At 67.4% G+C, this 112,254-nt stretch carries 106 protein-coding genes (1 of these 106 only partly in view); 51 read left to right on the top strand and 55 right to left on the bottom strand.

Features of this window, described 5'->3' with window-relative positions:
* The 3 genes from SPI01S_RS22610 to SPI01S_RS05420 all read left to right on the top strand — a co-directional run.
* The coding region (locus SPI01S_RS22610) for a helix-hairpin-helix domain-containing protein (protein WP_066719359.1) at positions 1–456 on the top strand (456 nt) is incomplete at its 5' end.
* 370 nt (positions 457–826) lie between these two features.
* On the top strand, positions 827–3,550 hold the full coding sequence (locus tag SPI01S_RS05415) for a TonB-dependent receptor (RefSeq protein WP_066719363.1): 2,724 nt from the start codon (positions 827–829) through the stop codon (positions 3,548–3,550).
* A 194-nt stretch (positions 3,551–3,744) separates the two neighbouring features.
* Positions 3,745–4,755, top strand: a complete 1,011-nt coding sequence (locus tag SPI01S_RS05420; RefSeq protein WP_084253279.1) for a nucleoside hydrolase — start codon at positions 3,745–3,747, stop codon at positions 4,753–4,755.
* 12 nt (positions 4,756–4,767) lie between these two features.
* Here the strand turns inward: SPI01S_RS05420 and SPI01S_RS05425 are convergent, their stop codons facing one another.
* The 4 genes from SPI01S_RS05425 to SPI01S_RS05440 form a co-directional block, all read right to left on the bottom strand.
* The gene (locus SPI01S_RS05425) at positions 4,768–5,250 is read right to left on the bottom strand and encodes a chorismate--pyruvate lyase family protein (protein ID WP_066719365.1); all 483 of its coding nucleotides are present in this window, start codon (positions 5,248–5,250) and stop codon (positions 4,768–4,770) included.
* Entirely contained in the window at positions 5,250–7,913 is a 2,664-nt protein-coding gene (gene ppdK, locus SPI01S_RS05430; protein WP_066719368.1) for a pyruvate, phosphate dikinase, read from the bottom strand. The genes SPI01S_RS05425 and ppdK overlap by 1 nt, the downstream gene beginning before the upstream one ends.
* Before the next feature lie 162 nt (positions 7,914–8,075).
* Positions 8,076–10,256, bottom strand: coding sequence for a glycine--tRNA ligase subunit beta (glyS, locus tag SPI01S_RS05435; protein ID WP_066719370.1), 2,181 nt, complete (start codon positions 10,254–10,256; stop codon positions 8,076–8,078).
* Positions 10,257–10,370: 114 nt separating this feature from the next.
* Positions 10,371–11,237: a glycine--tRNA ligase subunit alpha gene (locus SPI01S_RS05440; RefSeq protein ID WP_066719375.1), complete on the bottom strand. Its 867-nt coding sequence runs from the start codon at positions 11,235–11,237 to the stop codon at positions 10,371–10,373.
* 250 nt (positions 11,238–11,487) lie between these two features.
* On the opposite strand from SPI01S_RS05440, the gene SPI01S_RS05445 reads away from it, so the two are divergent.
* The 5 genes from SPI01S_RS05445 to SPI01S_RS22140 all read left to right on the top strand — a co-directional run bounded on the left by SPI01S_RS05445 (position 11,488) and on the right by SPI01S_RS22140 (position 14,497).
* Positions 11,488–12,351: a TraB/GumN family protein gene (locus SPI01S_RS05445; RefSeq protein ID WP_066719377.1), complete on the top strand. Its 864-nt coding sequence runs from the start codon at positions 11,488–11,490 to the stop codon at positions 12,349–12,351.
* Positions 12,352–12,528: 177 nt separating this feature from the next.
* Positions 12,529–13,128: a 50S ribosomal protein L25/general stress protein Ctc gene (locus tag SPI01S_RS05450; RefSeq protein ID WP_066719380.1), complete on the top strand. Its 600-nt coding sequence runs from the start codon at positions 12,529–12,531 to the stop codon at positions 13,126–13,128.
* Positions 13,129–13,209: 81 nt separating this feature from the next.
* Positions 13,210–13,779: an aminoacyl-tRNA hydrolase gene (pth, locus tag SPI01S_RS05455; protein ID WP_066719384.1), complete on the top strand. Its 570-nt coding sequence runs from the start codon at positions 13,210–13,212 to the stop codon at positions 13,777–13,779.
* 99 nt (positions 13,780–13,878) lie between these two features.
* The gene (locus SPI01S_RS05460; RefSeq protein ID WP_066719387.1) at positions 13,879–14,310 is read left to right on the top strand and encodes an NIPSNAP family protein; all 432 of its coding nucleotides are present in this window, start codon (positions 13,879–13,881) and stop codon (positions 14,308–14,310) included.
* Between the two features lie 34 nt (positions 14,311–14,344).
* Positions 14,345–14,497, top strand: a complete 153-nt coding sequence (locus tag SPI01S_RS22140) for a hypothetical protein (protein WP_157084574.1) — start codon at positions 14,345–14,347, stop codon at positions 14,495–14,497.
* Positions 14,498–14,636: 139 nt separating this feature from the next.
* Here SPI01S_RS22140 and SPI01S_RS05465 read toward each other — a convergent pair whose 3' ends face one another.
* On the bottom strand, positions 14,637–15,671 hold the full coding sequence (locus SPI01S_RS05465) for a transferrin-binding protein-like solute binding protein (RefSeq protein WP_066719394.1): 1,035 nt from the start codon (positions 15,669–15,671) through the stop codon (positions 14,637–14,639).
* Positions 15,672–15,861: 190 nt separating this feature from the next.
* On the opposite strand from SPI01S_RS05465, the gene ychF reads away from it, so the two are divergent.
* Complete coding sequence (gene ychF, locus SPI01S_RS05470) at positions 15,862–16,959, top strand: redox-regulated ATPase YchF (protein ID WP_066719398.1); 1,098 nt, start codon at positions 15,862–15,864, stop codon at positions 16,957–16,959.
* Between the two features lie 50 nt (positions 16,960–17,009).
* Here the strand turns inward: ychF and SPI01S_RS05475 are convergent, their stop codons facing one another.
* The gene (locus SPI01S_RS05475) at positions 17,010–17,351 is read right to left on the bottom strand and encodes a response regulator (RefSeq protein ID WP_084253280.1); all 342 of its coding nucleotides are present in this window, start codon (positions 17,349–17,351) and stop codon (positions 17,010–17,012) included.
* 9 nt (positions 17,352–17,360) lie between these two features.
* On the bottom strand, positions 17,361–18,797 hold the full coding sequence (locus SPI01S_RS05480) for a sensor histidine kinase (RefSeq protein WP_066719715.1): 1,437 nt from the start codon (positions 18,795–18,797) through the stop codon (positions 17,361–17,363).
* A 178-nt stretch (positions 18,798–18,975) separates the two neighbouring features.
* Between SPI01S_RS05480 and SPI01S_RS05485 the strand changes: the two genes are divergently transcribed.
* On the top strand, positions 18,976–20,742 hold the full coding sequence (locus SPI01S_RS05485; RefSeq protein ID WP_066719401.1) for a methyl-accepting chemotaxis protein: 1,767 nt from the start codon (positions 18,976–18,978) through the stop codon (positions 20,740–20,742).
* A 22-nt stretch (positions 20,743–20,764) separates the two neighbouring features.
* Here SPI01S_RS05485 and SPI01S_RS05490 read toward each other — a convergent pair whose 3' ends face one another.
* The gene (locus SPI01S_RS05490; RefSeq protein ID WP_066719404.1) at positions 20,765–21,163 is read right to left on the bottom strand and encodes a MerR family DNA-binding protein; all 399 of its coding nucleotides are present in this window, start codon (positions 21,161–21,163) and stop codon (positions 20,765–20,767) included.
* Between the two features lie 59 nt (positions 21,164–21,222).
* Here SPI01S_RS05490 and SPI01S_RS05495 point away from each other — a divergent pair, with 59 nt between their 5' ends.
* Genes SPI01S_RS05495 through SPI01S_RS05510 form a run of 4 tightly spaced genes read left to right on the top strand, consistent with a single transcriptional unit; the run spans position 21,223 to position 25,120 of the window.
* Positions 21,223–21,981 carry a glutaredoxin family protein gene (locus tag SPI01S_RS05495; RefSeq protein ID WP_066719407.1) on the top strand — a complete coding sequence of 253 codons (759 nt, stop codon included), beginning with the start codon at positions 21,223–21,225 and terminating at the stop codon, positions 21,979–21,981.
* A 3-nt stretch (positions 21,982–21,984) separates the two neighbouring features.
* Positions 21,985–23,304 carry a hypothetical protein gene (locus SPI01S_RS05500; protein ID WP_245653488.1) on the top strand — a complete coding sequence of 440 codons (1,320 nt, stop codon included), beginning with the start codon at positions 21,985–21,987 and terminating at the stop codon, positions 23,302–23,304.
* A 49-nt stretch (positions 23,305–23,353) separates the two neighbouring features.
* Entirely contained in the window at positions 23,354–24,628 is a 1,275-nt protein-coding gene (locus SPI01S_RS05505) for an alkaline phosphatase family protein (protein WP_066719409.1), read from the top strand.
* A gap of 42 nt (positions 24,629–24,670) precedes the next feature.
* On the top strand, positions 24,671–25,120 hold the full coding sequence (locus tag SPI01S_RS05510; RefSeq protein WP_066719413.1) for a MaoC family dehydratase: 450 nt from the start codon (positions 24,671–24,673) through the stop codon (positions 25,118–25,120).
* Between the two features lie 3 nt (positions 25,121–25,123).
* Here the strand turns inward: SPI01S_RS05510 and SPI01S_RS05515 are convergent, their stop codons facing one another.
* The 6 genes from SPI01S_RS05515 to petA all read right to left on the bottom strand — a co-directional run bounded on the left by SPI01S_RS05515 (position 25,124) and on the right by petA (position 30,087).
* Positions 25,124–26,272 carry an AAA family ATPase gene (locus SPI01S_RS05515; protein WP_066719415.1) on the bottom strand — a complete coding sequence of 383 codons (1,149 nt, stop codon included), beginning with the start codon at positions 26,270–26,272 and terminating at the stop codon, positions 25,124–25,126.
* Between the two features lie 75 nt (positions 26,273–26,347).
* Positions 26,348–26,713: a hypothetical protein gene (locus SPI01S_RS05520; protein ID WP_066719417.1), complete on the bottom strand. Its 366-nt coding sequence runs from the start codon at positions 26,711–26,713 to the stop codon at positions 26,348–26,350.
* Positions 26,714–26,807: 94 nt separating this feature from the next.
* Positions 26,808–27,350: an adenine phosphoribosyltransferase gene (locus SPI01S_RS05525; protein ID WP_066719420.1), complete on the bottom strand. Its 543-nt coding sequence runs from the start codon at positions 27,348–27,350 to the stop codon at positions 26,808–26,810.
* Positions 27,350–28,186 carry a cytochrome c1 gene (locus SPI01S_RS05530; RefSeq protein ID WP_066719425.1) on the bottom strand — a complete coding sequence of 279 codons (837 nt, stop codon included), beginning with the start codon at positions 28,184–28,186 and terminating at the stop codon, positions 27,350–27,352. Before SPI01S_RS05530 ends, SPI01S_RS05525 begins: the two co-directional genes overlap by 1 nt.
* A 14-nt stretch (positions 28,187–28,200) precedes the next feature.
* Positions 28,201–29,490, bottom strand: coding sequence for a cytochrome b (locus tag SPI01S_RS05535; RefSeq protein WP_066719429.1), 1,290 nt, complete (start codon positions 29,488–29,490; stop codon positions 28,201–28,203).
* Positions 29,491–29,502: 12 nt separating this feature from the next.
* Positions 29,503–30,087, bottom strand: a complete 585-nt coding sequence (gene petA, locus SPI01S_RS05540) for a ubiquinol-cytochrome c reductase iron-sulfur subunit (RefSeq protein ID WP_066719432.1) — start codon at positions 30,085–30,087, stop codon at positions 29,503–29,505.
* Between the two features lie 204 nt (positions 30,088–30,291).
* Between petA and SPI01S_RS05545 the strand changes: the two genes are divergently transcribed.
* Genes SPI01S_RS05545 through SPI01S_RS05555 form a run of 3 tightly spaced genes read left to right on the top strand, consistent with a single transcriptional unit; the run spans position 30,292 to position 32,187 of the window.
* Positions 30,292–30,735 carry a tRNA (cytidine(34)-2'-O)-methyltransferase gene (locus SPI01S_RS05545; protein WP_066719724.1) on the top strand — a complete coding sequence of 148 codons (444 nt, stop codon included), beginning with the start codon at positions 30,292–30,294 and terminating at the stop codon, positions 30,733–30,735.
* 8 nt (positions 30,736–30,743) lie between these two features.
* Positions 30,744–31,586 (top strand): oxygen-dependent coproporphyrinogen oxidase, encoded by an 843-nt coding sequence (gene hemF / locus SPI01S_RS05550; RefSeq protein WP_066719721.1) that lies wholly within the window; start codon positions 30,744–30,746, stop codon positions 31,584–31,586.
* Positions 31,587–31,590: 4 nt separating this feature from the next.
* On the top strand, positions 31,591–32,187 hold the full coding sequence (locus SPI01S_RS05555; RefSeq protein WP_066719435.1) for a GNAT family N-acetyltransferase: 597 nt from the start codon (positions 31,591–31,593) through the stop codon (positions 32,185–32,187).
* On the opposite strand, the gene SPI01S_RS05560 is transcribed toward SPI01S_RS05555, so the two are convergent.
* Positions 32,154–32,897, bottom strand: a complete 744-nt coding sequence (locus SPI01S_RS05560) for a hypothetical protein (protein ID WP_066719727.1) — start codon at positions 32,895–32,897, stop codon at positions 32,154–32,156. The two genes, SPI01S_RS05555 and SPI01S_RS05560, sit on opposite strands and share 34 nt — an antisense overlap.
* Complete coding sequence (locus SPI01S_RS05565; protein WP_157084575.1) at positions 32,894–33,718, bottom strand: DUF7847 domain-containing protein; 825 nt, start codon at positions 33,716–33,718, stop codon at positions 32,894–32,896. Before SPI01S_RS05565 ends, SPI01S_RS05560 begins: the two co-directional genes overlap by 4 nt.
* Positions 33,719–33,818: 100 nt before the next feature.
* Between SPI01S_RS05565 and lipB the strand changes: the two genes are divergently transcribed.
* The 3 genes from lipB to SPI01S_RS05580 all read left to right on the top strand — a co-directional run bounded on the left by lipB (position 33,819) and on the right by SPI01S_RS05580 (position 35,647).
* Positions 33,819–34,463 carry a lipoyl(octanoyl) transferase LipB gene (gene lipB, locus SPI01S_RS05570; protein WP_066719441.1) on the top strand — a complete coding sequence of 215 codons (645 nt, stop codon included), beginning with the start codon at positions 33,819–33,821 and terminating at the stop codon, positions 34,461–34,463.
* Between the two features lie 104 nt (positions 34,464–34,567).
* A complete protein-coding gene (locus SPI01S_RS05575) occupies positions 34,568–34,792 on the top strand; it encodes a hypothetical protein (RefSeq protein ID WP_066719444.1) in 225 nt (74 codons plus the stop codon).
* A 204-nt stretch (positions 34,793–34,996) separates the two neighbouring features.
* Positions 34,997–35,647 carry a hypothetical protein gene (locus SPI01S_RS05580; RefSeq protein WP_245653489.1) on the top strand — a complete coding sequence of 217 codons (651 nt, stop codon included), beginning with the start codon at positions 34,997–34,999 and terminating at the stop codon, positions 35,645–35,647.
* Between the two features lie 40 nt (positions 35,648–35,687).
* Here the strand turns inward: SPI01S_RS05580 and queE are convergent, their stop codons facing one another.
* The 9 genes from queE to SPI01S_RS05620 form a co-directional block, all read right to left on the bottom strand.
* A complete protein-coding gene (queE, locus tag SPI01S_RS05585) occupies positions 35,688–36,320 on the bottom strand; it encodes a 7-carboxy-7-deazaguanine synthase (protein WP_066719451.1) in 633 nt (210 codons plus the stop codon).
* A complete protein-coding gene (gene queC, locus SPI01S_RS05590; protein WP_066719453.1) occupies positions 36,317–37,009 on the bottom strand; it encodes a 7-cyano-7-deazaguanine synthase QueC in 693 nt (230 codons plus the stop codon). The genes queE and queC overlap by 4 nt, the downstream gene beginning before the upstream one ends.
* Positions 37,010–37,155: 146 nt before the next feature.
* Entirely contained in the window at positions 37,156–37,584 is a 429-nt protein-coding gene (locus tag SPI01S_RS05595; protein WP_245653490.1) for a hypothetical protein, read from the bottom strand.
* 80 nt (positions 37,585–37,664) lie between these two features.
* On the bottom strand, positions 37,665–38,591 hold the full coding sequence (gene hslO, locus SPI01S_RS05600) for an Hsp33 family molecular chaperone HslO (RefSeq protein WP_066719455.1): 927 nt from the start codon (positions 38,589–38,591) through the stop codon (positions 37,665–37,667).
* Between the two features lie 219 nt (positions 38,592–38,810).
* Entirely contained in the window at positions 38,811–39,137 is a 327-nt protein-coding gene (locus SPI01S_RS05605; protein WP_157084576.1) for a hypothetical protein, read from the bottom strand.
* A gap of 373 nt (positions 39,138–39,510) precedes the next feature.
* On the bottom strand, positions 39,511–39,639 hold the full coding sequence (locus SPI01S_RS23225; RefSeq protein WP_281179428.1) for a hypothetical protein: 129 nt from the start codon (positions 39,637–39,639) through the stop codon (positions 39,511–39,513).
* Between the two features lie 49 nt (positions 39,640–39,688).
* Positions 39,689–40,030, bottom strand: coding sequence for a DUF6481 family protein (locus SPI01S_RS05610; protein WP_066719461.1), 342 nt, complete (start codon positions 40,028–40,030; stop codon positions 39,689–39,691).
* Between the two features lie 4 nt (positions 40,031–40,034).
* On the bottom strand, positions 40,035–40,253 hold the full coding sequence (locus SPI01S_RS05615; RefSeq protein ID WP_066719464.1) for a hypothetical protein: 219 nt from the start codon (positions 40,251–40,253) through the stop codon (positions 40,035–40,037).
* A gap of 90 nt (positions 40,254–40,343) precedes the next feature.
* Complete coding sequence (locus tag SPI01S_RS05620; RefSeq protein ID WP_066719735.1) at positions 40,344–40,550, bottom strand: cold-shock protein; 207 nt, start codon at positions 40,548–40,550, stop codon at positions 40,344–40,346.
* A gap of 229 nt (positions 40,551–40,779) precedes the next feature.
* Between SPI01S_RS05620 and SPI01S_RS05625 the strand changes: the two genes are divergently transcribed.
* Positions 40,780–41,538, top strand: a complete 759-nt coding sequence (locus SPI01S_RS05625; RefSeq protein WP_066719466.1) for a hypothetical protein — start codon at positions 40,780–40,782, stop codon at positions 41,536–41,538.
* Between the two features lie 110 nt (positions 41,539–41,648).
* Positions 41,649–41,912 (top strand): hypothetical protein, encoded by a 264-nt coding sequence (locus SPI01S_RS05630; RefSeq protein WP_157084577.1) that lies wholly within the window; start codon positions 41,649–41,651, stop codon positions 41,910–41,912.
* 32 nt (positions 41,913–41,944) lie between these two features.
* Here SPI01S_RS05630 and SPI01S_RS05635 read toward each other — a convergent pair whose 3' ends face one another.
* The 5 genes from SPI01S_RS05635 to SPI01S_RS05655 all read right to left on the bottom strand — a co-directional run bounded on the left by SPI01S_RS05635 (position 41,945) and on the right by SPI01S_RS05655 (position 47,654).
* Positions 41,945–42,706 carry a hypothetical protein gene (locus tag SPI01S_RS05635; protein ID WP_066719471.1) on the bottom strand — a complete coding sequence of 254 codons (762 nt, stop codon included), beginning with the start codon at positions 42,704–42,706 and terminating at the stop codon, positions 41,945–41,947.
* Positions 42,707–42,788: 82 nt separating this feature from the next.
* Entirely contained in the window at positions 42,789–43,706 is a 918-nt protein-coding gene (gene argF / locus SPI01S_RS05640; protein ID WP_066719473.1) for an ornithine carbamoyltransferase, read from the bottom strand.
* 160 nt (positions 43,707–43,866) lie between these two features.
* Complete coding sequence (locus SPI01S_RS05645; protein WP_066719474.1) at positions 43,867–45,063, bottom strand: aspartate aminotransferase family protein; 1,197 nt, start codon at positions 45,061–45,063, stop codon at positions 43,867–43,869.
* Between the two features lie 120 nt (positions 45,064–45,183).
* On the bottom strand, positions 45,184–46,629 hold the full coding sequence (locus tag SPI01S_RS05650; RefSeq protein WP_066719477.1) for a patatin-like phospholipase family protein: 1,446 nt from the start codon (positions 46,627–46,629) through the stop codon (positions 45,184–45,186).
* A gap of 185 nt (positions 46,630–46,814) precedes the next feature.
* Complete coding sequence (locus SPI01S_RS05655) at positions 46,815–47,654, bottom strand: ABC transporter permease (RefSeq protein WP_066719482.1); 840 nt, start codon at positions 47,652–47,654, stop codon at positions 46,815–46,817.
* Positions 47,655–47,706: 52 nt separating this feature from the next.
* Between SPI01S_RS05655 and SPI01S_RS05660 the strand changes: the two genes are divergently transcribed.
* Together SPI01S_RS05660 and SPI01S_RS22145 are read left to right on the top strand one after the other, a co-directional pair.
* Complete coding sequence (locus SPI01S_RS05660; protein WP_066719484.1) at positions 47,707–48,444, top strand: GcrA family cell cycle regulator; 738 nt, start codon at positions 47,707–47,709, stop codon at positions 48,442–48,444.
* A 182-nt stretch (positions 48,445–48,626) separates the two neighbouring features.
* Positions 48,627–49,697, top strand: a complete 1,071-nt coding sequence (locus tag SPI01S_RS22145; protein ID WP_157084578.1) for a glycine-rich domain-containing protein — start codon at positions 48,627–48,629, stop codon at positions 49,695–49,697.
* Between the two features lie 120 nt (positions 49,698–49,817).
* Here SPI01S_RS22145 and SPI01S_RS05670 read toward each other — a convergent pair whose 3' ends face one another.
* Complete coding sequence (locus SPI01S_RS05670) at positions 49,818–51,506, bottom strand: SPASM domain-containing protein (RefSeq protein ID WP_084253283.1); 1,689 nt, start codon at positions 51,504–51,506, stop codon at positions 49,818–49,820.
* A gap of 190 nt (positions 51,507–51,696) precedes the next feature.
* Here SPI01S_RS05670 and parE point away from each other — a divergent pair, with 190 nt between their 5' ends.
* Positions 51,697–53,673 carry a DNA topoisomerase IV subunit B gene (gene parE / locus SPI01S_RS05675; protein WP_066719511.1) on the top strand — a complete coding sequence of 659 codons (1,977 nt, stop codon included), beginning with the start codon at positions 51,697–51,699 and terminating at the stop codon, positions 53,671–53,673.
* Between the two features lie 60 nt (positions 53,674–53,733).
* Positions 53,734–55,059, top strand: a complete 1,326-nt coding sequence (locus tag SPI01S_RS05680) for a serine hydrolase (protein WP_066719513.1) — start codon at positions 53,734–53,736, stop codon at positions 55,057–55,059.
* Here SPI01S_RS05680 and SPI01S_RS05685 read toward each other — a convergent pair.
* Positions 55,053–57,107 carry a TonB-dependent siderophore receptor gene (locus SPI01S_RS05685; RefSeq protein WP_245653494.1) on the bottom strand — a complete coding sequence of 685 codons (2,055 nt, stop codon included), beginning with the start codon at positions 57,105–57,107 and terminating at the stop codon, positions 55,053–55,055. The two genes, SPI01S_RS05680 and SPI01S_RS05685, sit on opposite strands and share 7 nt — an antisense overlap.
* A 49-nt stretch (positions 57,108–57,156) precedes the next feature.
* Between SPI01S_RS05685 and SPI01S_RS05690 the strand changes: the two genes are divergently transcribed.
* Positions 57,157–58,317, top strand: coding sequence for an acetyltransferase domain-containing protein (locus SPI01S_RS05690; protein ID WP_066719520.1), 1,161 nt, complete (start codon positions 57,157–57,159; stop codon positions 58,315–58,317).
* Here the strand turns inward: SPI01S_RS05690 and SPI01S_RS05695 are convergent.
* From SPI01S_RS05695 to SPI01S_RS05705, 3 genes are read right to left on the bottom strand one after another with little or no spacing between them, the layout of a single operon-like run.
* The gene (locus tag SPI01S_RS05695) at positions 58,312–58,572 is read right to left on the bottom strand and encodes a hypothetical protein (RefSeq protein ID WP_066719524.1); all 261 of its coding nucleotides are present in this window, start codon (positions 58,570–58,572) and stop codon (positions 58,312–58,314) included. The genes SPI01S_RS05690 and SPI01S_RS05695 overlap by 6 nt on opposite strands.
* Positions 58,551–59,105 (bottom strand): GNAT family N-acetyltransferase, encoded by a 555-nt coding sequence (locus tag SPI01S_RS05700; protein ID WP_084253284.1) that lies wholly within the window; start codon positions 59,103–59,105, stop codon positions 58,551–58,553. Before SPI01S_RS05700 ends, SPI01S_RS05695 begins: the two co-directional genes overlap by 22 nt.
* Positions 59,092–59,922, bottom strand: coding sequence for a TIGR00266 family protein (locus SPI01S_RS05705; protein WP_066719526.1), 831 nt, complete (start codon positions 59,920–59,922; stop codon positions 59,092–59,094). Before SPI01S_RS05705 ends, SPI01S_RS05700 begins: the two co-directional genes overlap by 14 nt.
* 168 nt (positions 59,923–60,090) lie before the next feature.
* On the opposite strand from SPI01S_RS05705, the gene SPI01S_RS05710 reads away from it, so the two are divergent.
* Complete coding sequence (locus SPI01S_RS05710; RefSeq protein ID WP_066719532.1) at positions 60,091–61,590, top strand: CoA-acylating methylmalonate-semialdehyde dehydrogenase; 1,500 nt, start codon at positions 60,091–60,093, stop codon at positions 61,588–61,590.
* 143 nt (positions 61,591–61,733) lie between these two features.
* Here the strand turns inward: SPI01S_RS05710 and SPI01S_RS05715 are convergent, their stop codons facing one another.
* A complete protein-coding gene (locus SPI01S_RS05715; RefSeq protein ID WP_066719534.1) occupies positions 61,734–62,051 on the bottom strand; it encodes a GIY-YIG nuclease family protein in 318 nt (105 codons plus the stop codon).
* 128 nt (positions 62,052–62,179) lie between these two features.
* Between SPI01S_RS05715 and SPI01S_RS05720 the strand changes: the two genes are divergently transcribed.
* From SPI01S_RS05720 to mmsB, 4 genes are all read left to right on the top strand, one after another.
* A complete protein-coding gene (locus SPI01S_RS05720; RefSeq protein WP_066719535.1) occupies positions 62,180–63,325 on the top strand; it encodes an acyl-CoA dehydrogenase family protein in 1,146 nt (381 codons plus the stop codon).
* The gene (locus SPI01S_RS05725; protein WP_066719538.1) at positions 63,322–64,359 is read left to right on the top strand and encodes an enoyl-CoA hydratase/isomerase family protein; all 1,038 of its coding nucleotides are present in this window, start codon (positions 63,322–63,324) and stop codon (positions 64,357–64,359) included. The genes SPI01S_RS05720 and SPI01S_RS05725 overlap by 4 nt, the downstream gene beginning before the upstream one ends.
* A gap of 12 nt (positions 64,360–64,371) precedes the next feature.
* Entirely contained in the window at positions 64,372–65,148 is a 777-nt protein-coding gene (locus SPI01S_RS05730) for an enoyl-CoA hydratase (RefSeq protein WP_066719541.1), read from the top strand.
* A 160-nt stretch (positions 65,149–65,308) separates the two neighbouring features.
* Positions 65,309–66,184: a 3-hydroxyisobutyrate dehydrogenase gene (gene mmsB / locus SPI01S_RS05735; protein WP_066719544.1), complete on the top strand. Its 876-nt coding sequence runs from the start codon at positions 65,309–65,311 to the stop codon at positions 66,182–66,184.
* A gap of 129 nt (positions 66,185–66,313) precedes the next feature.
* On the opposite strand, the gene SPI01S_RS05740 is transcribed toward mmsB, so the two are convergent.
* Entirely contained in the window at positions 66,314–68,335 is a 2,022-nt protein-coding gene (locus SPI01S_RS05740; RefSeq protein WP_066719739.1) for a protein-disulfide reductase DsbD family protein, read from the bottom strand.
* Between the two features lie 80 nt (positions 68,336–68,415).
* Here SPI01S_RS05740 and SPI01S_RS05745 point away from each other — a divergent pair, with 80 nt between their 5' ends.
* The gene (locus SPI01S_RS05745; RefSeq protein WP_066719546.1) at positions 68,416–70,053 is read left to right on the top strand and encodes an alkaline phosphatase family protein; all 1,638 of its coding nucleotides are present in this window, start codon (positions 68,416–68,418) and stop codon (positions 70,051–70,053) included.
* A 168-nt stretch (positions 70,054–70,221) separates the two neighbouring features.
* On the opposite strand, the gene SPI01S_RS05750 is transcribed toward SPI01S_RS05745, so the two are convergent.
* Positions 70,222–71,124 carry a right-handed parallel beta-helix repeat-containing protein gene (locus tag SPI01S_RS05750; protein WP_066719549.1) on the bottom strand — a complete coding sequence of 301 codons (903 nt, stop codon included), beginning with the start codon at positions 71,122–71,124 and terminating at the stop codon, positions 70,222–70,224.
* Positions 71,125–71,251: 127 nt separating this feature from the next.
* Between SPI01S_RS05750 and SPI01S_RS05755 the strand changes: the two genes are divergently transcribed.
* From SPI01S_RS05755 to SPI01S_RS05765, 3 genes are all read left to right on the top strand, one after another.
* Positions 71,252–72,688, top strand: a complete 1,437-nt coding sequence (locus SPI01S_RS05755) for a circularly permuted type 2 ATP-grasp protein (protein ID WP_066719552.1) — start codon at positions 71,252–71,254, stop codon at positions 72,686–72,688.
* Positions 72,689–72,908: 220 nt separating this feature from the next.
* Entirely contained in the window at positions 72,909–73,844 is a 936-nt protein-coding gene (locus SPI01S_RS05760; protein WP_174539077.1) for an alpha-E domain-containing protein, read from the top strand.
* Positions 73,844–74,653: a transglutaminase family protein gene (locus tag SPI01S_RS05765; RefSeq protein ID WP_066719558.1), complete on the top strand. Its 810-nt coding sequence runs from the start codon at positions 73,844–73,846 to the stop codon at positions 74,651–74,653. Before SPI01S_RS05760 ends, SPI01S_RS05765 begins: the two co-directional genes overlap by 1 nt.
* 82 nt (positions 74,654–74,735) lie before the next feature.
* On the opposite strand, the gene SPI01S_RS05770 is transcribed toward SPI01S_RS05765, so the two are convergent.
* From SPI01S_RS05770 to SPI01S_RS05795, 6 genes are all read right to left on the bottom strand, one after another.
* The gene (locus tag SPI01S_RS05770; protein ID WP_066719560.1) at positions 74,736–75,518 is read right to left on the bottom strand and encodes an arginyltransferase; all 783 of its coding nucleotides are present in this window, start codon (positions 75,516–75,518) and stop codon (positions 74,736–74,738) included.
* A 263-nt stretch (positions 75,519–75,781) separates the two neighbouring features.
* Entirely contained in the window at positions 75,782–77,053 is a 1,272-nt protein-coding gene (locus tag SPI01S_RS05775) for a glycosyltransferase (protein WP_066719563.1), read from the bottom strand.
* 90 nt (positions 77,054–77,143) lie between these two features.
* Positions 77,144–78,676, bottom strand: a complete 1,533-nt coding sequence (locus tag SPI01S_RS05780; RefSeq protein ID WP_066719566.1) for an aminoacyl--tRNA ligase-related protein — start codon at positions 78,674–78,676, stop codon at positions 77,144–77,146.
* 113 nt (positions 78,677–78,789) lie between these two features.
* The gene (locus SPI01S_RS05785) at positions 78,790–80,454 is read right to left on the bottom strand and encodes an O-antigen ligase family protein (protein ID WP_066719569.1); all 1,665 of its coding nucleotides are present in this window, start codon (positions 80,452–80,454) and stop codon (positions 78,790–78,792) included.
* A gap of 10 nt (positions 80,455–80,464) precedes the next feature.
* Positions 80,465–81,745 (bottom strand): oligosaccharide flippase family protein, encoded by a 1,281-nt coding sequence (locus tag SPI01S_RS05790; protein ID WP_245653491.1) that lies wholly within the window; start codon positions 81,743–81,745, stop codon positions 80,465–80,467.
* 75 nt (positions 81,746–81,820) lie between these two features.
* Positions 81,821–83,827: a right-handed parallel beta-helix repeat-containing protein gene (locus SPI01S_RS05795; RefSeq protein ID WP_066719572.1), complete on the bottom strand. Its 2,007-nt coding sequence runs from the start codon at positions 83,825–83,827 to the stop codon at positions 81,821–81,823.
* 228 nt (positions 83,828–84,055) lie between these two features.
* Here SPI01S_RS05795 and SPI01S_RS05800 point away from each other — a divergent pair, with 228 nt between their 5' ends.
* Entirely contained in the window at positions 84,056–85,012 is a 957-nt protein-coding gene (locus SPI01S_RS05800) for a glycosyltransferase family 2 protein (protein ID WP_066719580.1), read from the top strand.
* Between the two features lie 56 nt (positions 85,013–85,068).
* Here the strand turns inward: SPI01S_RS05800 and SPI01S_RS05805 are convergent, their stop codons facing one another.
* Positions 85,069–85,971 (bottom strand): EpsD family peptidyl-prolyl cis-trans isomerase, encoded by a 903-nt coding sequence (locus SPI01S_RS05805; RefSeq protein ID WP_066719583.1) that lies wholly within the window; start codon positions 85,969–85,971, stop codon positions 85,069–85,071.
* Between the two features lie 136 nt (positions 85,972–86,107).
* On the opposite strand from SPI01S_RS05805, the gene welK reads away from it, so the two are divergent.
* Positions 86,108–87,154 (top strand): beta-1,4-glucuronosyltransferase WelK, encoded by a 1,047-nt coding sequence (gene welK, locus SPI01S_RS05810; protein WP_066719586.1) that lies wholly within the window; start codon positions 86,108–86,110, stop codon positions 87,152–87,154.
* Positions 87,151–88,017 carry a glycosyltransferase family 2 protein gene (locus SPI01S_RS05815; RefSeq protein ID WP_066719589.1) on the top strand — a complete coding sequence of 289 codons (867 nt, stop codon included), beginning with the start codon at positions 87,151–87,153 and terminating at the stop codon, positions 88,015–88,017. The genes welK and SPI01S_RS05815 overlap by 4 nt, the downstream gene beginning before the upstream one ends.
* Positions 88,018–88,064: 47 nt before the next feature.
* Here the strand turns inward: SPI01S_RS05815 and SPI01S_RS05820 are convergent, their stop codons facing one another.
* Positions 88,065–89,456: an ATP-binding protein gene (locus SPI01S_RS05820; RefSeq protein ID WP_066719592.1), complete on the bottom strand. Its 1,392-nt coding sequence runs from the start codon at positions 89,454–89,456 to the stop codon at positions 88,065–88,067.
* 95 nt (positions 89,457–89,551) lie between these two features.
* Positions 89,552–89,803, bottom strand: coding sequence for an XrtV sorting system accessory protein (locus SPI01S_RS05825; RefSeq protein WP_066719595.1), 252 nt, complete (start codon positions 89,801–89,803; stop codon positions 89,552–89,554).
* A gap of 450 nt (positions 89,804–90,253) precedes the next feature.
* On the opposite strand from SPI01S_RS05825, the gene SPI01S_RS05830 reads away from it, so the two are divergent.
* The 6 genes from SPI01S_RS05830 to epsI all read left to right on the top strand — a co-directional run bounded on the left by SPI01S_RS05830 (position 90,254) and on the right by epsI (position 95,954).
* Positions 90,254–91,363 (top strand): porin family protein, encoded by a 1,110-nt coding sequence (locus tag SPI01S_RS05830; RefSeq protein WP_245653492.1) that lies wholly within the window; start codon positions 90,254–90,256, stop codon positions 91,361–91,363.
* A 68-nt stretch (positions 91,364–91,431) separates the two neighbouring features.
* Positions 91,432–92,280 carry an SLBB domain-containing protein gene (locus SPI01S_RS05835; protein WP_245653493.1) on the top strand — a complete coding sequence of 283 codons (849 nt, stop codon included), beginning with the start codon at positions 91,432–91,434 and terminating at the stop codon, positions 92,278–92,280.
* A gap of 34 nt (positions 92,281–92,314) precedes the next feature.
* Positions 92,315–93,658 (top strand): Wzz/FepE/Etk N-terminal domain-containing protein, encoded by a 1,344-nt coding sequence (locus SPI01S_RS05840; RefSeq protein WP_066719600.1) that lies wholly within the window; start codon positions 92,315–92,317, stop codon positions 93,656–93,658.
* Positions 93,658–94,368, top strand: coding sequence for a CpsD/CapB family tyrosine-protein kinase (locus tag SPI01S_RS05845; RefSeq protein ID WP_066719602.1), 711 nt, complete (start codon positions 93,658–93,660; stop codon positions 94,366–94,368). The genes SPI01S_RS05840 and SPI01S_RS05845 overlap by 1 nt, the downstream gene beginning before the upstream one ends.
* A gap of 10 nt (positions 94,369–94,378) precedes the next feature.
* Positions 94,379–95,263: an exosortase V gene (gene xrtV, locus SPI01S_RS05850; protein ID WP_066719745.1), complete on the top strand. Its 885-nt coding sequence runs from the start codon at positions 94,379–94,381 to the stop codon at positions 95,261–95,263.
* Positions 95,247–95,954 (top strand): exosortase-associated protein EpsI, V-type, encoded by a 708-nt coding sequence (gene epsI, locus SPI01S_RS05855; RefSeq protein WP_066719604.1) that lies wholly within the window; start codon positions 95,247–95,249, stop codon positions 95,952–95,954. The genes xrtV and epsI overlap by 17 nt, the downstream gene beginning before the upstream one ends.
* Before the next feature lie 183 nt (positions 95,955–96,137).
* On the opposite strand, the gene SPI01S_RS05860 is transcribed toward epsI, so the two are convergent.
* The 3 genes from SPI01S_RS05860 to SPI01S_RS05870 form a co-directional block, all read right to left on the bottom strand.
* Complete coding sequence (locus SPI01S_RS05860) at positions 96,138–97,259, bottom strand: collagen-binding domain-containing protein (RefSeq protein ID WP_066719606.1); 1,122 nt, start codon at positions 97,257–97,259, stop codon at positions 96,138–96,140.
* A 213-nt stretch (positions 97,260–97,472) separates the two neighbouring features.
* Positions 97,473–98,867, bottom strand: a complete 1,395-nt coding sequence (locus tag SPI01S_RS05865; protein ID WP_066719608.1) for an HlyD family type I secretion periplasmic adaptor subunit — start codon at positions 98,865–98,867, stop codon at positions 97,473–97,475.
* Entirely contained in the window at positions 98,864–101,050 is a 2,187-nt protein-coding gene (locus tag SPI01S_RS05870) for a type I secretion system permease/ATPase (protein WP_066719611.1), read from the bottom strand. Before SPI01S_RS05870 ends, SPI01S_RS05865 begins: the two co-directional genes overlap by 4 nt.
* A gap of 610 nt (positions 101,051–101,660) precedes the next feature.
* Between SPI01S_RS05870 and SPI01S_RS05875 the strand changes: the two genes are divergently transcribed.
* The 5 genes from SPI01S_RS05875 (at position 101,661) to rfbD (ending at position 106,579) form a co-directional block, all read left to right on the top strand.
* Positions 101,661–103,073 (top strand): exopolysaccharide biosynthesis polyprenyl glycosylphosphotransferase, encoded by a 1,413-nt coding sequence (locus SPI01S_RS05875; protein WP_084253292.1) that lies wholly within the window; start codon positions 101,661–101,663, stop codon positions 103,071–103,073.
* A gap of 115 nt (positions 103,074–103,188) precedes the next feature.
* Entirely contained in the window at positions 103,189–104,067 is an 879-nt protein-coding gene (rfbA, locus tag SPI01S_RS05880) for a glucose-1-phosphate thymidylyltransferase RfbA (protein ID WP_066719613.1), read from the top strand.
* Positions 104,064–104,630, top strand: a complete 567-nt coding sequence (gene rfbC / locus SPI01S_RS05885; protein WP_066719616.1) for a dTDP-4-dehydrorhamnose 3,5-epimerase — start codon at positions 104,064–104,066, stop codon at positions 104,628–104,630. Before rfbA ends, rfbC begins: the two co-directional genes overlap by 4 nt.
* A gap of 3 nt (positions 104,631–104,633) precedes the next feature.
* Positions 104,634–105,695 carry a dTDP-glucose 4,6-dehydratase gene (gene rfbB / locus SPI01S_RS05890; protein WP_066719619.1) on the top strand — a complete coding sequence of 354 codons (1,062 nt, stop codon included), beginning with the start codon at positions 104,634–104,636 and terminating at the stop codon, positions 105,693–105,695.
* Positions 105,695–106,579 carry a dTDP-4-dehydrorhamnose reductase gene (rfbD, locus tag SPI01S_RS05895; RefSeq protein ID WP_066719622.1) on the top strand — a complete coding sequence of 295 codons (885 nt, stop codon included), beginning with the start codon at positions 105,695–105,697 and terminating at the stop codon, positions 106,577–106,579. The genes rfbB and rfbD overlap by 1 nt, the downstream gene beginning before the upstream one ends.
* Here the strand turns inward: rfbD and SPI01S_RS05900 are convergent.
* Both SPI01S_RS05900 and SPI01S_RS05905 read right to left on the bottom strand, forming a co-directional pair.
* Entirely contained in the window at positions 106,576–107,175 is a 600-nt protein-coding gene (locus tag SPI01S_RS05900; protein WP_066719625.1) for an SGNH/GDSL hydrolase family protein, read from the bottom strand. The genes rfbD and SPI01S_RS05900 overlap by 4 nt on opposite strands.
* A gap of 130 nt (positions 107,176–107,305) precedes the next feature.
* Positions 107,306–107,809 carry an acyltransferase gene (locus SPI01S_RS05905; protein WP_281179429.1) on the bottom strand — a complete coding sequence of 168 codons (504 nt, stop codon included), beginning with the start codon at positions 107,807–107,809 and terminating at the stop codon, positions 107,306–107,308.
* A gap of 89 nt (positions 107,810–107,898) precedes the next feature.
* Here SPI01S_RS05905 and SPI01S_RS05910 point away from each other — a divergent pair, with 89 nt between their 5' ends.
* A complete protein-coding gene (locus tag SPI01S_RS05910; RefSeq protein WP_066719635.1) occupies positions 107,899–108,807 on the top strand; it encodes a DMT family transporter in 909 nt (302 codons plus the stop codon).
* Here SPI01S_RS05910 and SPI01S_RS05915 read toward each other — a convergent pair.
* From SPI01S_RS05915 to SPI01S_RS05925, 3 genes are all read right to left on the bottom strand, one after another.
* Complete coding sequence (locus tag SPI01S_RS05915) at positions 108,782–109,411, bottom strand: DUF938 domain-containing protein (RefSeq protein ID WP_066719637.1); 630 nt, start codon at positions 109,409–109,411, stop codon at positions 108,782–108,784. The genes SPI01S_RS05910 and SPI01S_RS05915 overlap by 26 nt on opposite strands.
* Positions 109,408–109,911, bottom strand: coding sequence for a CcdC protein domain-containing protein (locus SPI01S_RS05920; protein WP_066719639.1), 504 nt, complete (start codon positions 109,909–109,911; stop codon positions 109,408–109,410). Before SPI01S_RS05920 ends, SPI01S_RS05915 begins: the two co-directional genes overlap by 4 nt.
* Before the next feature lie 122 nt (positions 109,912–110,033).
* Positions 110,034–112,254: the 3' portion of a S9 family peptidase gene (locus tag SPI01S_RS05925; protein ID WP_084253286.1), read on the bottom strand. Its footprint extends 119 nt past the window's final position; only the last 2,221 of its 2,340 coding nucleotides appear in the window; its start codon lies beyond the right edge, outside the window — the gene reads right to left on this strand; it ends in the stop codon at positions 110,034–110,036.

Genomic DNA, 112,254 nt, shown 5'->3' on the forward strand with positions numbered 1-112,254 from the left:
GGCGGCCGCCGCTGGCGGGAGCGCTACGAAGCCGAACGCGATGCCCAGCAGGCGCTGCGCGAGGAACTGGCCACCGCCACTACCCGAATTCGCGACCTGGAAGCCGCCAACTCGAAGCTCGAACGCACGCTGGCAGATCGCCGCCCGGCTGCGCCAGTGCCCGATCCGGCGCCTGCCAAGCGGGACTCGGCGATCCGCAGCTGGTTCTACGGTGGCACCGACGTGCTTGCCCGCATCCGCGGCATCGACGAGCATCGCGAACGCCAGCTCAACCAGCTCGGCATCCAGCATTTCCGCGACATCGAGGAACTGCCCCGCGGCGACGAGCTGCCGCTCGAGGAGCGACTCGGCCTGCCGCACGGCACGATCATCGACGAGCGCTGGCGCGAACAGGCAGCCCTGCTGCGCGCCGGCGATACCGACGAACATGCCCGCAGGTTCGGCCACCACGCCTGATCTTGTCGTATCGAACGGACGGACGGACGCCCGGGTGCAACACCCGGGCGATTTTTCCATGCGCGCCCGGCAGCCTGGCCGCGCAAGCCACATCGCATGGCCCGGAAATACCATTGCTAAATTTCCACACGTTATCAGCAGCTTCTGCAGCATCGCACTGACGAAAGCCGCGCGGACCGCCGGCTCCACCTGAACCCTACCGATCGCACACCTTTCGCGCCCACCTCACAAATAGGTCATGCCTTTGTCTTACACTGGCTTGACAATTGGTCAGACCTCTCGGACATTTGTCGGACCACGAGCGGCAAGTCTCGGGATCAAAAACAGAGCACCGCAGCAGGGTTTGCCAATTTCAGTGAGGGGTGGTTTGATGGAAGATCGTACGACGTCGCAGGCGCGCCGCGCCATTTCCGGTACTAAGTTGGTATTGTTGTCTGCCGGCTGCCTCGCAGCCATCGCGCTGGCGGATCCCGCCCTCGCCCAGACCGGTGATGCGCCCGCGGCGCAGAGCCAGGACGACGCGGGCGGCGAGATCGTCGTCACCGGCTTCCGGTCCAGCCTCGCCTCCGCGCTCGACGCGAAGCGCAAGGACATCCGCATAACCGACGGCATTTCGGCCGAGGATATCGGCAAGTTCCCGGCGCAGAACATCACCGAGGCGATCCAGCGCATCGCCGGCGTCCAGATGTCGAACATCAACGGCCGCGGCTCGACGATCAGCATCCGTGGCCTGGGCGCGCAGTACGCCCGCACGACGATCAACGGCCAGACCTTCGCCAGCGCCGACTTCAAGGACGGCTTCCGCTACGACATCATCCAGACCGATCTCGCCAGCGCGATCCAGGTGGTCAAGTCGCCCACGGCGGACATGGACACCGGCGGCCTGTCGGGCACCGTCAACATCGATACGGTCAAGCCACTTGCCTATAAGGGCCCGCGCTTCATCGTCGGCGTGAAGAGCTACAACTCCGAATATCGCGGCAAGGAATGGACGCCCAAGGTCAGCGGCGCGTACATCGACAGCTTCGCCGGCGGCACGCTGGGCGTGATGGCGAACGTCAGCTACCAGAAGCTGAAGGATCGCGGCGACTATGTCTTCATCAAGAACTGGTACAATGCCGGCGTGATCGATCCCGATGCGCGCGTGCCGGGCAACCTGCGCTACCGCCGCATCGACCGCGATACCGAGCAGCTGATGGCCAGCGGCGCGATCCAGTGGAAGCCGAGCGATAATTTCGAGGCGCTGCTGCAGGGCGAATATTCGCGCGACCACACCCGCTACACCACGCGCCAATATGTGTTCGGCCGCTGGGCCTCCAGCGCGGTCAAGGTGAACGGCAAGGCGAACGGCGTCGCCAACAACATCACGATCAGCAACTTCAACGTCGACAACAACACCCAGCCCGAGCTGCGCAACCTGAAGACTCAGGCCTATACCGGCACGATCAACTGGCAGCCGGGCGACAGCTGGAAGGTGCATGCCGTCGCGCACTATACCAAGGGCGACGCGGCGCTGTACGAATGGGCGTCGATCGACGAGGTCAAGTTCGCGCAGGGCGGCACGCTCGACATCTCGAACCCCAGCAACATCAAGTGGACCACGCAGAGCCTCACCGACGGCTCGCTGTGGAACACCGCCAACCGCACCTGGTTCGCGTTCGTCGACGGCGCGACGCACATCCAGACCGCGAAGGACAAGGCCGCCCAGATCGACGTCACCAAGGACCTCGGCTGGCACGGCATCCAGTCGCTGGTGATCGGCGCGAAATACCATCACGAGAGCTTCGCCACCAACGCGTATCGCCACGATCGCGACGGCGACGTCAGCGATCCGGTGAAATACCCCGAATATGCCTGGATCCCGAACCTGGGCACCACCGGCCAGCTGGTCGACAACTTCCTCGACGGCGCGATGTCGATCCCCCACGCCTTCCTGTCGACCAATGCCGACGAGTGGCAGCGCATCCTGGCGTCCAAGGGTATCACCGTGCCCGACGTGCCCGATTGGCCCAGCACCTACCGCGTCGATCGCTACGTGCCCGCCGTCTATGCGATGGCGAATGTCGACACGCAGCTGGGCGGCATGGCGCTGCGCGGCAATCTGGGCGTGCGCTACGAGCACACCCATCAGAACGTCACCGCCAGCCTGACCGACGGCACCGGCAGCGACGCCGCGCTGCTCGGCCAGCAGCACATCATCCAGGATTACGGCAACGTCCTGCCGAGCGCGAGCTTCGCGCTGGACCTGACGCCGAAGCTGGTCGCCCGCTTCGCCGCGGCCAAGGTGCTGGTGCGCCCGCTGCTCAACAGCCAGACGCAGATGGCCGACACGATCAGCACCGGCATCTCGTCGGACAAGCGCGCCTTCACCAGCGTCTCGGCGGGTGAATCGCGTCTCAAGCCGCTGACCGCAAACCAGCTCGACCTCAGCCTGGAATTCTACCATGGCCGCGGCAATTCGATCAGCGTCGCCGGCTTCTACAAGGCAGTGAAGAACGGCACCTTCACCCAATTCTACTGCCCCACCTCCTACAACGGCGTGGCGCTGAACGGCGTGACCACGGACTGCCAATCGGCCGATCTGAAAAGCGACTACAGCTTCAGCCGCGTGCTGAACGACAGCAGCACGATCCACATCAAGGGCGTCGAGTTCGCCGCATCGCAGAACTTCGACGGCATCCTGCCGGTCAAGGGCTTCGGCGCGACGGGCAACATTACCCTGGTGGATACCAACGCCAGCGCGCTGGGCACGGGCTTCAACCTGCGCGACCTGTCGAAGTTCACCGCCAACATCACGCCCTATTGGGAAAACGAGATGTTCAGCGTGCGCTTCTCGGTCAACCACCGCAGCTCGTACAAGCAGGACGCTGCCAGCAGCTTCTTCGTCAACGGCGGCGAGATCCACACGGTGCGCGCGCGCACGCAGATGGACCTGGCGATGGGCTTCACGCCGAACAAGTGGCTGAGCTTCACCGGCGGCATCATCAACCTGAACAACACCCACGAAGACGCCTACCAGACCACCGCGGACACCTTCCAGATGACCAGCCGCACCGGTCGCACCTTCTATCTGTCGGCCACGACCAAATTCTGATCGCCAAGTTCTGATCGACCGACACCGGGTCATCCCCGGGAACGCCCCTCTTCCGCAAGGAAGGGGGGCGTTTTCTTTGCCGGCATGCGTTGACTGCGGCCCGCGCTGGACCGGACCGGGCGGCCGGCGCATGATGCCGACCAGCAATCCGCGCCCAACCGATCGGCGCGGGGGCGCCATGGTTCGGGATACGCATGCTACGACGTCACTTGCTCTTCGCGCTGCCGGTGGGCGGCATCCTCGGCTGCTTGCCCGGAGCGGCGCGGGCGCAGTTCCTGCCGGTTGCGCCGCGCTGCCGCGTGATCATCGACAATGATTTCTCGGGTGACCCGGACGGGCTGTTCCAGCTGGCGCACCAGCTCGCCTCCCCGGCGACCGAGGTGTCGCTGATCATCGGATCGCACATCCATGTCGGCGACTTTCTCGACCGATCCTCGACCCAGGCCGACAACGCCGTCCGCACCGTTCAGGCGATGCTGGCGACGATGCGGCTGCCCCGGCGGCCCGACCTCATCGCCGGGCGCAATGCCGCCCCCGCAGCCGGCGCACGCCCCGAAGCCACGCCGGCCGTCCGCCGGATCATCGCCGAAGCCATGCGCGACGACACCACCCTGCCGCTCTATTATGTCGCCGGCGCGGGCCTGACCGAGATTGCCGAAGCGCTGCGATACGAGCCGCGGATCGCGGGCAGGTTGAAGCTCGTATGGATTGGCGGCGCCGAATATGAGTCGCTGAACCCCAGCCTGCCGCCCCGCAAGGACAGCGAGTACAACACCACCATCGACCTTGCCGCCGCACGCACTGTCTTCAACGAATCGGCCGTGGAAATCTGGCAGGTACCCCGCGACACCTACCGCACCATGCTGGTCAGCTTTGCCGAACTGGAAGCCGGTCTGGCCCAGGCAGGCGCGCTGGGACGCTATCTGCGCGAGCAACTGCGCCGTGCCGTGGAAACCGTCGGCAAGGGCCGCGAGACCTATATCCTGGGGGACAGCCCGCTGGTGACGCTGACATCGCTCCAGTCCTTTTTCGAGCCCGACGCCTCGTCCAGCCGCTACGTGGTGCGGCCCACGCCCCGGATAAACGACCGGGCAGGATATGAGCGCGTGTCGGGTACGCGCCCGATGCGGGTGTATACCAGCATCGATACCCGCCTCACCTTCGCGGACATGTTCGCCAAGTTCCGGATGGTCAGCATGCCCTGACCATGGGCAGCCTCAGCCCAGCACCTCCGGCGTATAATTCTCCACCACCTCGGCCAGCACCCGCCCCTCGCCGTCCAGCACCAGCGCGCGGTGGCGCAGCACATACGGCGCGACACCCGCTGTAACCTGCTCCAGCGGCTTGCGGTGCGGGTGGAGCGGGCGGATCACCGCGCCGAACGGGGTATCGCCCTGCTCCAGCGCGGCGTTCATCTCAGGGGTCAGGCGCGACGGCACGTACCAGTTCTCGGCGACCGAGAAGGCCACGCCGGCGCAGCGGAGCACGACGCTGCGATACACGACCCGCTCGTCCGGCCCGACGCCCAGCCGCATCCGCTGCTCCGGCGTCGGATCCTTGTGCACCGTGCGGTCCACTTCGGCGCGAACGGGGGCGCCGCAGCGGCGCTCCAGCACGGCGGTGGCGGTAGGGCTGGCGAGAAGCTCGCGGCTGAGTGCCGCCGCATCGTCCGTCGCCGCCGCTACCGCCACTACCAGCATCACTTCCCTCGAATAGCCGCCTGCGCTGCCGCCAGCCGCGCGATCGGCACGCGATAGGGCGAAGCCGAGACATAATCGAGCCCCGTCTTCTCGCAGAACGCGATCGATGCCGGATCGCCGCCATGTTCGCCGCAGATGCCGAGCTTGATGTCGGGCCGGGTCGCGCGGCCGCGCTCGGCGGCGAGCGCGATCAGCTGGCCGACACCCTCCACGTCGAGGCTGACGAACGGGTCCTTGGCGTAGATGCCCTTCTCGACATAGGTGGTGAGGAAACGCGAGGCATCGTCGCGGCTCACGCCCAGCGTGGTCTGGGTGAGGTCGTTGGTGCCGAACGAGAAGAAGGCGCCCACTTCGGCGATCTCGCCCGCCATCAGCGCGGCGCGCGGCAGCTCGATCATCGTGCCGACCAGATAGTCGATCGTGCGGCCCTTCTCGGCGAACACCGCCTGCGCCGCCTTGTCGACCACCGTCTTCATCAGCTCCAGCTCGCGGCGGGTGCCGACCAGCGGGATCATCACTTCGGGCACCGGCGCCGCGCCGGACTTCTCCGCCACCGCAATAGCCGCCTCGAAGATGGCGCGCGCCTGGATCTCGTAGATCTCGGGGTAGGTCACGCCGAGGCGGCAGCCGCGATGGCCGAGCATCGGGTTGAACTCGTGCAGCTCGCCCGCGCGGCGCTTGAGCGTGTCGACGTCCACCCCCGCCGCGGTGGCGACCTCGGCGAACTCGGCCTCTGCGTGCGGCAGGAATTCGTGGAGCGGCGGATCGAGCAGCCGGATCGTCACCGGCAGGCCGGCCATCACCTCGAAGATCTCGAGGAAGTCGCTGCGCTGTTCGGGGAGCAGCTTCTCCAGCGCGGCCCGCCTGCCGGCCTCGTCCTCGGCGAGGATCATCTGGCGCACCGCGGTGATGCGGCTCTGTTCGAAGAACATGTGCTCGGTGCGGCACAGCCCGACGCCCTCGGCGCCGAATTCGCGCGCGGTGCGGCAGTCGAGCGGGGTCTCGGCATTGGCGCGCACCTTGAGGCGGCGGACTTCGTCGGCCCACTCCATCAGCGTGCCGAAATCGCCCGACAGCTCGGGCTGCACGGTCGGCACCTGGCCGGCCATCACCTCGCCGGTGGCGCCGTCGATCGTCACCATGTCGCCCTCGCGGACCTCACGGGACCCCACACGCATCACCTTGTCGCGCGCGTTGATCGACAGGCTGCCCGCGCCCGAGACGCACGGACGGCCCATGCCGCGCGCCACGACCGCCGCATGGCTGGTCATGCCGCCGCGTGCGGTGAGGATGCCGCGCGCCGCGTGCATGCCGTGAATGTCCTCCGGGCTGGTCTCGACGCGGATCAGGATCACCGAATCGCCCGCATTGGCGCGCTTCTCCGCCGTGTCGCTGTCGAACACGGCATAGCCCGAGGCGGCACCGGGACTGGCCGGCAAGCCCTTGGTCAGCACGTCGCGCGGCGCGCTGGGGTCGAGCGTCGGGTGGAGCAGCTGGTCGAGCGCGGCGGGATCGACGCGCAGGATCGCCTCTTGCCGCGTGATCAGCCCCTCATTCGCCATGTCGACCGCGATCTTCAGCGCCGCCTTGGCGGTGCGCTTGCCGCTGCGCGTCTGCAGCATCCACAGCTTGGCGCGTTCGACGGTGAACTCGATGTCCTGCATGTCGCGGTAATGCGTCTCGAGCCGGTCGAACACCGCCGCCAGCTCGCCATAGACCTCGGGCATCGCCTCTTCCATCGAGGCGGGCTTGGCGCCTGCGGTCTCGCGGGCGCGCTTCGTCAGGTACTGCGGCGTGCGGATGCCCGCGACGACGTCCTCGCCCTGCGCGTTGATCAGGAACTCGCCATAGTATGCGCGCTCGCCGGTGGAAGGGTCGCGGGTGAACGCCACGCCCGTCGCCGAGGTGTCGCCCATGTTGCCGAACACCATCGCCTGCACGTTCACCGCCGTGCCCCAATCGGCGGGAATGTCGTTCAGGCGGCGATAAACCTTGGCGCGCTCCGACTGCCACGATCCGAACACCGCGCCGATCGCGCCCCACAGCTGGTCGTGCACGTCCTGCGGGAACGGCTTGGCCCACAGCTCCTCGACGATCGCCTTGTACTCGGCGACCAGCGTCTGGAGATCGGTGGCCGACAGCTCGGTATCGAGCGTGAAGCCGCGATCCTCCTTGGCGATCTCCAGCGCGTCCTCGAACCGGCCATGGTCGAGGCCCAGCACCACATCGGCATACATCTGGATGAAGCGGCGATAGCTGTCCCAGGCGAAGCGGTCGTCGCCGCTGGTCGCGGCCAGGCCCTGGACGGTCTGGTCGTTGAGGCCGAGGTTGAGGACGGTGTCCATCATGCCGGGCATCGAGACGCGCGCGCCCGAGCGGACCGAGACGAGCAGCGGATCGGCGGCGTCGCCGAACTGCTTGCCGGTGATCGCAGCGATATGCGCGATGCCGTTCGCGACCTCGGCCTTCACGCTCTCGGGGAAGGTTTCGCCTTCCTCATAATAACGCGTGCACATCGCGGTGGAGATGGTGAAGCCCGGCGGCACCGGCAGCCCGATCGAGGCCATCTCGGCGAGGTTCGCGCCCTTGCCGCCAAGCAGATTCTTGTCGCCCGCACCACCGTCCGAAACACCACCGCCGAAGCGGTACACATATTGCGTCATTCTGATCCCCTTCCGATCGAAAGCGCCCCTTCAAGACAGAGGGGGCGCTACCGCAGCTGCGAAGACTCAGGAACCGCTGATTACGTTGTCGGTGCCGGTTTATTTCGGAACAGTGGCAGTTTCTGGCCAATTTACCAGTGATTAATCGTACAATTAGGCGCCTCAACCCTCGATCTTGGCGAAGTCCGCCACATTGTGCACCGCATCACGCATCCGCGCGAGCAGCCCCAGCCGCGCGGCACGCTTGACCGGATCGGCATCGTTGACCGTCACGGAATCGAAGAACGCATCGATCGGCGCGCGCAGGATCGCGAGCGCGGCCATGGCATCCTCGAACTGCTCGGCGGCGATCGCGGCGGTCGCCTTGGGCTCGGCCGCATCGAGCGCGGCGGCGAGTGCGGCTTCGGCGGGTTCGGGATCGTAAGCGAACCCGGCGTCCCCGTTCCCCTGCGAAAGCAGGGGCCCAGGGTTGTGCAGCCCGTCACTACCCTGGGCTCCTGCCTCCGCAGGAGCACTGGCAGTGGCGACGCCTTCCTTCTTGAGGATGTTCGCCGCGCGCTTGTAGCCGGCGAGCAGGTTGGCGCCGTCCTCGGTACCGACGAACGCCTGCAACGCCTTCACCCGCGCGAGCAGCCGGACGAGATCGTCCTCGCCGCCGAGCGCGAACACCGCGTCGATCAGGTCGTGGCGAACACCCGCCTCGCGCTGCTGGACCTTGAGGCGGTCGGCGAAGAAGGTGGGAAGCGATGTGAAGACGCTTTCCATGGCGGCGTTATGCGCGGCCAGTGCCTCGTCTGACGTTTCCGGCGACACTCGCAGATCGGTCATGCCCCGCAGGCCTCGGGTAATACCCTCCCAAAGGTTGAGGCGAAGACCATTGCGCGTCAGAAGTTCCAGCACGCCCAACGCCGCTCGGCGAAGGGCAAAGGGGTCCTTTGAGCCCGTCGGCGGCATATCTGCAAAGAAGAATGCAACCAGCGTATCCAGCTTATCCGCCAGCGCCACCGCCACCGTCACCGGATCGGTGGGGACATCATCGCCCTGCCCGACCGGCTTGTAGTGATCGCGGATCGCCGCGGCGACCGCCGGGGCCTCAACCTGCGCGGCGGCGTAATAGCCGCCCATCAGGCCCTGCAGCTCGGGGAACTCGCAGACCATGCCGGTGACGAGGTCCGCCTTGGCGAGCTCGGCCGCGCGGCGCGCGAGCGCGGGATCGCAGTTCGGCACGATCTTCTCGGCCGCCAGCCACTCGGCCAGCTTGGCCACGCGCTGGACCTTGTCGGCGACCGTGCCCAGCTTCTCGTGGAAGACGATCTTCTCGAGCTTCGCCACCTGCTCGCCGAGCGGCACCTTCAAATCGGTCTCGTAGAAAAACCGCGCATCGCTCAGCCGCGCCGCCAGCACCTTCTGGTTGCCCGCGACGATCTTCTCGCCGCCATCGGCCGCGTCGATGTTCGCCACGCAGACGAACGCGTTGGCCAGCTTGCCCGCGGCATCGCGGCACACGAAATACTTCTGGTTCACCCGCGCGGTGAGCTGGATCACCTCGGGCGGCACTGCCAGGAACGCCTCGTCGAACCGGCCGAGCAGCGGCATCGGCCATTCGGTCAGCCCTGCATTCTCGAACAGCAGCCCTTCGTCCTCAACGAGGCTGAGGCCCGCCTTCTGCGCCGCCATCTTGGCGCCCAGCGCGATGATCGCCCGCCGCTCGGCGCCGTCGACGATGACATGGCACGCGCGCAGCTTCTCGACATAGTCGTCCGCCGAACCGATCGTGATCACGCCCGGATGGTGGAAGCGATGCCCCACTGTCGCCGCGCCGCTGGTGACGCCGGCAATTGCGCACGGCACCACGTCGCTGCCGAACAGCGCGACGATGCCCTGCAGCGGACGCACCCAGCGCGGGCTCTCGGTGGAAAGCGACGGCGCGCCCCAGCGCATCGACTTGGGCCAGGGGAAGGCGCGGATCACCGCGGGGATCGCTGCCGCCAGCACCTCGGCCGTCGCGCGGCCGGGCTTGTCGACCACCGCGAACAGCACGCCGTCGCGCTCGACCAGCTGGTCGGCGGTCAGCCCGGTCTTGCGCAGAAAGCCTTCCAGCGCCTGGGGCGGCGCGCCGACGCGCGGGCCCTTGGTCTCCTCGGAGACGGCGGCGGTCTCGGCGGGCAGGCCCTTGAGGATCAGCGCCAGCCGGCGCGGCGTGGCGTAGCTGATCGTCTCGGCGGCCTTGAGGCCGGCCTTGTCCAGCTCGGCGGCGAACAGGCGCGCGAGATCCTCCCGCGCCTTTTCCTGCATGCGCGCCGGGATTTCTTCGGAACGGAGTTCGAGGAGGAAGTCAGTCATGGGCAATTCCAAGTGCACCGGCGTGGCCAAGTGCCCAGTGTTGGAGAGCGAGCCGCTTGGGGCCCTGGGCTCCTGCTTCCGCAGGAGCACCGAGAAGGGAACGGCAGGCGCGCATCACGCCGTCCAGCCCGGATACGCGGCTTCCCACTCGGGGCTCTTCTTCTCGATCCACGCCGCACAAGCCCCCTTCGCCAGATCGCGCACCCGGCCGATATAGGCCTGGCGCTCCGCCACCGAGATCACGCCGCGCGCGTTCAGCAGGTTGAAGATGTGGCTCGCCTCGATCGCCTGCTCATAGGCCGGGATCGGCAGCTTCGCTTCCAGCGACCGCTCGCACTCGGCCGCGGCCTTGCGGAACAGGTCGAACAGCGCGTCGGTATCGGCGATCTCGAAGTTCCATTTCGACATCTCGCGCTCATTTTCCAGGAACACGTCGCCATACGTCACGCCCGCATCGTTGAAGGCGAGGTCGTACACGCTGTCCTTGTTCTGGATATACATAGCGAGGCGCTCGAGCCCGTAGGTCAGCTCGCCCGCCACCGGCTTGCAGTCATAGCCGCCCATCTGCTGGAAATAGGTGAACTGGGTGACTTCCATCCCGTCGCACCACACTTCCCAGCCCAGCCCCCAGGCGCCGAGCGTCGGCGATTCCCAGTCGTCTTCCACAAAGCGGATGTCGTGCTTGGTGAAATCGATGCCGATCGCCGCGAGGCTGCCGAGGTACAGCTCCTGCAGATCGGGCGGGCTCGGCTTCAGGATCACCTGATACTGGTAATAATGCTGCAGCCGGTTGGGGTTTTCGCCATAGCGGCCGTCGGTGGGGCGGCGGCAGGGCTGGACGAAGGCGGCGTTCCACGAATCCGGCCCCAGCGCGCGCAGCGTGGTGGCGGGGTGGAAGGTGCCGGCGCCCATCCGCATGTCATAGGGCTGCAGGATCAGGCAGCCGCGCGTGCTCCAATAGTCATGGAGCGTCAGGATCATGCGCTGGAAGCTGAGAGGTTCGGACAAGTTGGGTCACCCTGTAAGGTTTGGGGAGCGCTTTGGCGCAGGGCGCGGAGGGGGTCAACCGGGGCCCCTCGCCCCCAGCCGTCATCCCGGCGAAAGCCGGGATCCATTGGGGTCGCCGGCACGGCTCCGTCCCCGGCCGCGTGGCGTCTGGATCCCGACTTTCGTCGGGATGACGGCTGTAGGGCGATTGACTCCCCTGCTCCCGGCCCGCCAAGCCGCGCCCATGTTCCGCGCGCTTCTCCTCGCCGCCCTGTTCCTCCTCGGCAGTTGCGGCCCCGCCCCGCGCGAGGCCAAGCCCGCGCTCTGGGCGGTGCGTGACGGCGACACGACGGTGTATCTGTTCGGCACCGTCCATATGCTCCGCCCCGATCTGCGCTGGTTCGACGGCCCCGTGCGCACCGCGTTCGATGCCAGCGACACGCTGGTCCTCGAGCTGGTGATGCCCCCGGAGGCGGAGACGCAGGCGCTGCTCGACAGGCTCGGCCGCACCCCCGGCGACCCGACCGTCGCCGCGCTGCCCCCGGCCGAGCACGCCAAGCTGGAAGACGCATTGCGCGGCGCCGGCCTAGCCCCCCAGGCGCTCGATCGCGACGAGCCGTGGCTGGCCGCGCTCACCCTGTCGCTGCTGCCGCTCCAGAAGCTCGGCTATGACGATACGAACGGTGCCGAGCAGGTGCTGCAATCGGCCGCACACAAAGCGGGCAAGCGGGTAGCGGGCCTGGAGACCGCCGCGCAGCAGTTCGGCTATTTCGACCATCTCTCCGCCGCCGCGCAAGGCCGGCTGCTCGGCGACACGCTGAACGGCCTGCCGGAGACCGGCGCGACCATCGACGCCGCGGTCGCCGCCTGGAGCAAGGGCGATGCCGACGCGCTGGCCCGCCTGCTCAACGCCGATCTCGCCGGGAACCCGGAACTGCGCGATGCCCTGCTGCTCCACCGCAACCGCGCCTGGGCAGACTGGATCCGCGCGCGGATGCAGGCGCCGGGGACGGTGTTCGTCGCGGTCGGCGCGGGGCATCTGGCGGGGGATGCGAGCGTGCTGGCGCTGCTGTCCGCGGTAGGGCTGAAGGTGGAACGCCTACAGTAGAAACATTTCCTCCCTCGGAGCAGCGCTCCGGGGGAGGAGATGCTTGGGATGAGGAAACACTGTGGTTGCGATTCCCCCCCGTCTCGACTATAGGCGCGCGCTTGCCGGCACAGGGTCATCCCTGGAGGCCTGTATCGGCATGCACGTTGAAACATTTAGCGCATTGGAAATCGACACATGAGCGACACGCTTACGCTGTCGGCCGAAACGCGCGACCGGGCTGGCAAGGGAGCCTCCCGGGCGCTGCGTCGTGAAGGCCGCGTCCCCGCCGTGATCTATGGCAACAAGCAGGATCCGCTGAGCATCCACGTCAACGAGCGTGAGCTGCAGAAGCTGCTGAACACCGGCCACTTCTTCAACTCGGTGATCATGGTCAACGGCGAGCGCACGCTGGCCAAGGACGTTGCCTTCGACGTCGTCAGCGATCGTCCGCTGCACGTCGATTTCCTGCGCATCTCCGAGCACGCGACCGTGCACGTCGAAGTGCCGATCGTGTTCGTCGACGAGGAAGCCTCGCCGGGCCTGAAGCGCGGCGGCGTGCTCAACATCGTCCGTCACGAGCTGGAGCTGGTGGTCGACGCAGCCGAGATCCCCGACCAGATCGAGATCTCGCTCGCGGGCCTCGAAGTCGGCGATTCGCTGCACATTTCGGCCGTGACCCTGCCCAAGGGCGCGACCCCCGCGATCACCGATCGCGACTTCACCATCGCCACCGTCGTCGCGCCGTCGGCGCTGAAGTCGAGCGACGGCGAAGCGGCCGAGTCGGCGGAGGGCTGATCGCCCTTCCCTTCACGGGTTCAAAAGATCGCCTCCGCACCCTAGGTGCGGGGGCGATTTTCTTTTCGGGGAGTGTGGGTGATGCAGCTGTGGGTGGGTCTCGGCAATCCGGGGCCGCAATATGCGATGCACCGCCACAATGTCGGGTTCATGGCGATGGACGCGCTGGCCGAGGTGCACGGCTTTTCCGCGCCCAAGAAGCAGTTCCAGGGCTGGACCCAGGAAGGCCGCATCGGCACCGACAAGATCGTGCTGCTCAAGCCCGGCACCTTCATGAACGAGAGCGGGCGCGCGGTGCGCTCGGCGATGGATTTCTACAAGCTGGCGCCGGAGGACGTGACCGTCTTCCACGACGAACTCGACCTTCTGCCGATGAAGGTGAAGGTGAAGCGCGGCGGCGGCACGGCGGGGCATAACGGCCTGCGCTCGACCGACGCGCATCTCGGGCCGGATTTCCGCCGGGTGCGGCTCGGCATCGGCCATCCGGGACACAAGGACCGGGTGACCGGCTATGTGCTGGGCAACTACGCCAAGGCCGAGATCGAGCCGCTGAGCGACATGCTGGGTGCGATCGCTGCCGAGGCATCGTGGCTGGCCGCAGGCGACGACGTTCGCTTCATGAACGAGGTGGCGCGGCGGATGCAGGACTAAACGCCGGCGCGGTGATTCCCCGGTTCTTCCAGCACGTTACCGCTTGCTACCGGCAGCGGCCGTGGCATCCTTCTGCCGACCTCGATGAAGGGATGCCCGATGCGCCTCGTCCTGCCCGCCCTGCTCGCCTTCCTGCCCCTCGCCGCGCCCGTCATGGGGCAGACCGCCACCGCCCAGACGCCGCAGCCGGTCTACGAGTTGCGCATCTACTATCCCGCCCCCGGAAAGGCCGAAGCGCTCAACGCCCGCTTCCGCAATCATACGCTGAAGCTGTTTGCCAGGCATGGCCTGCACAACGTCGCCTATTGGAACGAGCTGCCCCGCACGGACGCGCCGGATGGCCGGGTGGTCTACATCCTGTCCTACCCCAGCCGCGAAGCGCGCGAGGCCGACTGGAAGGCTTTCGGCGCCGATCCCGAATGGCAGAAGGTCGTCGCTGAGTCCGAGGCGAACGGCAAGCTGGTGACGAAGGTCGACAGCATCTTCATGACGATGGCCGACTACTCCCCACCCCTTGCAGCGGCGCGCTAGCCAAGCGGCTCATCGATCCGGGACTGGCGAGCCGGTGCGGGCGCTGCTGGGAAACCTCGATTCGAGCGGACCTGCCATCGACATCGACTGTCTCGGGCGCAGCGCAACGGGCCCCGGCTGCGAGATCTATCGGATCGATTATGTCGCCGCCGGCGAGGTACGGGCGGCACGGGTGCAGCGGGGGTGATCCGTTCAACGGCAGCCGCGGCCCCGGCGCAAAGCGCTAGATGTGCGATCCGCTAGGTGCGATGGCCTTGCATGGCCATGGCACGAACGGAAAAGGGCCCGGTTTCCCGGGCCCTTCCATTCCTCAGCGAAGCCGCTGCTTACTGCTGCTTGATGCCGACCACTTCGCCGACGATCCGCGTATCCGCACCGTTGATCGTGCCCGAGGCGCCGAACACGACACCGATGTTCACGCCCTTCGCGCCGTAGAAGGCGCCGGTGATCGTGCCGGTGACGAAGCCGCCGCTGGCGAAGCTGCCGCTGAACTGGTTCTGGCCGATCGGGATCGCGCCCTGCGCGTTCAGCGTCACATAGGCGGTTTCCGCGCCGCTCGTCGGCACCGTCGTCAGGTTCATCGTCGTGGTGACGAGGCCGGTGGCAAAGTTCACCGTCACCGTTGCGGTGCCGCCGACGCGGTTCAACGTCGTGGCGCTGTTGGCAACGCTTACAGAACGGCCGACGATGCGCGCCGTGTAGGTCGCGCTGCCCGTGGTCGGCATGTCGTAGGACAGCGTCGGATAGCCCCAGATCGAATAGGTCAGGCGCTTCTGGCCGGCCGTCGAATCGCCGCGCCACCAGTTTGCATAGCTCAGCACGGTCAACTGGCTGAGCAGGCTGTCGCTCGTCACCACGCCCGTCGTGGTGCTCGTGGTGCGCGCGCCGATATTGTTGAGCACTTCGAGCTGGCTGAAATTGCCCGCCGCCGCGCCGGTCGCCGTGCTGACGCTACGATACACGAACTCGGTCACGGTGGGTGCCGCAGTGGTCACGACGTTGGTGCCGGTGAAGCGCGATTCCTCTACCGCCTCGTCCATCACGAAGGTGCCGTTGGTCAGGTCGGTGGTGGCGGCGAGCTTCACGCGGTTGGTGAAGGTCTCGGTCGCGGTCACGCCCAGGGTCACGGCGCCCGTGGCGGGATCGCCGGTATAGTTGGTGGTCGCGTTGAGCGTGTTGAACTCGGTCGCGGCCGCCAGCGGGAATGCGGTGTAGGTCGGCGTCGGCGAAGGGGTCGGCGTCGGCGAGCTGGTCGGGGTCGGCGTCGGCGTCGGGGTCGACGAGGAATTCCCGCCGCCGCTGCAGCTCGCCAGTGCGGCCGCAGCCGCGGCACTGCCCAGAATGACATAACGGCGAATCATACGAAAACTCCTCGAGAACCTGCGCGCGACAGGAAATGACTTGGCCCCCTGTACCCCAGGTGAACGGCCCTGCGTCAAGGCTAGACGCGTGGATGGTTGCGTCGCACTGGAAAAAGCCGGCGCCTGCGCGTATCGAGCGCGCCATATCGCCGGCGCGCCCGCCGGCCCTTCACGACAGGATCGAAATACAATGGGTTTCCGTTGCGGCATCGTCGGCCTGCCCAATGTCGGCAAGTCCACGCTTTTCAATGCGCTGACCGAGACGGCCGCGGCACAGGCGGCCAATTATCCGTTCTGCACGATCGAGCCGAACGTCGGCAACGTCGCGGTGCCGGATCCCCGGCTGGACAAGCTGGCGGAGATCGCCGGCTCGCAGAAGATCATCGAGACGCAGCTCGGCTTCGTCGACATCGCCGGCCTGGTGCGCGGCGCCAGCAAGGGCGAAGGCCTGGGCAACCAGTTCCTCGGCAACATCCGCGAGGTGGACGCCGTCGTCCATGTCCTGCGCTGCTTCGAGAATGACGACATCCAGCACGTCGACAACCGCGTCGATCCGATCGCCGATGCCGAGACGGTCGAGACCGAGCTGATGCTCTCCGACCTCGAAAGCCTCGAGAAGCGCGTGCCGAACCTCGCCAAGAAGGCGGCGCAGGGCGACAAGGAGGCCAAGGCCGCCGCATCGGTGCTCGGCCAGGCGCTGGAGCTGCTGCGCGACGGCAAGCCCGCGCGGCTCACCGTCCCCAAGGACGAGGACGAAGCGCGCCACCTGCGCATCGCCCAGCTGCTCACCGCCAAGCCGGTCCTCTATGTCTGCAACGTCAACGAGGAAGATGCGGCGAACGGCAACGCGCTCTCCGCCAAGGTCTTCGCCAAGGCAGCGGCCGAAGGCGCGCAGGCGGTGGTCGTCTCGGCAGCAATCGAAGCCGAGATCGCGACGATGCCGGTGGAAGAGCGCGGCGAGTTCCTCGGCGAGCTGGGGCTGGAGGAAACCGGCCTCGCCCGCGTGATCCGCGCGGGCTACACGCTGCTCGACCTGCTGACCTTCTTCACCGTTGGTCCCAAGGAAGCGCGCGCCTGGACGGTGCATCGCGGCGCCACCGCACCGAATGCCGCCGGCGAAATCCACAGCGATTTCGAGAAGGGCTTCATCCGCGCCGAGACGATCGCGTACGAGGATTTCGTCGCGCTGGGCGGCGAAGCCAAGGCACGCGAGGCAGGCAAGCTGCGTGCCGAAGGCAAGGCGTACGTCGTCCACGACGGCGACGTGATGCACTTCCTGCACAGCTGAGCGAGACATAAGCCCCTCCCCTCCCTCCGAGGAGGAGGGGCTAAGGAATCTTACCCGCACGCCTTGGCGATCAGCGCCACCAGATGCTCGCGCAGGAACGGCTTGGCGAGCACCGGCCGCTCGCGGTACGCGCCTTCCAGCCCCAGCGCGCCATAGCCCGTTGCGAAGGCAAACGGGATCGCCCGCTCGGCGAGAATGTCCGCCACCGGAAACGACCGGTGGCCGTCCAGATTGACGTCGAGGATCGCCAGGTCGGCCTCCACGCGCCGGGCCGCCTCCAGTGCCTCGGGCAGCCGCATCGCGATCTCCACCACTTCGTGGCCGAGATCCTCCAGCATGTCCTCGATCAGGAAGGCGATCGTCATCTCATCTTCGACGATCAGGACACGCACGGCTTCATCCTATTCCACGGCGACGGCTGCGAGCGGCGCTTCGACGGTGCAGCGCAGCCCTTCGGGCTCGAAGTAAAGCGTGACCCTGCCGCCAAGTTCCCCGGCCAGGCCGCGTTCGATGAGCCGCGAGCCGAAACCACGCCGTTCCGGGGCCGCGACCGGCGGGCCGCCCTGCTCGCGCCATTCCAGCTGCAGCCGATCCCCGACCGCCGACCAGCCGATCGCCACCTGGCCGCGCTCGTTCGACCACGCCCCGTATTTCACCGCGTTGGTGGAAAGCTCGTGCATGGCCAGCGCCATCGCCAGCGCGGTCTTCGGCGAAATCCGCACATCGACGCCCGACAGCACGCAGCGCGCCGGATCATGCTGGTGCGGGCGCACCGCCTGCTCGATCGCCTCTCGCAGCGAGGCCCCGGCCCAGCGCTCGCCGGTGAGCAGGTCGTTGGCCTGGGCAAGCGCCACCAGCCGCGCCGCGAACTGCTCCTGCGCCACGGTCAGGTCCGGCGCGGCGCGGAAGGTGCGCATCGCGATCGCCTGCACCATCGCCAGCGTGTTCTTCACCCGGTGGTTCAGTTCGTTGATCACCAGCCGCAGATGTTCGTTGGTGCGACGCTGTTCGGTGATGTCGGAGGCCGCACCGAACCATTCGATAATCGCGCCGGCCTCGTCGGTGAGCGGCACCGCGCGAGAGGCCACCCAGCCGATGCTGCCGTCCGCCTGCTGTACGCGATGCTCGAGTTCCAGCGGCTGCCGGGTCGCCACCGCTTGATCGATCGCCGCCTGCACCCGCTCGCGATCCTCCGGGTGCAAATAGACTTGCATCCAGTCCCGCATGGCCTGATTGGCGTGCGCCAGAAAGGTGCCGCCATCCAGGTGGAGCAGTTCGGACCAGTCCGGGCTCATGCGATAGACGGCGTCGGACGTCGCCTCGACAAAGGCGCGCAGCCGCCGCTCGCTTTCGCGCAGCTGGCGCTGCGCGAGCACCTTCTGGGTGGTTTCGACGACGATCGCGATCACCCCGGCGGGCGTGTCGGATTCATCGAGCACCGGCGAATAGTCCAGGTCCATCCACACCGGCTCGAGCTTGCCGCGGCGCTGCAGCGCGAGTTCCTGCTCGCGATACGCCAGCGTCTGGCCGCTGAGACCGACACGCATCACATTGTCGTTGAAGTCGGCGACCTCGGCCCAGCCCTCGCGCACCTTCGATCCCAGCAGCGCCGGGTGGCGGCTGCCGGCGAATTCGGAATAGGCGTCGTTGTAGATCATCACGCCGTCCTCGCCCCACAGCAGCACGATCGGCACGGGCGAGAGCAGCAGCATCTGGGTGACCGACTTCAGGCTTTGCGGCCACTGCGCCAGCGCGCCGATCGACGTCGCCGACCAGTCGAAGTCGCGGATCATCTGCCCCAGTTGCCCACCACCGATCGGGTAGCCCGTATCCGCCATCATTCCCCCCTGTGGCGCGCTGCGCCTGCCCCGGTCGCAAGGCATAATGTTTCTCTACCGAAATTGTTCAACGCGGACCGGCGAACGGCGCCCCACGCCGTCCGCCGGACACCCGGCGGCGGAAATGCTTCTATAATGGGCTCGGTACGGGGGCAGAACGCACTCGGGGGGGACATAGATGACGATTACCGCGCGGGTTCGCGGGGGCGCAGTGGCGCTGATCCTGCTTCTTGGGATTGCCTTCGCCGTTTCGGCCTGGCGCATCCACGCCATCCGGATGGGTGGGCCGATGCACCGCGCATCGATGCAGATCGCCGATCTCAACGCCGATATCCTGCCGCCGCCGGAATATATCATCGAGCCCTATCTGGAGGCGACGCTGCTGCTCGACCATCCGGAGCGCCTTCCCGCCGCGCGCGCACGGCTTGCCGAGCTGCGCAAGCAATATGACGATCGGCACGGCGTCTGGGAGCAGTCGGACCTGCCCGATCGGCTGAGGCGCGCGATCCTTGCCGATACCCACGTGCCGGCGATGCGCTTCTGGCAGGAGGCGCAGGGCCCGTTCCTCGCCGCGGTGGCGGCGCACGACCTCGCGGCCGCCCGCCGCAGCTACGTCCAGCTGACCGAAGCCTATGATGCGCACCGCAAGGGCATCGACGCGTTGGTCAAGGCTACCGGAGAGGAACAGGCGGCGCTCGGCGACCGCTCGGAGCAGTCGCTCGGCGCGTCGATCGTCGTTCTGGCGGTGCTGGCGCTGGCGCTGTTCGGGACGATCGGCTGGTTCGCCTGGTGGCTCACGGGACATCTCGCGCGGCCGCTGTCGCAGGTCGCGCAGGCCACCACCGCGCTGTCGCGCGGGCAGGATACCGCGATCCCCTATCGCGACCGGACCGACGAGCTGGGCGAGATCGCGCAGGCCGTCGCGCGGTTCCATGCCGCGGCGCGCAGCCGTGCCGAGATGGACGCCGCCCACCTCGCCGAGCAGGAAAGCGTCGGCGAGATGCTCGCCACCGCGCTGGCGGCGCTGGAAAAGGGTGACCTGCGCCACCGCATCACCACTGCCTTCCCGGGCATGTACGAACCGGTACGCCTCAGCTTCAACCGGGCTGCCGGCGCACTTTCCGCGATGCTGCGCACCGCGATCATGAGCGCGCGCAATATCGGCACCGGCTCGGGCGAGATCGCCACCGCCTCGGAAGACCTTGCCCGCCGCACCGAAAGCACCGCGCATTCGCTGCAGGAAGCCAGCGGTGCGATCCAGATGATCGAGAACCGCCTGAAGAGCAGCAGCCAGTCGGCCGAAACGACGATGGCGCGCGCCGAACAGGCCGGGGCCGCGGTGCATGCGGGGCGCGGCACCGCCCAGAATGCGGCTGCGGCGATGAACAACGTCTCCGAACGCGCCGATGCGATCGACACGGTGGTCGAAGGCCTCGACAAGATCGCCTTCCAGACGCGCGTCCTCGCGATGAACGCGGCGGTGGAGGCAGGGCGCGCAGGCGAAGCCGGGCGCGGCTTCGCGGTGGTCGCCGACCTCGTCTCCGCCCTCGCGCTACGTGCCGAGGAAGAGGCGAAGCGTGGCCGCGAGCTGATCAACGAGACGCAGGTCGATGTCGCCCGCGCCGCCAGCGAGGTGCGCGCCGTCGATACGGCGCTGGGCGACATCGTCGTGGATTTCGACGGTGTGCAGGCGCTGCTCCGGGCGCTGCGCGAGGACAATCACTCACAGGCGACCGCGATCTCCGAAATCACGCGCACGGTGATGGAGATGGAGGCCGCCACGCAGCAGAACGCCGCGATGGTGGAAGAGACCTCCGCCGCCGCCCGCTCGCTCGACAGCGAGGCGAGCCTGTTGCTCCGCAATGCGGAGGCTTTCCGGGTCGAGGAGGATGCACCCGCACGGCGCCAGGCCACCGCCGCGCCCGCCTTCGCAATGATGCATTGAGGGCGGGGGAGGATCGCCTCCCCTAACCCTCGAACGCCGTGAGGATCGGGCACGGCCCGGCGCTGCCCGATCCGCATTCCCGCGCCAGCCGCGCCAGCCCCTCGCGCGCCTGCACCAGCTCGGCGATCTTCCCATCGAGCGCCACGATCCGCGCCCGCGCCAGTTCGCGCGCCCGTGCGCGATCGTCGGTCGCATCGAGCTCGAGCAGTTCGCCGATCTCCTCCAGCGTGAACCCGGCAGCCTGTGCCGAGCGGATGAAGCGCAGCCGCCGCAGCTCGCCCTCGCCATAGCGGCGCACCCCCGCATCCGGCCCGCCGCCCCGCGCCGGTGTGGGGAGCAGCCCGCGGCGCTGGTAGTAGCGCACCGTCTCCACCCCCACGCCGCCGGCCTCGGCAAGTTTTCCGATCGTACGTTGCGACATGGCTTGACTCCGTACCATGGTACGGACCGTATAGCCGTTGCGGAGCCAAGGAAAGCCTGATGCCATCCGCCTCGAACAAGACCGCAATTCTGTATCGCATGGTGATGGGCACGCATGTCTGCCCCTGGGGGCTGCGCGCCCTGCACCTGCTGAAAAGCCACGGTTACGCCGTCGACGACCGCCACCTGACCACCCGCGAGGAAACCGACGCCTTCAAGGCGCGGCACGGCGTGTCGACCACCCCGCAGGCCTTTATCGGCGAGCAGCGGATCGGCGGGCATGACGATCTCCGCCGCTTCCTGGGCTTGAAGGTGCGCGACCCCAAGGCGACGACCTATCGCCCGGTATTCGCGCTGTTCGCGATCGCCGCCCTGATGGCGCTGGCCGCGAGCCAGGCGGCCTATGGCACGCCGTTCACATTGCGGGCGGGCGAATGGTTCGTCAGCTTCTCCATGTGCCTGCTGGCGATGCTCAAGCTGCGCGACGTCGCCAGCTTCGCGACCATGTTCCTCGGCTACGATCTGCTGGCCCGGCGCTGGGTGCCCTATGCCACCCTCTACCCCTTCGCCGAGGCGGCGGCGGGGCTGCTGATGACGGCCAACCTGCTCACCTGGGTTTCCGCCCCGCTCGCGCTGTTCATTGGCGGCGTCGGCGCCGTGTCGGTGTTCAAGGCGGTCTATGTCGATCGCCGCGCGCTCAAATGCGCTTGTGTCGGCGGCGACAGCAATGTGCCGCTGGGCTTCGTGTCACTCACCGAAAACCTGATGATGATCGCGATGGGCGCCTGGATGCTCGCGCGCACCGTTCTGGGAGTCTGATCCTTGCGTACCCTGCTACCCGCCCTCGCCCTGCTCGCCCCCCTGCCCGCGCTCGCGCAGGAGGATCACAGCATGCACGACATGTCCGCCATGCCCGCCGAGCCGACACCGCAGGACCATGCCGCGATGGGCCACGCCATGCCCGGCATGGATGCGGACCGGCCGATGCCGATGATGCGCATGGGCGGCTCCGATCACGCGGCGGGCGGTTCGGGCACCGCGCTGCTCCCCCAGGCCGACGGGCCGATGCGCGGCGTGATGCTCGGCCATGGCGACTGGATGGTGATGGCGCACGGATATGTCTGGGGCGTCTATACCGATCAGGGCGGCAAGCGCGGCAGCGACGAGGCATTCGTCGAATCGATGGCGATGCTCAGCGCCACCCGCGACTGGGGCGGCACCAGTCTTCAGCTTCGCGCAATGGGCAGCCTGGAGCCCGCCATGGGCCAGCGCGGCTATCCGAACCTGTTCGCCAGCGGCGAGACGGCGAACGGCGTAGCCCTGGTCGATCGCCAGCACCCGCACGATCTGTTCATGGAACTCTCCGCCCGCGTCGACACCCAGGTCGCGCCCGGCACCAAGCTGTTCGTCTATGGCGGCCCGGTCGCCGAGCCGGCGCTCGGCCCCAGCGCCTTCATGCACCGCCGTTCGGCCCGCTATTTCGCGCTGTCCCCGATCGCGCACCACTGGTTCGACAGCAGCCACATCACCTATGGCGTCGTCACCGGCGGCGTGCAGGCGGGGCGCGTGCAGCTCGAAGGCTCGTGGTTCAACGGCCGCGAGCCCGACGAGCATCGCTGGGACGTGGATCGCATCAAGCTCGACAGCTGGAGCGTGCGCGCCAGCTGGTCGCCCACCGATCGCTGGGTGGCGCAGGTCTCGACCGGGCGGCTCAAAAGTCCCGAAGTCACCCATGCCGGCGAAGACGAGCAGCGCACCACCGCCAGCCTCCATTACAGCACGGGCAAGGTCTCCGCGATGGTCGCCTATGCCGCCAAGCACCGCCTGCCGGGGCCGGTGCTGAGCGCCTTCACCGCCGAAGCGAACTGGGATCTCACCAGCCGCCACAGTCTGTTCGGCCGGGTGGAGAATGTCGCCAATGACGAGCTTTTCCCCGATCACGACGATCCGCTGCACGACCGGAAATTCCGCGTGACGCGGTTCGAGGGCGGCTATGCCTATCGCATCCCGCTGGCCCACCAGACCGAGCTGGCACTGGGCGGATCGGTCGCGGCCTATGCCAAGCCGAGCGCGCTCGATGCGGCGTATGGCAAGGCGCCGGTGAGCTACACGCTGTTCGCGCGGCTGGCGCTGGGGCGGTAACGCAAAAGCGCCTTCTCCTTGCAATGAAACCGGCGCATGGAGCCGCCCCATGCGCTGGACTACCCGTATCGCCGCCGCCGCCCTTGTCGCGGTTCTCCAGGCCTGTGCCACGCCGCCGGCCCACACCCCGCCGCCACCGCCTGCCATGGCCAACGAAGCGCGGCCGCCGGTGACCATCCTGATCTCGATCGACGGTTTTCGCAGCGATTATCTCCAGCGCGGCGTGACCCCCAATCTCGCCCGGCTCGCGGCGCAGGGAATCACCGGCCCGATGCGCCCGAGCTTCCCGAGCAAGACCTTCCCCAATCACTGGACGCTGGTAACCGGGCTGGTGCCCGACCATCACGGCATCGTCGGCAACCGGATGGAGGACGCCGCCCATCCGGGCCAGACCTTCACCACCGCCAGCGACGCGCCCTATTGGTGGAACGCCGCGCCGCCGATCTGGGTCGAGGCGGAACGCGCCGGCATCCGCACAGGCACGGTATTCTGGCCCGGCGCGAACGTCGCCTGGGGCAGCACGGTGACCAAGGCAGATCATGGCGACTATGCCGGCGGCGCCCGCCCCCGCGACTGGCTGCAATATAATCAGGCGATCAACGGCACGCAGCGCGTCGACACGGTGCTCGACTGGCTCCGTCGCCCGGCCGCAGCGGACCGCCCGCGCTTCGTGACCCTCTATTTCGACCGGGTCGATGTGGTGGGCCACGACTATGGGCCGAACTCCCCCGAGGTGGCCCAGGCTGCCGCGCAGGTGGACGCCCAGATCGGTGCGCTGGTCGATGGCCTCGCGGCGCTCCACCAGCCGGCGAACCTCGTCCTTGTTTCCGATCACGGCATGTCGGAGACGAGCGACACGCGCGTCATCCCGCTCGACCTCCCCAAGGACAGCTATCATCTGATCGAGGCAGGCCCCTTCGCGGCGCTCACCCCGCTGCCCGGCAAGGAAGCGCTGGTGGAAGGGACGCTGCTCGGCCGCCACCCGCACATGGAATGCTGGCGCAAGGCCGAGATTCCGGCACGCTTCCGCTTCGGCAGCAACCCCCGCATCCCGGCGATCCTCTGCCTCGCCGAGCCGCGCTGGATGATCGTCGAGAAGTTGCCCGACGCGCCCTTTACCCGCGGCGAGCATGGCTATGACAATCGCTCGGCCGACATGGCCGCGCTGTTCATCGCCGCGGGCCCCGCCTTCCGCCACGGCACGGTGCCCGCCTTCGACAATGTCGACGTCGCTCCGCTACTCCGCGACCTGCTCGGCCTGCCGCCAGGGCGCGGTCTTGACGGCGACGACGCACCCTTCCGGAGCCTGCTCCAGCCCCGCTGAATCCGCTTGCCAGCAACGAGTTTCTGATTGAAACTCGTCACCATGCGCTTTTTCGACGACATCCAGCCAGGCGACCGCGCGAGTTTCGGCCGCTACGACGTCACCCGCGAGGAAGTGCTCGACTTCGCCAGAAAATACGATCCGCAGCCGTTCCACCTCTCGGACGAAGCTGCCGCGAAGACGCATTTCGGCCGGCTGGCGGCGAGCGGCTGGCACACCAACGCGATGACGATGGCGATGCTGGTCGCGCATCATGCGGAAGAACCCGTCGCCAGTCTGGGCGCCGCGGGTATCGACGAACTCCGCTGGCTGAAGCCGGTCTACCCTGGCGACGTGCTCCGCTGCGAAACCGAAGTGCTGGAGGCGCGCGCCTCGCAGAGCCGCCCGGACATGGGCATCGTCCGCAGCCGGATGACCACCTTCAACCAGAAGGACGAGCCGGTCCTCAGCTTCATCGCCAACGCCCTGATCGCCCGGCGCAAGCAGGATTGAGGCTCAGCGCGCGGGCCACGTCCAGTCGGGCACCGCGGCCTGGGACGTCAGCGTCTCGCCCCATTCCTTGCGGAGTTCGATCACCAGCGTCTCCGCGGCGCGATCCAGCGCTTCCACCAGCGCAGGCGCGTGCGACACCACGATCAGCTGGCAGCGCTGCGACGCGGTCACCAGCAAGCGGGCGAGCGGATCGAGCAGCGCCGGATGCAGGCTGGCCTCGGGCTCGTTGAGGATCATCAATTCGGGGGGGCGCGGCGAGAGCAGCGCAGCGGCCAGCAGCAGATAGCGGAGCGTACCGTCCGAAAGCTCGGCAGCAAGCAGCGGCCGGAGCAGCCCCGCCTGCCGCATCTCGACCTCGAAGCGTTCCCCCACCGAGAGCGTCGCCCCGTCGAATGCATCGGCGATCGTATCCTGCAGCGTATCGGCGTCGCCGATCTCGACGATGGTCTGGAGTGCGGCGCCTAGATCCGAGCCGTCGCTCGCCAGCACCGGCGTGCGGGTACCGACCTGCGGGCGGCGGGCGGGTGAATCGCGATCGGTGCGCAGATCGTCATAGAAGCGCCAGTTGCGCATCCGCTCGCGCAGCTGCAGCAGTTCGAACCCATCCACCGCATCGGCGCAGTGCATCATCATGCTGTCATAGGCGGGCAGGTCGCTGTAGCGGGCCCGCCACTCCCCGGTCTCGCGGTCGCGGAGCCGCACGCGGGGACCGTTGCGATCGGCGAAGACAGTGCTGCGGCCGAGCAACTGCCCCGTCCACACGCTCTCCACCTTCACCTCCGGATCCTGTTCGAAGCGGGTGATCGAGGGGATCGGCAGGCCCAGATCGACGGCATAGCCGAAATCCTCCGCGGCGAAGCCCAGCTTCAGGCTCACCGGGCCGCTGCGCCGGGTCCCTTGCACCGGATGCTTGCCGCTGCGCATGTCGCGGCTGATCTTCTCCGGGCCCGCCCACAGCGTGGACGCCAGCCCGCCTTCCGACGCCAGCGACGCGATCGCCCGCCCCTGCGCCAGCTCGGAGAGGAGCCGCAGCGCGCGATACAGGCTCGACTTGCCGCTGCCGTTCGCACAGGTGATGACGTTGAGCGGCCCCAGTGCGATCCGCACGTCGCGCAGCGAACGATAGCCGGAAACGGCAAGGCGCGTCAGCATGGTTCCATGCTAGCCGCTGCCCGGCCGCCGTGCCACGCCTTTCGTGCGAGCAAGGGCGGGCAGCGGTTCAGCGGTTCAGCGGTGCGGACGTCCGCGACCCGGCCGACCGACGCCGGGACGCCCGCGAAATTCCCGCCAGTTGTTGCGCCAGCGCTGGTCGCCGCGCCAGCCGCCGCGGCGCTGCTCCCAATAGGCGCGCTGACCGTCGTTCCAGGCGTGGCGATGGCGGTAGCGATCATACACATAGGCACCGGTGCCGGGGTAATAATAGTCGTCGTACCAGCCCCAATAGGGGCTGCCATAGCCACTGCCGTACCCGCTGCCGTACCCGACGGCGACGCGCGAGCCGCCATAGCCATAGCCGTCGTCCATGCAGCCGCCGAGTGCCGCAGCACCGCCGAGCAGCGCTGCGCCGAGTATCGTCTTCACACCGATGTGCATCGATCACGCTCCTGTACCGGAGGCGCGCAGCAAGGCGATGCCCGAGGACGCGCTCCTCAACCGGAGAAGCGCGCAGGAACGGCCGGGAGTTCCGTCAGTGGCCCTCGAACGCGACCAGCGCCGAAACCGCGATCCCGTCGCTGCGCAGCGCATCCGCGCCGCCCAGGTCAGGCAGGTCGACGACGAACGAGGCCTGCGCCACCTCCGCGCCTGCCTTGCGCAGCAGCCGCACCGCCGCACGGGCCGTGCCGCCGGTGGCGATCAGGTCGTCGACCAGCAGCACGCGGGCGCCGGGGACCAGCGCATCGGCATGGATGGCGATCCGGTCGGTGCCGTATTCGAGCGCATAATCCTCGGCGATGGTCGCGCCCGGCAGCTTGCCGTCCTTGCGGATCAGCAGCACGCCGGTGCCGAGCTGCACCGCCAGGGCTGCACCGAACACGAAGCCGCGGGCCTCGACGCCGGCGACCAGATCGATCTTGCCGTCGACCTGCGCCGCCATCTTCTCGATGGTGAGCCGCAGCCCCTCGGCATCCAGCAGCAGCGTGGTGATGTCGCGAAACAGGATCCCCGGCTTCGGAAAGTCGGGGATCGTGCGAATGCGACTGCGAATGTCTTCGTTCTGCTGGATGTCCATCAATGCTTCATGCCGCGCCAAACCGTGAGGTACGCGCCATAGGCGAGCACGGTGGCAAACAGCAAGAAGATCACGACGGCCGCACCCGCCTGGTGGCGCACCTGCAGCGTCGGCTCGGCGGTCCAGACGAGGAAGGCGGAGACGTCCTTCGCCATCTGGTCCACGCTCGCGCGGGTGCCGTCGTCATACTGGACCTGGCCCTCGCTGGTCAGGGGCGGCGGCATGGCGATGTTGAGGTTGGCGAAATAGGGGTTGAAGTGCATGCCCTCGGGCGTCTTCATCGCCTCCGGGAACTTCGCCGCCACCGCCGGATCGGGCTTCTCGCCATAGCCGGTCAGCAGCGAATGGACATAGGCCGCGCCGTCATGCCGCGCCTTGGTGATCAGGCTGAGGTCCGGCGGATTGCCGGTGCCGGCGTAATAGACCTTCGGGATGTGGTCCGAGGGGATGTTGTCGCGCTCGCCCCAGGTGCCGGCCTTCTCGTCGAACACCGGCTGCTTCATCGCCCATTCCTTGGCGATCTTCTTCACCTGCGCGTCGCTGTATCCAAGGTCCTTGAGGTTGCGGAAGGAGATCATGTGCAGCGAGTGGCACGCCGCGCAGACTTCCTTGTACACCTTGAAGCCGCGCTGAAGCTGGCCGAGATCGAACTTGCCGAGCGGCCCGTTCGAAGCGATGTCCAGCTCCTTCGGATGCTTGTGCAGCGCCTGTTCGGCGGTCTGCTTCGGCGGCTCCTTGATCAGGCCGGTGATGCTGCTGATCAGCGCCAGCAGCAGCACGAAGACGAAGCCGGCACCGATCAGGAACTTGATCGAGCGGAAAAAGATCGACGTCATGGTCCCCGGCCCCCTTATGCCGTCGCCGCGGTGGCGGTGATGCGCGATCCGCCTTCATTCCCCAGCACCGCTTCGGTGATCGAGTTGGGCAGCGGGCGCGGCGTCTCGATCCGCGAGATGATCGGCACGATGATCAGGAAGTGCGCGAAATAGTAAGCGGCGGCGATCTGGCTGATGATCACATAGGCCGGCTCCGCCGGCGAACCGCCGCACCAGCCGAGGATCAGCACGTCGGCGACCAGCAGCCAGAAGGCGATGCGGTACATCGGCCGGAAATTGGCCGAGCGCACCGGCGAGCGATCGAGCCAGGGCAGGAAGAACAAGAGCAGGATCGATCCGAACATCGCCAGCACGCCCCACAGCTTCGCCGGCAGGATGAAGTCCGCGGTGAAGGCGCGCAGGATCGCGTAGAAGGGCCAGAAATACCATTCGGGCACGATGTGGGCGGGCGTCGAGAGCGGGTTGGCCGGGATGTAGTTGTCCGGGTGGCCCAGATAATCGGGATAGAAGAAGATCAGCGTCGAGAACAGGATCAGGAACACGCCCACCCCGAACCCATCCTTGGCGGTGTAATAGGGGTGGAACGGGATGGTATCCTGCTCGCCCTTCACCTCCACGCCGGTCGGGTTGTTCGAACCCGGAATGTGCAGCGCCCAGATGTGCAGGATGATCACGCCCGCGATCACGAACGGCAGCAGATAGTGGAGCGAGAAGAAGCGGTTGAGCGTCGCATCGTCCGGTGCATAGCCGCCGAGCAGCCACACGCGGACCCAATCGCCCACCACGGGTATGGCCGAGAAGAAGCCGGTGATCACCTGCGCCCCCCAGAAGCTCATCTGCCCCCAGGGGAGCACATAGCCCATGAAGGCGGTGGCCATCATCAGCAGGAAGATGACGACGCCGAGCAGCCACACCATCTCGCGCGGCGCCTTGTACGATCCGTAATGCAGGCCGCGGAAGATGTGGATGTACACCACGATGAAGAACATGCTGGCGCCGTTGGCGTGGGCGAAGCGCAGGAACCAGCCCGCGTTCACGTCGCGCATGATCGTGCCGTTCACCGAATCGAACGCGCCGGCGGCTGAGCTGTGGAAGTGCATCGCCAGCACGATGCCGGTGACGATCTGGATCACCAGCGACAGCCCTGCCAGGATGCCGAAGTTCCAGAAATAGTTCAGGTTGCGCGGCACCGGGTATCCGGCGCCGATCGCGTTATAGACGAACCGCGGCAGTGGCAGCCGATCGTCCACCCATTTCATCACCGGGTTTTTCGGCTCGTAATGGCGCGCCCAGGGAAAGCTCATCCAGGTCTCTCCTCACCCAACAACGACGACCGTGTCGGACGTGAAATTATATTTTGGTACTTCGAGATTCTTTGGCGCCGGCCCCTGACGGATGCGGCCGGCGGTATCATAGGCCGAGCCGTGGCACGGGCAGAAATAGCCGCCGAACGGGCCCCGGCTCTCGCCCTCGCCCGCGCCCAGCGGCACGCAGCCGAGATGGGTGCACACGCCCAGCGTGATCAGCCAGTTCTTGTGGCCTTCCGCGGTGCGCTGGTCCAGCGTCTGCGGATCGCGCAGGCTGGAGACCGGCACCGCATCGGCCTGCGAGATCTCCGCCGGGGTCAGGTTGCGGACGAACAAAGGCTGCTTGCGGAAGCTGGCCTTGATCGCCTGCCCCGGCTCGATCGCCGCGAGGTTCACCTCGGTGGTCGACTGCGCCAGCACGTCGGCCGACGGGTTCATCGAGTTGACCAGCGGCAGCACCACCACGCCGGCGCCCACCGCCGCCACCGATGCGGCGGCATAGGTGAGATAATCGCGACGACGGGGATTCTCGATGATTTCGCCGCCTGGGCCTACGGTCTGTTCGGGAGAAACGCCTTCTTCAAACGTTGCCATGCTCTAGCCCTTGCACTTCGGGAACTCTTCCGCGCGAGAACCGCGGAGAGAGGAACGCGGACGAAACGAAGCTCAGTGCCGGCCGGATTTCCGGTGGCGTTACAAGTTTGATAGACGGCGCAATGCAGCTTTGCCAACAGGGTTTTTCATATTCTCGTCTCCAAGGCCTTAATGTTGCACTGCAAAATGACTTGCCCCTCGATGATCCGCATAGCGTTGTTCCAGCCTGAAATTGCAGGGAATGTCGGCACCATCTTGCGGCTGGCGGCCTGTATGGGCGTGGCGGTGGACCTGATCGAGCCTATGGGTTTTCCCTGGGGCGATCGCGCCCGCAAGCGCGCGGCGATGGACTATGAACCCGAGACCGCGCGCCACGCCGATTGGGTCGCCTTTGAATCGCGGGTGCCCGGCAGGCTGGTGCTGTTCACCACCCGCGGCGGCGTCCGCCTGCCCGAAGCGTGCTTCGAACCCGGCGACACGCTGTTGTTCGGCGCCGAGAGCAGCGGCGTGCCGGATTTCGTGCACGCGCGGGCCGATGCCGCCGTCCGCATCCCGCTCCGGCCGGAGCTGCGCTCCTTGAACCTCGCCGTCGCAACGGGCATCGGGCTGGCCGAGGCACTACGCCAGACGGAAGGATTCCCCCAGTGACCGAGGCAGTGATCACGCTCGACGAACAGCAGCAGCGCGCGCGCACCTGGTTCGAGGGGCTGCGCGATTCGATCTGCGCCGAATTCGAGGCGATCGAGCGCGAAGCCGGCTCCGATGCGTCGTTCGACTATCTCGCCTGGGACCGCGTCGATTCGAGCGGCGCGCCCGGCGGCGGCGGCGTGCGCGGCGTGATGAAGGGCCGGGTGTTCGAAAAAGTGGGCGTCAACGTCTCCACCGTCGGCGGCGCGTTCGAGGGGGACTTCGCCAAGACGATCCACGGCGCGGGCGAGGATCCGACCTTCTTCGCCACCGGCATCAGCCTGGTCGCGCACATGGCGAACCCGCACGTGCCCGCGGTCCACATGAACACGCGCTTCCTGACGACCACCAAGCGCTGGTTCGGCGGCGGCGCCGATCTCAACCCGCCCTTGCCCTATGCCGAGGACACCGCCGATTTCCACGCGCGGCTGCAGGCCGCGTGCGATGCGCACGACCCCGCTTATTATCCGCGCTTCAAGGCGTGGGCGGACGAGTATTTCTACATCCCGCACCGCCAGGTGCATCGCGGCGTCGGCGGCATCTTCTACGATCACCTCGAGGGGGATTGGGAGGCGGACTTCGCCTTCACCCAGGATGTCGGCCGGGCGTTTCTCGACGTCTACCCGGCGCTGGTCCGGCGGCGGATGGACCAGCCGTTCGACGACGCCGATCGCCAGCGCCAGCTCGAATGGCGCGGCCGCTATGCCGAGTTCAACCTGATCTACGACCGCGGCACGCTGTTCGGGCTGAAGACCGGCGGCAATGTCGATGCGATCCTGATGAGCCTGCCGCCAATGGCCGCCTGGAGCTGAGCCGATGGGGCTGCTGCCGGTAGCGAACGACCACCTCGCCACCATCGTCACCGCGTTAGAGATGCGCGAAAGGCCCAGACCCCGGCCGCTCCCGCCCTCGCCGTTCCGCCTCGTCCACTGGCCGGCGCCGGACAGCGAGAAATACCGCGCGCTGTTCCGCCGGGTCGGGGGGCCGTGGCTCTGGTTCTCGCGGCTGGTGATGGACGAGGCGCGGCTGCGCGCGATTCTCGATGATCCGCAGGTCATGGTCTACGCCGTGGTCGATCGTGCAGGCGTCGAAGTCGGCATGCTCGAGCTCGACTTCCGTGACCCCGCAACCTGCGAGCTCTCCTATGTCGGGCTGGTGCCGGAGATCACCGGCAAGGGCCATGGCGCCTGGCTGATGGCACAGGCGCTCGCCTTCGCCTGGCGGAAAGACGTGGGCCGCGTGTGGGTGCACACGTGCACGCTCGACCACCCGGCCGCGCTGGGCTTCTATCGCCGCCACGGCTTCGTGCCCTACAAGCGAACGATCGAGACCTTTCCCGATCCCCGCCTGCTCGGCGTGCTACCGCCCGAGGCGGCGCCTCATATCCCCTGCCTGGGTTCGGTCGCGCGATAAGCGGCGACGCGGAGGATCACCAGCGCCGTCCACACGCCCGCGCCGATCACGGACAGCAGCAGGTAGCTGAGGAATTCCGGCACCGCGCCGCCGCCCGCTATCGTGGCGATCAGCCCGGTGACGATGCTCGCCACCGCCATGGCGCCGATTCCGGCCACGAACACCATCGCCGTCACCAGCAGGAACAGCAGCCACGTGACCCCGCCGCTGCGCACCCACCCCTGCTTGAATGCCTCGATCAGCCCCGCCCCGGGCCGCTCGGCATAGGCGGGCGCGGCCAGCCAGGTGCGCGCGAACAGGAACAGCCCCGGTGCGATGAACAGCGAGAAGCCCAGCTGGAAACCGAGGCTCACCGCCACCTCGATCACCAGGAAAGGGAACAGCCGCCGCAACGCCTGCAGCAGCACCTGCCCCAGCATCTGCCCGTCGCCGCGCAGATACAGGTTGAACAGCGCGAAGATGCCGTAATCGACCGCCAGATAGGCGAGCATCAGCGGCACGACATTGGCTTCGACGAACTTGCGATAGAAGGCGAGCAGCGCCGCCTGGTCGGAAAGCGACTCGAGTTCCGGTGCCCCCTGCGCCAACAGCAGCAGGAGCCCGAGGCTCGGCAACAGGAAGAACAGGCCGGCGACCGGCAGCACCAGCGCGCGCTCGCGCCGCCACAGGGTTTTCGCGTCGGCGAAGAGGCCGGCGAGGCGCAGCGTCATGCGCGCCACACCGAATCGGCCGTGGTCAGCGCAACGTAGAGCCTACCCTGGAAGGCGGCGAGCAGCACCATCACGATCGCCTGCACGCAGCTCGTCGCCAGCGTGGTCAGGACGAATGCCGTCGTCAGTCCCTGTCCCCCACCCGCCAGCAAGGTGAAGACGGATCCGAATACCGCCTGCGCAGCGAGCTGGGCGATGCCCCCGGTCAGGCCGAACAGCAGCAGCATGCCGAAGATGCGCCAGCCATGCTTGCGGGTCAGCGCCCAGGAGCGGCGGATCGCGCCGAACAGCACGCCCTCGCGCAGCACGACCGGGGTGACCAGGAGCAGCCGGGTAAATGCGACCAGCAGCAGCGGCACCAGCACCAGCATGTAGAGCGCGACCAGGCCCGAAGCCCGGGGATCGACCACCACATTGCCCGCCTGCCCCGCCGCGATCGCCGCCACGTCATAGCCGCTCGCCGCCAGGATCACCGCCACCGGCAGCAGCGCGAGCACCGCCGCCAGCCCCAGACCGACGGAGACGAGCACCGTCGCCGGAAGCCGCCGCATCGCGAGCCCGCCTGCGTTCGGCAGCCGCTCCTCCCCCGTCGCGAGGGCGATAACGGTGAGCGAGCCCCAGATCGACGGCAGCGACAGCAGCAGCACCAGCGCACCCAGTCCCAGGCGGGCGCCGCTCGTCGCACCTGCTGCCAGCACCTGCGCGCAGCTACTGACCACGCCGGGTACGACGAAGGCCACCAGCGCCACCGGCAGCAGCGTGCCAAGCCGCTCTCCGACAAACGCGGCGGTCCGGTCCCAGACGATACCCATTTTTGCCATGCGGCGAAGTCCTTGCGTGAGGGACCCGGGGTGTTAGCCGGGGGGCACCGCCTTGCCAATGCTTGCCTTGGGGCGCGGAAGGGCGCAAGCGGCGGCGATCATGCACGAAACCATCGAATGGCGGGTCGAGCCCCGGCCGATCGACTATGCCGAAGCCCATGCAGCCATGGAGGCGCGCGCCGCCGCGGTCACCGCGCACACGGCGCAGGAACTGGTCTGGCTGCTCGAACATCCGCCCGTCTACACCGCCGGCACCAGCGCCGATCCCACCGAGATGCTGGATCCGCGCTTTCCCGTGCACCGTACCGGGCGCGGCGGGCGCTACACCTATCACGGCCCGGGGCAGCGCATCGGCTATGTCGTGCTCGACCTGCGCGAGCGGCAGCGCGACGTGCGCAACTATGTCCATGCGATCGAAGGCTGGGTGATCGCGGCGCTGGGCGAATGCGGCATCGAGGCGTTCCGCGCGCCCGGCCGCATCGGCATCTGGACGCTCGATCGCGGTGTCGAAGCGAAGATCGGCGCGATCGGCGTGCGAATCCGCCAATGGGTGACGCTGCACGGCTTCGCCATCAACCTCGATCCCGATCTGGGCCATTTCACCGGCATCGTGCCCTGTGGAATCGCCGAATTCCCCGTCACCAGCGCCGCGGCACTGGGCAAATCGATTGCGACGGAACGCTTCGATGCCGCCCTGCAGGCCACATTTCTGCCATTTTTGGACGCTCTGGATCGCGCGGGATAAATTCGAGTCTTGAGGGTGTCCCCCGAACCGTCTAATGTCCAGCACGGTTTGGGTATTAACGGCGTACAAGCGTCGTCCAAATCCATTATCTAGGGAGCTATTACATGCGTGCAGTCCTTTCGAAGATCGTTGCTGGTTCGATGATCGCCGGTGCGGCCCTCCTGGCCTCGGCGTGCACCAGCAACACCGAGACCAACGTCAACAACACCACCGAAGTCGTGGCTCCGGAAAACGTCGTCGACGCTTCGGTGACCAACGTTGACACCGCTGCTCCGGTTGACAACGCCGTTGTCGACAACGCCACGGTGAACGCTTCGAACGCGATGTAATCATCGCGCTTTTGCGTGCACTACGAAAGGGCCGTCCGGGCGACCGGGCGGCCCTTCTCGTTTCGGAGCCGGCCCCTCCTCGCCGCCCACGGATCGTCGTGTTTGGAAAAAAGGGGCTTGGGCGACGAATCGAAACGCCCTAACGAACAATCCTCATAGCGGTATCAAGAGGATGGGATGCTGGGTCGGCGTATCACTTTGGGCATGGCAGCCCTCGCGGCAATCTGCGTTTCGGCGCCTGCTTCGGCACAATTCTTCTTCAAGCCGGTGGATCTGTCGGCTCCGCCCGTCACCGGCAACGAGCCCGGGATGATCGCGCAGGCGATGCCCGGCGCGTCCCCGGCGGAGCTGCGCGCGGCAATGGTGTGGAGCCTGCGGGCCGCGCTGAACGTTGCTGCACTGCAATGCAAGTTCGAACCGACGTTGCTGGCCGACGACAACTATGTCGCAGTCCGCAAAGACCATGACGACGAGTTCAATAAAGCATATGATACGCTTGAGAAATATTTCCTAAAAACGACGAAGACGAAAAAGGCCGCGCAGACGGCGCTCGATCAATTTTCGACCCGCGTCTATTCGAGCTTTTCGACTGTCTCCGGCCAGCTGTCTTTCTGCCAGACTGCCGCCTCAATCGGCCAGGATGCGGTGTACGCGCCGCGCGGGGCGCTGGGCGACGTGGCCACCCGCCGGATGCGCGAGCTGCGCGAGAGCCTCAAGGCCTGGGGCGAACAGCATTTCCGTACCCGCCGCCTGAACTTCATATGGCCGGTGCTGCGCCCGCTGCCGCAGTTCGGCGAGGAGAAATGCTGGCGCAAGGGCGAATATCAGGTCCGCAAATGCGGGTCCTTGGGCTGAATCAAAAAAGAAGGGGTGGCGGAGACGCCACCCCTTTTCTCTAGCGCAGGCCCAGCAGCTTGTGGGTCTGCAGCGTCAGCCGCCAGCGCGGGCGCTCCATCGCCACCGCGATCGCCGCGCGGGTGTTCGCCTCCGCCTCGGCGCTGTCCATGGGCTGGATCAGGAAATGGGTGAAGTCCCACCCCTCGATCGCCGCGATATCCGTGCCGGACTGCGGCCAGACCAGCTTGAGCTCGTCGCCCCGGCGCTGCACCACGTCGCTGCCCGCCTTGGGGCTGATGCACACCCAGTCGATGCCCGGATGCACCGGCAGCGTGCCGTTGCTCTCGATCGCGATGCGAAAGCCGCGGGCGTGGAGCGCATCGACCAGCGCGTCGTCGATCTGGAGCATCGGCTCGCCGCCGGTCAGCACGACGAACCGCGCCGCATGGCCCGGCCCCCAATGGCCTTCCACCGCATCGACCAGCGCCGCCGCATCGGCGAACCGGCCGCCGCCCAGCCCGTCGATCCCGACGAAATCGGTGTCGCAGAAGCGGCATATCGCCGTCGCCCGGTCCTCCTCGCGCCCCGACCAGAGGTTGCAGCCGGCGAAGCGCACGAACACCGCCCGCGCGCCGGCATTGATCCCCTCCCCCTGCAGGGTGAGGAACATTTCCTTGACGGCGTAACTCATGGGTGGGTGGCGTAGCGGGTCGGATCGGGCAGTCCGGCTTCCTCGAACCCGCGCGAGCGCAACCGGCAGCTGTCGCACAGCCCGCAATGCAGGCCTTGCGGCGTCGGATCGTAGCAGGACCAGCTCATCCCGGCGTCGAGCCCCAGCCGTGCCGCCTCGCGGACGATGTCGGCCTTGGTCATGTTCTGCAGCGGCGCCTGGATGCGGAAGGGCGCGCCCTCCACGCCCGCCTTGGTGGCGAGCTCGGCCAGCTTCTCGAAGCCGGCGATGAATTCGGGCCGACAATCGGGATAGCCCGAATAATCGAGCGCGTTGACCCCGATATACAGGTCCCGCGCGCCCGCCGCCTCGGCCCAGCCGAGCGCGAGGCTCAGGAAGATGGTGTTGCGCGCCGGGACATAGGTGATCGGAATGTCGCTGCCGACGCCGGTCTTCGGCACGTCGATATCGGCGGTCAGCGCGGAGCCGCCGAAGGCGCGCAGGTCGAGCGGCAGCACGACGTGGCGCTCGGCGCCGAGCATGGCGGCGATCTTCGCGGCGGCATCCAGCTCCACCTTGTGGCGCTGGTTATAGTCGATCGAGAGGGCGAGCAGACGGTGGCCGTCCTCGCGGGCGCGCGCGGCGGATACCATCGAATCGAGTCCGCCCGAAACCAGGGCGATGGCGATGCTTTGAGTCATCGGCGGCATGTAGGCGCTTTCGCCGGCAAAAAAATGGCCGCCCCCGAAGGGACGGCCGGAAAGGATAGAAATGGGAAAACCAAACCAGAGAGAGACACCTCCCTGGGACCCCTTCCTTCTACGACCGAACGGTTAACGAATGGTAACCGGCGCGATCAGGAACATTCGCCCACGCGCCGCGCGTCATAGGTTTCCGAAAAGGGCTGCCCGTCGATCACCCCCTGCATCTCCACCGTCACCTGGCGCGGCGTGTCCACCGTGAGGCGGGTGAGCATGGTGCCGTGGCCGGCGCAGCTGGTGCGCACCGTCGCCCGGCTGGCGGCGCTTTCCATCACGACATGCTGGCAGGGCGTGGTGACGCTTTCCGGGCGCAGGATCTGGTAGGGATCGCGCAGGCAGATGCTGCGCTCGCCTCCTTCGCTGTCGCGCACCGTCCATTTGCCCTTCTGGACGATGTTGAGCGCGGGAACGTCTACCGTCCGCTGCATCGCGGGGCGCGGCTGCTGCTGCGCCGCGGCACCCGCCGTCACCAGTCCCAGGCACGCAACCGCCGCAAAACGCACCCACGCCACTCGTTTGCTCACCCGTTCAAACTCCATTTCGGCGGCGGCACCGCTCCCACAGCACCGCCGGCCGATTCACATATCATAGGAGGATTACGGCTTTACAACGCCGGCGGAACGAAATCGGCGAGCGCGACCGGGAACTGCTTGGAGCAGAACGCGCAGTCGACCTTGATCACGCCACCCTCGTCGGCCATCGCCGCCCGCTCCTCTTCCGGGAACTTGGCGAGGACCTGCTGGATATAGTCCGCCCCGCAACGGCAGCCGCGCGACAGATCGTGCCCGGCAAGCATGCGGACTTCGCTTTCCTCGTTGAACAGTCGCCACACCAGCCCTTCCAGATGGATCGCCTGATCGGCCAGTTCGTCGGCGCCCATCGTGCTGCCCAGCGCCTCGACATGCTGCCATTCGGGGTGGTCGAGCCGCACGTGCAGACGCTCGCGGCCAACCTCGCCCTCGGGCAGGTGCTGGAGGAACAGGCCGCCGGCGATCATCCGGCCGGTCGTCTTGTCCTTGTGCACGCCCAGCCGCACCAGCGTCGGGATCTGTTCCGACTGGAGGAAATAGCTCTGCGCCGCCTCGGCGATCGAGGCGCCCTCCAGCGGCACGATGCCCTGGTAGCGCTCCTTGGTGACCGCCTGGTCGAACGTCACCGCCAGATAGCCGCCGTTGAACAGCGCCGAGAGCGACGGGTTCTTGCCGAGCCGGCTGAGCCGCGTGGCATCGAACTGCACATAGCCGCGCAGCTCGCCATTCTTGTAGTCGCACACCATCAGGCTGACGATGCCGCGCTGGGTCTGCGCCTGCAGCGTCATCTGCCCCTCGGCATCCTTGAGCGTGCTGCCGAGCAGCGCGGTTAGGGTCAGCGCCTCGGCGAGCAGCTTCTCGATCGGCGCCGGATAGGCATGGGCCGAGAGAATGTCGTTCAGCACCGGCCCCAGCCGCGTGACGCGGCCGCGGACATGGCGGTCGGGAATGGCAAAGCCGGTCACGCGATCGAGATCGGCGGCGGGAACGGGGTTGGTCACGACTAGGTCTCCGGCATTCGGATCGGCCGCGAGAAGTCGGGGTGACTCCGCGCGCTCCGGCGAACGCATTTTCTGGGTTCGACGGCGTAGATAGGGGTTTCGCGCCGGGAAACAATGTTGGGGGTGTCGGGTGGGCAACGGCGCGAAGCTTAGGAAGTTTAGGCGCAATGAAGTTCTGCGTCGCTCCAGGCTTTCAGCCTACCCCGCAGGAACCGGCATTCAACCACCACCGAAAGGGCGAGCGCATCCCTCGCGATAGATGGTGACATCATGTCTCGGCGGACGGACAGTCTGCCCCGCCACAACGACCATCAGCGCGCAGGGACTTCCCTTATCCCGTAGCGGCTCCTCCTCGAGGATCCAGCCGGCCCAGCGCTCCGTGCAGGTGATTACCGCTTCATCCGCCTTGCGGCGCGCCACGAACTCTCGGGCCGTAGCGTCGAGCGTGCCGATGCCGCGGTCGAGTGGATCGGTCCAGGCGCCTGCGGGAACCTTGTTGCCGTAGCACATGCCGAAGACATGATCGAAATAGGCTTCCTTCGCCATGCCCCAGCAGCTGCCCGCAACCAGCCACATGAAAATGCCACCGAGGAGGACCGCGGCGAACTTTGCTGGCTTGCGTGATCGAAGATAAGACAAGTTGCCCCGCTGACCTGACCGCACATCTGCGAAACCAGATGATGGAGACTGAAGGTAGATGCTCCCGCGCCGGCGCTAAAGGGGCTGTCCACCGATTCTTGAAGCGAAGCTTGGAGCCGGCCTTCTTCGTAGGGCCTCAATGGCGAGCAAACTACGTGATCCGCACGAACCCAGATACGATGGCAGGCGCTGGCACCACCAAGAGCTGCTGGCCAATTCGCTTGCCGAGCAGGACGGCGAACCGCCATTGAAGGGGGCCGCCGAAGCTGCCCCCTCTTTGTCAGGACTTAAGCGTGGTCATCTCGACCGGCTTGCCCTTGGTGCTCGGATTGGAGGCGTTCTGCTTCGGAGCCTTTTCGGCCTTCGGCTTGCGAACTTCCTTGTTGGACTTCTTCTGGCTCTTGGCCATAGCTGCTCCTGTGTCCTGCGCCGTCACGACCATGGCGGTCGTGATCGGGCTAGCGGGCGCGCTTGGCGTTCTTGCGTGCCGCATATTTGGCGTCGCGGGCAGCTTTGCGATCCGCCTCGGTCAACACCGGTACTGCCGCCGCAGCCTCTGCCGCACGGATGGCTTCGGCCTTGCTCTCGCGCTTCGCAGCGGCGAGTTCTTCGCGCTCGGCGAGTGCCGCAGCGCGCTTCTCGGCTTCGGCGCGTTCGCTCGCCAGGCGTCGTTCCTTGCCCGCCGCCAGGGTCGCAGCGTCCGCTACGGGACGCGCCCGAAGCTGGGCCAGCGCCTTGCTCTTGGCTTCGGCCGCTGCGTTGGTGCGCTCCTGAAAGCTCGGAATCTTGTATGCTGCCATGTTTCTACAGTCTCCCCATGCGCGTGGGCACGCGCTGGACGGCACCGGTGATCACCTTGCTGCCATAGGCCTTGGCGATGATCGCGGTATCGGCGGCGCTGTTCATCACCACGCGCGTCCCGCCGGACTGCAGCGTCTCGATCGCACTGATGACGATCTTGCGCTTGGCGCAGGTCGCGACGACATGCTCTTTGGCTGCGCTGACATTGATTGCTCTGGACATGACGTCCTCCGTTTCCTGAAGCAGGTTTTCCCCTGCTCGAACTGGATGGATTCGGGCGAGCATCTGGATGCCCGCCCGAACCGCCTTGCTTCAGGCAGCCTGAAGATTGACCGCCGAGGTCTTGCCCCGGTTGTCCGTCTCGAGCTCATAGGAAACGCGCTGGTCCTTATCGAGCGTGTGCATGCCTGCGCGCTCGACGGCCGAGATGTGGACAAAGGCGTCGCCGCCGCCGCTTTCCGGCGCGATAAAGCCATAGCCCTTGTCGTTATTGAAGAATTTTACGGTTCCGGTGATCATCTGGGTTTCCTTTGTCCCATGCATGACGGGCATGCGCCAAGGGCGGCGCATCCCGGCTTCGGTGAGGCTAGAAAGGGACATAGGGAGGAGCCGAGGCGGCCCAATATCCGTCGCATGCGACGTCAGCCCCATCTATATGGGGTGCCTGACGAAGATTGTTAGACGTGGGGTTCAGATTGTTCCGCAAGCCGTTGAGTCTTCGGAAGCGTATTCGTTCTATGAAGTCGATATGAAGCTCTCGCTTGCGCCCTTCGCCGCCTTCGCCCCTGTTGCACAGCCGCGCGGCGCCGGCACGGCCACCCCCGCCACGGCGCCGCTCTCCAGGAAGGACGAGATCGCCGCGCGCAAGCTGGAGGAGGCCAAGCAGGCCGTCGCCACGCTGGCGGCGGTGAAGACCAAGAGCAGCGACGCCCAGAAGGCCCGCGCCGCGCAGAAGGTGAAGGAGCTCAAGGCGCGGCTCCAGGCGCTCAAGATGCTTTATGCGGGCGACCCCAAGAAGCTCGCCCGCGCCGCCGCGCAGATCGCGCGCGAACTCGCCGGCGCGGTGAAGAGCTATACCAGCGCCGGCGGCAGCGCGATCGAGCTGGGCGGCGCCGATGCGGGGGATGCCTCGGCGGGCGGGCCCGCGCCGGCCGAAGCGGACGGCGCCGCGGGGGCGCCGGCAGCCGCGGGCACCGAGGTCCCGCCAAAGGGAGCCGCGACGTCGGAAACCGGCGAGGAGAAACCCGCCGGTACGACGCCGACCGCCACCCCGGCGGAGAACGGCAAGAGCGCGGCGACGCAGGCGCGCGAAAAGGCCGACGAGGAATTCGCCCGCGAGGCCCGGGATCTGGCCCGCACGCTCAAGGCCGCGCTGCGCCGCAAGGACCCCAAGCACCGCGACGAGGACGACCGGCGCTCCGCCGAGCAGGCGCTGGCGACGGTCGACCAGACGCTGGGGGCGCTGCCGATCGCGGACGTGGGCGCGGCGGCGCTGGCGGGACTCTAGCGGACGCACGCCGACGCTAAGCCGCGTTGCGTCGCGTGGAGCTTCCGATGGGGTCCGCCACCTGCTAGCATCGCCGCATGGCCCCGGCACCCGAGCAACGGCGCAGCATCATGGCCACGATACAGGGCCTGGGCAAAGCCGTTGCCACGGTCACCGGGCTCGTCTCCGCCGTCTGCTTCCTGCCGTCGATCCCGGGGGCGATGCTGGCCGGGATGGAAACCAATCCGGCCGTGGCCGATCATCTGGTCACCGCACCGCTGCTGTTCGGCGTGTCCGCCGCCGCCGCGCTGGCGTGCATCGCGCGGATCACCCTGCTCCGTTTCGTGCTCGCCGTCGTGCCCCTCGGCGTCGTTCTGGTCCGCTGGCTATCGTGAACGGAGCGGCCCCGGGCCGCACCCCCGATCGGTCACCCGATGTACCAGCCTATCCTGACCACCACGTCGCGGCCTACGCCCGGCTCTCCGCTTTTCGTGACCGGATCGGCATGCGCGGCCGCCAGCATCATCCGGGTGGCGAAAAGAAAATTGCGGTCGAACTCCGGCTGCCGCCAGGCCGGGGCGGGCCCCTCCCGGGGCGGCAGGTCGACCTGGGGATCTCGGCAGTACAGGCTCAGATCGGCCAGCACCCGGCATGTCGCGCGGATGGTGTTGGACGCGCCCGCCCGCCGCGCGGAGGCCGGATAGAAATCACCGGGGTTGAACGGCGCCGTCGTCAAGGGCAGCGCACGCTGCTCCGAAATGCCGGTCGGCGGCCCGCTCGGCGCGCGATCCGCGACGGAGACGATCTCGCGGATCAGCACGGTGGGGGTGACCTTCGGCCTGGCCGGCATCGGCTGCACCCGATAATATTGCATGCGGGTCAGCGCGGCGTCGAGAAGCGGATCCGCCTCGCGCTGCTGCGCCCGGTCGCTGGAAAGCGCCCGCTGCCAGAAGGTCCTGGTATCAGCGGTGCCGCCGTCGGCCGCGGGAATGCAGAAGGTCAGTGTGTCTCGGTCGACAGCGCATTGCAGCGTGATCGTGACCGGCGTCGCGGGAAGCGCCGCGATCCCCTCCACGCTGAGCGCGCGAGCGGCCGCGGTGGGTGATGCGAGCACCACGCCTTGGGCCAGCGGCACCGGCGGCGCGATCTTCGTCGCCCACAACTGCGCGAGCATCAGTGCCGCAAGCATCCCGTTCCCCCATCAGCAGCTCCCGCGGCCGCTCGGCGCGACGATATTGGCGCGCTCCGTTCAAAAAGGCGAACAACCGCGTTCAGAGCTGCCCGAAGCACCAGCGCAGGACCGACTTCTGCGCGTGCAGCCGGTTCTCCGCCTCGGGCCAGATCAGCGACTGCGGGCCGTCGATCACCGCGTCTGTCACTTCCTCGCCGCGATGCGCGGGCAGGCAGTGAAGGAACTTCGCGTCGGGCTTGGCGGCGGCCATCAGCGCCGCGTCGACCTGGAAGGGCATCATCGCCGCGAGCTTGGTCTCGGCATGGGCCTGGCCCATCGAGATCCAGGTATCGGTGACGATAACGTCCGCGCCTTCCGCCGCCTCGCGCGCGGTGCCGACCACGCGGGCGCGGCCCTTAGCGCGGGCAACGTCGGCGTCGCTCGGCTGATAGCCCTGCGGGCAGGCGGCGACGACGTCGAACTCCATCAGCCCGGCGGCCTCCATGATCGAGGCGAGCACGTTGTTGCCGTCGCCCAGCCACGCGACCTTGAGGCCCGGCAGCGCCTTGCCGCTTTCCAGGATGGTCAGCAGGTCCGCCATGATCTGGCAGGGGTGCGAGGCATCGGTAAGGCCGTTGATGACCGGCACGGAGGCATGCGCCGCCATGTCGAGCACCTTCTGGTGATCGTCGGTACGAATCATGATCGCGTCGACATAGCCCGAGAGGACGCGCGCGGTATCCGCAATGCTCTCGCCGCGGCCGAGCTGCATCGATCCGGCATCCATCACGATGCTGGTGCCGCCGAGCTGGCGGATCGCCATGTCGAACGAGACCCGGGTGCGCGTGCTGTTCTTCTCGAAGATCATCGCCAGCGTGTGGCCGGCCAGCGGGGCATCGGCATCGGCCTTGCCCTTGGGCCAGCCGGCCCGCACGGTCTTGCGGGCCATCGCGTCGTTCAGCATCGCCGCGATCGCGTGCGCGCCGGCATCGGTGAGATCGATAAAGTGGCGGGTCATGGTTTCCTCCCTCGCGTCAGCGGAAGAGGGGGACCGCCGGCGAAGCCGGTGGTGGAAGGGGAGTTCCCCCCGGACCACCGGTATCTCGCGCCGCGGGGATTCCCCCTCCACCATGCTGCGCATGGTCCCCCTCCCCCGCTTGCGCGGGAGAGGAAACACTTCAGTTGGTGGTGGCCGGTGCAAAGCTGCGCGCGCCCGCGCTCAGCTTGTCGACCGCCTCGGCGATGTGGCTTTCGTCGATCACCAGCGGCGGCAGCACGCGGAACACGTTCTCGCCCGCCGCCACGGTCAGCAGCCCGTGATGATCGCGCAGATGGGCGACGAAGTCGCGGCTCACCGCCGTGTCCTTCATCTTGATGCCGAGCATCAGGCCCTTGCCGCGAATTTCCTCGAACAGGTGATCATGGTTGGGGATCAGTTGCTCGAAGGCCTGGCGGAGACGCTCGCCCATGCGGGTGACGTGCTCGAGGAAGCCGGGCTCCTCCATCACGTCGAGCACCGCCATGCCGGCCGCCATCGCCAGCGGGTTGCCGCCATAGGTGGAGCCGTGGGTGCCCGCGACCATCCCCTTGGCCGCTTCCGCGGTGGCGAGGCAGGCGCCGAGCGGGAAGCCCGCGCCGATGCCCTTGGCCGAGGTCATGATGTCGGGCGTGATGCCGTAATGCTCATAGGCCCACATCTTGCCGGTACGGCCATAGCCGCACTGGATCTCGTCGAGGATCAGCAACAGGCCGTGCTCGTCCGCGGCCTTGCGCAGGCCCTGGATGAATTCGACCGTGCCGGCGGTCATGCCGCCCTCGCCCTGGATCGTCTCGACCAGGAAGCCCGCGGTCTCCCCGTCGATCTTGGCGAGCGCGCCCTCCAGATCGTTGAACGGCACATAGTCGAAGCCCGGCAGCAGCGGCTCGAATCCGTCGCGCATCTTGCCCTGGTCGGTCGCCGAGATCGCCCCCAGCGAACGGCCGTGAAAGGCGTTCTTGAAGGTGATCAGCTTGTGCCGCTGCGGGTTGCCGTTGGCATAGTGATAACGGCGCGCGGTCTTGATCGCGCACTCGATCGCCTCGACGCCCGAATTGGTGAAGAACACCGTGTCGGCGAAGCTGTGCTTCAGGATCCGCTCGGCCAGCGCCTCGCCCTGGGGGCTGCCGTAGAGGTTCGAGACGTGCATCAGCGTGGCCGCCTGGTCGGCGATCGCCTTCACCAGATGCGGATGGCCATGGCCCAGCGCGTTGACGGCGATACCCGCGGCGAAATCGAGATAGCGTTCCCCTCGTTCACCGATCAGGTAGCAGCCCTCGCCTCGCACCGGCCGCACACCGCACCGCGGGTAGACGGGCATGAGCGGGGTGATGGTCATGGGAACTGTACTCCTTACGACGAAAAGGTTGGGGAAAACTCCAGAAACGCAAAAGGGCGACCTATCCGGGCCGCCCTCTCGCACGTCTAGGGCCGCTTGTGGCCGCAGGTCAACCTGCCTTTATGGCTGTGTGGGCACGCGGTGATTCCATTGCTGCGCGGCGCCCCGCCCGCGGCCGTAATCGGCGGTGCAGGCCATGTACCAGGGGTAGAACTGCATCGGCCTGGCCTTGGCATCGATCGCCTGCCACTGCGCGCAGCTCTTGCCGTTGAAGACATGATCCTGCGGCGCCCCGCCGCCCGGCGCGCGGGTGAGCGAGGCCATGCGCAGCCAGCCATATTCCAGGCCCAGCGCTTCCACCTGCGCGGCCGAGAAGCTGTACACCTGCGTCTCCAGCAGATCGACCGCGCGCAGCCCGCCGGAAACCGCGGAGAAGCGCTGCATCGGCGCATCGGTGCCGCTCCAGCTGCCCGGCTCCATCGAGGTGTTCACCATCAGCGTGATCTCGGCCTTGCCGCCCGGGCCCGCCGCATCGAACGCCCGCAGCACCGGCTGGAGGAACATGCCGAAGCGGGCGCCGCCGTCCATGTACATCTCGGTCCGCTCGGTCTGCGGCGCCGCGGCGGCACCCTCGGCGCGACGCTGGAGCGTCACCGGCGGCACGCCCGGCGGTACCGACGACGAAGCGAGCAGCGCATCGACATAGCAACCCTGGATCCGCTCCGCCTCGGCACGCGGCAGGCCCGCTGCCAGCATCGGTGCGGCGAGTGCGGTGAGGTCGATCGCATAGGCCTTGCCGTCGTCGAGGTTGCTGACGCCGACGAGCAGCAGACGGTTCTTCTGCCCCTCCTCGGCGACGGCGCGCAGCGTGCCCAGGCTGATGATCCGGCGCAGCCGCGCACGCAGCGGCGCGAAGCTCGCGCTCGATCCCTTGAGCAACGCCCCCAGGGCCGCGCCGCCGCCGCGCACGCGCAGCAGATCGGCTTCCTTGAGGATCGAATAGGCTAGCACGAGATCCCCGACGTTGGACGTGCCCGGCTTCACCACGAACCCCGTCGCGCCTTCCGCGCCCGAGAGCGGGCCGTCGACCCACGCGGCATAGTCGCGGTCGCCCGGCACCGGCTGGTTGGCGAGGAACAGCAAGGTGCTCTGCAGCGAGCCGGTGCTGACGCCGGTGACGATATCCCAGGTGGGCAGCCCGCCCTTCTCGGCCATGCCGTAGAAGAAGCCCGCGCCGAACGCGCCGTGCTGGCCGCCGCCGCTCAGGGCAAGGAACCGGTCGGGCTCGGTCGCCATGGCGAGAGCGCCGGGCTGCGCGGTCGCCCGCAGCCGCGTCGCGCGGCGGGCGCGCAGTGCCGAACCCAGCTGGTCGGCGGCACGATCGGTCACGCGCGACAGCATGTCGCCGGCGACCGGCAACACCGCCTTCGCCTGCCATGCCGGGCTGACGCTGATCGGCAGCATCGTATAGTTGCAGCCGATGATCGGCTTCGGTCGCGGCTGGGTACAACCGGCGAGCGAAAGTCCTGCGGCAACGACCGCAACCACCGAACGCAGTATTTTCATACAAGCCCCTCCCCATGACGGACCACGCCCCCGCGCGGCCCTGCATCCCGTCTTACGCCTAAACCGGTTTTACTTCGTAACGATTTCGGAGCGGCACGAAGATGCGTCGGCTTTTCGCGGGGAACGGAGGTGCGTCCGACGGTGGCGGCGGCGCAGCGCGCGTCGGCCCCTCGAGGCGCGTCCGCTCAGCTCTTGATCTTCCAGCCGCGGCGCAGGAGCGTGTAGCAGAACAGCCCCAGCACCACGTCCAGCGTCAGGATCACGATCGTGCCGAGCAGGATCGGCGAATCGGCGACGCCCAGAAAGCCGTAGCGGAAGCCCGAGATGATGTAGAAAAACGGGTTGGCATGGCTGATCGCGCGGAACACCGGCGACAGGTTCTCTACCGAATAGAAGGTGCCCGAAAGCAGCGACAGCGGCGCCACGACGAAGTTGGTGATCGCCGCGGCGTGATCGAACTTCTCCGCCCAGATCGAGGTCAGCACCCCCATCAGCGCGAGGAACAGCGAGCCGAGAAAGCCGAACCAGAGGACGGCCCAGAGATGCGCGGGAAACACGTGGACGCCCCACAGCGCCATCGCCAGCCAAACCGCGCCGCCGACGCAGAAGGCGCGCGTCACCGATCCGCCGGCCAGTGCCGCCAGCATCTCGCCGGTGGAGAGCGGCGGCATCAGATAATCGACGATCGTCCCCTGGATCTTGCCGACGAGCAGGGAGAAGCTGGCATTGGCGAACGCGTTCTGCAGCATGCCCATCACGATCAGGCCGGGCGCGATGAAATCGGCGTAGTGAATCGGGACACCGTCGAGCACCAGCATGCGGCCCCCGCCGCCCAGCGCCACCGTGAAGATCACCAGATACAGCAGGGTGGTGACGGCCGGCGCCCACACCGTCTGGAGCTGCACCTTGAAGAAACGGCGCACCTCCTTGATATAGAGGGTGCGCAAGCCTCCCCAGTTGACGTTGCGAATCACCGGAACGCCCGGCTCGGGAAGCTGTGAACCGATTTCGGGGTGGCTGCTCATGATGCGATCGCGTACCCGCTGACGCTGCCGCCCGCAAGACGAAGGAACCGAAGTGAGCTGGACCGACGAGCGTATCGAGACGCTGAAGAAGATGTGGGACAGCGGCCTGACCGCGACGCAGATCGCCGAGGAACTGGGCGGCGTGTCGCGCAACGCGGTGATCGGCAAGGCGCACCGCCTCGGCCTGCCCTCGCGCCCGTCGCCGGTGAAGTCCAACGAAGCCAAGGCCGCGGCGGCTGCGGCGGCAGCGCCCGCTGCGCCGGCCGAGCCCAAGCCGGCGCCCGCGCCGAAGCCCGCGCCTGCGCCGGCCGCACCGCGCGTCCAGGCGGCGGCTCCGGCGCCCGCGCCGCGTCCGGCGGCCCCTGCCCCCGCCGCATCTGCTCCGGCCGCAGACGCGGACGCGGACGTCGACGGCGATGCGCCCGAACCCGCGGCACCCCGCGCGCCGCAGCAGGTGCTGCGCTCGGTCGGCCCGGGCGGCTTCATCCGCCAGAATCCGGGCGAGCAGGCCCCGCCGAGCGCGCCCGCCCCGCCGCGCCGCCTTGTCCCCGCCAAGCCGAGCGAGGCGATCGCCGGCAAGACGACGCTGCTCGATCTGAACGACAAGATCTGCAAATGGCCGCTCGGCCATCCGGGCGAGCCGGACTTCCACTTCTGCGGCGACAAGGTGAACCCGGGCTTCCCGTACTGCGTCGCGCATTGCGGCCATGCCTATCAGGCGCAGCTGCCCCGCCGCGATCGTCGCCCGGCGCCGACCATGCCCTTTGGCGGCACGCCGCGCCCGCGCTGAGCGAAATCGCCTGAGGAGGCGCGACGGCCCTCGCCGCGCCTCCCCGGCTTCTTCGCACGCTTCAATATTGTTAGACTTGCGCAATAACGCCTTCTTAGGCCTGACGAAATTACGAGTCTTCCCGCGACGGGCAAGGGCAAGGTCACCTGCCTTGTTCACCCGTTCGCACGCTGGGAGTCTCTATGCCCGTTCATACCTTTGGCGCTATCGACTTTAATCAGCCGAACACCGGCTCGCCCTTTCCCACCTTGAACGGTGACCTCACCGTTCTGGCAAGAACAGCTGCTGCCTTTGCGCCGCACGAAACGGCGCCGCCGTCGATGGCGGTGGCCGTGGATGCCGGTGCGCTGTTCGCATCCGGCACGCTGACCGAAATCGCCGCGCAGGCAACGCCAGCCATCACCCCGCCCGCCGCCAGCCGACGAATCGACCGGATCACGCTCAACCGTATTACCGGTGCGATTTCCGTCGTGACGGGCACCGAAGCGGCCAACCCCGTGCCGCCGGCGATTCCGGCCGGACAGTCGCCGCTGGCGCAGGTGCGACTGGAACCGGGCATCGGAGCCATCAGCAATGCCGTGATAAAGGATGAGCGCGTATCGGTTGCCGGTGCGGGGGGCGGGTTGATCGGGGTGCAGCGGTTTGCCACGAGCGGAACATATACACCGACCCTTGGAACCCGCACCGTGCTGGTCGAAGTACAAGGCGGCGGTGGAAGCGGCGGAGCATGTCCCGCCACCGGGAGCGGTCAGGCGACCGCGTCTGCGGGCGGCGCTGCCGGGGCCTATGGACGCTCGATCTACACTGTCGACTTTGCCAGTATCGCGATCACGGTTGGCGTAGGCGGCGCGCAGCCGGCCGCAGGATCAAACAATGGGATCAGTGGGGCTTCATCCAGCTTCGGGGACAAGTTGATTTGTCCCGGCGGCGCTGGTGGCCTCGCGGGCATATTGCAAGTTCCTTGCGTAATCGGCGGCGCGTCGACCGCCCAAGCCCCGACCGGAGCGAATATCGTCGGGTGCCCTGGCTCGCAGGGGGGGCATAGCTTTGTGATGTCTGCGTCTTCCGTATGCGGTGGTACCGGAGGTGCTTCTTTCTTCGGCGGTGGAGGATCTGCTGGCGCCTACAATAACGGCGGTGATTCGCCGTCTCCGGGCGCTGGCGGCGGCGGCGCTAGCAAGAACGCAAACCAGGCTGCCTCGATAGGGGGGAAAGGTGGAGATGGCATCGTACTCGTCTATGAATATGCCTGACGAATCCGGGTAATCATCCGCGGCGCCCCCCCGCGCCCGCGCTGAGGCGGAGCGGCCGGAACGCGCACTGGCGCGGCAGTTCCCGACTGCCGCGCCAGTTTCGTTTCTGCGCCTCCGGACTTACGCCGCGGCGATAGCTTCGCCGCCGAGTGCCGTCGCCTCAGCCAGCCGGTACCCCGCCTGTTCCACAAAGCCCATTTCGCGCAGGCTTGCCGCCTCAACCTGCAGCAACTCGATGTCCACGGGGAAGCGGACGCGGCCGGCAGCACAGAGCGCGACGCGGCGGGCGGGATCTGCTCCCGCATCGCGGATCGCCTCGCGCAGCGCCTCGCGGCTATAGTCCGCGCCCAGCGCGTCCGATGGCAGCATCGTTTCGAACGCGAGCGTCCGCAAGCTGGCGACATCGTAGAGATGCGCGACCGGATCGCCGAGCACCGGATGGCGGAGCGTTTCGAGAAATGCAGTGTACAAGGGATGCGCAGGGTCACCGACGTTCTTGCGGGTAAAAGTCGGCGCCAAATGCCCACCGGTATTCTGCATCATGTACATCCGCATCGTATCCGCCTGCAGTCGCTTGGCTAAGGCAATCAGCGCCGGCATCTCATGGTAATTGTCGAGCTGGACGGTCGCGTTCAGGTGGAACTCGCAAAATTCGCCCACTGCCCGCTTCGCCGCGATGAATTCCAGGTTCGGGAGCAACTTGTCCCATTTGCCCGGACGACGAACGACATCATAGACCCAGGGTGTGCAGGCATCGATCGAGACGTCGACCAGCGGCCGATAGTGATCGAGCCCCTGATACTGCTCCCAACGCTTCTCGCCCATCAGCAGCGCATTGGAATGGATATGCAGTTCCACGTCCAACGCATTGTCCGCGAGGTATCGCAGGATCGAGCGGTAGTGAGGGCTCGACCAAGGATCGCCCTGGCCGGAGATCGAGATGCGGGTACGGCCCTCGGCGTTCAGCATCGGCTGGAACACCTTCTGCTCGATGATTTCGAAGCGTCGTTCCTGTGCTTCGTCGGCCACCTCAATTCCGCCGCGGCAGGAGGGGCAGGCCAAATTGCAGGTCACGTCGTGCGCGAGGAACAGCCAACGCGGCGCTTCAGCCACATGCGTGCGGTTCTCGTCAATTGCAGCGCGAAGCATCGGGTCGGTGACGTCCGCTTTCAAAGGCAGCGCGTCTTCGTTGATGAAGGTGCAGCGCTGCTTGTTGCAGTAGCGATAGGAGCCGTCGAGGATGCTCTCGCGCATCGCCTGCGCGCTCGGGCTGTTCCAGATCTGCTCGAAGGCCTGGCCTTCCAGATGGCCGAGCCGCTGCTGCGTCCAGATCGAGCAGCACGGCGCGACGGTGCCGTCCATCAGCGTCTCGAACTTGATGAACGGGAATTCGCAGAAGCGGGTCGAAAGGTCGGCGGATTTGTCGGTCCCGAAGCGCTCCACGAAGAAAATCGCGCCGGCGGTCAGCGCGCAGTGCGGCGACTGCGCCAGCAGTTCGCGCAGGAAGGTCAACCCGCGATTGCGGTCGACCGACAGAGCGTGCAGCACGCCACCAACAACGTTCAGAACCTTGCGAACCACGCGATTCTGCTCGGGTTCGAGCACCTCGACCAGGTCACGTAGCTCAACGATATCGTCATGCTGGCAGGCGTCTGCCAGCAGCGGCCAGACCTCGGGATGATCGAGTTCGTCGCGGAGCCGATCAACCAAGTTGCTGAGAATCGGGTAAAAGCGGCTCTCGCCTGGTTCGATGGCTGTAGCGGCAGCTTGCTCTTGCTGCTGTTCCGCGCCGCCGGGCAAATACGACATGAGTTTCTCCGCTGTACTTGCCTCATTTTAGGAGCAGCGACGAGCGAGCGTGAAAACATAGGCAATAATTTCCTAATACCGGCAATGCTTGCCGGGTGGGCAGCGGCGTCGGCGGAGCACCTGCTGCGTCACATTCCCACGCGAGTCCCCCGCCTTGCGCCCCGCCCCCCGCACCCCCTATACGTTCCGCATGTCCGAAGACCTCTTCGCTGCGCCCTCCGTCCCCTCCGGCACCTATGACGCCTCGTCGATCGAGGTGCTCGAAGGGCTGGAGCCGGTCCGGCGCCGCCCCGGCATGTATATCGGCGGCACCGACGAGCGCGCGCTCCACCATCTCGCAGCCGAGGTGCTCGACAATGCGATGGACGAGGCCGTCGCCGGCCATGCCAACCGGATCGAGGTGACGCTGTCGGCGCCCAACCGCATCACCATCGTCGACAATGGCCGCGGCATGCCGGTCGATCCGCATCCGCGCTTCCCGGACAAGTCGGCGCTCGAGGTGATTCTCTCGATGCTGCATTCGGGCGGCAAATTCTCGGGCAAGGCCTATGCCACCTCGGGCGGCCTGCACGGCGTCGGCATCTCGGTGGTCAACGCGCTGTCGGTGGATACCGTGGTCGAAGTGGCGCGCGACAAGCAGCTCTTTCGCCAGCGCTTCAGCCAGGGCCAGACCCTGGGCCCGCTGGAGAAGCTCGGCGGCACGCCCAACCGGCGCGGCACCAGCGTTGCCTTCACCCCCGATACCGAGATTTTCGGGGAGATGCTGTTCAAGCCGGCGCGGCTGTACAAGCTCGCCCGCTCCAAGGCCTATCTGTTCGCCGGGGTCGAGATCCGCTGGAAGTGCGATCCGTCGCTGATCACCGACGATACGCCCGCCGAAGCCGTGTTCCAGTTCCCCGGCGGCCTCGCCGATCACCTGAAGGAGCAGGTCGGCACGCGCGAATGCGCCACCGCCGATTTCTTCGCGGGCACCCAGGAATTCCCGGACTCGCAGGGCCGCGTCGAATGGGCGGTCGCCTGGCCGCTGTGGAGCGACGGCAGCTTCAGCTGGTATTGCAACACCATCCCCACGCCCGATGGCGGCACCCACGAACAGGGCCTGCGCCAGGCCTTGGTGCGCAGTCTGCGCAGCTTCGCCGACCTCGTCGGCAACAAGAAGGCCAAGGAGCTGAGCCCCGACGACGTGGTGACGGGCTCCGAGGTGATGCTCTCGGTGTTCATCCGCGAGCCGCAGTTCCAGAGCCAGACCAAGGACCGCCTCACCAGCCCGGAGGCGACCGCGCTCGTCGAAAAGGCGGTGCGCGACCATTTCGACCATTATCTCACCGACAATATGGAGCGCGGCAAGGCGCTGCTCGGCTATGTGCTGGAGCGGATGGACGATCGCCTGCGCCGCAAGCAGGAGCGCGAGGTCAAGCGCAAGTCGGCGACCACCGGCCGCAAGCTGCGCCTGCCGGGCAAGCTGACCGACTGTTCGGCCGACAGCCCCGAGGGCACCGAGCTGTTCATCGTCGAAGGCGATTCGGCCGGCGGCTCGGCCAAGCAGGCGCGCGACCGCAAGACCCAGGCGATCCTGCCGATCCGCGGCAAGATCCTCAACGTCGCCAGCGCGACCTCGGCCAAGATCCTGGCGAACCAGGAAATCGCCGACCTGATCCAGGCGCTCGGCTGCGGCACCCGCAAGGATTGCGACGCCGCCCAGCTGCGCTACGAACGCATCATCATCATGACCGACGCCGATGTCGACGGCGCGCATATCGCGACGCTACTGATGACCTTCTTCTTCCAGGAAATGCCGGACCTAGTGCGCAAGGGGCATCTCTACCTCGCCCAGCCGCCGCTCTACCGGCTGACGGTGGGCTCCAAGAGCCTCTACGCTCGCGACGATGCGCACCGTATCCAGATCGAGGCGAAGGAGTTCAAGGGCAAGAAGGTCGAGGTCAGCCGGTTCAAGGGGCTCGGCGAGATGAACCCGAACCAGCTCAAGGAAACCACCATGGACCCCAGGACGCGCGGCATGCTGCGCGTCACGCTGCCGCAGGAATATGAGGAGCGTGCCGGCGTGAAGGATCTGGTGGACCGGCTGATGGGCAACAACCCCGCCCACCGCTTCGCCTTCATCCAGGAAAATGCGGCGCGACTCGACGAGGAAGTGATCGACGCCTGAGGGATTGCGCGCGGCCGGCTGACCTGTACCGTTCCCCTAATACAGGGGGAGACGCCTTCGATGCGTGCCATTGCCATTCTCGCACAGCTGCTGGTCTGCGCGACGCCGTGCCTGGCGCAGACCGCGCCGCAGGCGCCCGCCGCCGCGCCGGTGCAGCCTGCGACGGAATTTCGCGACCGCGTGAACCAGCTGCCCGACCTGCTCGCCGGCAAGGGCGACTATGACGCGGCGTTCGCCGATGCCTTCCGCGCGCAGGTGCCCAAGGCAAGGTTCGACGCGATCCGCAAGCAGATCGAACAGGCGGCCGGCCCCTATTCCGACCTGCAGCATCTGGAGGCCAGGACGCCCTGGTCCGGCACGCTGACCGTCGAATATCGCGACGCCATCGTCACCATGGCGGTTACCGTCGATCCTGCGGGCGACCACCGCATCACCGCGCTGCTGATGCAGGGCCTCACCGCCCGCGAGACGACGCTCGATGCGGTCGAGGCGGCGCTCAAGGGATTGAAGGGCCGCACCGGCTATGTGCTGGCGAGGCTGGGCGATGGCAAGCCGCAGCTGCTCCGCCAGCACAATGCCGATCAGGCGTTCGCCATCGGCTCGGAATTCAAGCTGGTGATCCTCGCCGAACTGATCCGCGCGACCAATGCCGGCGAACGCAACTGGGACGACATGGTCACGCTCGACGGCAAGGAACTGCCGGGCGGCGGCTACACCGCCAAGCCGGCCGGCACCAAGGTGTCGCTGCGCGAACTCGCCACCCAGATGATCGCGATCAGCGACAACAGCGCCACCGACATCCTGCTCGGCACGCTGGGCCGGGAAAAGGTGGAGGCGATGCTGCCGGTGGTCGGCATTGCCGATCCGGCGCGCAACCGGCCGTTCCTCGGGACGGGCGAGGCGTTCAAGCTGAAGACCATCCCGGCGCTGCGCGACCGCTACCTCGCCGCCAACGAGGCCGGTCGCCGCGCGCTGCTGGCGGGCGCGGTTGCGACGACGCCGATTACACAGGTGGACGGCGCGTTGTTCGCCGCCGGCAAGCCGCTGTCGATCGAGACGCTCGAATGGTTCGAGACGCCGAGCGACCTCGTCCGGGTAATGGACTGGATCCGCCGCAACACTGAAGGTCCCAAGGGCGTGGATGCCCGCGCCGTCCTGTCGAAGAACCCCGGCATTCCGCCGCTGTCCGCCGCGAAGTGGCAATATGTCGGCTACAAGGGCGGATCCGAGCCCGGCGTGATCGCGATGACGCTGCTGCTGCAGGGCAAGGACGGCAGCTGGCAGGTGCTCTCCGCCAGCTGGAACGACACCGCGCAGGACATTGCGCAGGGCCGCTTCGCCGGGCTGGTCGGCAAGGCGGCCGAGCTGGCCGCCCCGCCTCAGTAAGCGATCCGCACCGAGCCCCGCACCGTGCGCGGGGCGCCGGGATAGACCCACAGGCTGCTGTACGAACTCATCGCATAGCGCGCGTCGAACAGGTTGTCGGCCTCCAGCCGCAGGGTCACGCGGCGGGAAAAGGCATATTCCGCCGCCGCCTTGGCCTTGACGTAGCTCGGCAGCACCAGCCCGCTGCCGTCGATTGCACCGGTGCGGTCGCCGACATAGGCGAGGCCGCCGCTCACCGAGGGCCCGCGCCCGTCGGCATCGAGGAAGCGGCCGAGCAGGAACACGGTTCCGGCATGCGTCGGCACGTCGAGCACGCGATCGGTCGCGAAACTGCGGTCGAGCGTGCGCGCGTGCGTCCAGGCATAGTTGGCGACGAGCTGCCAGTTGCGGCCCAGCCTGGCCGATCCGTCGAACTCGACGCCGTGGCTCCGCAGCCGGCCGACCGGTGCGTTGAAATTGGGGTCGACGGGATCGTTGGTGAGGATGTTGCGCTTCTCGATGGCGAACCAGCTGACCGACAGGTCTACACCCGGCAGCCGCGCCGAGGCACCCAGCTCATACCCCTTGCCCGTTTCCGGTGCGAAGCCGCCGCCGTCGCGCCCCGTGCCCGAATTGAGCACGAAATTTTCGCCCCAATTGGCATGCAGCGCGAAGCGCGGATCGAGGCGGTATTGCGCGCCCAGCCGGAAGTGCACCGGATCATCGACCGCGCGGCCCACCGCGCCGGTGCGATTGTTGGTGATGCGCTGGCGATAGGGATCATAGCGGACGCCGCCGCTCAGGCTCAGCCGGTCGGTCACTTCCCATAGATCCTGCGCGTAGAACGTCGCCGCCCAGCGCTTCTCGCGATTGTCGGTGAAGGGCGCCAGCGGCAGTGCGGTGGCGCCATAGACGGGCGCGAACACGTCGATCGCATAGGGTGCCGCGGCGGTGGGATTCCGGCGCAGCAGCAGCTCGTGATAGTCGAGCACATAGGCCTTCGCGCCGAAGCTCAGCTGGTGGCGGGCCACCCGCCCGGTCAGCTCCATCCGCGCCGAGACGTCGTCCACGGTATAGCCGCGCTCGCGCCGCTGGCGCCACAGGCTGGTGCCGACCAGCCGCGACTGGTCGGCAGAGAAGCCGCGCAATGAACCCGTGCGCCACGCCACCCCGCCGTTCAGCGCCCAGCCGCCGCCCAGCGCAACCTCGCCGGTCAGCTGGTGGCGCTCGTTGCGAAAGCGCGTGACGCCGTTGGCGGGCTCGCCGAAATAACGGTTGCGCGGCAGGGCGTTGGCATTGCCGGCGATGGCCGGGATGCCCCGATCGAACGGCGTGTCGAAGCGGGTGATCTCGCCCACATAGGTGATCTGCGCCGAATCGGACGGCCGCCAGGTGAGCGAAGGCGCGACCACCCGGCGCTTGAGCGTCACGAAATCGCGCCAGCCATCGCTGTCCTCGGCCGCTGCGACCAGTCGCGCCGCCAGCGTTCGGGTGATCGGCTGGGTAACGTCGATCTCCGCCCGCTTCGTGTCGAACGAGCCATAGGTCAGCGTCGCGCTGCCGGTGGCGGTGAAGCCGGGCGTCTTGCTGACCAGGTTCACGCGCCCGCCCGGATCGGCGTCGCCGAACAGCGCCCCCATCGGCCCCTTGAGCAGCTCGATCCGCTCGGTCGTCGCGGGGTCGCGCGGTGGCGCCATGCCGCGATTGGCGAGGAAGCCGTCGACATAATATTCGCCCCCGCCATCGGGGGTGCCGAGAAAGCCGCGGATCGCGAAATTGTCCATCACGCCGCCGCGATTGTTCTGGTTGCTGACGCCGCTGATCAGCTCCAGCGCGTCGGAAAGGCGATAGGCCCCCGCGGCGGTAAGCAGGTCCCGCTCCAGCACCCGGCTGGACTGCGACATGCGCTCGGTCGCCGGATCGGCTGAAAGCGTGCGATCCCGCTGCTGCTCGCGTGTGCCGAGCACGACGATTTCCTGTCCGGCAGTATCGGCTTCGGACTTCCGCTCATCTGCGGTGGCAGGGAAGATCGCACCCAGCGAAAGCAAGGCGGCCGTGGCGATTGTCACGCGCAAAATGGGTTGCCCTTTATGTAATGTTGTATCATTGCGCTGCAACATGTTGCAGCGCTTGTCAACCGTTCGCCCCGAGGCTTCCGCCCGTCTCCGCATCCGCTCGATCGATGCGCTGCGCGGGCTCGTCATGCTGCTGATGCTGGTCGATCACACGCGTGAATCCTTCTATTCGCAGGTGCCGGTGCCCGACCCGCTGGGGCCGGACACGCCGACCGCGCTGTTCGTCACGCGGCTGACCGCGCATTTCTGCGCGCCGGTATTCGTGTTCCTCACCGGGCTGGCGGCGTGGCTCTACGCGCAGTCGCGTGGGGGACCGGCGGCTGCATCGGACTTTCTGTGGAAGCGCGGGCTGTTCCTGATCGTGCTCGAACTGACCGTGGTGAACTTCGCCTGGGGCTTCGATCCTACCCCGCCGATGCACTATCTGCAGGTGATCTGGGTGATCGGGCTTTCGATGCTGGCGCTCGCGGCGCTCGTCCACCTGCCCCGCCCCGTGCTGATCGCGCTGGGGCTGGCGATCGTACTGGGGCACAATCTGCTCGACGGTGTCCACGCGACGAGCGGACCGGGCCGGGTGCTCTGGGCGGTGCTGCACGAACGCATGGTCTTCGATCTGCCCTGGGGCGGGCATGTGCGGGTCAGCTATCCGCTGCTGCCATGGATCGGGGTGATCACGCTGGGCTATGCGCTGGGGCCGTGGTTCGCACCGGAGGCCGAGGGCGCGACCCGCCGGCGCGGGTTGGTGACGCTGGGCCTCGCCGCGCTGGCGCTGTTCGTACTGCTGCGCGCCACCAATATGTACGGCGATCTCCACCCCTGGCAGGCCGGCAGGGACGCGCTCGGCACCGCGCTCCAGTTCGTCAACCTCACCAAATACCCGCCCTCGGCCGACTTCGTGCTGGCGACCTTGGGCGTGGGGCTGATCGTGCTCGCCGCCTTCGAGCGGCTGCCGGAACGCGCCGCCGGGCTGCTGGCGGTGCTCGGCGGCGCGCCGCTCTTCTTCTACCTGCTCCACCTCTATCTGCTGAACGGCCTCAACCAGCTGGCGCGCGCGCTGCTGGGCGCCGAGGGGCCGGTAAGCGTGCCGAACGTCGCCGCGCTGTGGCTGCTCGCCGCGACGGTCGCGCTGCCCTGCTGGTTCGCCACCCGCGCCTTCGGCCGCGCCAAGCGGCGGAGCGGCGCGTGGTGGATGCGCTACCTATAGGTCGCCGCGCATCCGCCGCTGGTGGTATTTCACCCGCACGGTGATGCCGAGCACCATCAGGAAGAAGGCGAGGCCGAGCACCGCCGCCGGCACCGCGACCGGCATCGGCAGCACCTTCGCCCGAAGTGCGGCGAGCAGGGCACCGAGCACCGCCAGCCACACCGCGCCCATCCGCAGCGGCCGCGCGATCTGCTTCAGCTCGGCCTTGTAGGCGGCGCGCTCGGCAGGATCGGTCAGGTTCGGCGGGGTCGGCATGTCCAGTCTTCCTTCAGCAGCCCGTAGAGCGTGGTGTCGCGGATGCCGATATGGGTTTCCCATTCGGCGCGCAGCACCCCCTCCAGCCGGAAGCCCAGCCGTTCGAGCAGCCGGCGCGAATACACATTGTCCGGGTCCGTGTCCGCAAAAACCCGCCGCTGGTGCTCGGCGAGGAAGAGCTGGTCGAGGACGCCGGTCAGCGCCTCCTCGGCGATCCCCTGCCCCCAATGCGCGCGGGCGAGCAGATAGCCGATCTCGCTGACGCCCGGCCGTTTCTGCCCCACCGCGACATAGCCGATGGCCGTGTCGTCCTCGCCGCGGGTGATCGCCCATACGCGCCAGGCCGGATCCCCGCGCGACAGGCTGGCGCGGGTCTGCTCCAGCGTCTCGTGCGGCGCATGGCTCCACCAGCGCATCAGTTCGGCATCGGACAGGCTGGGGAACAACGCCTCGGCGTCGCCCACACCGCGCGGCCGCAGGCGCAGCCGCGCGGTGGTCAGCACCGGTATGGGCGCAGGCTCAGCGATTGCCACCGATCAGGTCACCCAGCCCGCCCAGCACCGAACCCTCGCCGCGGTTCTGCCCGCCGCCATTGGCCGCCGCGAGCATCCGCCCGGCGAGCCGCGCGAACGGCAGCGACTGGATCCACACCTTGCCCGGCCCGCGCAGCCGCGCGAAGAACACGCCCTCGCCGCCGAACACCATGCTGCGCACGCCTCCGACCGAGACCAGGTCGAAATCCACCGACGGCGTCAGCGCGGCGAGGCAGCCGGTATCGACATGCAGTTCCTCGCCCGGCGCCAGCTCGCGCTCGACGATCGCGCCGCCCATCTGGACGAACACCCAGCCATCGCCGTCCAGCCGCTGCATGATGAAGCCCTCGCCGCCGAACAGCCCGGTCATCACCCGGCGCTGGAAGGCAATGCCCATCTGCACGCCCTTGGCGGCGGCGAGGAACGCGTCCTTCTGGCAGATCAGCGTGCCGCCGATATCGGCCAGCCGCAGCGGCACGATCGCGCCGGGCACCGGCGAGGCGAAGGCGACGCGCGCCTTGCCGCTGCCCTGGTGGGTGAAGACGGTGGTGAACAGCCCCTCGCCGGTGACGAGCCTTTTGCCGGCCCCCAGCAGCTTGTCCATGAAGCCGCCGCCGGCATTGCTGCCGTCGCCGAACACGGTCTGCATGGTGATGGCGGAATCCTTCCACACCATCGCCCCGGCCTCCGCCACCGCGCTTTCGCCGGGATCGAGCTCGATCTCGACGAACTGCAGCTCCTGGCCCTTGATCTCGAAATCGATGTCGTCGGCATAGCCTTCGCGGCGCGTATGCGACCAGGGGCTCATCGGCGGCATGGGGGTCTCCTGCGTGTGTTGCAGACGCCTAGTACACCAAAGCGCGTCGGTCGCGAAAGCCTCCTCACCCCACCCCATCGCCCGGGGTGACATCGGGAAGGCGCTGTGTCATTGCGCAACTTAATTACAACGGATGAGTCGGCACCCAGCCGGCCGCAGGAGAGTAAGATGCGTGTTATCGATCATGTGATCGTCGGCCATGCCGGCGGCGGCGCAGGCCGGATGTCGGACGTGTTCGACCCCAATAGCGGCGCGGTGCAGGCACAGGTCCCCCTCGGCACCGCCGCTGATCTCGACCGCGCGGTCACCGCCGCGCTGGCCGCACAGCCCGGCTGGGCCGCGACCAACCCGCAGCGCCGGGCGCGCGTGATGTTCCGCTTCAAGGAACTGGTCGAGGCGAACATGGACGCGCTCGCCCACATGCTTTCCGCCGAACATGGCAAGGTGATCGCCGATTCGAAGGGCGACATTCAGCGCGGGCTCGAGGTGATCGAGTTCGCCTGCGGCATCCCCCACGCGCTCAAGGGCGAGTATACCCAGGGCGCAGGCCCCGGCATCGACGTCTATTCGATGCGGATGCCGCTAGGCATCGGCGCGGGCATCACCCCGTTCAACTTCCCGGCGATGATCCCGATGTGGATGTTCGGCGTGGCGATCGCCTGCGGCAACGCCTTCCTCCTCAAGCCCTCCGAGCGCGACCCCTCGGTGCCGGTGCGCCTCGCCGAGCTGATGCTGGAAGCCGGCGCGCCGGAGGGCATCCTGCAGGTGGTGCAGGGCGACAAGGAAATGGTCGACGCGATCCTCGACCATCCGGCGATCGGTGCGGTCAGCTTCGTCGGCTCGTCGGACATCGCGCACTATGTCTACCAGCGCGGCGTCGCGGCGGGGAAGCGCGTCCAGGCGATGGGCGGCGCCAAGAACCACGGCATCGTCATGCCCGATGCCGATCTCGACCAGGTCGTCGCGGATCTCTCCGGCGCCGCGTTCGGCTCGGCGGGCGAGCGCTGCATGGCGCTGCCCGTGGTGGTGCCCGTGGGTGACAAGACCGCCGATGCGCTCCGCGAAAAGCTGATCCCGGCGATTCGTTCGCTGCGGGTGGGCGTCTCCACCGATGCCGAGGCGCAGTACGGCCCGGTGGTCAACGCCGCGCACAAGGCGCGCGTGGAGGGCTGGATCCAGACCGGCGTCGACGAAGGCGCCGAGCTGGTGGTCGACGGGCGGGGTTTCTCGCTCCAGGGCCACGAGCAGGGCTTCTTCATCGGCCCCTCGCTGTTCGACCGCGTGACGCCCACGATGAAGAGCTACCAGGAAGAGATTTTCGGCCCGGTCCTCCAGATCGTCCGCGCCCCCGATTTCGAGACCGCGCTGCGCCTGCCGAGCGAGCACCAATACGGCAACGGCGTCGCCATCTTCACCCGCAACGGCCACGCCGCGCGCGAGTTCGCCGCGCGGGTGAATGTCGGCATGGTTGGCATCAACGTGCCGATCCCGGTGCCGGTGGCGTATCACAGCTTCGGCGGCTGGAAGCGCTCGGCGTTCGGCGACGTTAACCAGCACGGCATGGAAGGCGTCCGCTTCTGGACCAAGGTGAAGACCGTGACGCAACGCTGGCCCGACGGCGGCGTGGGCGACGCGGCCAACGCCTTCGTCATTCCGACGATGGGGTGACGGGGGTGCGGGCAGGCCCCTCCTTCTATCTGTCATCCCGGCGAAAGCCGGGATCCATTGGGGTCACCGCCGCGGCTCCAACCCCGGCCGAGTGGCGAATGGATCCCGACTTTCGTCGGGATGACGGAAGAAGGGATGACGGCTTAAGGGTCGGGTGCGTCCAGCGGCGGGAAGCCGAGGCTGATCGCGAGGTCTTCCCAGAAGGGGTTCTCGCGCTCGATCAGCACGATTTTCCAGTCGCGCTTCCATTCCTTGAGCTGCTTCTCGCGCTTGATCGCCGCAGCCATGTCGCCGCCGACCTCGTACCAGACCAGCCGCTTGACGTTGTTGCGCTTGGTAAAACCAGGCACGGTACCGCTCCGGTGCTGGTGGATGCGCCCCATCAGATCAGACGTGACGCCGGTGTACAGCGTCCCATGCCGCTGGCTCGCGAGCATGTAGACGCAGGGCAGTTTGTCCAACGTACCTCTCCACTGTCATCCCGGCGAAAGCCGGGATCCATTCGCCACGCGGCCGCAGCAAGAGCCGTGCGGGCGACCCCAATGGATCCCGACTTTCGTTGGGATGACGATGATAGACAAGTGAACCCATGACCCACCAGTTCGACCTCACCGACGACCAGCGCCAGATCCAGGAGATGGCGCAGAAGTTCACCGCCGATGCGATCACCCCGCACGCGGCCGAATGGGACGAGAAGCACATCTTCCCGCGCGAGACGATCAAGGCCGCCGCCGAGCTCGGCTTCGCGGCGATCTATGTCTCGGAGGAATCGGGCGGCATCGGCCTCGGCCGACTGGAGTCCGCGCTGATCTTCGAGGCGATGGCCTATGGCTGCCCCTCCACCAGCGCCTTCATCTCGATCCACAACATGGCCGCGTGGATGATTGACCGCTTCGGCGCGCCGGCCGTGAAGGACAAGTATCTCCCCAGCCTGGTCACCATGGACCGGCTGGCGAGCTACTGCCTCACCGAGCCGGGCTCGGGCTCCGACGCGGCCGCGCTCAAGACCCGCGCGGTGCGGGATGGCGACCACTATATCGTCACCGGCACCAAGCAGTTCATCTCGGGCGGCGGCGAGAACGACCTCTACGTCACCATGGTCCGCACCGGCGAGGACGGCCCCAAGGGCATTTCCGCGCTGGTGATCGAGAAGGACATGCCCGGCGTCAGCTTTGGCGCGCAGGAGCGCAAGCTCGGCTGGCATTCGCAGCCGACGGCGCAGGTCAATTTCGACCAGGTCCGTGTGCCGGTGGAGAACCTCGTCGGCGCCGAGGGCGAAGGCTTCCGCATCGCGATGATGGGGCTCGACGGCGGTCGCCTCAACATCGGCGCCTGCTCGCTCGGCGGCGCACAGCGCTGCCTCGACGAGGCCGTGCGCTACACGCAGGAGCGCCGGCAGTTCGGCAAGGCGATCGCCGAGTTCCAGAACACCCAGTTCACCCTCGCCGACATGGCGACCGAGCTGGAGGCGGCCCGCGCTTTGCTCTACCTCGCCGCCGCCAAGGTGACCGCCGGCACGCCGGACAAGACCCGCTTCGCCGCGATGGCCAAGCGTCTCGCGACCGACACCGGCTCGTCGGTGGTCGATCGCGCGCTGCAGCTGCATGGCGGCTATGGGTACCTGATGGACTATCCGATCGAACGCTTCTGGCGCGACCTGCGCGTCCATTCGATCCTGGAGGGCACCAACCAGGTGATGCGGATGATCGTCGGCCGGGAGCTGGTACGCGAATGAGCGACGTCCTCACCGCAATCGACGGCCCCGTCGCCCGTCTCCGCCTCAACCGCCCCAAGGCGCTGCATGCGCTCAACACCGCGATGTGCCAGGCGATGCTCGACGCGCTCGACGCCTGGGAGCAGGACGAGGCGGTCCACATCGTCCTGCTCGACCATGCCGAGGGCCGCGGCTTCTGCGCCGGCGGGGACATCCGCATGATCGCCGACAGCGGCGCCAGCGACGGCACGGCCGCGGCGGACTTCTTCCGCGCCGAATACCGGCTCAACCACCGGCTGTTCACCTATCCCAAGCCGATCGTCGCCTTCGCCGACGGCATCGTGATGGGCGGCGGCGTCGGCATCTCCCAGCCGGCGCGCTACCGGGTGGCGACCGAGAACACCAAGTTCGCCATGCCCGAGACCGGCATTGGCCTGTTCCCGGACGTCGGCGGCGGCTGGTATCTGTCGCGCCTGCCCGGGCGGATGGGCGAGTATCTCGCGCTGACCGGCCACCGGCTCGACGGCGCCGAGTGCCTCGCGCTCGGCCTCGCCACCCATTGCCTCCCCGCCGGAGCGCTGGAGTCCGCCAAGGCGCAGATCGCGTCCGCCCCCGACAAGGCGCTGGCGATCCTCACCGATCTTTCGGTCGACCCGCCGATCGCCAAGATCCTGGCGCACTATGCCGATATCGATCGGCTGTTCGCGGGCGACACCGTCGAAGATATCTTCGCCGCGCTCGAGGCCGAGGACGGCGACTGGGCAGCGGCGACCCTCGCCACGCTGCGCACCAAGTCGCCCCAGGCCTGCAAGGTGTCGCTGCGCATCGTCCGCGAAGGCCGCGCGATGCCCGATTTCGCCGCCGAGATGGTCCAGGAATATGCCGTCGCCACCCGCGTCTGCCGCCTGCCCGATTTCGCCGAGGGCGTGCGCGCGGTGATCGTCGACAAGGACAATGCCCCGCTTTGGTCTCCATCCACCCCGGAAGCGGTGGACAGCGCCGCGATCGATGCCATCTTCGCCCCCCTGCCGCCCGCGCAGGCCTGGGCGCCCTGAACGGAGAACGTCTTGTCTTCCTACGAAACTCTCCTCGTCGAACAGCGCGGCGCGGTGACGCTGATCACGCTCAACCGGCCCAAGGCGCTCAACGCGCTCAATGCGCAGGTGCTGGACGAGCTGCTGGCGGTGATGCGCACCTTCGATGCCGATCCGGCGCAGGGCTGCGCGGTGCTCACCGGCAGCGAAAAGGCGTTCGCCGCCGGCGCCGACATCAAGGAGATGCAGGCACAAGGCTTCGCCGACATGTACGGCCATGACTTCTTCGCCGGCTGGGACGCCTTCACCCGCACCCGCAAGCCGATCATCGCCGCCGTGTCGGGCTATGCGCTGGGCGGCGGCTGCGAGGTGGCGATGATGTGCGACTTCATCCTCGCGGCCGATACAGCGAAGTTCGGCCAGCCCGAGATCAAGCTGGGCGTCTCGCCGGGCATGGGCGGCTCGCAACGGCTGACGCGCGCGGTGGGCAAGGCCAAGGCGATGGAGATGTGCCTCACCGGCCGGATGATGGACGCCGCCGAAGCCGAACGCGCCGGGCTGGTCAGCCGCATCGTGCCGTCCGCCGATCTGGTCGAGGAAGCGGTGAAGACCGCCGCGACCATTGCCGCGATGCCGCCGCTGGCGGTGAAGGCCAACAAGGAAATGGTCAACGCCGCTTTCGAGACGAGCCTGGCGCAGGGCGTGCACTTCGAGCGTCGTCTGTTCCACGGCCTGTTCGGCACCGAGGACCAGAAGGAAGGCATGACGGCCTTCGTCGAGAAGCGTCCGGGGAACTGGACCGGGCGTTGAGGCACTCGGGGGGGGGGGAACAACCTCCTCCTTCGTCATCCCGGCGAAAGCCGGGATCCATTGCCCTCAACGCTCCGGCTCCTGCCCCAGCGGAGTGGCGAATGGATCCCGGCTTTCGCCGGGATGACGGAAGTAAGCGTCGGACTTTGAGAGGAAGCAGATGGCACGCGTAGCATTTATCGGCCTCGGCAACATGGGCGGCGGCATGGCGGCGAACCTCGCCAAGGCCGGCCACGACGTCCGCGCCTTCGATCTTTCGCCCGAAGCGCTGGAGCGCGCGAAGAAGGCCGGCTGCCTGCCTGCCGCGACCGCCGCCGAAGCCATCGCCGGCGCCGAGGCGATCGTCACGATGCTGCCCGCCGGACGCCATGTCGAGGCGCTCTACACCGAGACGTTGCTCGACCATGCCGATGCCGGCGCGATCCTGATCGACTGTTCGACGATCGACGTCGCCACCGCCCGCCGCGTCGCCGAAGCCGCGACCCAGCGCGGGTTGCTGGCGGTCGACGCGCCGGTCTCGGGCGGGATCGCCGCCGCCAATGGCGGCACGCTCACCTTCATGGTCGGCGGCAGCGTGGCGGCGTTCGCCCGCGCCGAGCCGTTCCTCGAGGACATGGGCAAGGCCGTCATCCACGCCGGCGCCAGCGGGGCCGGCCAGGCGGCGAAGATCTGCAACAACATGATCCTCGGTGCGACGATGGTCGCCACCTGCGAGGCGTTCGCGCTCGCCGAGAAGCTGGGGCTGGACCAGCAGCGCTTCTTCGACATCGCCTCGGTCTCCTCGGGCCAGAGCTGGTCGATGACGAGCTATTGCCCGGTCCCCGGCGTCGGCCCGGAAACCCCTGCCGACCGCGACTACAGGCAAGGGTTCGCCGCCCCCCTGATGCTCAAGGACCTCAAGCTGGCGATGGAAGCGGCGGCCAGCGTCGGCGCGCAGGTGCCGATGGGCGCGCGCGCCGAGCAGCTCTACGCGGCGTTCGTCGCGGGCGAGGGCGCCCGGCTGGATTTTTCGGGGATCATCAAGACGCTGCGCTGACGGGCGCTACCCGCCCGCCCCAGCCGTCATCCCGGCGAAAGCCGGGATCCATTGGGGTCTCCGTATCGGCTCCTGCTGCGTCCGAGAGGCGTCTGGATCCCGGCTTCCGCCGGGATGACAGTGGGTAGGTCACCCGCCCCTGGCACGGCGCGCCAGCAGATCCTGCGTCAGCACCTGCGGCAGCACCTCGGGCGCGTCCTGCCCAGGCTTGTACCAGAGGTAGAGCGGCACCCCGGCGCGGTTGTGCGCCTCGATGAAGCGGCCGAGGGTCGCATCGCCGTTCGTCCAGTCGCCGACCAGCACCGCGACCTTGCCGTCGGCCAGCGCCTTCTCGACGGCGGCGGTTTCGATCACCGCCTTCTCGTTGACCTTGCAGGTCAGGCACCAGTCGGCGGTGAAATAGGCGAACACCGGCCGCCCCTGCGCCCGCAGCTCGGCGAGCCGCGCCTCGCTGAACGGCTCGGTCCCCGCCTGGGCGGCGGGCGCCGATGCGGCCGGACGGACCAGCGCGACACCGCCGAGCGCGAGCAGCACCAGCGGCACCGCCGGCAGCCAGGCCCGGCTGCGGCCCCTGGCCTGCCGGGCGCCCGCCCACCACAGGCCGAAGGTCCCGAGCAGCGTCGCCGCCAGCCCGATGGTCATGCCGTCCACGCCGGCCTGCTTGCCCAGCACCCAGGCGAGCGCCAGCGCCGTCAGGAACATGGGCACCGACAGGATGTGCCGCATCGTCGCCATCCACGCACCCGGCTTGGGCAGCTTGCGCCGGAACGCGGGGACGAAGCCAAGCAGCAGGAAGGGCAGCGCGATGCCCAGCCCCAGCCCGCCGAAGATCGCCAGCCCCGCGAACCACGGCAGCACCAGCGCCGCGCCCAGCGCCGAGGCCATGAACGGCCCGGTGCACGGCGTGGCGATGAACGCCGCCAGCGCGCCGGTGGCGAAGGCGCCGCCATGGCCCTGGCTCGCCGCGCGGTTGACGAAGGCGGGCGTGGTGATCTCGAACAGCCCGGCCAGGTTGAAGGCGATGGCGGCGACGAGCAGCAGCAGCACCAGGATCACCCGCGGGTCCTGCAGCTGGAACGCCCAGCCCACGCTCGACCCCGCCGCGCGCAGGCCGAGCAGCAGTCCGCCCAGCGCCAGGCACACCAGCACCACGCCGGCGGTATAGGCCAGCGCCTCGGCGCGCGGGCTGCCGCTATCGTTGTTGGCCTTGGCGAGGCTCAACGCCTTGAGGCTGAGGATCGGGAAGACGCAGGGCATCACGTTGAGGATCAGCCCGCCGAGCACCGCCGCGAAGAACGCGCCGATCGCCGCCAGCCACGGGGTCGCGGCGCTGGCGGGCCTGGCCGGCGGCACCGCGCCCGGCCTGGCGGTTACGATCAGCCCCTGTCCGTCGATCGCCAGCACGCCGTCCAGCGCTGCGGGCACGGCGCGTGCCTTGGTCTCTAGCACCAGCCGGTCGCCGTCCCGCACCACGGTCTGCGGCGCGGCATAGTCGACCGCGTTGGCGGTCAGCGGATAGAAATAGACGTCCTTCGCCGCCGCGCCCGCCGGATAGGGCACCGCGATCCGCAGCGTGCCGCCGTCGGCCTGGAAGCTGGCCGGCGTGCTCAGCGGCCTGGGCAGCTTCGCGCGCCAGCCGTCGAACTTCGCGCGGGTCGCCGGATCGATCGCGCCGTCGCCGATCGTCAGCACCGTCTCCAGCGCGGCCTTCTCCGGCACGCACAGCGTATCGGTGCAGACGAGATAGTCGAGCTTCAGCTTCACCGGCAGCACGCCCTTGACGTCGGCGGGGATGTGCAGCGTCGTCAGCCGGACGAAGGTGCCCTCGTACACATAGTTCATCAGCCCGGCGATCAGCAGCCGCTGCGGCACCGGATAGCGGAAATCCGCCGCGCGGGCGCCCGCCGGCAGCGTCCACTGCGCCTCCGCCGGCAGCCCCGCATCGCCGGGGTTCTGCCAATAGGCGTGCCACCTGGGATCGGGCGTCGAGACCAGCGCCAGCGTCACGTCGCTGCCCGGCTTCGGGGTCGCCGTCTCGGCCACCAGCGCGCTGCGGACATGCGGGCCCTTGGCGAACCCCTGCGCCGCCGCCGGAACGACAAAGCCAAGGAGGAGCAGGAGCGACATCAAAGCGAAACGAAGCTGGGCCATGGCGCCGTCCTTGCCCAGTTCGCCGTGTTCGACAATAGCTGGGTGCACCAACGTCCACCCGTGCCCGGAGCCGGCCCCGAATGAAACTGCTTGCCCCCCTCGCCGCGCTTGCGCTGGCCGCTACTCCCGCGCTCGCCCAGCAGAGCGTGCCCGCCCCCGCAGCGCCCGCGGCCCCGCCCAAGCTGGTGGTGGTGATCTCGGTCGACCAGTTCTCGGCCGATCTGTTCGCCGAATATCGCGGCCAGTTCACCAGCGGCTTCGCACGGCTGATGTCCGGCGCGGTATTCCCCGCCGGTTACCAGAGCCACGCCGCGACCGAGACCTGCCCCGGCCACTCCACGATCCTCACCGGCGACCACCCCGCGCGCACCGGCATCATCGCCAATGACTGGACCGATTTCGCCGCGCCGCGCGCCGACAAGACGGTCTATTGCGCCGAGGACGAGACCGTGCCGGGCACGGATTCGAACCACTACACCGTCTCCGACAAGCATCTGAAGGTGCCGACGCTGGGCGAGTGGATGAAGGCGGCCGATCCGCAGTCGCGCGTCGTCTCGGTCGCGGGCAAGGACCGCGCCGCGGTGATGATGGGCGGCCACAAGGTCGACGAGCTCTGGTGGTGGGACGGCAAGGCGTTCGTCTCCTATGCCGGCCGCACCGCGCCGGATGCCGTCACCAGGATCAACACCGCCACCACCGCCCGCATCGCCGAGGCGCAGCCCGCGCTCGACCTGCCGGCCTTCTGCCGCCCGCGCAGCCGCGCGATCCCGGTGAGCGCGACGAAGACCGTCGGCGACGGCCGCTTCGCGCGCGCGGCGGGGGACGCCAAGGCGTTCCGCATCTCCCCCGAGTTCGACGACGCGGTGCTGGCACTGGGCGCCAAGCTCGCCACCGACATGAAGCTCGGCCAGCAGGGCCATACCGACCTGCTGATCGTCGGGGCCTCGGCCACCGATTATGTCGGCCACACCTATGGCACCGAGGGCAGCGAGATGTGCCTGCAACTGCTCTCGCTCGACCAGACGCTGGGCCGCCTGTTCGACGCGCTGGATCGCACGGGCGTCGACTATCAGGTGGTGCTCACCGCCGACCATGGCGGCCACGACCTGCCCGAACGCCACCGCGAACACGGCGCGCCGACCGAGCAGCGCATCACGGCGGAGGTGACCACCACCAGCATCAGCCGCGCGCTCGCCGGCAAGCTGGGGCTGACCGGCCAGGTGCTGGTCGGCGGCCCGGGCGGCGACGTGTACGTGACGCCGGCGGTGCCGCAGGCGAAGCGCGCCGCGGTGCTGGCCGAGGCGGCGAGGCTCTATGCCGCAAACCCGCAGGTGCAGGCGGTGTTCACCCGCGCGCAGATCGAGGCGACGCCGATCGTCCACACGCCCCCCGAGACCTGGAGCCTGCTGGAGCGCGCCCGCGCCTCCTACGATCCGCAGCGTTCGGGCGACCTGGTCGTCGCGCTCAAGCCGCGCGTGACGCCGATCCTCGATCCAGCGATCGGCAGTGTCGCGACGCATGGCAGCTTCTGGGACTATGACCGCCGCGTGCCGATCCTGTTCTGGCGCAAGGGCATGACCGGCTTCGAACAGCCGCTGTCGGTGGAGACGGTGGACATCGCGCCGACGCTGGCCGCGCTGATCAAGGTGCCGGTGCCGGTGGAGATCGACGGGCGCTGCCTGGATATCGACGCCGGTTCGGGGGATAGCTGCAAGTAAGCGGTCTCTAATTCCCCCTCCCGCTTGCGGGAGGGGTTAGGGGAGGGTTTGTAAGGGAAGCGGGCGAGCTGGTTTAAGAAGCGCGTTTCTTCACCGTCCTGCTTTGCTTCCCGCTCTCCCCCTCCCCCGTCCCCTCCCGCAAGCGGGAGGGGCGCCCAAGCGGGAAGGTCAGCGCTTCTCGAATGCCCGCATGCCCGTCAGCCGGTTGTTCGCCACCGTGATCCGCCCCCCCGACAAGTCCGCCACGAACGCCGGATTTGCCGGCGCGCCCGGCGCGAGGCTGGCGGTGTTGCCCTCCACCCGCAGCCCGTCACTCGGATAGGTCCGCGCCTCAGCCGCGACGACGATCAGCCCCGAACGGTTCTCCTTCGCCGGCCCTTGCACGAACATGTTCTGCGCGATCATGCCCGTGCCGCCTTCCGACAGATCGATCATGTAGTTGGTCCTGGCCCCCGCGCTGTCGTCGAAGCTGTTGCCCGTGATCGCCACGCGGCGCGCGCGCAGCTTGACGTAATGGCCCCCGGTGCCGCGCTCGAAGCGGCTGTGGGTGATCGTGACCAGCCCATCGACCGACAGGTACACCGAATGCGCGCAGTTCGGCGATTCGTCGCACTGGCCGAGCCCGGCGAAGCTCGAGCGATCGATGGTGATGTTGCGCACGCTGGGGTGCCCGCCGCCGAGAATGCCCTCCTGACTGTCGAGGAAGGTCGAGCGGGTCACCGTCAGGTCGCCCATCTCGATGCGGATGCCCGCACCGTTGCCGTCGCGCACGCGGAATTTGCGGAACACCACGCCGTCCACCGCCGATCCGCGCCCGCGCAGCACGAACGCCGCCTTGTCCTCGCATACGGTGCGCTCGAAGATCGCAGTGCCAGGCTGGACCGCCTTGTAGGTGATCCGCCCGGCGGCCTGCACCACGCACTGGTGGTAGGTGCCCGGCGCGATCAGGATCGTCGCGGTGCCGTCGCGTACCGAGTCCACCGCAGCAGCGAGGGTCGGGAAGCCCTGCCCCGTCTCGGCGACGGTGAAGGGCGCGGCAGCGGCGGCGAGTGCGAGCAGCAGGATCGACATCCACGCATCCTGCCATACTCAGCTTAAAAATCCGCCGACGCGCAAACGTCCACATTCCCCGCTTGTGCAGCGCAACGAAGCATTGCAGCATGCAGCCAATCCGTCACGCGGGCGTTTGGGAGCTTCGATGGGATCAACGGGGGCGTTCGACGAAATTTGGGGGCATGGCGGTCCGGAGGCGCCGCGCGCGGCGTTTGCGGCGCTGTCGCAGTGGATTGCGGACACCCCGCCCGAAGAGCTGCAGCGGCGGCAACACTCCGCCGAGGCAGCCTTTCGCCAGCTGGGCATCACCTTCGCCGTCTATGGCGATAGCGACGCCGCCGAGCGGATCATCCCGTTTGACATCGTGCCGCGCATGTTCCTGCAACCCGAGTGGGAGAAGCTGAGCGAAGGCCTGGTCCAGCGGGTCGAGGCGATCAACGCCTTCCTGGAGGACATCTACGGCGCACGCCGCATCCTTGACGAGGGCATCGTCCCGCCCGAGCTGATCCTGCACAACGAGCAGTTCCGCCCCGAAGTCGCCGGCATCCGGCCGCCGCATGGCGTGTGGGCGCATATCTGCGGCATCGACCTGGTCCGCACCGGGCCCGACGAATTCTATGTGCTGGAGGACAATGCCCGCACACCCTCCGGCGTGTCGTACATGCTCGAAAATCGCGAGGCGATGATCCGGCTCTGCCCCGAGCTGTTCCGCGATTTCCGCGTGGCGCCGGTCGACAGCTATCCGGACATGCTGCTCGAGACGATGCGTTCTGTGGCCCCGCTCGGCCGCGCGCGGCCGGTGTGCGTCGTGCTGACGCCGGGCCATTTCAACTCGGCCTATTACGAGCACAGCTTCCTCGCCGATTCGATGGGCGTCGAGCTGGTCGAGGCTGCCGACCTCGTGGTCGACGACGATATCGTCTACATGGAAACGATCGCCGGGCGCGTGCGCGTGGACGTGATCTACCGCCGTATCGACGACGACTTCCTCGATCCCTTGGTGTTCCGGCCGGACTCGCTGCTGGGTGTGCCCGGCCTGATCGCCGCGTACCGCGCCGGCAATGTCGCGCTGCTCAACGCGCCCGGCAACGGCATCGCCGACGACAAGGCGATCTACAGCTACATGCCGGAGATCGTGCGCTTCTATTCGGGCGGCGAGGCCAAGCTGCCCAATGTCGAGACCTGGCGCTGCCGCGAGCCGCAGGCGCTGAAATATGTGCTCGATCACCTGCCCGAGCTGGTGGTGAAGCTGGTCGACGGTTCCGGCGGCTACGGCATGCTGGTGGGGCCGACCGCGACGAAAGAGCAGATCGAGACGTTCCGCGCCGCGCTGATCGCCGAGCCGCATCGCTATATCGCGCAGCCGACACTGGCGCTGTCGACCGTGCCGACGCTGACCGAGAAGGGCCTGGCGCCGCGCCATGTCGATTTCCGCCCCTTCGTGCTGACCGGCAGCGACAAGGTACGCGTGGTGCCCGGCGGGCTGACCCGCGTGGCACTGCGCGAGGGATCGCTGGTGGTGAACTCCAGCCAGGGCGGCGGCACCAAGGACAGCTTCGTGCTGCTGGGAGACGCGGCATGAGGGGGGCTTTCTTCTTCGATCCTCCCCGGCACGGCGGAACGTGCGCGGTCAACACAATGGTCCGTCATCCCCGCGAAGGCGGGGATCCATTGGCGCTGATGCCGCAGTTCCTGCCCCAGCCGTCCAGGCGAATGGATTGCCGCCTTCGCGGGAATGACGAAGGAGGCCTGGCGATCGCCGGGCTCCCAACGGCTCGGATCTGGGAGCAGCACCCATGATGATGCTCTCCCGCACCGCCGCCGCGCTCTACTGGCTGGGCCGCTATGTCGAGCGCGCGGACTTCATCGCCCGGCTGGTCGAGGCGACGATCCGCCTCGACGCGCTCTCCGCCCGCCCCGCAGGCGAGGCCGCGTGGCAGAGCGCGCTCACCGTCAGCTATACCGACGAGATTTTCGCCGCGACCGGCCATCCGGCGACGCAGGCGCATGTCGCGCGGTTCCTGACCCTGGAAGCATCGAACCCCGGCTCGATCATCCGCTGCCTCGAAATGGCGCGCAACAACGCGCGCGCCGTGCGCACTGCGCTCACCCGTGAAGCCTGGACCGCGATCAACCGCGCCTGGTGGCTGTTCGCCAACCGCGCCTCCACCGGCGGCGCGACCGAGACGCTCAGCCTGGTCGAGCAGATCAAGGGCGAGACGCGCGGCTTCGAAGGCGCGACGCACCGGATGATGCGCAACGAGGCGACGCTGCTCATCCAGCTCGGCGCCGCGATCGAGCGCGCGGACAACACCGCGCGGCTCGTGGACGTCAAATATCATCTGCTGCTGCCCGCCGGCGAAAGCGTCGGCGGCGCCGTCGATCGCGACCAGTGGACGACGATCCTCCAGACCGTCTCCGCCGTCACTGCCTATCGCTGGCTCTATTCGGAGGGGCTGCGGCCGGACAATGTGATCGACCTGCTGGTCAGCCGGTCGGAGCTGCCGCGCAGCCTTGCCGCCTGCGTCGAGGAAACGGTGGCGCTGCTCAGCCAGCTTGCCAAGCGCACGGGCCTGCAGGGCGAGGCCGATCGGATGGCCCGTTCCCGCCTCGCCCGCTGCCAGAAGGCGCGCACGCCGGACATCATCGTCGGGGGCCTGCACGAATATCTGGAGACATTCATCGCCGAGAACGCGCTGATCGACAGCGCGATCGCTCGCCAGTTCCGGTTCCTCTGATGCGCATCGCCGTCGAACACCGCTCGATCTATCGCTTCACCCAGCCCCAGGCGCGGATCGTCCAGATGCTGCGGCTGACGCCGTGCGATACCCAGCACCAGACGGTGGTGAGCTGGATGGTCGGCGTCGATTGCGACGCGCGGCTGCGCGACGCGGTGGACGGCTATGGCAACGCCGTGACGATGCTCTATGCCGAGGGCCCGATCGAGGCGATCGAGATCGCGGTGACCGGCGAGGTGCTGACCTCCGACAATGCCGGCGTGCTGCGCGGCACGCCCGAGCCGCTGCCCCCTGCCCTGTTCCTGCGGACGACGCCGCGCACCGCGCCGAGCGCGCAGCTCGCGGCGTTCGCGGCGGATGTGAGCACCGGTACCGCCGATCCGATCGAGAAGCTGCACCGGCTGAACCAGGCGCTCCACGCCCGCTTCCGCTGCGTGCCCGACGTGCCCGATACCGGCCTGACGGCGGCCGACGCCTTTGCCGGCAAGGCAAAAGCCTCGCGCGACGTGGCGCAGATGTTCGTCTCCGCCGCGCGGACGCTGGACGCGCCGGCCCGCTACGTTTCCGGCTATCATCTGGACGGCACCCAGCAATGCGCGCCGCATGCCTGGTGCGAGGCCTGGATCGCCGGGCTCGGCTGGGTGGCGTTCGACCCCGTCACCGGCCTGTCGCCGAACGACGGCTATGTGCGCGTCGCGGTCGGGCTCGATTCCGAAGGCGCCGCCGCGGTCGCCGGGCACCGCATCGGGCACGGCGAGGAACAGCTTGCCGTAAACCTGCAGGTCGATCGGCTGGGGAACGAGGAGTAGCGAACGGCTCCCGGGGACCCATCCCTCCCTCACGCGTCCGGGCGAACGCCGGGCCTGGCTTCGCTGGAGCGATGCCCTCCCTTCAGGCCAGTGCCGCCGCCACCGCGTTCGGCATCGGCCCAACCTCCCCCTCGTCGCCGAGCAGCGACCAGCCGGTGGCCCCCAGTACCTCCAGCGGGCGATAGCGGGTCTTGTACGCCATGCGTGCGCTGCCCTTCACCCAATAGCCGAGATAGACATAGGGCAGCCCCGCCGCGCGGGCGCGCAGGATATGGTCCATGATGATGAAGTTGCCCATGCCGGGCCGCGCCTCGTCGTCCGTGACGAAGAAGCTGTAGATCATCGACAGGCCGTCGCCCTGCTGGTCGGTGATGCACGCGCCCACCAGCCGGCCGGGCACGCCGTCGATCGAAGGCTCGCGATATTCCACCACATAGGAGCTGACCGGCGACTGCTCGACCATGTCGGCATAGTCGCTCTCGTCCATCGCCGCCATGCCGCCGCCGGGATGGCGCGAATCAAGGTAGCGCTTGAGCAGCGCATACTGCTCGCCCGTCGCCCAGGGCTTGCACGCGGTGACCTCGATATCGCCATAGCGCTTGAGCAGCTTGCGCTGGGTCGCGTTGGGCTGGAAGCCGTCGGTGACGACGCGGACGGAGGCACAGGCGGTGCAGCCCGCGCAGCTCGGCCGATAGGCGACCGACTGGCTGCGGCGGAAACCGATGCGGCTCAGCGCATCGTTCAGCTCGCCGGCATGCTGGCCCGACAGCTCGGTGAAGATCTTCCGTTCCTGGCGTCCCGGAAGATATGGGCAGGGCGACGGACTGGTCACGAAAAAACGCGGGAATCGAGATAATGCGGTCACCGCTCAGCCGTCCTCTGCTCCATCGGGCCGTCCCGACCGGCCCCTCTTACCCTGTTATGGGGTTCGATTTGGATGATGAAAAGCGCGTTTACCATCAATCAGGAGCATTCCCGGCTGCCCAGCTTTCCCGAGTGACGCGGAACGGGACGATTCGGTTCCGCGGTAACCATGGATCGCGGCAGCGCGGGACGAACGGTCCGTTTTGACAGCCGAATCCGGCCACCGGAGCCCGGCGCGCGGGCGACTCGATTCGCGCGGTCGAGTCACAACCCGAGCGCGTCCAGCGCGCGTCCGACGCCGTCCTCGACGCGGATCGCCGCACCCGCACGGCGCGCCCGCTCCGCGCGCGTCGGATCGTGCAGCAGCCGGCCGATGGCCGCCGCCGCCCTTGCGCCGGTATAGCGCCGCTTGGGCAATGAAAGGCCCAGACCTGCCCGCACGATCCGCGCCGCGTTGTCGAACTGGTCGCCGAAGATCGGACAGACGAGCTGCGGCACGCCGGCGCGGATCGCCTGCGCGGTGGTGCCGATGCCGCCATGGCCGATCACCGCCGCGGCACGCGGGAACAGCTGCGAATGCGGGGCATAGCCGGCGACCAGCAGGTCCGGTCCCGCCAGCGCGCGATGCTGCTCCAGCCTGTCGTCGCCGACGAGCAGCACGGCCCGTCGCCCGAGCCGCCGCGCCGCCTCGGCACTCGCCGGGTAGAAGCCGTCTTCGGCATAGATCGCCATGCTGCCGAGGGTGAAGACGAGCGGGGGCGCCCCCGCTTGCAGAAAGGCTTCGAGGGCGGGGGAAAGCCCCTCCCCCGCAAAGCCGCCATCGTAGAAGAGAAACCCGGTCTGCACGAAACTCGCAGGCGTATCGGCAGGCCTGGGCGAGAAAGCGGGCGACCAAAGCCCGACGGCGCGCTCCACCGCAAGCGGACCCGCCAGCAACTCGTTGCCCGCGAAGGGGGGCGCCCCCATCGCCGCACGCAGGGCAGCGAAGGGTTTCAGCCCCTTCGCATAGCGGCGATCGGCAAGCCGTAGCAGTGGCCGCACCGCGCCCGCGCCGAACCAGCGCCGCAGCATCACCAGCGCTGTCTCGCCGCGGGTCAGCACCGGCGGGTCCTCGGCGGAGAGCAGCGTGATCGGTTGGAGCAGCGCCGAGGCAAGCGGCACTCCCGCCGCCTGTGCCGCGATCCTGGCATGGATCGAGAAGCTGCTGGCGAGCACCAGGTCCGCGCCGGCGATCACCGGCGCCAGGTCAGCCAAGCTTATTTCCGCATAGGGCACCAGCACGCGATCGATGATGAAGGCGAAGTCGGTGGCCAGCGCCCGGGCGATCTGCCCCTCGTCCAGCCCGGTATCGGCGAGCAACTGCGGTCCGTCCGGGCGGATGGGATGGAATTCGATGCCATGGCGCTCGGCGATCGGCCGCACGGACTCCGCGCCCGCGAAGACGGGTACATGCCCCCGCGCCTGCATCCCCAAGGCCAGTGCGATGAACGGGTGGACGTCGCCCAACGTGCCCATCGTCGCCAGCACAACCCGCATGCGTCGTCTCCCCAGGCGCAGGGTGGTCACGGATACGGCGAAACGCGTCAATCGAAATCCTCCCCCGCGTCGCAGGGGAGGATCGAAGCCTCAGTACGCCCGTGCGACCAGGATGCGTTCGACCGCCGGCTTGCCGGTGAACAGGCAGGTGCCTTCCGCCGGCGCCGCGCCAACGGCCACGTTGCGGAAGGTGAGCTTGAGCGCCTTCAGCCGCTCGACCACCGCGTCCAGTTCGGCGCCGGTCGGCTTGGCCCAGCTGACCTCGGCCCAGCCCGGGAACTTCACCGAATCGGCGAACATCGCGGCCAGCGTGTCGAAATCGGTCACGTCGCGGCGGATGTTGCTGTCCAGCCGCTCGCGCGCGTCGAGATACAGGCCCTGCTGGATGCTCTCCAGGATCGCGGCGGCTTCCGCCACGAAATCGCCGCGCGGCATGATCTGCGAATCGAGCTTGCCGTCCTCGCGGTAGAGCTTGTTGCGCTGGATCACCGAGACGTTGCCGCCCGCCACGTCGCGCCCGCCGACCTCGATCACGATCGGCGCGCCCTTCTTCACCCAGCCCCAGCGCTTGGTCTGCGCCTTCACCGCCTTCAGGTCGAGCAACGCGCGCACCGGCTCGCCCAGCGCGGTCAGCTTGGCGAGTTCGGCCTGGAGCGACTTGCAATAGTCGATCGTCGCGGCATCCTCGGGCTGGTCGCGCAGCATCGGCACGATCACGATCTGCCACGGCGCCACCATCGGCGGCACGCGCAGGCCGTCATCGTCGCCGTGGACCATGATCAGCCCGCCGATCATGCGGGTAGAAACGCCCCAGCTGGTCGTCTGCGCCAGCTCGAACTGGCCTTCCGAATTCTGGAACTTGATGTCCTGCGCCGAGGAGAAGGTGGTGCCCAGGAAGTGCGAGGTGCCGGCCTGCAGCGCCTTGCCGTCCTGCATCATCGCCTCGATCGAGAAGGTCGAGACCGCGCCGGGGAAGCGCTCATTTTCCGGCTTCTCGCCCGCGACCACCGGCATCGCCAGGCAATCCTCGGCGAAGCTGCGATACACCTCGAGCATCTTGAGCGTTTCTTCCTGCGCCTCGGCGACGGTGGCGTGGGCGGTATGCCCTTCCTGCCACAGGAACTCCGCGGTGCGCAGGAACATGCGGGTGCGCATCTCCCAGCGGACGACGTTGGCCCACTGGTTGATCAGCACCGGCAGGTCGCGCCAGCTCTGCACCCAGCGCGACATCGCCGCACCGATCACCGTCTCCGAGGTGGGGCGGACGACCAAAGGCTCTTCCAGCTTCGCCTCGGGATCGGGCACCAGCCGGCCGTCCTTCTGGATCAGCCGGTGATGGGTGACGACCGCCATTTCCTTGGCGAAGCCGTCGACATGCTCGGCTTCCTTCTCGAAATAGGAAAGCGGGATGAACAGCGGGAAATAGCAGTTCTCGTGGCCCGTCGCCTTGATGCGATCGTCGAGCAGGCGCTGGATCCGCTCCCAGATGCCATAGCCCCAGGGCCGGATGACCATGCAGCCGCGCACGCCCGAATCCTCGGCCATGTCGGCTTCGCTGATGACGGTCTGGTACCATTGCGCGAAATCGCCATCGCGCGTGACGGAAAGGGCATGCTTGATCATGCCCCAGCGCTTAGCGCTTGGGCGCGCCGACGCAAGGGGCCGGTGCGCCTGGTGCATCTCGACAGCACGCCCGCCGGCAAATCTTCGTCACGCGGGCGCCATGTCTCTCGCGCCTAGGCCTTGCCGAGCACCGGACCTTGCTGCCCCTTGCGTGCAGCGGGTACCCAACCCGCCAGACGCTTGCCGGAATAGAGCGTCGCAAGCGCCAGGCCGAACAAGATCGAGAACAGCGGGTCATTGTCGGTCTGCGCCAGCACCAAACGAGTCGTAATCAACACTGCCAGCGCGCTCGCAACGGCCAATTCTCCGGGGTACTGATCTACTCGCTCCCGCAACCCCGTTCGAACAAGCTCGAAGATCGAAAGAAGGATCATGCCCATATAACTGAAGAACCCGAGCAATCCATAGTCCAACGCGATCGCGACCAAGCCGAGATCGTAAGTCAGGAAGTTATCCTCCGTACGAAAATTGACCGTGCTTCCACCCTGGCCCGGCCCGTAGCCGAGCAGCGGGCGCCGTGCGATGAGGGGAACGGACATGGCAAATTGCACGTGGCGCGCGTCGTTGCTGGCCTGTGTACCGCCGCCGCCGAGTACACGCACATGCAAGGCAGGCACCAACAATACGGCCAATCCAAGGGCCACCAAGAATGCCGGGTACAGCATCGTCGCCGATATGCCGAGAAGATCGCCTCGTGCATTTCGCCAGCGATGCATCCCCCACAGCAGACCGAATAGCGCATGAGCGACAAGGTACCCGACCATTGCCAGCCGTGCGGTAGTAAGAAGGGCCGAGTACAGCAATGCCACGTCGAATGCGGCCCAAAATAACCGCCATGGCCAGTTCTTCGCGTTGACTAGCTTCCACAGGACAAAGGGCGTTGCGAGCGCGAGAAGTTCACCATAGGACAGCGCCGTCGTGTAGGTCGTGAGGACGCGATACCAGGTGCGAATGTGGGGCTGGGTAATCTGCTGCAGAGTCTCTTCGTCGATTTTGAGGAAGCTCGGGATGTGATCGACCCAAAGGATATGCTGAACACGCGCCTCGAATACACCAATCACCATTAGCACCGACACTGCAAGCAGCAACCGGTTGGTAAACCACTTCAAGTCCTTACCGCCGGGGCCGAAGACCCACAGCGCGACGAAGCAAATAGCGGTCGAGGTAAAAGAAAGATTGATCCACCGCCCGATCGTCACACTCAGAGCCGTGGAAAGGAACGCCGACAGGAATTGAATGGCGAAGAACGCAATCAAACACCGCCCGATCAGCGGATACGAGCGCAGCACGTCTGTCATGTCTCGGCGGAACTGCTTCGAGGTGGACAGGCAGATCAGCAGCAGCAGGGTCATGATCAGGCCGACCAGGCGGCGCAGCGAGATCCAGGGCAGCCCGGCGACCGACACGGCCAGATAGTTGGGCCAGCAGATCATGACGAACAGGAAGATGCTCAGGCTGTAGGTCAGCGCACGGGTCGGCGCCGCGCGCGCTTCCGGCAAAGCCCAGACAACAAGCAGCGCGAGCAATCCCAACGGCGCGGCCAGCGGCAGCAGCATCGAAGGCGGCAGGATCGCGCAGAGAACGCCGTAGACAAAGGCCACGATCATGATGCCGAGGATCAGCCCCAACCGCCGCATCGCGACTGCCCAGCCCGCCCGCTCCTTCTGGTAGATCGGCAGCACGTCGCGCTTCGGACGCAGCAGCTCGCGAAAAGGAGCCCCCATGTTTAGCGGCCCCAGGCCCAGGATCGTCTTCAAACGCCGCACCGCCGCTGCCAACCGAGCCTCCTTACAAAATCGGAACGCCGAGGCGCAGGACTGCCAGCATGGACGTCACGCGCAAGAACAGCAACGGCCCCAGGATCGCAATCGCCGCACCCAATGCCCCATAGGGCGGAATGAACAGCAGCGCGAGTACGGTGCCGATTACCGCCGAGATCGTCGTCAGCACGACGGTCAGGCGCTCGCGGCTGGCCATCGTCAGCACGCTTCCGCTGGACGCGAACACAAGGCTGAACACCTGCCCCAGCACCATGATCTGCATCGCCGTGGCACCGGCGGTGAACTGGGCGCCGAACACGCGCATGATCCACACCGGTGCAACCAGCACGGCAATGGCCAGCGGCATCGAGGCGAGCAGCAGGCCCAGGATCGTCAAGCGGAGGATCCGGCCGATCCGCTGGAGGTCGCCCGCTTGATAGGCAACGGCGAAGACCGGCTGCAGGATCGTCTCCGACGTCGCGGAAAAAAGCTTCAAGATGGCGGCAACCTGATAGCCGACGCGGAACAGGCCGGCCTCTGCCGGTCCGTGCGTCGCCGCGAGCAGGATCGTCGCGAACCAGTCGGTGAACAGGTTGTTGGCGTTGGCTACCAGGATAAAGAAACCGGGCCGAAGCAGCGATTCGTTCAGCGGCTCGCGCGGCTGCCACGATCGCACCGCTCGGCGGTAGAGATAGGTCGCTACCACCGCGGTGACGATCCACCCGAGGAGGTAGAGCTGTGAGGGGAACACGGCGCTGACCGGCAACCCAAGCAGCAGCACGACGGCGAGCACCAGGCTGCCGATCGAGGTCGTCAGCGGGCCGTCGATGAACTGCGACAGGCCGATCCACCGCACGCCGCGCAGAACGGTCGAGACCAGCCGGCAATAGACCATGATCGGAATGACCAGCGACAACACCATCAGGCTCTTCGCTATCGCCGGGCTGCCGATCACATCCACGGCGATCTGCCAGTGGAAAATCACGATGATCGTCGTCAGCGCGAAGCCGGCGGCGGTGCCCATCTGGATCGCGTGCCGCGCCGCAGCGCGCGCGCTGCCGGTCCGCTCCATCGAGAGGTGGACCGATACCGAGCGGACGAGAATGGCGTCCAGCCCGAGCAACGACAGGATGACGCACATCTGCACGGTGGTCAGCGAGGTGCCGAACGTGCCGACACCCGCCGCGCCGGCCGTGCGGGCCAGGAGCCAGGTGAACAGAAAGCTGGTGGCGGCTCCGAGGCCCTTGACCCCGAAGCCGACCACCATCTGGCCGCGCACGCCGCGCAGATGAGCGTTTTTAACCTTCAAGATGAGCGCCCCAGGAAACTGCCCCGCGCTTACAGCAAGCCTCGGCACGCGGCAACCCGCCAGGGGCGACCCGGCTCAGACGTGGTACAGGTTGAGCGCCGCGAAGCGCGAAGCGGTGAGCGACGAGAAGGACATCGTGCCCGCCGACTGCGTCCCTGCTGCGCTGGCGCCGGCAAGCGCCGCTGCCAGCGGCGACTGCGACGCCGCCGTGGTGCCGAACGCGCCGGCGAGGCTCAGCGTCGCCGGCGAGGACATTGCACCGCTCCAGGCGGTGCTGCCCGCCAGCGTCGCCGCGCTTTCGGCCACGCCCTTCGCCACCATCACCTTCAGCGTGTCGGCCGCCTTGGCCGGGCTGGTCACGACGCTGCTGGTGTTCAGCGCAAGGATCTGCGCCGCGCTGTAGGCGGTATCGCGAATTTCGATGTCGCCCACGGCGCCGCTGAACGCCGCGCTGAAGGGAGCGCCGACATAGAGTCCCCAAAACTCCTGCTTGCGCGTGCTGCCCGACATCGTCGCCGTTCCGCGCGACACGCCGTCCACATACAGCGTCGCCGAACGGCGGGTGCTGTCATAGCTGAGCGCAATCTTGTGGGTGGCGGTGTCGGTGAGCTTCGCGCCGCGGGTGACCAGCGACGACGTGACGCCCGCATCGTTGGTCATCGTGAACACCAGTTCTCCATCGGCGCGGAGGCTGATGTCCCAGCTCTTGTAGATGCCCATGATCTGGCCTGCCGGCGCCGTCACGCCCGAGCGCTTCATGTCGAAGTTCAGCGTGAAGGCCGACAGGCTGTAGAGCTGCCGCGAGGTACCACGCCCCAGCTCCACGCCGGAGCCGGTCTTCACGTTCAGCATGTCGTTGCTGATCATGCCGGCGGTAAGCGCCTTGACAGGATCGTCCGTGCTCCAGCCCGACGTGTCGATCATGCCGCCCGCGCTGCTGAAGTTGAGGTCAAGCAGCAGCTTGGGCGCGGAGGGCAGCGCCAGGGCCGCCGCACGCTGCGCGGCAACGTCCTTCGCCATCGCGGAGCCCGCCACCGGCGCATAGCCGATACCATCCAACATCAGGCCATATACCGTCGCCTTGGCGCCCTTCCCAAGGTCGGCGATGGTGCGCGTCATCACTGGATCGGAAGCCAGCTGGATGTTGTTGCTGGACGTGATCTGATTGGTACCGGCGAGAACGATCTCATCGGTCACGTTGTTGGTCACCGTACCTGTCACCTTCTCCAGGCGGATCCAGGTAGATTTTTCGTCCGGCATTGAGAGGATAGTGTTGGATTTTACAGTCACGTTCTGGGCGTTCAGCACCGAAATGCCGTGATACATGCCACTGAGATACACCAGGTTATTCTCGATCGTAACATTGTTGTAAGGAAGGTTGCCGTTCTCCTCACCCATGAAAATACCCTGCGTACCAAGGCCGTCACCCTGCAGAATGACATTGTTTTTGATCGTGACGTTCGAGCTGCCGGACGACATGCTCTGGGTGTAGAACTGGATCGCGTCGGGATGCTCACCACCGATCGGATAGAGTCCGTTGAAGGTGTTGCCGTCGATCACCAGGTTCTTCATCTCGGCGAAGTTCGTATGGTCCATGCGATTGTCATGGAAATTGTTGCCCTGCACTAGCATCCCGTCGACGCCGCGGACGATAATGCCCTTCACGAAATGGTCGACGCTAGAATTGATCAGCTTGTTGTTGGTGCCGCCCCGGATGATGAGGCCGACGCCCTTGGACTCACTCGGATCACCCGTGCCGCCGCTGAAGCGCAGGCCATCGATCGTAATATTGCTCGACCCCATGACGCGATTCGCCGTATCGCCGTCATTCGCAAGCTTCGTCGGAGTAACAACGTTCAGGCCCTTCAACGTGATGTTACTTGAGTTCGTCAGCCAGACCGTGCCGACAGTAGCCGGCTTGGTCGAGTCCTGCGACTTCACCGTAATCCCACTGGTCGGATTGATGTTCGACATCGTAATCGACGTGTAGGTACCGGATGCGAGAAGGATCGTATCACCACCTCTGGCAGACTTGATCGCAGCGTCCAGTTCAGTCTGATTCTTAACGACGATATCCGGCATGTTGAATTACCCTATACAGTACTGGTCGACCCCAAATCGACGCGCGATTCCCTCCCTCTAAAAGTGCCACGCGGCCATGAAATAAGTCGTCAAATTCCTTGGTATAAAAGTACTTAATGAGGGACGTTGCAGAACTGCCCGCGGTCCGAGCGGCCAAGCGGCGGACGCCCTGCGCAGCGCCCCGCAGGCGGGTCGACGCTGCGGCGCTTTCCCGGTAAAGCAACGTGCATGAGCACCGAAGCAGCAACGCCGCACGTATCCGTCTTGGTGGTCGCCTATCACTCGACCGACTTCATCCGGCAGTGCGTGGCCGGGATTGCGGCCGCGGCGGTGACGACGCCGCACGAGATCCTGATGATCGACAATGGCGGCGGCGATACCGAGGCACTGGTGCACGCCGAACTGCCCCAGGTCCGCATCGTGCCCTCGGAGGGCAATATCGGCTTCGGCGCCGGCAACAACCGCTGCGCCGCGCACGCTCGCGCGCCCCTGCTCCTGCTGGTCAACCCCGACGCGGTGCCGCAGCCCGCCGCGATCGATCGGCTGGTCGCCTTCGCCCAGGCGACCCCCGATGCCGCCGCCTGGGGCGGACGCTCCTACGACCCGGCCGGCAATCTCGACGCCGCCAATTTCCTTGCGCTGCCCACGCCCGGCGATTTCGTGCTGTCGGTGGTTTCCGCCGGCAGGCTGCGCCGCGGCGGCCTGCCCGCGGACGCGACCGCGCACGGCCCGGTCGACGTGCTCAACGGCGGCTTCATGATGGTCCGCGCCGACGTCTGGCGCGAGATCGGCGGCTTCGACGAGAGCTTCTTCCTGTATTCGGAGGAAGTCGACCTGTTCAAGCGCATCCGCGACAAGGGCTATACCGTGCTGGTCGATCCCGCCGTCAAGGTGATGCACGACGCCGGCAGCGGCCATTCGCTCTCCCCCGGGCGGATCATGTTCATGACGATCGGCCGCATGCACTATGCCCGCAAGCATTACGGCCCGACGGGCGCGATCGTCGCGGGCTGGGGAATCTGGCTCGCCGCGCTCAAATATGCCGTGCTCGGCAAGCTGCTCGCCGGCGTGATGCCGGGCAAGCGCGAGCGCTTCACGACCGTCAGCCGCGCCTGGACGCCGATCGTCCGCGAGCGGCAGCGCTGGTGGCACGGGTATCGCACCGGGAACGAAGGCCGCAGCTGACGCGCCGCTCCAGGCGGAGCGGGGTGGCGCCCGCAGGCCCCACCCCTTCCGTTTGACTACTGCGTGGCGTTGCCGGCCGGCGCGGCCGGGCTGGCCGCCGGCGGGGTGGCGCCGCCCTGCAACTGCGGCGGCGCGCCATAGCCCGGCTGATACTTCACCGTCGCCCGCGCCTTCTTCAGCCGCTCGTTGAGCTGGGCGTCGGCTGCCTTGCTGAAGCGCTCGTTGCGCAGCGCGTTCGCCGCGAGTTCGCGCGCCTGGTCGGCGGGGACCGGCTGCACCGTCGTCGCGGTGATCACGTTTGCGGTCAGGCCCTGCTGGGTCGGCAGGATGAACATCTCCGCCGCCGGCAGCGCCGCGATCTTGCCCGCGATCTCCGGCGGCATCGCGGCCGTGTCGATCTGGGTCGGCGCGCGACGGAACTGCACCCCGTCGGCAGTCAGCTTGGCGGCAAGCTGGTCCAGCGTCTTCAGCGGCGCGAACTGCTTGAACTTGTCGGCCGAGCTGGGCGGCGGGAAGACGATCTGCTCGACGCTGTAGACCTTGCGCTGGGCGAACCGGTCGGGATGCGCCGCCTGGTACTGCGCGATCTCGGCGTCGGTCGGCTGGGTGAGGCCGCCGGCGATCTTGTCGCGCAGCATCGTGGTGAGGATCAGTTCGTCGGCACGACGCTCCTGGATCAGGAAGGCCGGCGTCTTGTCCAGCTTCTGCTCGCGGGCGATCTTCGCAAGAATCTTCCGCTCGATGATGCGCTGCAGCGCGAGCTGCTCGGCCAGCTTGCGATCGGTGCCCTGCGGGACGGCCGATGCCTGCACTTCGGCGTTCAGCTCGAAAATGGTGATCTCCTCGCCGTCGACGCTGGCGACGACCTGCCCCTTGTCGAGCGCGCCACCCTTGCCGCCGCATCCGGATACGGCCAGCGCGGCCGAAGCCACCGCCGTCACCAGGAACCATTTCTTCATGAAAACCTCCCCGTCGCCGCGGAATTGCGCGCGACACAAACTTCTACTTGAACCTATTCGGGCGGGCGGGCATCCGCAATAGTGTTGGCAGTGCAGCATCGCTCCCGCCGGGAGACAGATGGTGCGAGGGGGACACATGGCAGACTCAACCGCGACGGAACAAAATGCGACGAAGCCGCTGAAGATGTGCCTGGCCGCCTCGGGCGGCGGCCATCTCCGCCAGATCCTCGACCTGGAATCGGTGTGGAAGGAACATGACTATTTCTTCGTAACCGAAGATACCGCGCTGGGCCGCAGCCTGGCGGAGAAGCATCCGGTCGAGCTGGTCGAGCATTACGCGCTCGGCCAGGCCAAGCTCGGCCACCCGATGCACATGCTGGGCGGCGCGTGGCGCAACTTCCGGCAGAGCTTGGCGATCGTGCGCCGGCACAAGCCGGATGTGGTGATCTCCACCGGCGCCGGCGCGGTGTTCTTCACCGCGCTGCTCGCGAAGCTCGCAGGTGCAAAATTCGTCCATATCGAGAGCTTCGCGCGCTTTCACCACCCCTCCGCCTTCGGCAAGATGGCGAAGGGGGTCGCGACCGTCACCTTCGTCCAGTCCGCCGCGCTCAAGCAGACCTGGCCCGATGCCGAGCTGTTCGATCCGTTCCGGATGCTCGACACGCCGCGCCCGCCCAAGCAGGCGCTGACCTTCGCGACGGTGGGCGCCACCCTGCCCTTCCCGCGGCTGGTGCAGGCGGTGCTCGACCTCAAGCGCGCCGGCGGCCTGCCGGGCAGGCTGGTGCTGCAATATGGCGACCAGGACCTCGCGGACCCCGGTATCCCGGACGTCGAGATTCGTCGCACCATCCCGTTCGACGACCTGCAGCTGCTGCTGCGCGATGCGGACATGGTGATCTGTCACGGCGGTACCGGATCGCTGGTCACGGCGCTGCGCGCCGGCTGCCGCGTCGTGGCCTTCCCGCGCCGCTTCGACCTTAGCGAACATTATGACGATCACCAGGAAGAGATCGCACAGACCTTTGCCGATCGCGGCCTGCTCCAGGCGGTGCGCGACGAAAAGAAGCTCGGCGAGGCGGTGGCCGCCGCCAAGGCAGCCGAGCCCAAGCTCGCGACCACCGACCAGACAGCGCTCGCCAACCGGCTGCGCCAGCTGCTGGCAAGCTGGGGGCCCAAGCGATGAACGCCCCGCGGATCAGCGTCATCCTTCCCCATTACAACGATCTGCAGGGACTCGCCCTCTGCCTCGATTCGATCGACCGGCAGACGATCGATCGCGGCGCCTATGAGATCATCGTCGGCGACAATGCGTCCCCCTGTGGCCTGGCAGCCGTGGAAGCCGTCGTCGGCGGACGCGCACGGGTGGTCACGATCACCGAAAAGGGGGCCGGGCCCGCCCGCAACGGCGCCGCCGCGGAAGCGCGAGGCGAGGTCCTCGCGTTCATCGACAGCGACTGTGTGGCCGAGCCGGGCTGGCTGGCCGCGGGCGCGGCGATGGTGCAGCCCGGCACGTTCATCGGCGGCCACATGTTCGTGCTGCAGCCCGAGGGCAAGCTCACCGGCAGCGCCGCGGTCGAACTGGCGCTCGCCTTCGACAATGAGAGCTATGTCCGCAATTCGCAGTTCACGGTAACCGCCAACCTGTTCGTGATGCGCGCGGATTTCGAACGGATCGGCGGCTTTCGCACCGGCGTGTCGGAAGACATCGAATGGTGCAACCGCGCCGTCCGGCTGGGCATGAAGATCGATTATTGCGGCGCCGCCTCGGTCGGCCACCCGCCGCGGCCGGACTGGGGGGCGCTCCTCAAGAAGACCCGCCGGATCCAGCGCGAGCTGTTCCTGCTCAGCCTGGAGCAGCCGCGCGGCCGCCTGCGCTGGGTCGCACGCTCGGCGATGCAGCCGGTATTCATTCCCGCGGATTACGCGCGGATCCTGCGGACGCCGGGCACCCGGGGCGCGCGCGGCCGGGCGATGGGCGCGCTGATCGCGCTGCGCCTGTGGCGCGGCGGCGCAGGGTTGCTGCAGGCGGTGGGCGTGCCGATCTGAAACCGCTGCGGCGAGGGAGCAGCCAGCCCCCTCGCCCACGGCCAGGATCAGACCGTGGCCAGCACGTCTTCCAGCGTGCCGCTGTCGAGCCGCAGGCGGCCGACCATCAGCCACAGATAGATCGGCAGCGTGTCGTCGGTGAAGCGGAAGCGGCGCTCGCCGTCCTGGATTTCCGTCTCCAGGCCAAGCTGCGTCGTCATGCCGGCGAGTTCCTGCTCGACCTGCTGCGCGGTCACCGTTGCGGCGGGCAGAAGGTCCACCACCGTGCGACCGCCGAACCAGCCGTCGATCGAGCGCGAGGCCTCGCCCAGCGCGGCGAGCAGCGGATCGTAGCGGCCGCCGACGAACTTGCGCATCTCCAGCACGGTGCGGGGCGCCATTCGCCCTTCCATTTCGACGATGGCCGAATCCAGCGCGCGGCGCAGATGGCCCTGGTCGACGGTCAGCCGTCCCTGGTCGAGCGCCTCGATCGCGGCGTGATGACACAGCAGCCGCGCGAAATAGGGTGAGCCCAGTGCGAGCAGGTGGATGATTCTGGTCAGGTTCGGATCAAATCGCACGCCGGAAGCGCTTTCGCCCAGCGCGATCATCTCCTGGACCTCGCTCTCCTCCAGCCGCGGCATCGGCAAGCCGATGACGTTGCGGCGGATCGACGGCACATAGCCGATCAGTTCCTGGAGGTTCGAGGCGACCCCGGCAATCACCAGCTGGACCCGCGCCGAGCGGTCCGACAGGTTCTTGATCAGTTCGGCGACCTGCCGGCGGAAGCCGGTGTCTTCGACGCGGTCATATTCGTCGAGAACGATCAGCACGCGCGTGCCGGTGATGTCCGCGCACAGGTCGGCGAGTTCGCCCGCACCGAAGGAACCGGCGGGCAAGCGATCGGCAAGGCTGCCGCCGCTCTCCGCCTCACCGGCGTTCGGCGCCACGTCGCGGTGGAACAGCAACGGCACGTCCTGCAGCACGGCGCGGAAGAGATCCGCGAAGTTGGCGTTGGAGCCGCAGGTCGCATAGCTGACGATGTAGCTGCTCTCGCGCGCCACGTCGGCCAGCACGTGCAGCAGCGACGTCTTGCCGATACCGCGCTCGCCGTAGAGCACCACATGGCTGCGCTGGCTCTCGATCGACGAGATCAGCCGCGCCAGCACGCCCAGCCGGCCCGCGAAGCTCGCGCGATCGGAAACGGGCTGGGTGGGCGTGAAATAGGTCGCCAGCGCGAAGCGGGCGCGGGTAATCTCCCGGCGTTCCTCGCGGCGCCGATCCAGCGGCCGGTCCAGCGCGGAGGCGCGGAAGGTGGGGAAGTCGGGCCGCAGGCGACTGGCGCCATGCGCGTCCCGATGCGGCACCACGGTCGCGGCGATCGGGAAATAACCGTCATCCTCAGGCAGGTCGCGGCGCCCGAAAGGCCACAAGAACTTCAGCGCGGAACCTAAAGCCACTCGATCACCTCATAATAAACCGACCGTCGGAAAACCGCGGCCACCCCCTGGCTTGCGCCTTCGGGCATCCTCTCGCGAATCAGCGCAGCCTGAATTCAGCGGCGCTTGATGAATTCGTACGGCTTGATCACGAACGCGATGTACGCCAGCACCAGCAGGATCGTGAGAATAGCGAACACGTGATAGTTCTCGTTCCCCAGATAGTTTGCCACGGCACAGCCTATTGCCGGCGGCAAATACCCGATCATCGTGTCGCGGACAACCGAATCGGCCTGCGAACGTTGCAGGAAGATAACGATCAGGCCGGCGAATATCGCGATTGTGACCCAATCATATGGCGTCTGCATGCATGTCCTTTCCATTCGCCGCAGGAATCAAATGATTTCCCGCGTCGTTCGCACCTGCACTAGCAGCGCGCGGCGCAACTCGCTAGATGCCCAAAGATGTGATAAGGCTCCGTTAAGCAACCACCGCCTCGAAATGGGAGTTTGCGCCTGGCTCGACGCTACCTGCATGGGGAGCGGTCGGGGGACAGAGTCAGGGCAAGTTCCGGCGCCTTTGCCAAGGCGTTGTCCGGTTGCTTGTACAGGAGGCCATTGATAATGAAGCGAGCACCCGGGGGGACCATCGTGCGACCACACGACATTCGACAGGCTGAAAAAACGCGCCTTTCCGGGCGATTTACGCTGCCATGCCGCGCCATCGCGCTTTTCGCGACTGCAGCATCCGCGCAGCCCGCCCTGGCCCAGCGCAATGCATTCACCCCGCGTCCCGGCGGGGGCGAGCGGCAGATCGACGTGCGGGCCGCCGCGACGATCGAGTATAACGACAACGTCGTCGTGAACGACCCGCGAATCAGCCGTGGCGGCAATTCCGACGACGTGCTGGCGTCGCCGTCGCTCGATCTGAGCATCGTCCTGCCGCGCGCGACCGGCAGCACCTATCTGGCGGGATCCGTCGGGTATCGTTTCTACCGCAAGTACACCAGCCTGAACCGCGAGAACATCTCGCTGACCGGCGGTGCTGACCAGCGACTCGCGTCGTGCCTGGTGCATGGCGATATCGGCTACCAACGGCGCATCAGCGACCTGTCGACCCTTTTCGCGCTCGACGCGCCGAACAGCTTCAACAATGTCGAGGAATCCCGCCGCTACAGTGCCGATGTCGGCTGCGGCGGCCCCTATGGCCTGCGACCGGCGCTGGCCTATTCGCGCACCGAAGTCCGCAACAGCCAGGCGGTGCGTAAATATGCGGACGCGAACACCGACACCTTCACGGCCCAGCTCGGGTTGCAGTCGCCCTCGCTGGGAACGATCTCTGTCTTCGGCCGCTACGCCAACAGCATCTACACCCACCGGCAGAGCGCGCCGGGCGCCCCCGGGCGCGACGGCCTCAAGAGCTACGCCGTCGGCGTCCAGCTGGAGCGCAACGTCTCAAGCCGGCTCAACTTCCGCGGATCCGCCAACTACAGCAAGGTCGATCCACGGCTGCCGGGAACCCGCGGCTTTTCCGGCCTCGGCTTCGATCTGTCGGCGGTGTACAATGCAGATCTGTTCAACGTGCAGATCGCCGGCTCTCGCGCTGCGCAGCCCTCGGCCATCTATTTCGTCAGCTACGAGATCATGACGATTCTGTCGGGCACGATCGCGCATGATATCGGCGCGCGTACCCGAGTGTCGCTTACCGCCAGCAAGACGTGGCGCGACTATACGTCGTCGGCGCTGTTCGCAGGTGCCCCAATTTCGGGCAACGACAACGTGTTGTCGCTGGGTGCGAACGCGTCCTACAACGCGACTCAGCGCCTGCGCTTCAATCTGGGCGCAGGCTATGACGAACGGACGTCGAGTATCCGGCTTTTCAAATACCACGCCAAGCGCATCAGTCTCACGACGTCGCTGGCGCTCTGACAAGGGCCGTATCCATGTACGACAAAAGTAGGTTTATGTTTGTCTCCGCACTCGCCGGCATGACTGCCATGGCGATTCCCGCGGCGGCGCAGATTGCCACGACCCGCCCTGCCGCCCCGGCGCGCGCCCGACCTGTCGTTGCCCAGGCGCAGCAGCAGGTGCCGGCCGCGCCGGTACAGACGAGCACCCCGGCCGCGCCGACCCCCTCCGGGTCGGCGCCGGCAGGCTATGTCATCGGCGTCGACGATGTGCTGGAAGTGGACGTGCTCGGGCAGAGCGACTTCAAGACCCGCGCCCGCGTCCAGTCCGACGGCACGATCACCCTGCCGTATCTGGGTGCGGTGCCCGTCAAGGGCGAGACGTCGGTGAAGCTGGTCAAGAAGATCGAAGAACTGCTGAGGAGCGGCGGCTATTACGCCAAGCCGATCGTCAGCGTCGACATCGTGAGCTTCGTCAGCAACTACGTCACCGTGCTGGGCCAGGTCGGCACCGCCGGGCTGCAGCCGGTCGATCGCGGCTATCACGTCTCGGAGATCATCGCGCGCGCGGGCGGTCTCAAGGCCGACGCCGCCGATTACGTGATGCTGACGCGCGCCGACGGCACCAACCAGAAGCTCGACTACAAGAAGCTCGCCCAGGGCGGCCCGGCCGACGACCCCACCGTCGCTGCCGGCGACAAGGTTTTCGTGCCCGAAGTCGAACGCTTTTACATTTATGGCCAAGTTAACGCGCCTGGCGTATATCCGATTCGGGCCGACATGACTCTTCGCCGCGCGGTCGCGCAGGGCGGCGGGCTGGGTCCCGCGGGGTCGATCAAGCGGATCAAGGTCACGCGCGACGGTCAGGAAATCAAGTTGAAGCTGGACGATCCGATCAAGCCCGGCGACACGATCGTCATCGGCGAGCGGTTGTTCTGATCTTGGCAATGTTGGCAGCTGACGAGGCGAACCAGTGAATATCGTACAATTTTTCCGCATTCTCTGGGCGCGCCGGTGGATCATTCTCCCGGCATTCCTCGTCTGCGTCGCCACCGCCGCCTTGGTGGTACAGTTCCTGCCCGAGCGGTACCGCGCGACCACCCGACTGGTGCTCGAGACCTTCAAGCCCGATCCGGTCACCGGCCAGGTGATGAACTCGCAGTTCATGCGCGCCTATGTGCAGACGCAGACCGAACTGATCGAGGACTATGGCACCGCCGGGCGCGTGGTCGACGAGCTGGGCTGGGCCAATGATCCGGCGAACATCGCCGCGTTCAACGCCTCGCCCTCGGCGGCGACCGGCGACATCCGTCGCTGGCTGGCCAAGCAGATCATCGCCAACACCAATGCGAATGTGATCGAAGGGAGCAACATCCTCGAGATCTCCTATTCGGACAGCTCGCCGGATCGCGCCGAGCGGATCGCCAACATGATCCGCACCGCCTTCCTCGCCCAGTCCCTCGCGGCCAAGCGCGACGCGGCCAGCAAGTCGGCGGACTGGTATACCCAGCAGGCCGAGTCGGCCCGCCAGGCGCTGCTCGCCGCCGTCGAGGCACGTACCGCCTTCGTGAAGAAGTCGGGCATCGTCCTCACCGAAACCGGCTCCGACATCGATACCCAGAAGCTTACGCAGCTGACGGGCCAGGCCGCGATACCGGCGGCCCCGGTCATCGCTTCGGGCGGCATGGGCCCGGCGCAGCTGCAGCTCGCCCAGATCGACCAGCAGATCCAGCAGGCCGCAACCAATCTCGGCCCGAACCATCCGGCGTTCCAGGCGCTCCAGCGCCAGCGGGCGGTCTATGCCAAGGCGGCCGCACAGGAGCGGGCGCAGGCCGGCGGCGGCGGCGGTTCGGCGCAGAGCGCGATCCAGAGCGCGGCCAATGCCCAGCGCGCCCGCGTGCTCGGCAACCGCGAGGACGTCGACAAGCTGGCCCAGCTGCAGCGCGACGTCTCGCTGAAGCAGGACCAGTATATGAAGGCCGCGCAGCGCGTCGCGGACCTGCGCCTCGAGGCGAGCAGCAATGACACCGGCATGTCGACGCTGAGCGAAGCGAGCGCGCCCGACTCGCCCTATTATCCGAAGGTGCCGATGATCATCGGCGGTGCCGCGGGCTTCGGCCTCGGCCTGGGTCTGCTGGTGGCACTGCTCGTCGAGCTGCTCGGCCGGCGCGTGCGCAGCCCCGAGGATCTCGAAACCGCCGTCGACGCGCCGGTGCTGGGTGTGGTGCAGAGCCGCGCCTCGCTTTCCGCCCGGCTTCGCCGCGCCCATGAAACTCTCGGCGAAACCGCCGAATCGCACGGAGCTGCAGTAAACTGATGGACGCGATGACCACGCCCGAACCGCTGCCCGAAGGCGATCGTCCGAGCGCCGTGCCGACCACGCCGGACACCACCGGCGCGCTCGAGTTCCAGCTCGTCCTCTCCGACCCTACGGGGATCGAGGCGGAAGCCATCCGTGCGCTGCGCACCCGCATCATCGCGCAGCATCTGCGCGAAGGCCGACGCGCGCTCGCCCTGTGCGCTGCCTCCGAAGGCGTCGGCTGCAGCTTCGTCGCGGTCAACCTAGCGACCGCGCTGGCGCAGATCGGCATCAAGACCGCGCTGGTCGACGCCAATCTCCGTGCGCCGGCGATCGGTGCCGCCTTCGGCATCGATCCGGCCAAGCCGGGCCTGGCCGACTATCTCGCCTCGGGCGAGGTCGAGTTGGCATCGATCATCCACGCGACCGGGCTCGACCAGCTCTCGATCATCCCCGCCGGCCATGTCGAGCACAGCCCGCAGGAACTGCTCTCGTCCGAACAGTTCCGCGACGTGACCACGCAGCTGCTGCGCGAGTTCGACATCACCATCTTCGACACGACGGCGGCGAACACCTGTGCCGATGCGCAGCGCGTCGCCAACGTTGCCGGCTATGCGATGATCGTCGCGCGCAAGGACAACAGCTACATCCGCGACGTAAACACGCTCACCCGCACGCTGCGGTCCGATCGCACCAACGTCGTCGGCTGCGTGCTGAACGGATATTGATTTGGACCAGATGACGGCCACCCCGCTTGGGCAGCAGCGAGGCAGGTCGGCGGGCGGCTACTGGTTCGCCATAGCCGGCCTGCTGGCGCTCGCCATTCCCACCTTCATCACCCTGGGACGCCAAGTGTGGAGCGCGGAGGGCGGCGTACACGGCCCGATCGTGCTCGCCACCGGCGCCTGGATGCTCGCGCGCCAGCGCAGCGCGATCGAGGAACTGCGCACGCCCGGCAACCTCGTTCTGGGCACGCTGCTCCTGCTGCTGTCGCTGGCGATCTATTCGCTGGGCCGAATCTTCGATTTCGTCAGCATCGAGACCTTGGGCCTGGTGAGTGCGGTGATCACCACCGGCTACCTCTATTTCGGCGGCCGTGCGCTGCGCGCCGCGTGGTTTCCCGTGCTCTGGCTGTTCTTCCTGGTACCGCCGCCGGGCTGGGCGGTCGACCGCGTTACCGCGCCGCTCAAGGAGTTCGTCTTCCACGCCGCGACCAGCCTGCTTTCGTGGTTCGACTATCCGATCCTGCGCCAGGGCGTGACCCTGTTCGTCGGCCCCTATCAGCTGCTGGTGGAGGACGCCTGCTCCGGCCTGCGTTCGCTCTCCAGCCTGGTCGTGGTGACGCTGCTGTACATCTACATCAAGAACAAGCCGTCGTGGCGGTACGCGCTGTTCATCGCTGCGCTGGTGATCCCGGTGGCGGTGATCACCAATGTCCTGCGCATCATCATCCTGGTGCTGATCACCTATCACCTGGGCGACGAGGCAGCGCAGAGCTTCCTGCACGTCTCCACCGGCATGGTGATGTTCGTGGTAGCACTGCTGGGCATCTTCGCCATCGACTGGATGGTCGAGCAGGTGCAGCTGTTCCTGCATCGGAGGTCCCATGTTCAACCGGCGTGACCTGCTGATCGGCGGCGGCTGCTTTGCCGCGGCCGGCGCTTCGCTCGGCCTCAAGCCCCATCGTCGCATGGACCTGCTCGGCGCGACCAAGCTCGACGCGCTGATGCCCAAGGCCTTTGGCGCCTGGAAGGCCGAGGATACCGGCGCGCTGATCGCGCCGCCGCGCGAAGGCAGCCTGGAAGACAAGCTCTACAACCAGGTCGTCAGCCGCGCCTTTTCGCGGCCCGATGGCGCCACGGTGATGCTGCTGATCGCCTATGGCAATGCCCAGACCGATCTGCTCCAGCTGCACCGGCCGGAGGTCTGCTACCCCTTCTTCGGCTTCACCGTGTTGGAAAGCCACGCGCAGATGATCCCGGTGGCCGACAAGGTGGCGATCCCGGGCCGCGCGCTGACCGCGACCAACTACAATCGCACCGAGCAGATCCTCTACTGGGCGCGCGTGGGCGAATATCTGCCGCAGTCGGGCAACGAACAGCTGATGGCGCGGCTGAAGAGCCAGATGGCCGGCTGGATCGTCGACGGCGTGCTGGTCCGCATCTCCACCGTCACCAGCGAGGCGGCGGAAGGCCTTGCCGCGAATCTCGATTTCGCCCGCGAGCTGGTCAAGACGCTGGACCCGCGCGTGCTGCGCCCGCTGCTCGGCACCCGCATGACCCAGGCGATCGAACCGCACCACCGCGCGGCCTGAACGCGAAAAAGGGAGGCGACGCCGACGTCGCCTCCCCCCCTCTTTTCCGTACTTCCCGCCGCGCGTCATATCCGGTGCCCTTCCGCCCCCTTAGGCTACGCACAGGAGCCCGGGCCCCGCCATCCCGGCCGCAACCGGGATGACGAATAACGGAGGGGTCGGCCCGCCCGGCGAGCCTCGATATCACCGTGCGACCGCCAGCACATCCCGGCGGCGGCGCACCATCACGCCCAGCGCGCCGAAGCCGAAGAGCAGCATCGCCCAGCTGGCCGGCTCCGGCACGCCCGAAGGGGGCGGCAGGAAGCTGTCGGTGCCGTTGTAGGTACCCAGATGGATCTCGCCGTTCAGCGTGAAGTTGCGGGCGACGATGCTGCCTTCCAGCGCGCTGCTGTTCGATACGCTCGCGTTCGGCGCCAGCACGCTGCCGTGGAAGCCCTTCAGCGATAGGCTCTGCGCCTCATTGAAGTTCCAGATCACCGTCTGGTTGAGCAGCTTGCTGTTGAGGTTGCCCTGCTCGACCAGGTTCGCGCCCAGCACGTTGATGATCGTGGTCATCCCGCTCGGCATGCCGGTGAACAGCGTGTCGAAATTGGCGTTCTGGTTCTCGAACGCCGCCTCGGTCATCGTGAACACGGCGAAGCCGTTCTTCGCACCCGAATAGTCGAGCGCGGTCGCGGTGGAGGTGATCGTGGCGAGCGACGGCATCGTCGCGAGCAGGTTCGACAGGCCGGTCAGGTTGGTCTGCAGCGCTCCCATCTGCACCTGAAGCGCCGCCGCCACGTCGTTCGCGCCGCCCGCGGCGAGGCTGCCGTCCTTCACCGCGCCGTTCAGGCCGCCCGCGGCGGTGCCGCCATAGCGCACGCTGTTGTTGTTGATGTTGAAGGAAGCGGTGAGATTGCCGCCCGCGACGAGCGCGCCGTTCACGCCGCCCGCCGTGTTGAAATCCATCGCGCCGACATTGCCGCCGACGCGCGCCGTGGTGCCGACGATGCCGTTGGCGCCGTTCTGGTATCCTGCCTTGAGGCGGAACGATCCGGTGGCGTTGCCCACGACGCTCAGCACGTCGAACGACGAGGCTGCCGCGCCCTGGCTATTGTTGCCGATGCCGAAATTGGTGAAGTTGGCTGCGGCCAGCGTGCCGACGAAGGTCCGCCCTTCCACTTCCTGGCCGTTGGTGGTCAGCGTGTCGAACACCACCAGGTTCAGTTCGCGCAGGGCCTGCAGGCCGGCGGCGGGATCGGGTGCGGCAACGGCAGGCGACGCGGCAAGCGCGGCGGCGAGAGCCGCGATGGAAAACAGGCGCATGGGAACCCCTCCTCGGACGAAGCCCCCGGTCCTTCCCCATGAAGGCAGCCAAGCGGCTCGTAGTAGAGGCGGCCGATTAGCCTGCTCCGTGCGACAGAAGTACAAGCAATATCAGCCGAAATTCTCGTTGTGACACGTTTGGGACAGTGATCCCGCAATTTTACGGAGTTGCCGGCCCGCGCGCATCGCGGCGCGCCGGCAACTCCATTGCCCTCACCGCTCGTGCAGCGCGTCGCTCCCCGTTTCCAGCACCGGGCCGACCAGGTAGCTGAGCAGCGTGCGCTTGCCGGTGACGATGTCCGCGCTGGCCATCATGCCCGGACGCAGCGGCACCTGCCCGCCATTGGCGACGACGTAGCTGCGGTCCAGCGCGATCCGTGCCTTGTAGACCGGCGGCTCGCCTTCCTTCATCTGCACGGCTTCGGGGCTGATCCCCACTACCGTACCGGGGATCATGCCGTAGCGCGTGTAGGGGAACGCCTGCAGCTTCACCTTCACCGGCATGCCCGTGCGGACGAAGCCGATATCGCTGTTGGCGATCATCACCTCGGCTTCCAGACGCGCCTTGTCCGGCACCAGCGACAGCAGCGGCTTGGCGCCTTCGACCACCCCGCCTTCGGTATGGACCTGCAGCTGCGAGACGGTGCCGCTTACCGGCGCGCGCAGTTCGCGGAACGAGCTGCGCAGCGTGGCCTTGGCGACGTCCTCGCTGCGCGCGCGCACCTCGGCTTCGGCCTTTACCAGATCCTGCAGCACCTGCGCCCGCGCTTCCTCGCGCGTTCTCGCGGAGAGGCTGCTGGCGCTGTGCGACTGCTGGCCGAGCTTTGCCACGGCGGCGCGCGCGGCGCTCAGGTCCTGCCGCTCGACGATCAGCTGGCGCCGCAACTCGACGACGCGGAGCTTGGAGACATAGCCCTTGGCCGCCATCGCCTCGTTGGCGGCAACCTGCTGCTCCAGCAGCGGCAGCGCCTGTTCGAGCTTGCGCACCTGTGCCTGCGCCTCGGCGGCGGCGGAGACGGCGGCACCGCTGTCCGAGCGGCCGCCGGCGAATGCCGCCTCGATCTGCCCGAGCCGGGCGCGGGCGAGATCACGGTGCGTCGCCGCCTCGGCAGCGCTGGCGCCCGCCGGCGCGGCAAAGCGGAAGCCCTTGCCGTCGAGCGCGTCGATGATCGCCTGGTTGCGCGCGACGTCCAGCTGCGCGGTGACCAGCGCGACCTTGGCCTGCGCCGCCTCGGCCGCGCTCATCGTGGGATCGAGCGTGATCAGCACCTGGCCCTGGGCGACCTTCTGCCCCTCACCCACCAGGATGCGGCGGACGATGCCCGATTCGGGCGACTGGACGATCTTGGTCTCGCCGATCGGCGCGATGCGGCCTTGCGTCGGTGCGACCACCTCGACCTTGCCGATCGCCAGCCAGGCGGCGGTGATCGCAAGGCCGGCCAGCATCACCTTGGCGGTGAGCCGCGCGGTGGGCGACACCGGCCGTTCGATGATCTCGAGCGCGGCAGGCAGGAACTCGGTGTCGTAGTCGACGGTGCGGGCGGGCAGCACCGTGCCGCGGATCCGGGCGAGCGGGCCACTGCGGCCCATGGTGACGACGGCGTTCATGCGGCAATCTCCCCGAAGCCGCTTTGGCGGCGGTGCAGGTCGGCATAGCGGCCGCCCAGGCGCAGCAGTTCGTCGTGCCGGCCGCTCTCTACGATGCGGCCCTGTTCGAGCGTGATGATCCGGTCACAGCCGCGCACTGCCGACAGGCGATGGGCGATGATCACCAGCGTGCGGCCGGCGGAGATCGCGCGCAGATTGTTCTGGATCAGCTCCTCGCTCTCGGCGTCGAGCGCCGAGGTCGCCTCGTCGAATACCAGGATGCGCGGGTTACCGACCAGCGCGCGGGCGATGGCGAGCCGCTGGCGCTGGCCGCCGGAGAGGTTGACGCCCCGCTCGACGATCTCGGTATCATAGCCGCGCGGCTGGCGCAGGATGAAGTCATGCGCGCCGGCCAGCGTCGCGGCCGCGACGACATGCTCGAACGGCATGGCCGGGTTGGACAGCGCGATATTCTCGCGGATCGTGCGGCTGAAGAGGAGGTTTTCCTGCAGCACCACGCCGATCTGGCGACGCAGCCAGGCGGGATCGAGCTGCGCCACATCGACCTCGTCGACCAGCACGCGGCCCTGGTTCGGCAGGTTCAGCCGCTGGAGCAGCTTGGCGAGCGTCGACTTGCCCGAACCCGACGACCCGACAATCCCCAGCGAGGTCCCCGCCGGGATGTCGAGCGTGATGTCGCTCAGCACCGGCGGCTGGTCCTCGGCATAGCGGAAGGTGACGTTCTCGAAACGGATCGCCCCATGCAGCGTGGGCAGCGTCGCCGCCGAGGCGGGGCGCGGCTCCACGGGGTGGTTGAGCACATCGCCCAGCCGCTCGATCGCGATGCGGACCTGCTGGAAGTCCTGCCACAGCTGCGCCATGCGGATCACCGGGCCGGACACGCGCTGCGCGAACATGTTGAACGCGACCAGCGCGCCGACGCTCATCGCACCGCCGATCACCGCCTGCGCGCCGAAGAACAGGATCGCGGCAAAGCTCAGCTTGGAGATCAGCTCGATTGCCTGGCTGCCGGTGTTGGCGGTGTTGATCAGCCGCTGCGACGAGGCGGTATAGGCGGCGAGCTGGCGCTCCCAGCGGTTCTGCCAGTGCGGCTCGACCGCAGTCGCCTTGATCGTGTGGATGCCCGAGACGCTCTCGACGAGCAGCGCGTTGCTGGCCGAGCTCTTCTCGAACTTGTCCTCGACCAGAGTCCGCAGCGGCCCCGCGACGCTGAACGAGACGATGGCGTAGAGCACCAGCGACGCCACCACGATCACCGAGAGCATCGGCGAATAGAACAGCATTGCCGCCAGGAACACGACCGTGAACAGCGGATCGACCATCACCGTCAGCGAGGCGTTGGTGAGGAACTCGCGGATCGTCTCGAGCTGGCGGACGCGGGTGACGGTGTCGCCCACCCGGCGCTTCTCGAAATAGGAAAGCGGCAGCGCCAGCAGATGGTGGAACAGGCGAGCGCCGAGCTCGACGTCGATCTTCTGCGTCGTCTCGGTGAACAGTCGGGTACGGATCCAGCCCAGCGCCACTTCCCAGACGGAAACCGCCAGGAAAGCGAAGGCGAGCACGCTGAGCGTGCTCATGCTGTTGTGGATCAGCACCTTGTCGATCACGCTCTGGAACAGCAGCGGCGCGGCGAGGCCGAGCAGGTTGAGCGCGAGCGTGATCCCCAGCACTTCGAGGAACAGCTTGCGATAACGCATGAATTGCGCGGTGAACCAGGAGAAGCCAAATCGAAGCGTCCGCCCCGCCACCGCGCGGGTGGTGAGCAGCACCAGCGTGCCCGACCAGATCGCGTCGAGCCCTTCGCGGTCCACCTGCTCCGGTGCATAGCCCGGCCGCTGGATGATCACGCCATGTTCGGTAAGACCGCCGATCACGAACCAGCCGTCGGGGCCGTCCGCAATGGCGGGCAGCGGCTGCCGCGCCAGGCCGCCGCGCGGCACCTCCACCGCCTTGGCGCGCACGCCCTGCTGGCGCTTGGCGAGCAGGATCAGGTCGTCGGCGCTGGGCGTCTCGGCGTGACCGAGCGCGTGGCGCAGCTGTTCTGGCGTGATCGCAATATTGTGGACGCCGAGCAGCAGCGACAGCGCCACCAGCCCGGATTCGCGCAGCTCGGCCTCGCGCTCCGCGGCCGTCGGGCCGGCGAAGGCGCTCTGCAGGGTGGCCTGCATCTCGTCGCGTGTCATTTCCGGAACTCTGCCTCCATGGCGCTACTAACCGGCGCCATGATGAAGAAGGCTGGTAAAGACTCGATTAAGCCAAGCGTTTCTGTGGTTTATGCGTAGCCCTGCCGCGGAGTACCGGAATGGCCGAGGCGCAGGGCCGCGCTGCCACCACCCCGATTAGATGATCCTTAAGCCGATCCCGCCTAGCATTGCGGGCGGTTCAACCGCGACGGATCGAGGGATATTCAAGGTGCACCGCAGCAATTTGCCGGCAAATTTGCGCTGCAAGTGCGAACTGGAATGCCCGTCGGGGGCATGGACCGCCACGCGCGCCCTTGATTGCGCCATAAAGTTGCGGGTAGACCAGTGTTGGTCGCATTCGCGTGCAAATACGGCAAATAATGTCGGTTTCGGAGGGATATTTGGTCGTGGGTCGCGCGTATGTGCGGGTTAGCCCTTTCACACGGCCATCGAAGCGGGGTGCGATCTTGTTGAATTTCGGTCCCGAAAACGTACCTTTTGATCGATACGGACACTTTCGGATCGCGATCCGTCCCATTATAATGCAGTGCAACAGGCCGACTCGGCCGCTGTCAGCGTACAGATTCCGTTGAAGGAGCCCGATGAGGCCATGAACGCTTTCGAAGCACAGCGCGCCTTTGAGGAGCAACTTCGGGCGCACGCCCGGATCGATCGCTCCGCCGCCCCCGTGTGGCGACGGTCGACGCTCCGCATGATCCTGTATACCGAGCTTCTCCTGCTTGACAGCATCGCGATCCTGGCAGCCTTCTATCTCGCAGCCTGCACGCGCGACGGCAACTGGCTGTCGCTCGCGGGGATCAACGTGGGCGTGTTCCTGCTGCCGATCACGCTGGGAACGGCGCTCGCCAGCGGCACCTACTCGCTGAACTGCCTGCGCTTCCCGGTCAGCGGCGTGAAGAACATCTTTTCCGCGTTCTTCTTCTCGATCTTCGTCGTGCTGTTCGGCAGTTACCTGCTGACGACTGAGCTGCCGCTCTCGCGGTTCCAGCTGGGCGAAGGCGCGGTCCTCTCGCTGGTCTTCCTCATGGTGGGCCGCCTGCTGTTCCGCCGGCACGTCCGCGCGGCGACGGGCGGGAAGCTGCTCGACGAGCTGGTCATCATCGACGGCGTATCGCTGGATGTGGCCGGCAATGCGGTCGCGCTCGACGCACGGATCATCAACCTTTCGCCGAACCCGCGGGACCCGCAGATGCTGCATCGGCTCGGCACCACAGTGGTCGGGTTCGACCGGGTGGTGGTCGCCTGCACCGAGGAACATCGCGCGGTCTGGGCGCTGCTGCTCAAGGGCATGAACATCAAGGGCGAGATCCTGGTCCCCCAGTTCAACGCGCTGGGCGCGATCGGGGTGGACTCGTTCGACGGCAAGGACACGCTGGTCGTCTCGCAGGGCCCGCTGAACATGCCGAACCGCGCCAAGAAGCGCGCGCTCGATCTCGCGATCACCGTGCCCGCCGTGCTGGCGCTGGCGCCGCTGATGATCCTCGTCGCGATCCTGATCAAGCTGGAGAGCCCGGGCCCGGTGCTGTTCGCGCAGGATCGCGTCGGCCGCGGCAACCGGCTGTTCAAGATCCTCAAGTTCCGCTCGATGCGCGTGACGCTGTGCGATGCGAACGGCAATGTCTCGGCCAGCCGCGACGACGACCGCATCACCAGGGTCGGCCGCTTCATCCGCAAGACCAGCATCGACGAGCTGCCGCAGCTGCTCAACGTGCTGCGCGGCGACATGAGCGTGGTGGGCCCGCGCCCGCATGCGCTCGGCTCGCGCGCCGCCGACCATCTGTTCTGGGAAATCGACGAGCGCTACTGGCACCGCCACACGCTGAAGCCGGGCATGACCGGCCTCGCCCAGGTCCGCGGCTTCCGCGGCGCCACCGATCGCCGCGTAGATCTGACCAACCGCCTCCAGGCGGACATGGAATATATCGACGGCTGGGACATCTGGCGCGACATCACCATCCTGTTCAAGACGCTGCGGGTGATCGTGCACTCCAACGCGTTCTGAACCACGCACGTCGCCGGGCCGCCCGATCGATCCGCGAACGGATTGACAGCGGCCCTGCTTCCGTTTCTCGTTTCGTTGTCGTTGCGGCTCGGCCCGCGCCATGGGGGATTATCGAATGAAGGGAATCATCCTTGCGGGGGGCAGCGGCACGCGCCTCTACCCCGCAACGCTGTCGATCTCGAAGCAGCTGCTTCCCGTCTATGACAAGCCGATGATCTTCTATCCGCTGTCGGTGCTGATGCTCACCGGCATCCGCGACATCCTGATCATCTCCACGCCGCGCGACCTGCCGATGTTCCAGGCGCTGCTCGGCGACGGATCGGCGTTCGGCATCAACCTCAGCTATGCCGAGCAGCCCTCGCCCAACGGCCTGGCCGAGGCCTTCGTGATCGGCGCGGATTTCGTCGGCAACAATCCCAGTGCGCTGATCCTGGGCGACAACATCTACCACGGCGAGAAGATGGGCGAGCGCTGCAAGGCCGCCGCCGAGCAGGCCTCGCAGGGCGGCGCCAACGTGTTCGCCTATCATGTCGACGATCCCGAGCGCTACGGCGTGGTCGCCTTCGACCCCGAGACCGGCGTCGCCACCAGCGTCGAGGAAAAGCCGGCCGAGCCGAAGTCCAACTGGGCGATCACCGGCCTCTATTTCTACGACAAGGACGTGGTGGACATCGCCAGGTCGATCCAGCCCTCCGCGCGCGGCGAGCTCGAGATCACCGACGTCAACCGCACTTATCTGGAGCGCGGCGACCTCCACATCACCCGGCTCGGCCGCGGCTATGCGTGGCTCGACACCGGCACGCACGACAGCCTGCACGATGCCGGCTCGTTCGTCCGCACGCTCGAGCACCGCACCGGCGTGAAGATCGCCTGCCCCGAGGAAGTGGCGTTCGACGCCGGCTGGCTCGGCGCGGAGGACCTGCTGAAGCGCGCCGCCGGGCTCGGCAAGACCGGCTATGCGACGTACCTGCGCAAGCTGGTGGCCGCCGCATGACGCAAGTCCATCACCACGAACTGTCCGGCGTGATCGAGTTCACCCCACCCAAGTACGGCGACCATCGCGGCTTCTTCTCCGAGGTGTTCAAGCAATCCGTGCTCGATGCCGAGGGCGTGGAGGCGCGCTGGGTGCAGGATAACCAGAGCTTCTCCGCCCAGCCCGGCACGATCCGCGGCCTGCACCTGCAGGCACCGCCCTTCGCCCAGGCCAAGCTGGTGCGCGTGCTGCGCGGCGCGATCTACGACGTGGCGGTCGACATCCGTCGCGGCTCGCCCACCTATGGCCGCTGGGTCGGCGTCGAGCTTTCGGCGGAAAAGTGGAACCAGTTGCTGGTCCCCGCCGGCTATGCACACGGCTTCATGACGCTCGTTCCGGATTGCGAGATCCTCTACAAGGTCAGCGCGCGCTACGCGAAGGACGAGGAAATGGCGATCCGCTGGGATGATCCCGACCTCGCCATTGCCTGGCCGGACATCGGCGTCGAGCCCGTGCTCTCCGAAAAGGACGCCGTCGCGCCCTCCTTCGCCGATTTCAACACCCCCTTCTTCTATCAGGGCTGAGCCATGCAGCAGACCTTCCTCGTCACCGGCGGCGCCGGCTTCATCGGCTCGGCGGTGGTGCGCCATCTCGTCCGCCAGGGCGCGCGCGTCATCAATCTCGACAAGCTCACCTATGCCGGCAACCCGGCCTCGCTGACCGCGATCGAGAACGCACCCAACTACCGCTTCGTCCATGCCGACATCGCCGACACCGCGACGATCCTGCCGCTGCTGCGCGAAGAGCAGGTCGACGTGGTGATGCACCTCGCCGCCGAGAGCCATGTCGATCGCTCGATCGACGGCCCGGGCGAGTTCATCGAGACCAACGTCGTCGGCACGTTCAAGCTGCTCCAGTCGGCGCTCGAATATTGGCGCGGGCTGGAAGGCGAGAAGCGCGAGGCTTTCCGCTTCCACCACATCTCCACCGACGAAGTGTTCGGCGACCTGCCGTTCGACAGCGGCATCTTCACCGAAGACACGCCCTATGACCCCTCCTCGCCCTATTCGGCGTCGAAGGCGGCGAGCGACCATCTCGTCCGCGCCTGGGGCCACACCTATGGCCTGCCGGTGGTGCTGTCGAACTGCTCGAACAATTACGGGCCGTTCCACTTCCCCGAGAAACTGATCCCGCTGACCATCCTCAACGCGCTCGAGGGCAAGCCCCTGCCCGTCTACGGCAAGGGCGAGAACATCCGCGACTGGCTGTATGTCGACGATCACGCCAAGGCGCTGGCGACCATCGCCACCACCGGCAAGGTCGGCCAGAGCTACAATGTCGGCGGCCGCAACGAGCGCACCAATTTGCAGGTGGTCGAGACGATCTGCGACCTGCTCGACCAGCGCATTCCGCTGGCCGACGGCCGCAAGCGCCGCGCGCTGATCACCTTCGTCACCGATCGCCCCGGCCATGACCGTCGCTATGCGATCGACGCGACCAAGCTCGAAACCGAACTGGGCTGGAAGGCCGAGGAGAATTTCGACACCGGCATCGCCGCGACGATCGACTGGTATCTCGCGAACGAATGGTGGTGGGGGCCGATCCGCTCCGGCAAATACGCCGGCGAGCGGCTGGGCCAGACCGCCTGATGCGCATCCTCGTCACCGGGCATGACGGCCAGGTCGCCCAGGCGCTGGCCGAGCAGGCGCAGGGCCACGAACTGGTCTTCACACGCTTTCCGGAGTTCGACCTCTCCAAGCCCGAGACGATCGAAGCCGCGGTGGCACGAATCCAGCCCGAGCTGATTGTCTCGGCGGCCGCCTACACCGCGGTCGACAAGGCCGAGAGCGAGCCCGAACTGGCGATGGCGATCAACGGCGACGGCCCCGGCGTGCTGGCGCGCGCCGGCGCGAAGATCGGCGCGCCGATCATCCACCTGTCGACCGACTATGTGTTCGACGGCAGCCTCGACCGCCCCTGGCGCGAGGACGATCCCACCGGCCCGCTCGGCGTCTATGGCGCAACCAAGCTTGCCGGCGAGCAGGCGGTGCAGGCCTCGGGCGGTACCCATGCCGTGCTGCGCCTCGCCTGGGTCTACAGCCCGTTCGGCGCCAACTTCGTCAAGACGATGCTGCGCCTTGCCGAGACGCGCGATGCACTCAACGTGGTGGAGGACCAGCGCGGCTGCCCGAGCTCGGCGCTCGATATCGCGACGGCGATCCTCACGGTTGTCGATCACTGGCAGCGCGAAGGCACGACCAGCGGCCTCTACCACTTCACCGGATCGGGCGAGACGAACTGGGCCGATTTCGCCCGCGCGATCTTCGCGGAGAGCGCCCGGCATGGCGGCCCCGTGGCCGAGGTGACCGGCATCCCGACCTCGGGCTATCCCACGCCCGCCCAGCGCCCGGCCAACTCCCGCCTCGACTGCACGCGATTCGCCGAAACCTTCGGCTATCGCGCGCCGCAATGGCAGGATTCGCTGGCGGTGGTGGTGGCGCGCCTGTTCGGCGGAGCCGCCGCCTCCCGCTAAAGGACCTGGATGCGCCGCGCGATGCCCTGCGCGATGCGCGCCGTGGCGGCGCCGCGCAGGTGCAGGCCATCCCATTGCAGCGGCACCCGCAGTCCTGCCAGAAACGCGGCGGGATCGGCGAAGGCGACGCCCTCGCGCATCGCCACCGCGCGCGCCGCCTGTCGGTACGGCGCAATCGCCGCTTCGGCATGGCGGGTCCCCGCCGGCGGAGGGGCGAGCACCAGCACCTGCGCACCGCCGGCCCGATAGCGCCGAACGATGCCGCGCAGCGCTGCTCGATACTGGTCCATCGGCACGGCAGTCCGCCAGCCCCGCGGATTGGCATCGTTGCTGCCGTACATCACCACCACCAGATCGACTGGGCCGGTCCCCGCCCAGCGTGTGCTACCGGAAACGACGGTGTCGCCGGGATAGCCATGGTTTCGTACGGCAACCTTGCCGCCGAGCAGCGTGGCGAGCGTTTCCGGAAAGGGCGTGGCGACCCGCCAGGATCCACCGCCGTTGATCGGCGGCAGCGCCCCTCCCCATCGCTCGGCGCCATAGGTGAGGCTGTCGCCTTGGCACAGGATCGTGCCGCCCTTCGGCACCGTCAGCATGCCGCCAAGCGCCGGGAGCGACCGGACGCTTCGGGCGGGGGCGACGCCCCCCCACCGGAAGGCCGGCAGCAACGCCCACCCGCACCCCGTCGCTACCAGCAGCGCACCGATCGCGACGGGGCGCCAGCGCCTACTTGGCGTGCGCATCGCGCAGATAGGGCTCGCCCGGCTTGCGCAGAATGCCCCACAGGTCGGCGTCGATGCCGGAACGCACGATGACCGCCGGGTTGCCTGCCACGATCGAACCGGGCGGAACGTCCTTCGTCACCACGGAGCCGGCCGCGACAACGGAGCCATCGCCCACGCGCACGCCGGGAAGAATGATGCTGCGCGCGCCGATGAAACAGCACTTGCCGATATAGGTGTGGACCTTGAGATTGCGCGCCATGTCGTGCGACAGGATCGCCGCGCCGAACGCGATATATGTCCACTCGTCGATATGCACGCCGACAGGGTAGGTCTTGTCCAGCTTGGCGCTGGTCGAGATCCGGACATTGGGGTGGATGTCCATCCCCCAGAACCTGGTGTAGTAGCGGATGCGAATGCGGACCAGGAGCCGCTGCAGCCAGAGCAGCTTGTTGAGCGAGCGCATTAGTTTCCTTTTCTCACCTGCGGTTGTGCGGTGCCGCACCACCTATCAAATCCTTCAAATCAAGTCGACGCATCGAAACTTCGATACGTAAGACTTGCTCGGTGCGGAGCCGCGCCCTAACGCTCACTCCCGTGCCCGAAGCCCGTACCGATCGCATCGCCACCGGCCTGGCGCTTCGCCTGTTCGCCATCGCCTGCATGTCTACCATGTCGGCGCTCATCAAGATGTCGGAGCTGCGCGGCGCCTCGCTGATCGAGACGATGTTCCATCGCCAGCTCTGGGCGGTGCCGCTGGTTACCTTGTGGGTAGCGATGGGCCCCGGCCTCAAGTCGCTGAAGACCGAGCGCTTCGGCGCGCATGTCTGGCGCACCGCGGTAGGGCTGACCGGCATGATCTTCACCTTCGGCGCGGTGATCCTGCTGCCGCTGGCCGAGGCGCAGACCTTCCAGTTCACCGTTCCCATCTTCGCCACGCTGCTCGGCGCGGTGATCCTCGGCGAGCCGACGGGCTGGCACCGCTGGGGTGCGGTGATCCTCGGCTTTCTCGGCGTGCTGATCGTCGTGCAGCCGGGGCATGAAGCGATCCCGATCTTCGGGGCGTTCGTCGGGCTGATGGCGGCGCTGTTCGTGGCGATCGTGGCGATCACGCTGCGCCAGATCGGCCGAACCGAAAGCGCCGGCACCACCGTGTTCTGGTTCTCGCTGCTCTCGGTGCCGGTGCTCGGCGCGATCTATGCCTTCCACTATCGCCCGCACGATGCCGAGACCTGGGCGATCCTGATCGCCACGGGCCTTGTCGGCGGTGTCGGCCAGCTCGCGCTGACCGGCGCCATGCGCTTCGCCCCCGTCTCCGCCGTGGTGCCGATGGACTATTCGGGGCTGATCTGGGCGACGCTCTATGGCTGGCTGCTGTTCGACGTGTTCCCGACCTTCTCGACCTGGCTCGGCGCGCCGGTGATCATCGCGAGCGGGCTCTACATCGTCTATCGCGAGCAGAAGCTGGCGCGCGGGCGGGCTAGCTACGCCGAAACGCCACTATGAGGTTGTTGGCGGGCAGCGCCACCCGCCGCTCGAACGCCAACCCCTGCGCTTTCGCCGCCGCGACCACATCGTCCAGCAGCCGCAGGCCCCAGGCCGGATTGCGGGCGAGGAGCGACTGGTCGAATTCCTCGTTCGACGGCGCGGTGGGCACCCCCGCCTCGCGATACGGCCCGTAGAGGATCAGCGGACCGCCCGGCGGCAGCAGCCGCCCCGCCCCCGCCATCAGCCCCAGCGTCGCCGCCCATGGGCTGATATGGACCATGTTGATGCACAGGATCGCATCGGCATGGCCGACCGGCCAGCGCGCCGCCGCGGCATCGAGCGCGACCGGCGGGCGGACGTTGCCCAGCCCCTCGCACCACGAGGCGATCGAGGCGAGCGCATCCGGATCAGGATCGCTCGGGTGCCATTCCAGCTTGGGGAAATGCTCGGCGAAATAGGCGCAATGCTCGCCGCTGCCGCTCGCGACTTCGAGCACCGCGCCGGAGGACGGCAGCAACTCGCCGAGCATCGTCGCGATGGCCGCGCGGTTGCGCAGCGTCGCCGGGGCGTGGCGCCGAGCGCCCTCGGGCGGCGCGAGCCAGCTGCGGTCACGATCGCTCATGCGGCGGCGCGCGCCTGTTCGAGCAGGCGCTTGCCCCGCAGATACATCTCCACCCGCATCGAGCTGAACAGCCCCAGCGCCATCGTGCCGAACGCCTGGGTCAGCAGCAGCACATTGAGGTGCAGCGCCGAACCCTCGGCCTGGCCGACCAGCTTGATCGCGATCAGCACGACGATGAACAACAGTCCGCCGATCGACGCCTTCTGGTTGAGCTGGTGCGTGGCGGGATCGACCGAGAGGTGCATCAGCTTGCCGCGCTGCCACCCCAGCCCCGCGCCAATCGCCAGCGCGGCGGCGCACAGCGTCCAGCCGCCGAGGCTCGGCCGAGCCTGGACGAACAGGCTGGCGACGAGCAGCGCATAAAGGCTGGGCACGATCCACAGCCGCTCCAGGGTGAGCGGCCGCGCCCTCGACATGCGGCGGATGCGGAGCGCGAGGATCAGCCCCACGACGAGCGCGGTGATGCCGTAGCGGATCAGGTGCGGCGTATCGAACTGCATGGCGGAGTCCCCCCGGGTGCGACGCGGTGCAGCATAGGGGGAAGCGCGGCGGCGTCAAAACACCGTTTCCAGGCCTTGTCCCGGACCGCGACGCTTCACGCCTGCCCCTGCGCCCCCCAGTTTCAGTTGCCCGGCCGCTCGATCCGGAATTCCTTCGGCGGCGTCGCGCCCATCAGGTTCTCGACGAAATAGTCCCAGCGGCGCCGCATCATGTAAGTGGATTGGTCGCCATAGCCGTGGTGCGCGCGCGGAAACAGGACGAGGTCGAAATCCTTGTTGGCCTTCTCCAGCGCATCGACCACCAGCAGCGTCGACGACACCGGCACATTGTCGTCGAGCATCCCGTGCGCCAGCAACAGCTTGCCCTTCAGGTTCTTGGCGAGGTCCTGGTTGGCCTGCAGGTCGTAGTTGGTCTTTTTCCCGTCGCTTTCCAGCAACCCGAGATACTTCTCGTAGAAGTCGTCCTCATAGTTGCGGTTGTCGTGATTGCCGCTCTCGGCGATCCCGACCTTGAAGAAATCCGGATAGAGGAACATCGCCGTCGCGGTCGCATTGCCGCCGCCCGAATGCCCCCAGATGCCGACACGATCGGTGTCGATCCACGCATATCGCTTCGCCAGATCCTGGATGCCGCTGGCCTGGTCGGGGACGGCCTGCTTGCCCATGTCGCGATAGTAATAGTCCTGGAAGGTCTTGGAACGACGCGGCGTTCCCAGCGCGTCGATCTCGACGACGGCGAAGCCGAGCGCCGCCAGCGCACCCGCATCCCCGTAGGACGCGGCGAACTGCCGCGAGGGGATCGTCCCCATGAACGGGCCCGGATAGACATAGTCGATCACCGGATATTTGCGCTGCGGATCGAGTCCCCCCGGCTTGAACAACAGGCCGTGGCACAGCGTCCTGCCGTCGCTGCACTGGACGGCGATGCTCTCCGGCGCCTGCCAGCCCGCAGCCTTCAACCGCGTCACGTCGCCCTTCGCCAGTTGCTGGACCACCGATCCGTCTGCGCGGCGCAGCACCGCGGTCTGCGGTTCCTGCGGCGTCGAGTAGATGTCGACAAAGTAGCGCCCGTCGCTGGACGGCACCGCGATATGATCCTGCTTCTCGGGGGTCAGCAGCCTGGGTTTGCCGCCCTTCAGGTCGATGGCATAGATGCTGCGGTAATAGGGATCCGTGCCCGGCTCCCGTCCGACGCCGGCCACCAGCATCTTGCCCGAGCGCTCGTCGATAAAGATCGGGTGGTCGACATTCCATTGCCCCTGGGTCACCTGCCGCACCAGCTTGCCGGTGCTGGCGCTGTACAGATAGTAATGGCCCCAGTCGTCGCGCTGCGACCACCACAGGATCTCGCCGCGCTCGGACAGATAGCGCCAGTTGATCCCTTCGTCATTGTAGCCGCTGTCGAACCAGGTCGGCACGGTCTCGGTGAACACGTCGCGCACCGCGCCGCTGGACGCATCGGCGATGCGCACGGTCTCCACCTTGTGGTCGCGGGAGGTCGACACGAAGGCAAGCGTCTTGGCGTCCTTCGCCCACTGCATGTCCTGCGGGCCCTCGCCGCACACCACGTCGTCGCACAGCGACGAGCGATGCGGCTCCGCCGGCATCTTCAGACGGACGACGCTCGCGGTCTCCACGTCCACGATGACGCGCTGGATCTGGATGATCTCCTTGTCGCCGACGAACGGGTATTTCCACGTGTCCGTCCTGGAGTGGCCGACCTGCGTCGTCGTGGTGGTGAACTCGGCGACCGCGCGCTGATCCTGCTGGAAGGTCGCCAGCTTCCTGGAGTCCGGGGACCAGATCACGATCGCCTGGTCCGAATGCTTCCAGCCCGCATTATCCGTCGCGTAGCCGAAATCCTTTACGCCGTCGGTCGTCAGCTGCCGCTCCGCGCCGGTGGCCATGTCGCGGACCCACAGGTTCCAGTCGCGCACAAAGGCCGCGCGCGTGCCGTCCGGGGAGAGGACCGCGTCGGCCGGGCCCTGCTGCGCCAGATAGCCCGCGAGCTGCCCGGCGCTCGGCGCGGCCGATTGCTTGCACCCATAGGGCTGCGTCGTCGCGCACGCGTAGCGCTTGCCGCCGACGCTGAGGATCGCGCTGTTCCCGGCGAGATCCGGCGCGAAATCCTCGACATACAGCTTGGTGGCGTCCCGCTCCTTCAGCCCGGCCGCATGGAGCGACGCCAGCAGCGACTTGGTCTCGAAGGCGGCCTTCTTCGTGCGCTTGCCCGCGTCTACCAGCATGATCGTCGGCACGCCGTGGTCCGTGTCGACATACCAGAAGCGGCGCGCGTCGATCCAATGCGCCGAGCGCACCGCATGGTCGACCAGCGGCGCCGTC

This window comes from Sphingomonas pituitosa NBRC 102491, assembly GCF_001598435.1.
Classification (GTDB): Bacteria; Pseudomonadota; Alphaproteobacteria; order Sphingomonadales; family Sphingomonadaceae; genus Sphingomonas; species Sphingomonas pituitosa.

Excerpts from the sequence above, each read along its gene's own strand:
- SPI01S_RS05415 (WP_066719363.1), top strand. The coding sequence starts at position 827 with ATGGAAGATCGTACGACGTCGCAGGCGCGCCGCGCCATTTCCGGTACT.
- SPI01S_RS05420 (WP_084253279.1), top strand. The coding sequence starts at position 3,745 with ATGCTACGACGTCACTTGCTCTTCGCGCTGCCGGTGGGCGGCATCCTC.
- SPI01S_RS05425 (WP_066719365.1), bottom strand. The coding sequence starts at position 5,250 with ATGCTGGTAGTGGCGGTAGCGGCGGCGACGGACGATGCGGCGGCACTC.
- ppdK (WP_066719368.1), bottom strand. The coding sequence starts at position 7,913 with ATGACGCAATATGTGTACCGCTTCGGCGGTGGTGTTTCGGACGGTGGT.
- glyS (WP_066719370.1), bottom strand. The coding sequence starts at position 10,256 with ATGACTGACTTCCTCCTCGAACTCCGTTCCGAAGAAATCCCGGCGCGC.
- SPI01S_RS05440 (WP_066719375.1), bottom strand. The coding sequence starts at position 11,237 with ATGATCCTGACGCTCCATGACTATTGGAGCACGCGCGGCTGCCTGATC.
- SPI01S_RS05445 (WP_066719377.1), top strand. The coding sequence starts at position 11,488 with ATGTTCCGCGCGCTTCTCCTCGCCGCCCTGTTCCTCCTCGGCAGTTGC.
- SPI01S_RS05450 (WP_066719380.1), top strand. The coding sequence starts at position 12,529 with ATGAGCGACACGCTTACGCTGTCGGCCGAAACGCGCGACCGGGCTGGC.
- pth (WP_066719384.1), top strand. The coding sequence starts at position 13,210 with ATGCAGCTGTGGGTGGGTCTCGGCAATCCGGGGCCGCAATATGCGATG.
- SPI01S_RS05460 (WP_066719387.1), top strand. The coding sequence starts at position 13,879 with ATGCGCCTCGTCCTGCCCGCCCTGCTCGCCTTCCTGCCCCTCGCCGCG.
- SPI01S_RS05465 (WP_066719394.1), bottom strand. The coding sequence starts at position 15,671 with ATGATTCGCCGTTATGTCATTCTGGGCAGTGCCGCGGCTGCGGCCGCA.
- ychF (WP_066719398.1), top strand. The coding sequence starts at position 15,862 with ATGGGTTTCCGTTGCGGCATCGTCGGCCTGCCCAATGTCGGCAAGTCC.
- SPI01S_RS05480 (WP_066719715.1), bottom strand. The coding sequence starts at position 18,797 with ATGGCGGATACGGGCTACCCGATCGGTGGTGGGCAACTGGGGCAGATG.
- SPI01S_RS05485 (WP_066719401.1), top strand. The coding sequence starts at position 18,976 with ATGACGATTACCGCGCGGGTTCGCGGGGGCGCAGTGGCGCTGATCCTG.
- SPI01S_RS05490 (WP_066719404.1), bottom strand. The coding sequence starts at position 21,163 with ATGTCGCAACGTACGATCGGAAAACTTGCCGAGGCCGGCGGCGTGGGG.
- SPI01S_RS05495 (WP_066719407.1), top strand. The coding sequence starts at position 21,223 with ATGCCATCCGCCTCGAACAAGACCGCAATTCTGTATCGCATGGTGATG.
- SPI01S_RS05505 (WP_066719409.1), top strand. The coding sequence starts at position 23,354 with ATGCGCTGGACTACCCGTATCGCCGCCGCCGCCCTTGTCGCGGTTCTC.
- SPI01S_RS05510 (WP_066719413.1), top strand. The coding sequence starts at position 24,671 with ATGCGCTTTTTCGACGACATCCAGCCAGGCGACCGCGCGAGTTTCGGC.
- SPI01S_RS05515 (WP_066719415.1), bottom strand. The coding sequence starts at position 26,272 with ATGCTGACGCGCCTTGCCGTTTCCGGCTATCGTTCGCTGCGCGACGTG.
- SPI01S_RS05520 (WP_066719417.1), bottom strand. The coding sequence starts at position 26,713 with ATGCACATCGGTGTGAAGACGATACTCGGCGCAGCGCTGCTCGGCGGT.
- SPI01S_RS05525 (WP_066719420.1), bottom strand. The coding sequence starts at position 27,350 with ATGGACATCCAGCAGAACGAAGACATTCGCAGTCGCATTCGCACGATC.
- SPI01S_RS05530 (WP_066719425.1), bottom strand. The coding sequence starts at position 28,186 with ATGACGTCGATCTTTTTCCGCTCGATCAAGTTCCTGATCGGTGCCGGC.
- SPI01S_RS05535 (WP_066719429.1), bottom strand. The coding sequence starts at position 29,490 with ATGAGCTTTCCCTGGGCGCGCCATTACGAGCCGAAAAACCCGGTGATG.
- petA (WP_066719432.1), bottom strand. The coding sequence starts at position 30,087 with ATGGCAACGTTTGAAGAAGGCGTTTCTCCCGAACAGACCGTAGGCCCA.
- SPI01S_RS05555 (WP_066719435.1), top strand. The coding sequence starts at position 31,591 with ATGGGGCTGCTGCCGGTAGCGAACGACCACCTCGCCACCATCGTCACC.
- SPI01S_RS05560 (WP_066719727.1), bottom strand. The coding sequence starts at position 32,897 with ATGACGCTGCGCCTCGCCGGCCTCTTCGCCGACGCGAAAACCCTGTGG.
- SPI01S_RS05565 (WP_157084575.1), bottom strand. The coding sequence starts at position 33,718 with ATGGCAAAAATGGGTATCGTCTGGGACCGGACCGCCGCGTTTGTCGGA.
- lipB (WP_066719441.1), top strand. The coding sequence starts at position 33,819 with ATGCACGAAACCATCGAATGGCGGGTCGAGCCCCGGCCGATCGACTAT.
- SPI01S_RS05575 (WP_066719444.1), top strand. The coding sequence starts at position 34,568 with ATGCGTGCAGTCCTTTCGAAGATCGTTGCTGGTTCGATGATCGCCGGT.
- SPI01S_RS05580 (WP_245653489.1), top strand. The coding sequence starts at position 34,997 with ATGGCAGCCCTCGCGGCAATCTGCGTTTCGGCGCCTGCTTCGGCACAA.
- queE (WP_066719451.1), bottom strand. The coding sequence starts at position 36,320 with ATGAGTTACGCCGTCAAGGAAATGTTCCTCACCCTGCAGGGGGAGGGG.
- queC (WP_066719453.1), bottom strand. The coding sequence starts at position 37,009 with ATGCCGCCGATGACTCAAAGCATCGCCATCGCCCTGGTTTCGGGCGGA.
- SPI01S_RS05605 (WP_157084576.1), bottom strand. The coding sequence starts at position 39,137 with ATGGCGAAGGAAGCCTATTTCGATCATGTCTTCGGCATGTGCTACGGC.
- SPI01S_RS23225 (WP_281179428.1), bottom strand. The coding sequence starts at position 39,639 with ATGGCCAAGAGCCAGAAGAAGTCCAACAAGGAAGTTCGCAAGCCGAAG.
- SPI01S_RS05610 (WP_066719461.1), bottom strand. The coding sequence starts at position 40,030 with ATGGCAGCATACAAGATTCCGAGCTTTCAGGAGCGCACCAACGCAGCG.
- SPI01S_RS05615 (WP_066719464.1), bottom strand. The coding sequence starts at position 40,253 with ATGTCCAGAGCAATCAATGTCAGCGCAGCCAAAGAGCATGTCGTCGCG.
- SPI01S_RS05620 (WP_066719735.1), bottom strand. The coding sequence starts at position 40,550 with ATGATCACCGGAACCGTAAAATTCTTCAATAACGACAAGGGCTATGGC.
- SPI01S_RS05625 (WP_066719466.1), top strand. The coding sequence starts at position 40,780 with ATGAAGCTCTCGCTTGCGCCCTTCGCCGCCTTCGCCCCTGTTGCACAG.
- SPI01S_RS05630 (WP_157084577.1), top strand. The coding sequence starts at position 41,649 with ATGGCCACGATACAGGGCCTGGGCAAAGCCGTTGCCACGGTCACCGGG.
- SPI01S_RS05635 (WP_066719471.1), bottom strand. The coding sequence starts at position 42,706 with ATGCTTGCGGCACTGATGCTCGCGCAGTTGTGGGCGACGAAGATCGCG.
- argF (WP_066719473.1), bottom strand. The coding sequence starts at position 43,706 with ATGACCCGCCACTTTATCGATCTCACCGATGCCGGCGCGCACGCGATC.
- SPI01S_RS05645 (WP_066719474.1), bottom strand. The coding sequence starts at position 45,063 with ATGACCATCACCCCGCTCATGCCCGTCTACCCGCGGTGCGGTGTGCGG.
- SPI01S_RS05650 (WP_066719477.1), bottom strand. The coding sequence starts at position 46,629 with ATGAAAATACTGCGTTCGGTGGTTGCGGTCGTTGCCGCAGGACTTTCG.
- SPI01S_RS05655 (WP_066719482.1), bottom strand. The coding sequence starts at position 47,654 with ATGAGCAGCCACCCCGAAATCGGTTCACAGCTTCCCGAGCCGGGCGTT.
- SPI01S_RS22145 (WP_157084578.1), top strand. The coding sequence starts at position 48,627 with ATGCCCGTTCATACCTTTGGCGCTATCGACTTTAATCAGCCGAACACC.
- SPI01S_RS05670 (WP_084253283.1), bottom strand. The coding sequence starts at position 51,506 with ATGTCGTATTTGCCCGGCGGCGCGGAACAGCAGCAAGAGCAAGCTGCC.
- parE (WP_066719511.1), top strand. The coding sequence starts at position 51,697 with ATGTCCGAAGACCTCTTCGCTGCGCCCTCCGTCCCCTCCGGCACCTAT.
- SPI01S_RS05680 (WP_066719513.1), top strand. The coding sequence starts at position 53,734 with ATGCGTGCCATTGCCATTCTCGCACAGCTGCTGGTCTGCGCGACGCCG.
- SPI01S_RS05690 (WP_066719520.1), top strand. The coding sequence starts at position 57,157 with ATGTTGCAGCGCTTGTCAACCGTTCGCCCCGAGGCTTCCGCCCGTCTC.
- SPI01S_RS05695 (WP_066719524.1), bottom strand. The coding sequence starts at position 58,572 with ATGCCGACCCCGCCGAACCTGACCGATCCTGCCGAGCGCGCCGCCTAC.
- SPI01S_RS05705 (WP_066719526.1), bottom strand. The coding sequence starts at position 59,922 with ATGCCGCCGATGAGCCCCTGGTCGCATACGCGCCGCGAAGGCTATGCC.
- SPI01S_RS05710 (WP_066719532.1), top strand. The coding sequence starts at position 60,091 with ATGCGTGTTATCGATCATGTGATCGTCGGCCATGCCGGCGGCGGCGCA.
- SPI01S_RS05720 (WP_066719535.1), top strand. The coding sequence starts at position 62,180 with ATGACCCACCAGTTCGACCTCACCGACGACCAGCGCCAGATCCAGGAG.
- SPI01S_RS05725 (WP_066719538.1), top strand. The coding sequence starts at position 63,322 with ATGAGCGACGTCCTCACCGCAATCGACGGCCCCGTCGCCCGTCTCCGC.
- mmsB (WP_066719544.1), top strand. The coding sequence starts at position 65,309 with ATGGCACGCGTAGCATTTATCGGCCTCGGCAACATGGGCGGCGGCATG.
- SPI01S_RS05740 (WP_066719739.1), bottom strand. The coding sequence starts at position 68,335 with ATGGCCCAGCTTCGTTTCGCTTTGATGTCGCTCCTGCTCCTCCTTGGC.
- SPI01S_RS05745 (WP_066719546.1), top strand. The coding sequence starts at position 68,416 with ATGAAACTGCTTGCCCCCCTCGCCGCGCTTGCGCTGGCCGCTACTCCC.
- SPI01S_RS05750 (WP_066719549.1), bottom strand. The coding sequence starts at position 71,124 with ATGTCGATCCTGCTGCTCGCACTCGCCGCCGCTGCCGCGCCCTTCACC.
- SPI01S_RS05755 (WP_066719552.1), top strand. The coding sequence starts at position 71,252 with ATGGGATCAACGGGGGCGTTCGACGAAATTTGGGGGCATGGCGGTCCG.
- SPI01S_RS05760 (WP_174539077.1), top strand. The coding sequence starts at position 72,909 with ATGCTCTCCCGCACCGCCGCCGCGCTCTACTGGCTGGGCCGCTATGTC.
- SPI01S_RS05765 (WP_066719558.1), top strand. The coding sequence starts at position 73,844 with ATGCGCATCGCCGTCGAACACCGCTCGATCTATCGCTTCACCCAGCCC.
- SPI01S_RS05775 (WP_066719563.1), bottom strand. The coding sequence starts at position 77,053 with ATGCGGGTTGTGCTGGCGACGATGGGCACGTTGGGCGACGTCCACCCG.
- SPI01S_RS05780 (WP_066719566.1), bottom strand. The coding sequence starts at position 78,676 with ATGATCAAGCATGCCCTTTCCGTCACGCGCGATGGCGATTTCGCGCAA.
- SPI01S_RS05795 (WP_066719572.1), bottom strand. The coding sequence starts at position 83,827 with ATGCCGGATATCGTCGTTAAGAATCAGACTGAACTGGACGCTGCGATC.
- SPI01S_RS05800 (WP_066719580.1), top strand. The coding sequence starts at position 84,056 with ATGAGCACCGAAGCAGCAACGCCGCACGTATCCGTCTTGGTGGTCGCC.
- SPI01S_RS05805 (WP_066719583.1), bottom strand. The coding sequence starts at position 85,971 with ATGAAGAAATGGTTCCTGGTGACGGCGGTGGCTTCGGCCGCGCTGGCC.
- welK (WP_066719586.1), top strand. The coding sequence starts at position 86,108 with ATGGCAGACTCAACCGCGACGGAACAAAATGCGACGAAGCCGCTGAAG.
- SPI01S_RS05815 (WP_066719589.1), top strand. The coding sequence starts at position 87,151 with ATGAACGCCCCGCGGATCAGCGTCATCCTTCCCCATTACAACGATCTG.
- SPI01S_RS05825 (WP_066719595.1), bottom strand. The coding sequence starts at position 89,803 with ATGCAGACGCCATATGATTGGGTCACAATCGCGATATTCGCCGGCCTG.
- SPI01S_RS05835 (WP_245653493.1), top strand. The coding sequence starts at position 91,432 with ATGGCGATTCCCGCGGCGGCGCAGATTGCCACGACCCGCCCTGCCGCC.
- SPI01S_RS05845 (WP_066719602.1), top strand. The coding sequence starts at position 93,658 with ATGGACGCGATGACCACGCCCGAACCGCTGCCCGAAGGCGATCGTCCG.
- xrtV (WP_066719745.1), top strand. The coding sequence starts at position 94,379 with ATGACGGCCACCCCGCTTGGGCAGCAGCGAGGCAGGTCGGCGGGCGGC.
- epsI (WP_066719604.1), top strand. The coding sequence starts at position 95,247 with ATGTTCAACCGGCGTGACCTGCTGATCGGCGGCGGCTGCTTTGCCGCG.
- SPI01S_RS05860 (WP_066719606.1), bottom strand. The coding sequence starts at position 97,259 with ATGCGCCTGTTTTCCATCGCGGCTCTCGCCGCCGCGCTTGCCGCGTCG.
- SPI01S_RS05865 (WP_066719608.1), bottom strand. The coding sequence starts at position 98,867 with ATGAACGCCGTCGTCACCATGGGCCGCAGTGGCCCGCTCGCCCGGATC.
- SPI01S_RS05870 (WP_066719611.1), bottom strand. The coding sequence starts at position 101,050 with ATGACACGCGACGAGATGCAGGCCACCCTGCAGAGCGCCTTCGCCGGC.
- SPI01S_RS05875 (WP_084253292.1), top strand. The coding sequence starts at position 101,661 with ATGAACGCTTTCGAAGCACAGCGCGCCTTTGAGGAGCAACTTCGGGCG.
- rfbA (WP_066719613.1), top strand. The coding sequence starts at position 103,189 with ATGAAGGGAATCATCCTTGCGGGGGGCAGCGGCACGCGCCTCTACCCC.
- rfbC (WP_066719616.1), top strand. The coding sequence starts at position 104,064 with ATGACGCAAGTCCATCACCACGAACTGTCCGGCGTGATCGAGTTCACC.
- rfbB (WP_066719619.1), top strand. The coding sequence starts at position 104,634 with ATGCAGCAGACCTTCCTCGTCACCGGCGGCGCCGGCTTCATCGGCTCG.
- rfbD (WP_066719622.1), top strand. The coding sequence starts at position 105,695 with ATGCGCATCCTCGTCACCGGGCATGACGGCCAGGTCGCCCAGGCGCTG.
- SPI01S_RS05900 (WP_066719625.1), bottom strand. The coding sequence starts at position 107,175 with ATGCTGACGGTGCCGAAGGGCGGCACGATCCTGTGCCAAGGCGACAGC.
- SPI01S_RS05915 (WP_066719637.1), bottom strand. The coding sequence starts at position 109,411 with ATGAGCGATCGTGACCGCAGCTGGCTCGCGCCGCCCGAGGGCGCTCGG.
- SPI01S_RS05920 (WP_066719639.1), bottom strand. The coding sequence starts at position 109,911 with ATGCAGTTCGATACGCCGCACCTGATCCGCTACGGCATCACCGCGCTC.